Origin of the sequence: Amycolatopsis sp. PS_44_ISF1, assembly GCF_032335455.1 — a bacterium.
Lineage (GTDB): Bacteria > Actinomycetota > Actinomycetes > Mycobacteriales > Pseudonocardiaceae > Amycolatopsis.
This window is the reverse complement of the sequence record NZ_JANUXO010000002.1, coordinates 458,127-570,708: the sequence shown is the minus strand read 5'-3', so window position 1 is coordinate 570,708 and position 112,582 is coordinate 458,127. Positions and strand designations below refer to the sequence as shown.

At 73.1% G+C, this 112,582-nt stretch carries 109 protein-coding genes, 1 tRNA gene and 1 riboswitch (2 of these 111 only partly in view); of the genes, 41 read left to right on the top strand and 69 right to left on the bottom strand.

Annotated elements, in window-relative coordinates; genetic code table 11:
• A protein-coding gene (locus NYF13_RS17375) for an ATP-binding protein (RefSeq protein ID WP_315658093.1) crosses the window boundary here: on the bottom strand, positions 1-190 show its start. Its footprint begins 1,211 nt before the window's first position; 190 of the gene's 1,401 nt are visible here — the first part of the coding sequence; the start codon lies at positions 188-190; the stop codon falls past the left edge of the window.
• A gap of 100 nt (positions 191-290) precedes the next feature.
• On the opposite strand from NYF13_RS17375, the gene NYF13_RS17370 reads away from it, so the two are divergent.
• Positions 291-1,088, top strand: a complete 798-nt coding sequence (locus NYF13_RS17370) for a hypothetical protein (RefSeq protein ID WP_315658092.1) — start codon at positions 291-293, stop codon at positions 1,086-1,088.
• 6 nt (positions 1,089-1,094) lie between these two features.
• Here NYF13_RS17370 and NYF13_RS17365 read toward each other — a convergent pair whose 3' ends face one another.
• From NYF13_RS17365 to NYF13_RS17355, 3 genes are all read right to left on the bottom strand, one after another.
• A complete protein-coding gene (locus tag NYF13_RS17365; RefSeq protein WP_315658090.1) occupies positions 1,095-2,147 on the bottom strand; it encodes a ferrochelatase in 1,053 nt (350 codons plus the stop codon).
• Positions 2,148-2,265: 118 nt separating this feature from the next.
• Positions 2,266-3,033: an enoyl-ACP reductase FabI gene (fabI, locus tag NYF13_RS17360; protein WP_315658088.1), complete on the bottom strand. Its 768-nt coding sequence runs from the start codon at positions 3,031-3,033 to the stop codon at positions 2,266-2,268.
• 39 nt (positions 3,034-3,072) lie between these two features.
• Positions 3,073-3,777 carry a beta-ketoacyl-ACP reductase gene (locus NYF13_RS17355; protein ID WP_315658086.1) on the bottom strand — a complete coding sequence of 235 codons (705 nt, stop codon included), beginning with the start codon at positions 3,775-3,777 and terminating at the stop codon, positions 3,073-3,075.
• Between the two features lie 377 nt (positions 3,778-4,154).
• On the opposite strand from NYF13_RS17355, the gene NYF13_RS17350 reads away from it, so the two are divergent.
• Positions 4,155-4,625 carry a tRNA (cytidine(34)-2'-O)-methyltransferase gene (locus NYF13_RS17350; protein ID WP_315658085.1) on the top strand — a complete coding sequence of 157 codons (471 nt, stop codon included), beginning with the start codon at positions 4,155-4,157 and terminating at the stop codon, positions 4,623-4,625.
• Between the two features lie 84 nt (positions 4,626-4,709).
• On the opposite strand, the gene NYF13_RS17345 is transcribed toward NYF13_RS17350, so the two are convergent.
• From NYF13_RS17345 to NYF13_RS17330, 4 genes are all read right to left on the bottom strand, one after another.
• Complete coding sequence (locus NYF13_RS17345) at positions 4,710-5,690, bottom strand: VWA domain-containing protein (RefSeq protein ID WP_315658084.1); 981 nt, start codon at positions 5,688-5,690, stop codon at positions 4,710-4,712.
• Between the two features lie 97 nt (positions 5,691-5,787).
• On the bottom strand, positions 5,788-6,732 hold the full coding sequence (locus NYF13_RS17340; protein WP_315658082.1) for a DUF58 domain-containing protein: 945 nt from the start codon (positions 6,730-6,732) through the stop codon (positions 5,788-5,790).
• Between the two features lie 4 nt (positions 6,733-6,736).
• The gene (locus tag NYF13_RS17335; RefSeq protein WP_315658080.1) at positions 6,737-7,810 is read right to left on the bottom strand and encodes a MoxR family ATPase; all 1,074 of its coding nucleotides are present in this window, start codon (positions 7,808-7,810) and stop codon (positions 6,737-6,739) included.
• Between the two features lie 177 nt (positions 7,811-7,987).
• Positions 7,988-8,542, bottom strand: coding sequence for a nucleotidyltransferase family protein (locus NYF13_RS17330; protein WP_315658078.1), 555 nt, complete (start codon positions 8,540-8,542; stop codon positions 7,988-7,990).
• Between the two features lie 72 nt (positions 8,543-8,614).
• On the opposite strand from NYF13_RS17330, the gene NYF13_RS17325 reads away from it, so the two are divergent.
• The gene (locus tag NYF13_RS17325; protein ID WP_315658076.1) at positions 8,615-9,400 is read left to right on the top strand and encodes a GNAT family N-acetyltransferase; all 786 of its coding nucleotides are present in this window, start codon (positions 8,615-8,617) and stop codon (positions 9,398-9,400) included.
• Positions 9,401-9,509: 109 nt separating this feature from the next.
• Positions 9,510-9,929 (top strand): helix-turn-helix transcriptional regulator, encoded by a 420-nt coding sequence (locus NYF13_RS17320; protein WP_315658074.1) that lies wholly within the window; start codon positions 9,510-9,512, stop codon positions 9,927-9,929.
• A gap of 212 nt (positions 9,930-10,141) precedes the next feature.
• On the opposite strand, the gene NYF13_RS17315 is transcribed toward NYF13_RS17320, so the two are convergent.
• Both NYF13_RS17315 and NYF13_RS17310 read right to left on the bottom strand, forming a co-directional pair.
• Positions 10,142-10,507, bottom strand: coding sequence for a VOC family protein (locus NYF13_RS17315; RefSeq protein WP_315658073.1), 366 nt, complete (start codon positions 10,505-10,507; stop codon positions 10,142-10,144).
• Positions 10,508-10,600: 93 nt separating this feature from the next.
• The gene (locus NYF13_RS17310) at positions 10,601-11,599 is read right to left on the bottom strand and encodes a 4,5-dihydroxyphthalate decarboxylase (protein WP_315658071.1); all 999 of its coding nucleotides are present in this window, start codon (positions 11,597-11,599) and stop codon (positions 10,601-10,603) included.
• Positions 11,600-11,685: 86 nt separating this feature from the next.
• Here NYF13_RS17310 and NYF13_RS17305 point away from each other — a divergent pair, with 86 nt between their 5' ends.
• Complete coding sequence (locus NYF13_RS17305) at positions 11,686-12,312, top strand: TetR/AcrR family transcriptional regulator (RefSeq protein ID WP_315658069.1); 627 nt, start codon at positions 11,686-11,688, stop codon at positions 12,310-12,312.
• 18 nt (positions 12,313-12,330) lie between these two features.
• On the opposite strand, the gene NYF13_RS17300 is transcribed toward NYF13_RS17305, so the two are convergent.
• Positions 12,331-12,744 (bottom strand): helix-turn-helix domain-containing protein, encoded by a 414-nt coding sequence (locus NYF13_RS17300; RefSeq protein WP_315658067.1) that lies wholly within the window; start codon positions 12,742-12,744, stop codon positions 12,331-12,333.
• 124 nt (positions 12,745-12,868) lie between these two features.
• On the opposite strand from NYF13_RS17300, the gene NYF13_RS17295 reads away from it, so the two are divergent.
• Positions 12,869-13,702, top strand: a complete 834-nt coding sequence (locus tag NYF13_RS17295; RefSeq protein ID WP_315658065.1) for an enoyl-CoA hydratase/isomerase family protein — start codon at positions 12,869-12,871, stop codon at positions 13,700-13,702.
• A 4-nt stretch (positions 13,703-13,706) separates the two neighbouring features.
• On the opposite strand, the gene NYF13_RS17290 is transcribed toward NYF13_RS17295, so the two are convergent.
• Positions 13,707-15,056 carry an NlpC/P60 family protein gene (locus tag NYF13_RS17290; protein WP_396287586.1) on the bottom strand — a complete coding sequence of 450 codons (1,350 nt, stop codon included), beginning with the start codon at positions 15,054-15,056 and terminating at the stop codon, positions 13,707-13,709.
• Between the two features lie 392 nt (positions 15,057-15,448).
• On the opposite strand from NYF13_RS17290, the gene acnA reads away from it, so the two are divergent.
• The gene (gene acnA, locus NYF13_RS17285; RefSeq protein ID WP_315658064.1) at positions 15,449-18,271 is read left to right on the top strand and encodes an aconitate hydratase AcnA; all 2,823 of its coding nucleotides are present in this window, start codon (positions 15,449-15,451) and stop codon (positions 18,269-18,271) included.
• Positions 18,272-18,376: 105 nt separating this feature from the next.
• Here acnA and NYF13_RS17280 read toward each other — a convergent pair whose 3' ends face one another.
• The 14 genes from NYF13_RS17280 to NYF13_RS17215 form a co-directional block, all read right to left on the bottom strand.
• On the bottom strand, positions 18,377-19,114 hold the full coding sequence (locus tag NYF13_RS17280; protein WP_315658062.1) for an MgtC/SapB family protein: 738 nt from the start codon (positions 19,112-19,114) through the stop codon (positions 18,377-18,379).
• 233 nt (positions 19,115-19,347) lie between these two features.
• A complete protein-coding gene (locus tag NYF13_RS17275) occupies positions 19,348-20,955 on the bottom strand; it encodes an alkaline phosphatase family protein (protein ID WP_315658061.1) in 1,608 nt (535 codons plus the stop codon).
• A 12-nt stretch (positions 20,956-20,967) separates the two neighbouring features.
• Complete coding sequence (locus tag NYF13_RS17270) at positions 20,968-22,137, bottom strand: Dyp-type peroxidase (protein ID WP_315658059.1); 1,170 nt, start codon at positions 22,135-22,137, stop codon at positions 20,968-20,970.
• Positions 22,134-23,285 (bottom strand): EfeM/EfeO family lipoprotein, encoded by a 1,152-nt coding sequence (locus tag NYF13_RS17265; protein WP_315658057.1) that lies wholly within the window; start codon positions 23,283-23,285, stop codon positions 22,134-22,136. Before NYF13_RS17265 ends, NYF13_RS17270 begins: the two co-directional genes overlap by 4 nt.
• A 162-nt stretch (positions 23,286-23,447) precedes the next feature.
• On the bottom strand, positions 23,448-25,118 hold the full coding sequence (locus NYF13_RS17260) for an alpha/beta fold hydrolase (protein WP_315660344.1): 1,671 nt from the start codon (positions 25,116-25,118) through the stop codon (positions 23,448-23,450).
• A 178-nt stretch (positions 25,119-25,296) separates the two neighbouring features.
• Positions 25,297-25,767 carry a nitroreductase family deazaflavin-dependent oxidoreductase gene (locus NYF13_RS17255; protein ID WP_315658055.1) on the bottom strand — a complete coding sequence of 157 codons (471 nt, stop codon included), beginning with the start codon at positions 25,765-25,767 and terminating at the stop codon, positions 25,297-25,299.
• Positions 25,760-26,731: an L-histidine N(alpha)-methyltransferase gene (egtD, locus tag NYF13_RS17250; protein ID WP_315658053.1), complete on the bottom strand. Its 972-nt coding sequence runs from the start codon at positions 26,729-26,731 to the stop codon at positions 25,760-25,762. Before egtD ends, NYF13_RS17255 begins: the two co-directional genes overlap by 8 nt.
• Complete coding sequence (gene egtC, locus NYF13_RS17245) at positions 26,731-27,492, bottom strand: ergothioneine biosynthesis protein EgtC (RefSeq protein WP_315658052.1); 762 nt, start codon at positions 27,490-27,492, stop codon at positions 26,731-26,733. Before egtC ends, egtD begins: the two co-directional genes overlap by 1 nt.
• Before the next feature lie 5 nt (positions 27,493-27,497).
• Positions 27,498-28,847, bottom strand: a complete 1,350-nt coding sequence (gene egtB / locus NYF13_RS17240; protein WP_315658051.1) for an ergothioneine biosynthesis protein EgtB — start codon at positions 28,845-28,847, stop codon at positions 27,498-27,500.
• A complete protein-coding gene (locus NYF13_RS17235) occupies positions 28,844-30,106 on the bottom strand; it encodes a glutamate-cysteine ligase family protein (protein WP_315658050.1) in 1,263 nt (420 codons plus the stop codon). Before NYF13_RS17235 ends, egtB begins: the two co-directional genes overlap by 4 nt.
• Positions 30,107-30,445: 339 nt before the next feature.
• Positions 30,446-30,826, bottom strand: a complete 381-nt coding sequence (locus NYF13_RS17230; RefSeq protein WP_315658048.1) for a DUF5684 domain-containing protein — start codon at positions 30,824-30,826, stop codon at positions 30,446-30,448.
• A 236-nt stretch (positions 30,827-31,062) separates the two neighbouring features.
• A complete protein-coding gene (locus NYF13_RS17225; protein WP_315658046.1) occupies positions 31,063-31,815 on the bottom strand; it encodes an ESX secretion-associated protein EspG in 753 nt (250 codons plus the stop codon).
• 3 nt (positions 31,816-31,818) lie between these two features.
• Positions 31,819-33,054: a hypothetical protein gene (locus NYF13_RS17220; RefSeq protein ID WP_315658044.1), complete on the bottom strand. Its 1,236-nt coding sequence runs from the start codon at positions 33,052-33,054 to the stop codon at positions 31,819-31,821.
• Between the two features lie 53 nt (positions 33,055-33,107).
• The gene (locus tag NYF13_RS17215) at positions 33,108-33,527 is read right to left on the bottom strand and encodes a hypothetical protein (RefSeq protein ID WP_315658042.1); all 420 of its coding nucleotides are present in this window, start codon (positions 33,525-33,527) and stop codon (positions 33,108-33,110) included.
• A 210-nt stretch (positions 33,528-33,737) separates the two neighbouring features.
• On the opposite strand from NYF13_RS17215, the gene NYF13_RS17210 reads away from it, so the two are divergent.
• The 6 genes from NYF13_RS17210 (at position 33,738) to NYF13_RS17185 (ending at position 39,226) form a co-directional block, all read left to right on the top strand.
• Positions 33,738-34,325, top strand: coding sequence for a helix-turn-helix domain-containing protein (locus NYF13_RS17210; RefSeq protein ID WP_315658040.1), 588 nt, complete (start codon positions 33,738-33,740; stop codon positions 34,323-34,325).
• A gap of 44 nt (positions 34,326-34,369) precedes the next feature.
• The gene (locus NYF13_RS17205) at positions 34,370-34,936 is read left to right on the top strand and encodes a TIGR03086 family metal-binding protein (protein ID WP_315658038.1); all 567 of its coding nucleotides are present in this window, start codon (positions 34,370-34,372) and stop codon (positions 34,934-34,936) included.
• Between the two features lie 202 nt (positions 34,937-35,138).
• Complete coding sequence (locus NYF13_RS17200) at positions 35,139-36,503, top strand: hemolysin family protein (RefSeq protein ID WP_315658037.1); 1,365 nt, start codon at positions 35,139-35,141, stop codon at positions 36,501-36,503.
• Positions 36,500-37,543, top strand: coding sequence for a hemolysin family protein (locus NYF13_RS17195; RefSeq protein WP_315658036.1), 1,044 nt, complete (start codon positions 36,500-36,502; stop codon positions 37,541-37,543). The genes NYF13_RS17200 and NYF13_RS17195 overlap by 4 nt, the downstream gene beginning before the upstream one ends.
• Positions 37,540-38,421, top strand: coding sequence for a 3-methyladenine DNA glycosylase (locus NYF13_RS17190; protein WP_315658035.1), 882 nt, complete (start codon positions 37,540-37,542; stop codon positions 38,419-38,421). The genes NYF13_RS17195 and NYF13_RS17190 overlap by 4 nt, the downstream gene beginning before the upstream one ends.
• Positions 38,422-38,539: 118 nt before the next feature.
• Positions 38,540-39,226 carry a substrate-binding domain-containing protein gene (locus NYF13_RS17185; protein WP_315658034.1) on the top strand — a complete coding sequence of 229 codons (687 nt, stop codon included), beginning with the start codon at positions 38,540-38,542 and terminating at the stop codon, positions 39,224-39,226.
• Between the two features lie 13 nt (positions 39,227-39,239).
• On the opposite strand, the gene NYF13_RS17180 is transcribed toward NYF13_RS17185, so the two are convergent.
• Together NYF13_RS17180 and NYF13_RS17175 are read right to left on the bottom strand one after the other, a co-directional pair.
• On the bottom strand, positions 39,240-39,497 hold the full coding sequence (locus tag NYF13_RS17180; RefSeq protein WP_315658033.1) for a hypothetical protein: 258 nt from the start codon (positions 39,495-39,497) through the stop codon (positions 39,240-39,242).
• On the bottom strand, positions 39,434-40,168 hold the full coding sequence (locus tag NYF13_RS17175; protein WP_315658032.1) for a hypothetical protein: 735 nt from the start codon (positions 40,166-40,168) through the stop codon (positions 39,434-39,436). Before NYF13_RS17175 ends, NYF13_RS17180 begins: the two co-directional genes overlap by 64 nt.
• Before the next feature lie 136 nt (positions 40,169-40,304).
• On the opposite strand from NYF13_RS17175, the gene NYF13_RS17170 reads away from it, so the two are divergent.
• Complete coding sequence (locus tag NYF13_RS17170) at positions 40,305-40,661, top strand: nuclear transport factor 2 family protein (protein WP_315660343.1); 357 nt, start codon at positions 40,305-40,307, stop codon at positions 40,659-40,661.
• 84 nt (positions 40,662-40,745) lie between these two features.
• Positions 40,746-40,846, bottom strand: a riboswitch (glycine riboswitch).
• A gap of 41 nt (positions 40,847-40,887) precedes the next feature.
• Here NYF13_RS17170 and NYF13_RS17165 read toward each other — a convergent pair.
• On the bottom strand, positions 40,888-41,469 hold the full coding sequence (locus NYF13_RS17165) for a MerR family transcriptional regulator (RefSeq protein WP_315658031.1): 582 nt from the start codon (positions 41,467-41,469) through the stop codon (positions 40,888-40,890).
• 257 nt (positions 41,470-41,726) lie between these two features.
• Between NYF13_RS17165 and NYF13_RS17160 the strand changes: the two genes are divergently transcribed.
• Positions 41,727-42,380 carry a TetR/AcrR family transcriptional regulator gene (locus NYF13_RS17160; RefSeq protein WP_315658029.1) on the top strand — a complete coding sequence of 218 codons (654 nt, stop codon included), beginning with the start codon at positions 41,727-41,729 and terminating at the stop codon, positions 42,378-42,380.
• 79 nt (positions 42,381-42,459) lie between these two features.
• Here NYF13_RS17160 and NYF13_RS17155 read toward each other — a convergent pair whose 3' ends face one another.
• From NYF13_RS17155 to NYF13_RS17130, 6 genes are all read right to left on the bottom strand, one after another.
• Positions 42,460-42,933: a bifunctional nuclease family protein gene (locus NYF13_RS17155; protein ID WP_315658028.1), complete on the bottom strand. Its 474-nt coding sequence runs from the start codon at positions 42,931-42,933 to the stop codon at positions 42,460-42,462.
• Between the two features lie 220 nt (positions 42,934-43,153).
• On the bottom strand, positions 43,154-43,915 hold the full coding sequence (locus tag NYF13_RS17150) for a MerR family transcriptional regulator (RefSeq protein ID WP_315658027.1): 762 nt from the start codon (positions 43,913-43,915) through the stop codon (positions 43,154-43,156).
• On the bottom strand, positions 43,912-44,379 hold the full coding sequence (gene garA / locus NYF13_RS17145) for a glycogen accumulation regulator GarA (protein WP_315658026.1): 468 nt from the start codon (positions 44,377-44,379) through the stop codon (positions 43,912-43,914). The genes NYF13_RS17150 and garA overlap by 4 nt, the downstream gene beginning before the upstream one ends.
• A 133-nt stretch (positions 44,380-44,512) precedes the next feature.
• A complete protein-coding gene (gene gcvH, locus NYF13_RS17140) occupies positions 44,513-44,896 on the bottom strand; it encodes a glycine cleavage system protein GcvH (RefSeq protein ID WP_315658024.1) in 384 nt (127 codons plus the stop codon).
• 44 nt (positions 44,897-44,940) lie between these two features.
• Positions 44,941-45,534 (bottom strand): CDP-alcohol phosphatidyltransferase family protein, encoded by a 594-nt coding sequence (locus NYF13_RS17135; protein ID WP_315658023.1) that lies wholly within the window; start codon positions 45,532-45,534, stop codon positions 44,941-44,943.
• 368 nt (positions 45,535-45,902) lie between these two features.
• Entirely contained in the window at positions 45,903-46,178 is a 276-nt protein-coding gene (locus NYF13_RS17130) for a hypothetical protein (protein ID WP_315660445.1), read from the bottom strand.
• A gap of 331 nt (positions 46,179-46,509) precedes the next feature.
• Between NYF13_RS17130 and NYF13_RS17125 the strand changes: the two genes are divergently transcribed.
• On the top strand, positions 46,510-47,019 hold the full coding sequence (locus NYF13_RS17125; protein ID WP_315658022.1) for a hypothetical protein: 510 nt from the start codon (positions 46,510-46,512) through the stop codon (positions 47,017-47,019).
• Between the two features lie 7 nt (positions 47,020-47,026).
• Here NYF13_RS17125 and NYF13_RS17120 read toward each other — a convergent pair whose 3' ends face one another.
• Complete coding sequence (locus NYF13_RS17120) at positions 47,027-48,769, bottom strand: AMP-binding protein (protein WP_315658020.1); 1,743 nt, start codon at positions 48,767-48,769, stop codon at positions 47,027-47,029.
• Positions 48,770-48,805: 36 nt separating this feature from the next.
• Complete coding sequence (locus NYF13_RS17115; RefSeq protein WP_315658018.1) at positions 48,806-49,648, bottom strand: crotonase/enoyl-CoA hydratase family protein; 843 nt, start codon at positions 49,646-49,648, stop codon at positions 48,806-48,808.
• Between the two features lie 105 nt (positions 49,649-49,753).
• Between NYF13_RS17115 and NYF13_RS17110 the strand changes: the two genes are divergently transcribed.
• Positions 49,754-50,632 carry an alpha/beta hydrolase gene (locus tag NYF13_RS17110; RefSeq protein ID WP_315658016.1) on the top strand — a complete coding sequence of 293 codons (879 nt, stop codon included), beginning with the start codon at positions 49,754-49,756 and terminating at the stop codon, positions 50,630-50,632.
• A 30-nt stretch (positions 50,633-50,662) separates the two neighbouring features.
• Here the strand turns inward: NYF13_RS17110 and cobA are convergent, their stop codons facing one another.
• The 6 genes from cobA to rpmB form a co-directional block, all read right to left on the bottom strand.
• The gene (gene cobA, locus NYF13_RS17105; protein WP_315658014.1) at positions 50,663-51,880 is read right to left on the bottom strand and encodes a uroporphyrinogen-III C-methyltransferase; all 1,218 of its coding nucleotides are present in this window, start codon (positions 51,878-51,880) and stop codon (positions 50,663-50,665) included.
• Between the two features lie 27 nt (positions 51,881-51,907).
• Positions 51,908-52,312 (bottom strand): ankyrin repeat domain-containing protein, encoded by a 405-nt coding sequence (locus tag NYF13_RS17100; RefSeq protein ID WP_315658013.1) that lies wholly within the window; start codon positions 52,310-52,312, stop codon positions 51,908-51,910.
• A gap of 67 nt (positions 52,313-52,379) precedes the next feature.
• A complete protein-coding gene (gene rpsR, locus NYF13_RS17095; RefSeq protein ID WP_396287687.1) occupies positions 52,380-52,616 on the bottom strand; it encodes a 30S ribosomal protein S18 in 237 nt (78 codons plus the stop codon).
• A 5-nt stretch (positions 52,617-52,621) separates the two neighbouring features.
• Positions 52,622-52,927, bottom strand: a complete 306-nt coding sequence (rpsN, locus tag NYF13_RS17090; protein WP_315658011.1) for a 30S ribosomal protein S14 — start codon at positions 52,925-52,927, stop codon at positions 52,622-52,624.
• A complete protein-coding gene (rpmG, locus tag NYF13_RS17085; protein ID WP_005149953.1) occupies positions 52,927-53,094 on the bottom strand; it encodes a 50S ribosomal protein L33 in 168 nt (55 codons plus the stop codon). Before rpmG ends, rpsN begins: the two co-directional genes overlap by 1 nt.
• Positions 53,095-53,331 (bottom strand): 50S ribosomal protein L28, encoded by a 237-nt coding sequence (gene rpmB / locus NYF13_RS17080; RefSeq protein ID WP_315658002.1) that lies wholly within the window; start codon positions 53,329-53,331, stop codon positions 53,095-53,097.
• A gap of 77 nt (positions 53,332-53,408) precedes the next feature.
• On the opposite strand from rpmB, the gene mrf reads away from it, so the two are divergent.
• From mrf to NYF13_RS17060, 4 genes are read left to right on the top strand one after another with little or no spacing between them, the layout of a single operon-like run.
• Positions 53,409-54,659 carry a ribosome hibernation factor-recruiting GTPase MRF gene (gene mrf / locus NYF13_RS17075; protein WP_315658001.1) on the top strand — a complete coding sequence of 417 codons (1,251 nt, stop codon included), beginning with the start codon at positions 53,409-53,411 and terminating at the stop codon, positions 54,657-54,659.
• Positions 54,656-54,919 carry a type B 50S ribosomal protein L31 gene (locus NYF13_RS17070; RefSeq protein WP_315657999.1) on the top strand — a complete coding sequence of 88 codons (264 nt, stop codon included), beginning with the start codon at positions 54,656-54,658 and terminating at the stop codon, positions 54,917-54,919. Before mrf ends, NYF13_RS17070 begins: the two co-directional genes overlap by 4 nt.
• Entirely contained in the window at positions 54,919-55,077 is a 159-nt protein-coding gene (gene rpmF / locus NYF13_RS17065; RefSeq protein ID WP_315657997.1) for a 50S ribosomal protein L32, read from the top strand. The genes NYF13_RS17070 and rpmF overlap by 1 nt, the downstream gene beginning before the upstream one ends.
• Positions 55,074-56,204, top strand: coding sequence for a GTP-binding protein (locus NYF13_RS17060; protein WP_315657995.1), 1,131 nt, complete (start codon positions 55,074-55,076; stop codon positions 56,202-56,204). The genes rpmF and NYF13_RS17060 overlap by 4 nt, the downstream gene beginning before the upstream one ends.
• 66 nt (positions 56,205-56,270) lie before the next feature.
• Here the strand turns inward: NYF13_RS17060 and NYF13_RS17055 are convergent, their stop codons facing one another.
• The 3 genes from NYF13_RS17055 to NYF13_RS17045 all read right to left on the bottom strand — a co-directional run bounded on the left by NYF13_RS17055 (position 56,271) and on the right by NYF13_RS17045 (position 59,324).
• On the bottom strand, positions 56,271-57,680 hold the full coding sequence (locus NYF13_RS17055) for an aminotransferase class V-fold PLP-dependent enzyme (RefSeq protein ID WP_315657994.1): 1,410 nt from the start codon (positions 57,678-57,680) through the stop codon (positions 56,271-56,273).
• Positions 57,677-58,993: an MFS transporter gene (locus NYF13_RS17050; RefSeq protein ID WP_315657993.1), complete on the bottom strand. Its 1,317-nt coding sequence runs from the start codon at positions 58,991-58,993 to the stop codon at positions 57,677-57,679. The genes NYF13_RS17055 and NYF13_RS17050 overlap by 4 nt, the downstream gene beginning before the upstream one ends.
• Before the next feature lie 163 nt (positions 58,994-59,156).
• Positions 59,157-59,324 carry a hypothetical protein gene (locus tag NYF13_RS17045; protein ID WP_315660444.1) on the bottom strand — a complete coding sequence of 56 codons (168 nt, stop codon included), beginning with the start codon at positions 59,322-59,324 and terminating at the stop codon, positions 59,157-59,159.
• A 217-nt stretch (positions 59,325-59,541) separates the two neighbouring features.
• Between NYF13_RS17045 and NYF13_RS17040 the strand changes: the two genes are divergently transcribed.
• Positions 59,542-60,138, top strand: coding sequence for a TetR/AcrR family transcriptional regulator (locus NYF13_RS17040; RefSeq protein ID WP_315657992.1), 597 nt, complete (start codon positions 59,542-59,544; stop codon positions 60,136-60,138).
• A gap of 162 nt (positions 60,139-60,300) precedes the next feature.
• Here NYF13_RS17040 and NYF13_RS17035 read toward each other — a convergent pair whose 3' ends face one another.
• The 5 genes from NYF13_RS17035 to NYF13_RS17015 all read right to left on the bottom strand — a co-directional run bounded on the left by NYF13_RS17035 (position 60,301) and on the right by NYF13_RS17015 (position 64,936).
• Complete coding sequence (locus NYF13_RS17035) at positions 60,301-61,458, bottom strand: LLM class flavin-dependent oxidoreductase (protein ID WP_315657991.1); 1,158 nt, start codon at positions 61,456-61,458, stop codon at positions 60,301-60,303.
• Positions 61,455-62,423: an ABC transporter substrate-binding protein gene (locus NYF13_RS17030; RefSeq protein ID WP_315660342.1), complete on the bottom strand. Its 969-nt coding sequence runs from the start codon at positions 62,421-62,423 to the stop codon at positions 61,455-61,457. Before NYF13_RS17030 ends, NYF13_RS17035 begins: the two co-directional genes overlap by 4 nt.
• Positions 62,424-62,463: 40 nt before the next feature.
• Positions 62,464-63,195, bottom strand: a complete 732-nt coding sequence (locus NYF13_RS17025) for an ABC transporter ATP-binding protein (RefSeq protein WP_315657989.1) — start codon at positions 63,193-63,195, stop codon at positions 62,464-62,466.
• Complete coding sequence (locus tag NYF13_RS17020) at positions 63,180-63,992, bottom strand: ABC transporter permease (protein ID WP_315657988.1); 813 nt, start codon at positions 63,990-63,992, stop codon at positions 63,180-63,182. Before NYF13_RS17020 ends, NYF13_RS17025 begins: the two co-directional genes overlap by 16 nt.
• A gap of 233 nt (positions 63,993-64,225) precedes the next feature.
• Positions 64,226-64,936, bottom strand: coding sequence for an MBL fold metallo-hydrolase (locus NYF13_RS17015; RefSeq protein WP_315657987.1), 711 nt, complete (start codon positions 64,934-64,936; stop codon positions 64,226-64,228).
• Between the two features lie 160 nt (positions 64,937-65,096).
• Between NYF13_RS17015 and NYF13_RS17010 the strand changes: the two genes are divergently transcribed.
• A complete protein-coding gene (locus NYF13_RS17010) occupies positions 65,097-65,948 on the top strand; it encodes a hypothetical protein (RefSeq protein ID WP_315657986.1) in 852 nt (283 codons plus the stop codon).
• Positions 65,949-65,988: 40 nt separating this feature from the next.
• Here the strand turns inward: NYF13_RS17010 and NYF13_RS17005 are convergent, their stop codons facing one another.
• Together NYF13_RS17005 and NYF13_RS17000 are read right to left on the bottom strand one after the other, a co-directional pair.
• Positions 65,989-67,017 carry an iron chelate uptake ABC transporter family permease subunit gene (locus NYF13_RS17005; protein WP_315657985.1) on the bottom strand — a complete coding sequence of 343 codons (1,029 nt, stop codon included), beginning with the start codon at positions 67,015-67,017 and terminating at the stop codon, positions 65,989-65,991.
• Complete coding sequence (locus NYF13_RS17000; protein WP_396287481.1) at positions 67,014-68,099, bottom strand: FecCD family ABC transporter permease; 1,086 nt, start codon at positions 68,097-68,099, stop codon at positions 67,014-67,016. Before NYF13_RS17000 ends, NYF13_RS17005 begins: the two co-directional genes overlap by 4 nt.
• A gap of 69 nt (positions 68,100-68,168) precedes the next feature.
• Here NYF13_RS17000 and NYF13_RS16995 point away from each other — a divergent pair, with 69 nt between their 5' ends.
• The 3 genes from NYF13_RS16995 (at position 68,169) to NYF13_RS16985 (ending at position 72,829) form a co-directional block, all read left to right on the top strand.
• Positions 68,169-69,878 (top strand): ABC transporter ATP-binding protein, encoded by a 1,710-nt coding sequence (locus tag NYF13_RS16995; protein WP_315657984.1) that lies wholly within the window; start codon positions 68,169-68,171, stop codon positions 69,876-69,878.
• Positions 69,875-71,638, top strand: coding sequence for an ABC transporter ATP-binding protein (locus tag NYF13_RS16990; protein ID WP_315657982.1), 1,764 nt, complete (start codon positions 69,875-69,877; stop codon positions 71,636-71,638). Before NYF13_RS16995 ends, NYF13_RS16990 begins: the two co-directional genes overlap by 4 nt.
• 114 nt (positions 71,639-71,752) lie before the next feature.
• Positions 71,753-72,829, top strand: coding sequence for an iron-siderophore ABC transporter substrate-binding protein (locus NYF13_RS16985; protein WP_315657981.1), 1,077 nt, complete (start codon positions 71,753-71,755; stop codon positions 72,827-72,829).
• Between the two features lie 93 nt (positions 72,830-72,922).
• Here NYF13_RS16985 and NYF13_RS16980 read toward each other — a convergent pair whose 3' ends face one another.
• On the bottom strand, positions 72,923-74,257 hold the full coding sequence (locus tag NYF13_RS16980) for a lysine N(6)-hydroxylase/L-ornithine N(5)-oxygenase family protein (protein WP_315657980.1): 1,335 nt from the start codon (positions 74,255-74,257) through the stop codon (positions 72,923-72,925).
• 137 nt (positions 74,258-74,394) lie between these two features.
• Here NYF13_RS16980 and NYF13_RS16975 point away from each other — a divergent pair, with 137 nt between their 5' ends.
• The gene (locus NYF13_RS16975) at positions 74,395-75,345 is read left to right on the top strand and encodes a methionyl-tRNA formyltransferase (protein WP_315660340.1); all 951 of its coding nucleotides are present in this window, start codon (positions 74,395-74,397) and stop codon (positions 75,343-75,345) included.
• A gap of 71 nt (positions 75,346-75,416) precedes the next feature.
• Here NYF13_RS16975 and NYF13_RS16970 read toward each other — a convergent pair whose 3' ends face one another.
• A complete protein-coding gene (locus NYF13_RS16970; RefSeq protein ID WP_315657979.1) occupies positions 75,417-77,054 on the bottom strand; it encodes an ABC-F family ATP-binding cassette domain-containing protein in 1,638 nt (545 codons plus the stop codon).
• Between the two features lie 270 nt (positions 77,055-77,324).
• On the opposite strand from NYF13_RS16970, the gene NYF13_RS16965 reads away from it, so the two are divergent.
• From NYF13_RS16965 to NYF13_RS16950, 4 genes are all read left to right on the top strand, one after another.
• Complete coding sequence (locus tag NYF13_RS16965; protein WP_315660339.1) at positions 77,325-78,134, top strand: PaaX family transcriptional regulator C-terminal domain-containing protein; 810 nt, start codon at positions 77,325-77,327, stop codon at positions 78,132-78,134.
• Positions 78,131-78,904, top strand: coding sequence for an enoyl-CoA hydratase/isomerase family protein (locus NYF13_RS16960; RefSeq protein WP_315657977.1), 774 nt, complete (start codon positions 78,131-78,133; stop codon positions 78,902-78,904). Before NYF13_RS16965 ends, NYF13_RS16960 begins: the two co-directional genes overlap by 4 nt.
• Positions 78,905-79,126: 222 nt before the next feature.
• Complete coding sequence (locus NYF13_RS16955) at positions 79,127-80,311, top strand: alginate lyase family protein (RefSeq protein WP_315657976.1); 1,185 nt, start codon at positions 79,127-79,129, stop codon at positions 80,309-80,311.
• A 140-nt stretch (positions 80,312-80,451) separates the two neighbouring features.
• Positions 80,452-80,525, top strand: a tRNA-Pro gene (locus NYF13_RS16950).
• 154 nt (positions 80,526-80,679) lie between these two features.
• Here NYF13_RS16950 and car read toward each other — a convergent pair.
• Positions 80,680-84,219, bottom strand: a complete 3,540-nt coding sequence (gene car / locus NYF13_RS16945) for a carboxylic acid reductase (protein WP_315657975.1) — start codon at positions 84,217-84,219, stop codon at positions 80,680-80,682.
• A gap of 98 nt (positions 84,220-84,317) precedes the next feature.
• Here car and NYF13_RS16940 point away from each other — a divergent pair, with 98 nt between their 5' ends.
• A complete protein-coding gene (locus NYF13_RS16940) occupies positions 84,318-85,040 on the top strand; it encodes a GntR family transcriptional regulator (RefSeq protein WP_315657973.1) in 723 nt (240 codons plus the stop codon).
• A 127-nt stretch (positions 85,041-85,167) separates the two neighbouring features.
• Positions 85,168-86,445: an ROK family transcriptional regulator gene (locus NYF13_RS16935; RefSeq protein WP_315657972.1), complete on the top strand. Its 1,278-nt coding sequence runs from the start codon at positions 85,168-85,170 to the stop codon at positions 86,443-86,445.
• Between the two features lie 31 nt (positions 86,446-86,476).
• On the opposite strand, the gene NYF13_RS16930 is transcribed toward NYF13_RS16935, so the two are convergent.
• Together NYF13_RS16930 and NYF13_RS16925 are read right to left on the bottom strand one after the other, a co-directional pair.
• Positions 86,477-87,217 (bottom strand): DUF3472 domain-containing protein, encoded by a 741-nt coding sequence (locus NYF13_RS16930; RefSeq protein WP_315657970.1) that lies wholly within the window; start codon positions 87,215-87,217, stop codon positions 86,477-86,479.
• Between the two features lie 133 nt (positions 87,218-87,350).
• Complete coding sequence (locus NYF13_RS16925; protein WP_315657968.1) at positions 87,351-89,123, bottom strand: RICIN domain-containing protein; 1,773 nt, start codon at positions 89,121-89,123, stop codon at positions 87,351-87,353.
• 154 nt (positions 89,124-89,277) lie between these two features.
• Here NYF13_RS16925 and NYF13_RS16920 point away from each other — a divergent pair, with 154 nt between their 5' ends.
• Entirely contained in the window at positions 89,278-90,162 is an 885-nt protein-coding gene (locus tag NYF13_RS16920) for an NAD(P)-dependent oxidoreductase (protein ID WP_315657967.1), read from the top strand.
• A gap of 61 nt (positions 90,163-90,223) precedes the next feature.
• On the opposite strand, the gene NYF13_RS16915 is transcribed toward NYF13_RS16920, so the two are convergent.
• Positions 90,224-90,472 carry a hypothetical protein gene (locus NYF13_RS16915; RefSeq protein WP_315657965.1) on the bottom strand — a complete coding sequence of 83 codons (249 nt, stop codon included), beginning with the start codon at positions 90,470-90,472 and terminating at the stop codon, positions 90,224-90,226.
• 255 nt (positions 90,473-90,727) lie between these two features.
• Here NYF13_RS16915 and NYF13_RS16910 point away from each other — a divergent pair, with 255 nt between their 5' ends.
• Positions 90,728-94,816, top strand: coding sequence for a glycoside hydrolase family 2 TIM barrel-domain containing protein (locus NYF13_RS16910; RefSeq protein WP_315657964.1), 4,089 nt, complete (start codon positions 90,728-90,730; stop codon positions 94,814-94,816).
• 263 nt (positions 94,817-95,079) lie between these two features.
• Here the strand turns inward: NYF13_RS16910 and NYF13_RS16905 are convergent, their stop codons facing one another.
• Complete coding sequence (locus NYF13_RS16905) at positions 95,080-96,336, bottom strand: FAD-dependent oxidoreductase (protein ID WP_315657962.1); 1,257 nt, start codon at positions 96,334-96,336, stop codon at positions 95,080-95,082.
• A 63-nt stretch (positions 96,337-96,399) separates the two neighbouring features.
• Here NYF13_RS16905 and NYF13_RS16900 point away from each other — a divergent pair, with 63 nt between their 5' ends.
• Entirely contained in the window at positions 96,400-96,984 is a 585-nt protein-coding gene (locus NYF13_RS16900; RefSeq protein WP_315657961.1) for a TetR/AcrR family transcriptional regulator C-terminal domain-containing protein, read from the top strand.
• A gap of 108 nt (positions 96,985-97,092) precedes the next feature.
• Here NYF13_RS16900 and NYF13_RS16895 read toward each other — a convergent pair whose 3' ends face one another.
• The 3 genes from NYF13_RS16895 to NYF13_RS16885 all read right to left on the bottom strand — a co-directional run bounded on the left by NYF13_RS16895 (position 97,093) and on the right by NYF13_RS16885 (position 99,551).
• Entirely contained in the window at positions 97,093-98,430 is a 1,338-nt protein-coding gene (locus tag NYF13_RS16895) for an FAD-dependent oxidoreductase (RefSeq protein ID WP_315657960.1), read from the bottom strand.
• Positions 98,431-98,457: 27 nt separating this feature from the next.
• On the bottom strand, positions 98,458-98,889 hold the full coding sequence (locus NYF13_RS16890) for a MarR family transcriptional regulator (RefSeq protein ID WP_315657959.1): 432 nt from the start codon (positions 98,887-98,889) through the stop codon (positions 98,458-98,460).
• Positions 98,890-98,957: 68 nt separating this feature from the next.
• Positions 98,958-99,551, bottom strand: a complete 594-nt coding sequence (locus tag NYF13_RS16885; protein ID WP_396287686.1) for a helix-turn-helix domain-containing protein — start codon at positions 99,549-99,551, stop codon at positions 98,958-98,960.
• 80 nt (positions 99,552-99,631) lie between these two features.
• On the opposite strand from NYF13_RS16885, the gene NYF13_RS16880 reads away from it, so the two are divergent.
• Positions 99,632-100,123, top strand: a complete 492-nt coding sequence (locus tag NYF13_RS16880; RefSeq protein ID WP_315657956.1) for a DinB family protein — start codon at positions 99,632-99,634, stop codon at positions 100,121-100,123.
• A gap of 131 nt (positions 100,124-100,254) precedes the next feature.
• Here NYF13_RS16880 and NYF13_RS16875 read toward each other — a convergent pair whose 3' ends face one another.
• Positions 100,255-101,175, bottom strand: a complete 921-nt coding sequence (locus NYF13_RS16875) for a LysR family transcriptional regulator (RefSeq protein WP_315657955.1) — start codon at positions 101,173-101,175, stop codon at positions 100,255-100,257.
• 85 nt (positions 101,176-101,260) lie between these two features.
• On the opposite strand from NYF13_RS16875, the gene NYF13_RS16870 reads away from it, so the two are divergent.
• Both NYF13_RS16870 and NYF13_RS16865 read left to right on the top strand, forming a co-directional pair.
• On the top strand, positions 101,261-102,250 hold the full coding sequence (locus NYF13_RS16870) for an NADP-dependent oxidoreductase (protein ID WP_315657954.1): 990 nt from the start codon (positions 101,261-101,263) through the stop codon (positions 102,248-102,250).
• 26 nt (positions 102,251-102,276) lie between these two features.
• The gene (locus NYF13_RS16865) at positions 102,277-103,767 is read left to right on the top strand and encodes a bifunctional 3-(3-hydroxy-phenyl)propionate/3-hydroxycinnamic acid hydroxylase (RefSeq protein WP_315657953.1); all 1,491 of its coding nucleotides are present in this window, start codon (positions 102,277-102,279) and stop codon (positions 103,765-103,767) included.
• Positions 103,768-103,870: 103 nt separating this feature from the next.
• Here NYF13_RS16865 and NYF13_RS16860 read toward each other — a convergent pair whose 3' ends face one another.
• The 5 genes from NYF13_RS16860 to NYF13_RS16840 form a co-directional block, all read right to left on the bottom strand.
• On the bottom strand, positions 103,871-105,034 hold the full coding sequence (locus NYF13_RS16860; RefSeq protein WP_315657952.1) for an acyl-CoA dehydrogenase family protein: 1,164 nt from the start codon (positions 105,032-105,034) through the stop codon (positions 103,871-103,873).
• Positions 105,035-105,044: 10 nt separating this feature from the next.
• Complete coding sequence (locus NYF13_RS16855) at positions 105,045-106,217, bottom strand: acyl-CoA dehydrogenase family protein (protein WP_315657951.1); 1,173 nt, start codon at positions 106,215-106,217, stop codon at positions 105,045-105,047.
• Between the two features lie 422 nt (positions 106,218-106,639).
• Positions 106,640-107,365: a G1 family glutamic endopeptidase gene (locus tag NYF13_RS16850; protein WP_315657950.1), complete on the bottom strand. Its 726-nt coding sequence runs from the start codon at positions 107,363-107,365 to the stop codon at positions 106,640-106,642.
• A 104-nt stretch (positions 107,366-107,469) separates the two neighbouring features.
• Entirely contained in the window at positions 107,470-108,657 is a 1,188-nt protein-coding gene (locus NYF13_RS16845) for a peptidase S8 (protein WP_315657949.1), read from the bottom strand.
• Positions 108,658-109,090: 433 nt separating this feature from the next.
• The gene (locus tag NYF13_RS16840) at positions 109,091-110,308 is read right to left on the bottom strand and encodes a PucR family transcriptional regulator (RefSeq protein ID WP_315657948.1); all 1,218 of its coding nucleotides are present in this window, start codon (positions 110,306-110,308) and stop codon (positions 109,091-109,093) included.
• 551 nt (positions 110,309-110,859) lie between these two features.
• Between NYF13_RS16840 and NYF13_RS16835 the strand changes: the two genes are divergently transcribed.
• Positions 110,860-111,783: a TIGR03619 family F420-dependent LLM class oxidoreductase gene (locus NYF13_RS16835; protein WP_315657947.1), complete on the top strand. Its 924-nt coding sequence runs from the start codon at positions 110,860-110,862 to the stop codon at positions 111,781-111,783.
• Between the two features lie 125 nt (positions 111,784-111,908).
• Positions 111,909-112,582: the beginning of an NAD(P)/FAD-dependent oxidoreductase gene (locus tag NYF13_RS16830; RefSeq protein WP_315657945.1), read on the top strand. Its footprint extends 910 nt past the window's final position; 674 of the gene's 1,584 nt are visible here — the first part of the coding sequence; the start codon lies at positions 111,909-111,911; its stop codon lies off the right edge, out of view.

Here is a 112,582-nt window from a genome sequence, read left to right as displayed (position 1 = left end):
GCAGCGCGCGTTCGAGCTGCGGCAGCACGGTGCGGGAGAAGCCGACGATGCCGGGCCACGCGTCGCGGCCGTCACGGAGGGCTTCGAGGAGGTTGTCGTGGATCTCGCGCGCGATGGGGCGCGGGGCGTGGTGGCCGGCGGCGCGGAGCTCGCCGGCGGTGCGGGGAAAACCGTCTGGAACAGCGTTCACCCCTTCGACGCTACTGAGTGTTCGGGAGTACGTCGATGTGGAGCGACTCCAGCGTGGGCACTCGATCGTCCCCGCCGGGCGGCGGGTAAAATAGGGCGTCGTGTGCCGTCCCAGTGCGACTCTCGCTGTCTGGTCCTCCGCGTGGCTGAACGGAGCCGCGGCTTCCGACGACGTGCTCGACTCCCTCGAAGCCTGGGGTGAGGCGCACGACGTGGTGGCGGCCGACGCACCCGCGGCCGACGCCTTCGAACTGCCGCTGGCCTTCAACCGCGCGGCCACCCCGGTCCAGCTGATGATGGCGCTGCGCGCCCAGGGTGCCAAGTGCGCCCAGCTCGTGCTCCCGGTCCCCGGTGACGTCCGGGGACTGGGCGGCGGTGGCCCGTTCGCCGAGGCGGCCCTGCGCAGCGGCGACGCGGTGGTGCTCGGCGAGCTGGGCTTCGGCCTGGTCCCGGAGCCGGTGGCCGAGGGCCTGGTGCGCTGGACCGTCTACTCGCTGACCGCCCCGGCCCCCCTGGAGTACCAGTCCCTGCCCGATGCCGAGCACGGCCTCACCGACGCCATCCGCGCGAGCGCCGGCGCCCTGCAGGCCCTGGACGTGGCCAGCGACCGCCCGAGCGTCCGCGCCGAGCTTTCGGCCCACCTGCGCGCCCGGCCCCAGGTCGAATGGCCGGCGGGCATGCCCCCGCGGTCGCTTCGCGTGCTTCAGCGCGCGGAGGAGGTTTCGGCCATCCTCGCCATCGCCCGCACCGACGACCCCGGGGGCGCCCTGTCCGCTTCCGCCGCGGTGCAGCGAGCCGAAGCCCTGCGCCCCTTGGCCGACGCGGTCCGCACGGCCCGGGCCGCGGCGGTCAACGAGGCGGTGCGGGTGTTCTCGGACCAGGGTGACCGCCACCCCTGAGCGGGCTCAGGCGGGCCGGGCCGCCGGGCGCCGGGCCGGTTCGCAGCACCCGATCGCGCAAGGCTCGCCGTTGCGCGTGCAGCCCGCCATCGGGAACGTGGAGAGCTTCCGCGCCGGTGCGTCCGCCACCTGCTCGCGGATCAGCTCGACCACCAGCTCGGCGAAGCGCGGGTCGGAGTCGGGCGTGGCGGCGCGGGCGAAGGCCATGTCGTGCTCGGCGGCCCGCTCGGCGGCCTCGTTGTCCAGGTCCCAGATCACCTCGAGGTGATCGGACACGAAACCGATCGGGCTGACCACCACGGACTCGGCCCCGCGCTCGTGCAGGGCGTCGATGTGGTCGACGATGTCCGGCTCCAGCCACGGGACCTGCGGCGGTCCCGACCGCGACTGCCACACCACGTCGTACTCCGCGATGCCCGCCTCGGCCGCGACCAGCCGGGCCGCCTCGGCGATCTGCCGGGAGTAGCGGTGACCGCCGTCCGACGGCGGGCCCGCGGCGCGGTCGGCGCTCACCGGCACCGAATGCGCGGTGAACACCGTCCGGGTGCCGGGCCGGTCACCGAGCCGGGCGTGGGCCGCGCGCACCGCGTCCGCGACCGCCGAGACGAACAGCGGGTGGTCGAAGAACTGGCGCAGCTTCACCAGCTCCGGCGCGTCCTCGCCGACCGCGGCCCGGGCGCGCTCGATGTCCTCGTCGTACTGACGGCAGGCCGAGTAGCCGCCGTAGGCACTGGTCGGGAAGACCAGCGCGCGCCGCACGCCGCCGGCCTTCATCTCGGCCAGCGTCTGCTCGACCATCGGGTGCCAGTTGCGGTTGCCGAAGTGCACGGGCAACCCGAACCCCTCGGCCGCCAGGTGCTCCTCCACCGCCGCGATGGCCGCGCGGTTGAGCCGGTTGATCGGCGAGACCCCGCCGAAGTGCTGGTAGTGCTCGGCCACCTCGAGCAGCCGCTCGCGCGGCACGCCCCGGCCCCGGGTGACGTTCTCCAGGAAGGGCATCACCTCGTCGGGACCCTCCGGACCACCGAACGAAAGCCATAGCAACGCGTCGTAACCCACCCGCCCATCTTGCCGCTGTGGCCGCCCCCACGCCGAGCCGGGCTCGTTTTGCCGCCGAAGACCGCGAACGGCCCCCGCGCGAACTACCGCGCGGGGGCCGTTGCTCCGGGGCCACGGCTCAGATGCCGAGGGCGTGCACCCCGCCGTCGACCATGATCATCGAGCCCGTGGTGGCGGGCAGCCAGTCCGAGAGCGCGACGCAGACGGTCTTGGCCGTCGCGGTCGGGTCGGAGCTGTCCCAGCCGAGCGGGGCGCGCTCGTTCCAGCCGTCCTCCAGCTCGTTGAAGCCGGGGATGGACTTGGCCGCCATCGTCTTCATCGGGCCCGCGCTGACCAGGTTGACCCGGATGCCGCGCGGTCCGAGCTCCTTGGCCAGGTACCGGTTCACCGACTCCAGCGCGGCCTTGGCCACACCCATCCAGTTGTAGGCCGGCCACGCCACGCGCGCGTCGAAGTCCATGCCCACGACCGACGCGCCCGGCGCCAGCAGCGGCAGGGCCGCCACGGCGAGCGACTTGAAGGAGAAGGCCGAAACGTCCACCGCGACCTTCACATCCTCGCTCGGCGCGTCCAGGAACGGCGCGCCCAGGCAGGTCTGCGGCGCGAAGCCGATCGAGTGCAGCACGCCGTCGAGCCCGTCGACGTGCTCGCGCACCCGGCCGGCCAGGCTGCCGAGGTGCTCGGGGTCGGTGACGTCCAGCTCCAGCACGGGCGCCGCTTCGGGCAGCCGCTTGGCGATGCGTTCGACCAGCGACATCCGGCCGAACCCGGTGAGCACCACCTTCGCCCCCTCCTGCTGGGCGATCTTGGCCGCGTGGAACGCGAGGGAGGCATCGGTGATGACGCCGGTGATCAGCAGCCGCTTGCCTTCGAGCAGTCCGGGCAACGGGTTCCTCCAGGTCGTGGGTGTACGGGGATCAGGACGTCAGTGACCGAGGCCGAGGCCGCCGTCCACGGGCAGCACGGCGCCGTTGACGTAGCCGGCGTCGTTGGAGGCCAGGTACCGCACGGCGGCGGCGATCTCCGCGGGCTCGGCGTAGCGGCCCGAGGGCACCGAGGCGAGGATCTGCTGCTTCCGGTCCTCGGGCAGCGAATCGGTCATGTCGGTGCGGACGAAACCGGGCGCGACGACGTTGGAGGTGATGTTGCGCGAGCCCAGCTCCCGGGCCAGCGAGCGCGAGAAGCCGACCAGCCCGGCCTTGGAGGCCGCGTAGTTGGCCTGGCCGGCCGAGCCGGAGAGGCCCACCACCGAGGAGATGAACACGAACCGGCCCCAGCGGGCGCGCAGCATCCCGCGGGAAGCCCGTTTGGCCACCCGGAACGCGCCGGTGAGGTTGGCGTCCACCACGCGCTCGAACTGCTCTTCGCTCATCCGCATCAGCAGCGTGTCGTCGGTCAGACCGGCGTTCGAGACCAGCACCTCGACCGGCCCCTGGTGCTCTTCGACCTGCTTGAACGCGGCGTCGACCTGCTCGGAGTCCGTGACGTCGGCCGGTACGCCGAAGAGGCCTTCGGGCGCGCCGGACCCGCGGTGGGTGACTGCCACCCGGTGCCCCTGGGCGGCCAGGTCCTGCGCGATCGCCAGACCGATCCCCCGGTTGCCGCCGGTGACCAAGACCGACCGTCCCACTGCTGCTCTCCTCTGCTCGACCGAACCGTGCCGGATGGAGGCTATCGGCCGTCCCGGGCGGCTCCGCACCCGGCGCCACCCCACCGTTCCGGCGCGCGGCGCCCGTCCCGAGGACCGCCGGGGAACCGCGCTTCGACCCTGCTGGTTACCCGCCGGTTGGTCACCGTGAGTCGCGACACAGCAGGCCGGGGGCAGCGCGGCCGGAGTCGGCAACCTGCCTGCCGGTCGATCACCACCTGCTTCACGCCGGTGTTCGTCGTGGCTCCCGTGGCCGCGGGGCCGGGTGGCTGGCCGGTGCTCGCTAGATTGGACCGGGTGAGCCCGCCCCGGCTCGCCCCGAGCGTTCCTGCCCGCCCCGCCACCTCGTAAGGCCAGCCATGTTCCGCGTGCTCTTCTACCGGCCCGAAATCCCGCCGAACACCGGCAACGCGATCCGGCTGGCCGCCAACACCGGTTGCGAGCTGCACCTGGTCGGGCCGCTCGGCTTCACCCTGGAGGACAAGCAGCTTCGCCGCGCGGGCCTGGACTACCACGACCTGGCCCGGGTCCGCGTGCACGACGACCTCGAAGCCGCCTGGCGCGCCCTGAGGCCGGCCCGGGTCTACGCCTTCAGCGCCTCGGCCACCCGCCTGCACACCGACGTGGCCTACGAACCCGGCGACGTGCTGATGTTCGGCCCAGAGTCGGCCGGACTGCCCCCCGAGGTCCAGCACGCCCCGGAGGTGACCGACCGCGTGCGGCTGCCGATGCTGCCGACCAGCCGCTCCCTGAACCTGGCCAACACCGCGGCGATCAGCGTCTACGAGGCGTGGCGCCAGCACGGGTTCGCGGTGCCCGGGACCCCGTGAAGGCTTTGTGACACAGGCCGGGACACCGGCTCAGGTCCGGGCCTGAGCCGGTGTCCCGGCCTGCTTCGGGCCGGGGGATCCGGGTCAGGGGATCCGCTGCCCGATCAGCAGCGCGGCCGCCGCACCGGCCATCAGCATCAGCGTGCCGATGACCACCCACGGCTTGCTCGCGTCGGCGTCCTTGAGCTCGTAGCCGATCTGCTCACCGAGGTCGGCGTACACCCGTTTCAGCTCGTCGGCGCTGGCCGCCTTGTAGAACTCGCCGCCGGAGAGCTGGGCGATCTCGTGCAGGGAGTTGTCGTCCACCTGCACGTCCTGGGGGCGGCCCTCGATCTCGACCGAGCCGTGGCTGGTGCCGAACGAGATCGACGAGATCGGCATGTGCGCCTGTTTCGCCGCCTGCGCCGCGGTGTAGGCGCCGCGCGGGGCGTACAGGTCTTCGGGCACGGTCTGCTTGCCGTCGCTCATCAGCACGATCCGCGCGGGTGGCGGCCCGTCCGCGCCGCCGACCACGGCGGAAAAGCTCTCGATCGACTGCAGAGCCGCGAAAATGCCCTCACCGGTGGCCGTGGACTGCGCCAGCTTCAGGTCGCCGATCGCCTTCACCACGCCGGCCCGGTCGGTGGTCGGGTTGACCAGCACCGTGGCCGTGCCCGCGAACGAGATCAGGCCCAGGTTGACCCCCGGGGTCAGGTTCTTCGCGAACTGCGTGGCCGCGTCCTGCGCCGCCTTCAGCCGGGTCGGCGTGACGTCGGTGGCCTCCATCGACAGCGAAACGTCGATCACCAGCATCACCGTGGCCCGGTTGCGCGGCACCTTCTGCTCGGCGGTCGGCCCGGCCAGCGCGACGGTGAGCACCAGCAGCGACAGCACGATCAGCACCGCGGGCAGGTGCCGGATCCAGCCCTGCGCCTTGGGCGCGACCTTCTCCAGCAGCTCCAGGTTGGCGAACCGCAGCACCCGCTTGCGCCGCGCCCGCTGGGCCAGCGCGTAGCCCACCGCGACCGCGGCCACCAGGATCAGCAGCAGGAACCACCAGGGCGCGGTGAAACCGGTCAAGCTCATGCCCCCGCCTCGCTCCCGCTCAGCACCGTCCGAAACGCTGCCCGAAACGCCACCCGGGCCGAAAGCGCAGCGCCCGATCGGTCCCGCCCGAGCCCGGTCACGCCGCACCCCCGGACCACCGGCGCTTGCGGGCCACGACGAACCGCACCAGGTCGGCGATCCAGTCCCGGTCCGTGCGCAGCACGAGCTGCGCCGCCCCGGCCCGGCGCAGCGCGGCCGCGACCTCCTGGCGGTGGGCGTGCGCCGCGGCGCCGAACTCCTTGCGCAGCAAGGCGGAAGCGTGCACTTCGCGCTGTTTTCCGGTCTCCGGGTCGGCCAGCACAACGGTGCCCACGTCGGGCAGCTCGACGTCGCGCGGATCCAGGACTTCGATGGCGATGAGCTCGTGGTGTCCGCCGAGCGCGCGCAGCGGCCGCTGCCAGTCCGTGGGCCCGAGGAAGTCGGACATCACCACGGCCAGGCCACGCCGCCGCGGCGGGCGCCGCAGCTGCTCCAGCGCGTCGGCGAGATCGCCGCGCACCCCCTCCGGCGCACGCGGGGTCTCGGCCATCCGCCGGACCAGCCCGCGGGCGTGGGCGAGGCCGCCGCGCGCGGGGATCCGGGCGGTGCTTTCGCCGTTCGACACCAGCGCGCCGATCCGGTTCCCGCCCCCGCCGGTCAGGTGCGCGACGGCGGCGGTCGCGCAGACCACCAGGTCGCGCTTCTCGCACAGGGCGGTGCCGAAGTCGAGGCTGGCCGACAGGTCGGCGACCAGCCAGGTCTCCAGCTCGCGGTCGGCCACGGTCTCCCGGATGTGCGGGGTGGTGGTGCGGGCGGTCACCGCCCAGTCCATCCGGCGCACGTCGTCGCCCGGCTGGTAGGTCCGCGCCTCGCCCGGCTCCGAACCCGGGCCCGGCACCAGTCCGAGGTGGTTGCCCTGCAGCAGTCCGTCGAGCCGGCGGCGCACGTCGAGTTCCAGGGTGCGCAGCCCGGCCTCCAGCCGTTCGCCGCGCAGCACCGGCGGCGCCCAGCCCGGGCGCTCGCGCTGCGGTTGCTTCGCCACCGGCCTACCTGACGGGCGCGCCGGCGGGGACCGGGCTGCCCGGCCCGCTCCCGCCCTGCGGCCGGGCCGAGACCTGCGGCAGCGGCACGGTCTGCAGCACCCGCGTGATGATGTGCTCCACCGGCACGCCGTCGGCCAGCGCGTCGTAGGACAGCACGAGGCGGTGGCGCAGCACGTCCGGCACCACGTCGACGACGTCCTGGGGCAGCACGTAGTCGCGGCCGCGGACCAGCGCGAGCGCGCGGGCGGCGGCGATGATGCCGAGGCTCGCGCGCGGCGAGGCGCCGTAGGACACCCAGCCGGCCACGTCGGTCAGCCCGTGGTCGCCCGGGGTGCGGGTGGCCAGCACCAGGCGCACCACGTAGTCGACCAGCGCGTGGTGCACGAACACCTGCGCGGCGACGCCCTGCAGCCGGACCAGCTCACCCGGGCTGAGCACCTCGTGCGGCACCGGCGGGGTGACGCCCATCCGGTAGATGATCTCGCGCTCTTCCTCGGCGGTCGGGTACTCGACCAGGATCTTGAACAGGAACCGGTCGCGCTGGGCCTCCGGCAGCGGGTAGACGCCCTCGTTCTCGATCGGGTTCTGCGTGGCCAGCACCAGGAACGGGTCGGGCATGGGGAAGGTCTGGCCGCCGATCGACACGTGCCGCTCGGCCATCACCTCCAGCATCGCCGACTGCACCTTGGCCGGCGCGCGGTTGATCTCGTCGGCCAGCACGAAGTTCGCCACCACCGGGCCGAGCTCCACGTCGAACTGCTCGGCGCCCTGGCGGTAGATCCGGGTGCCGAGGATGTCGGCCGGCACCAGGTCGGGGGTGAACTGGACCCGGGAGAACGAGCCGCCCACCACCCGCGCGAAGGTCTCCACGGCCAGCGTCTTCGCGACGCCGGGCACGCCTTCCAGCAGCAGGTGGCCCTTGGCCAGCAGCCCGACGAGCATCCGCTCCACCAGCCGGTCCTGGCCGACGATGATGCGCTTGACCTCGAACACGGTCCGTTCCAGCAACTGGGCGTCCCGCGCCGGCGTGCCGGACTGCGGCCCGTTCGCGCCCTCGGCGTAGCCGGGCTCGGTCACTCTGCCTCCTGTGGTCCTGTGCGTGCGGCTCGCCCGCGACCGTAGCGCCTCGCGGGAGCCGCCGTCCGTCCGGCACGCCCACCCCCGCCGGAACCCGGCGGTCCGTCCGGCCATGCAACCGCACCACCGGTATGGCAGCTGTGAAGACCGCGAAGCGCGGGACACGCGTGACACGGCCTAGCGGTGGCGCTCCAGGTCGCCGGGCGTGTCGATGTCCTCGCTCTCGCCCGGTTCGGCGCGGACGTCCACGAGGGACAGCCCGCCGAGCGTCCGGCGCAGCGAGGCGTTCTCCGGCGGCTCGGGCAGGGCCGCTCGCAGCGCCGCCACGCGCCAGGCGCCGAGCAGCCACTGCCGCTCCCCCTGCTCGTCGACGAGCAGGGCGCCGTCGGCGGACCGGTTTTCCCGCGCCGTGCGCAGCCGGTCCACTGTGGACCTTCGCACGCCGGGCAGGTCGGCCGCCAGCAGCACCACGACTTCGGCCGTGGCGGGCACCAGCGCCAGGCCCGCGGCCAGCGCGGCCACCGGACCGGTGCCGGGCACGGGCTCGCGCGTCCACACCACCCCGTCGTGACCGGGCCGCTGCGGGCCGACCACGACCAGCGGCTCCGCCCCGCCGGCCGCGGCCACCGCGCGGGCGAGCAGGGAGCAGCCGCCCACCACCAGCCCGGGTTTGTCCACACCGGACAGCCGGCGCGCGGCCCCACCGGCGAGCACGATCCCCGCGTACGGCACTGCGGCCTCCCCTTCGCCCGGCCGCCGGAAAACCGTTCCCCGGGCGGGCGGGGTCCACGCTAGCGTCCGGGCATGCCCGACGCCGCACTGCTGCTCGCCGCCTACGACGACCAGGTCCGCCGGGCCGAGCTGACCGTCCCGGAGCCCGGGCTGCGGCTGGACCCGGACGGGCCGGTGGTCCGCGTGACCGGTGGCCGCCGCGGGCTCGTCACCGGCCGGCCCGACCTGGGGGTCACCGAGCCCGCGCTGGACGCGCTGATCCGCCGCCAGCAGGACTGCTTCGCCGCCCGCGGGGAGGGCTTCGAATGGAAGACCCGCGGCCACGACCGGCCCGCGTCGCTGCCGGAGCGGCTGCTCGCGGCCGGCTTCGAGGCCGAGCCGCGCGAGACCGTCATGATCGCCGCGCTCGCCGACGTCGCCACCTCGCCCCCGCCACCCGGCGGCGTGGTGGTCCGCGAGGCCCGCGGCCGGGCGGACCTGCGGCGGATAGCCGCGCTCAGCGCCGAGGTGTTCGGCACCGACGAGGAAGCGCTGGCCGCCGACCTGATCGCCCGCCCGGACGCGGCGGTCCACGTGGTCGCGGAGTCCGGCGGCCGGCTGGTCTCCGCGGCGCGGCTGGAGTTCGTGCCCGGCACCGGCTTCGCCGGACTCTGGGGCGGGGGCACCCGGCCCGGGTGGCGCGGCCGGGGCCTGTACCGGGCGCTGGTCGCCCACCGCGCCCGCCTCGCCGCCGGCCGTGGCGTCCGCTACCTGCAGGTGGACGCCGCCGAAGCCAGCCGCCCGATCCTCGAACGGCTCGGCTTCACCGCGGTCACCACGACCACGCCCTACACCTGGACCCCGCGGGCGGACCGGTGAGCCGGCCCGAGCCCCGAGGGTGACCGAGTCACGGCCGGGCCAGCACGCCCGCACACCGGGGCTCGACCGCGCGCCCGCCCGGCACGCGACCGGCAGGCACAATGAAGGCATGCGCCCCGACCTCGACGAGCTGCGAAGGCTGCGGCGCGCCCGCGACCGGATGGACCGCGAGTACGGGCAGCCGCTCGATGTGGCCGCGCTGGCCCGCACGGCGCTGATGTCGGCCGGGCACTTCAGCCGCCGGTTCCGCGACGCCTACGGCGAGACGCCGTACTCCTACCTCATGACCCGCCGCATCGAGCGGGCCAAGTCCCTGCTGCGCCGCGGCGACCTGAGCGTGACCGAGGTCTGTTTCGCCGTCGGCTGCACCAGCCTGGGCTCGTTCAGCGCCCGGTTCACCGAGCTGGTCGGCCAGACGCCCAGCTCCTACCGCGCCGGCGACCACGCGCAACTGCGGGCGCTGCCCGGCTGCCAGGCGATGGTGCTGACCCGGCCCCGGCGGGTGAAGCCGGCCGAGGCGCAAGCCTGACCCACACGGTCGCGGGCGGTCTCCGGAGGGTGGCGGGCATCGCCGTGAACACCAGCAGGGCCGACCGCGAACGGCGAAGTCGATTGCGCCGCCGTGGCCAGCTCGTTCGCGGCTCCGCTCGGGGACGCGGTCGACGCGGCGAACGAGAGCCAGGTCTGCACCCGCCGCACCGGCCGCATCCGACGCCCGCCGCCCCGGGCGGTGGCGGCAGCTCAGCGCGGCCCGTACAGCACCAGTGTGTTGCCCCACGGGTCGCGCGCCACGGCGCGGACCTCGTGCGGGCCGGTCTCGGGCGGGCGGACCACGGATCCGCCGCGCGCCACCACGGCAGCCAGCGCCGCGGCCACCTCGGGCACCTTGAACGAGGCCGCGGGCACCCCGCCGGTGACGTCCTCCCCGGGGCCGGCGAGGGCCAGCGTGGTGGGGCCCGCGTCGAGGGCGGCGTAACGGCCGCCGTCCACGAACTTCGTCGCCAGGCCGAACGCGCCCGCGTAGAACCGGACCGCGGCCTCGACGTCGGCCACCGGGTGCAGGACGTTGCCGATCTCGACCGGGACGGCCCCGGGATCTTCGCTCACCAGGCGACCGTACCCGGGAGGCCACCGCGCGGCGCACCGTCGAGCACCGCTCACGGCCCGTGGCCGAAGACCAGCAGTCTGGGCCGGCCGGCCTCAGGTGTCCAGCAGCTCCGGGACGAAGATGTCCTCGCTGGTCAGCCGCTCCCGCGAAAGGCCCTGCTCGTGGTGGTAGCGCAGGAAGGTGTCGACCGCGTGGCGGTTCTCGGCCACGCCGTAGGGCCACCAGTCCTCCGGCATCAGCCGCCGGTTCTCCGCGAACAGCTCGCTGAACCACGGGGTGATCACCGCCATGTGCTGCTTGGCCGCCCCGTCCAGGTACTGGCGCCGGATCCGGTCCTTCGCGGCCAGGAACGCGTCGTACACCGCCCGGGCGACGCCGGGGTGGGCAGCGTGGAAGTCCTTGCGGATCGCCACCACGTGCATCATCGGGAAGATGCCGGTCCGCGCGAAGTACTCCCGCTCGACCCGCTCGTGATCGGGCCAGAGCCGGCGGATCCGGCCGGTGCCCTCCAGCACGGATTGCGGCACGTCCACCGACAGCAGGGCGTCGATCTCCCCCGCCTCCAGCATCGCCACGAGGGTCTCGCCGGCACCGGCGTGGCGGACGCTCACCCCGTCCGGCACCGGCTGCGGCACCCAGGAGAACGGCGGGAGCGGGTGCTCAGTGCCGCCGATCACCCAGCTCATCCGCTCCGGGGTCACCCCGTGCTCCTCGGCCAGCACGCCCTTCATCCAGACCCCCGGGTCGTGCCCCCACAGGGCGAACTCGCCGACCGTCCGGCCCACCAGGTCCTCGGGCCGGGTGATGCCGCTGCGGTCGTCGACGAACAGCGCGGAGTGGCGGAAGTGGCGGTTCGGGAAGACCGGCAGGGCCAGGAACGGTGATTCCGCGGTGTCCCACAGCCGGAGGAAGTAGGTCAGCCCCAGCTCGGCCACGTCGTACTCGCCCCGCACCATGCCCTGGAAGATGTCCGAGACCAGGGGCGCGGTCGTCGCGGTGACGTCCGCGCCCTCGATCGGCACGGTCCCGTCGAAGACCGCGGTGGTGTGCTCGTAGCCGAACCCGCCGAGCCGCAGGGGCACGTCGCCCATCATCGACCTCCTCTATCGTGAACGACCATTCACATGAAGTATGGGATGCTGACCGGCACGAAGTCAAGGCGAATGACCGTTCATTCATGGACGGCCGGAGAGGGAACGGCATGCCCCGCATCACCAGCGAGCACCGCTCGGCCAACCGCGACCAGATCATCGCGGCCGCCCGCCGCTGTTTCGCCCGCCAGGGCTTCCACGGCACCTCGATGCCGGACATCGCGGCCGAGGCGGGGGTGTCCACCGGCGCCCCGTACCGCTACTTCAGCGGTAAGCAGGAGCTGATCGTCGAGGTCGCCCGGCTCGCCTTCGCGGCCATCTTCGACCCGGTCCTGCGGCGCCTGGAGGAATCCGAGGACGTCACGATCGCCGAGCTGGTGGCCACCGCGGTCCAGGCGACGCCCGCCGGTGCGGCGCCGGACCGCGCCGAGCTGCTGCGCTGCGGGGTGATGGCCTGGGCCGAGCTGCTGCGCAACCCCGGCCTGAACGGGCCCGCTCAGGCCGGCTTCACCCGCGTCACCGGTGAGATCACCCAGGCGCTGAGCCGGGCCCAGGCCGCCGGACGGCTCGCGCCGGAGGCCGAACCCGAAGCGAACGCGCGCGTGATCATGGCGCTGCTGCACGGTTTCCTGCTCCAGCGCGTCGCCTTCGGCCGGACCGACCCCGACGCCCTCGCGCACGACGTCCGCGCGGCGATCACCGGGGGCGGATGAGCACCGTCCGCTGTGGACTCACTCGGCCGCGCCCACCCGGCGGTCGTAGCCCTGCTGGGACCGCCGGATCTCTTCGGTGTGGGCGACCGTCCAGTCGTAGAGCCGGCCGAACGGCTCCCGCAGCGACCGGCCGAGCGGGGTCAGCGAGTACTGGACGCCGACCGGCGAGGTGGGCAGCACGCGGCGCTCGATCATCCCGTTGCGCTCCAGGCGCCGCAGGGTCTGCGTCAGCACGCGCTGGGTGACGCCTTCGAGGCGGCGCTTGATGTCGTTGAACCGCCGGGGTTCCTCCAGCACGGCCATCACCATCATCGACCACTTGTCGGCGATCTGGTCGAGGATCGGGCGGCTGGGGCAGTCGGCGCGGTAGACCACACCGTCCGCACCGCCCGCGAGACGGTCAGCGCTGTGACCGGTGTCGCGCAGGTCCATCCCGGTATCCTCCCCGATACTTGAGCTGCCGGAAGTGCGTTGTTGACGCCGGTCGCCCGCCGCCCCAAGCTAGGTATACATCAGGAACCTAGGTGCCGGCCAGGCACGATTTCGGAGATCCCCCATGTCCCAGTACGCCTACACGACCCTCCGGGTGCGCCGTGAGGACGGCCTCGTCCGCGTCACCCTCGACCACCCGCCGGTCAACGTGCTCGACGTCGCCCTCATGTCCGACCTCCGCCACTTGCTGACCGCGCTGCGCGAAGACCACGAGGCGCGGGTGATCGTGTTCGCCAGCGCCGACCCGGACTTCTTCGTGGCGCATGTGGACATGTCCCTTGTGGACACCCCGGACGCCTTCGACGGGCTCGCCGCCGGCGCCCCCGAGGGGGTCAACGTGTTCCAGGCCCTCGGGGAGCTGCTGCGGCACCAGCCCCAGGTGACGATCGTCAAGCTGGCCGGGCTCGCGCGCGGCGGCGGGGCGGAGTTCGTCACCGCGGCGGACCTGGCCTTCGCCGCGATCGGCCGGGCCGGGATCGGCCAGGTCGAGGCGCTGATGGGCATCGTCCCCGGCGGCGGGGGCACCCAGTACCTGGCCGACCGGATCGGCCGCAACCGGGCGCTGGAAGTGGTGCTGGGCGCCCGGCTGTACGACGCGGAAACCGCCGAACGCTACGGCTGGGTCAACCGGGCCGTCCCGGCCGACCGGCTCGACGAGTTCGTCGACCGGCTCGCCCGGGACATCGCCGCGCTCCCGGAAGGCGTGGTCGCCGCGGCCAAGCAGGCCCTCCCGCCGCGGGACCTGACCCCCGGCCTCCGGCGCGAGCACGAAGCCTGGGCCGCCCAGTTCGCCCGCCCCGCGGCCGAGCGCCTGATCCGCGCGGGCCTCGCCCACGGCGCCCAGACCCGCGAAGGCGAGCGCGACCTGGAGGGTCTGCTCCGCGGCCTGGAGAGCTGAGCAGTCAGCCGATGAGCCGCGTCGCGTACGGCATGATGCCGCCGTAGCGGACGGAGGCGACGCGGACGTTCGAGCCGGACTGCGGGGCCTCCACCATCTGCCCGCCGCCGAGGTACAGGGCGACGTGGTGGATGCCGCCCGAGCCACCGTAGAAGAGCATGTCGCCGCGGCGCATCTGCGAAAGCGGCACGCGGCGGCCCGAGGTGTACTGGTAGCCGCTGTAGTGCGAAAGGGACTGCACGCCCGCGAAGGCGTAGATCATCAGGCCCGAGCAGTCGAAGCCGATCTTGTTGTAGTCGCCGTACATGTCGGCCACGCCGCCGTCGCGGATACCGCGGGTCGCGCCGCCGGCGTTGCCGCCACCCCAGGCGTACGGGCGGCCGACCTGGGAAAGCGCCCGCGCGATCACCGCTTCGATGGACGAGCCCGCCGCCGGTGACGGCCGGGCGCCGCCGCCACCGCCGCTGGACTGCCGGCCCCCGCCGCCACCACTGCTGCTGCTGGCCAGCGCGGCCTGGCGGGCGCGCTCCTCGTCTTCACGCTGCTTCTGCGCGACCCAGTCCTGGTAGCGCTGGCGCTGGCCCTGCAGCCCGTTCACCGTGGCCTGCGCGGCGAAGAGCTGCTGCTCCACCGAGGACTTGCTCGCCTGCAACTGGGTGTTCTGCGCGGCCTGGGTCTGCTGGGCCTGGACCGCGGCCGACTGCGCCACGTCCGCGCCGCGCTTCGCCTGCCGCGCGGCGTCCTGCTTCTGCTGCGCGACCTCGAGCGCCTTGCGCGCGGCGGAGTCCTTGTTGGACTTGTCGGTCTGGGCCTGCTGCAGCCGGTCCAGCGCGTTCAGCCGCGAGCCGCCGATGGAGTCGAGCAACTGGGCGCGCGCCAGCAGGTCCTGCGGGCTGTCGGCGGTCAGGTAGGCGGAGACCGAGCCGATCGTGCTGCCCTGTTCGAAGCTCGCCGCGGCGAACCGCTTCAGGTCGTCGCGGGCCTTTTCGATGGCGGCCGCGGCCGCGTCGGCCTGCGTGCGCGCGGACCGGGCGTCCTGCTCGGCCTGCGAGGCCGCGTCCTGCGCGGTCTGCAGATCGACCAGCGCCTTGTTGGCCTCTTCCTGCTTGAGCTCCAGGTCGTCCTGCAGGGAGCTGAGCCGGCCCTCGGCCTGGGCGAGCTGGTTGGTCAGCCGGCCGACCTCGCCGGCTTTCGCGTTCGCCGCCGCCTTGGACGAGCTGAGGTCCGAATCACTCGGGTTCGGCGGAGGCGGTGGCACGGCCCAGCCCGGGCCGGCCGCGCCGAGCAGCACCACCAGGGCGAACGTGCCGACCGTCAGGCCACGCCGGGCCCCGCGTGCACTCCGGATCGCCACGACCCGCCTCCTCCGCTCACCAGGGGCCGCGCCACCTGGGCCAACCACGCAGTGTTCACACCTCGTGCCACTGCAGTCACACCACTATCACAAGCCTCAGGCGGAACTCACACACCGTAGGCACCCAATTCCCCTCATCGGGGGACCCTCCTTACCCCGCGTGTCCGAATGGCCCAGCCCCTCCGGCGGGTCGGCTTGAAGTTAATACAGGACGCGCGTACTGTTTGGAGCGGCGGACGAGGTGTGCCATCCCGATCCCGGTCCTACGGTGGGGGTGCGCCACACTCGGCCGTGGCCTTCCCGAGGGCCGCACGAACACCCCGGACACCCACCGAACTGACCCGGGACTCCCCGCCCGACAGGGGCGCGGGTCCATGCCACTGGAGTTAGACGTGACTGCACCTGCCAGCAAGGACAGCTTCGGCGCCAAAGACACGCTGAAGGTGGGAGACGCCTCGTACGAGGTCTTCCGCCTGAACAAGGTCGAGGGCTCCGAGCGCCTGCCCTACAGCCTGAAGATCCTGCTCGAGAACCTGCTGCGCACCGAGGACGGCGCGAACATCACCGCCGACCACATCCGCGCGCTCGGCCACTGGGACCCCAGCGCCGAACCGTCGATCGAGATCCAGTTCACGCCGGCCCGCGTGATCATGCAGGACTTCACCGGGGTGCCGTGCGTCGTCGACCTCGCCACCATGCGCGAGGCCGTCACCGACCTGGGCGGCAACCCGGACCAGGTCAACCCGCTGGCGCCGGCCGAGCTGGTGATCGACCACTCCGTGATCATCGACGTGTTCGGCACCCCCGACGCGTTCGAGCGCAACGTCGAGATCGAGTACGAGCGCAACCGCGAGCGCTACCAGTTCCTGCGCTGGGGCCAGGGCGCGTTCGACGAGTTCAAGGTCGTCCCGCCGGGCACCGGCATCGTGCACCAGGTCAACATCGAGCACCTGGCGCGCACCGTGATGGCCCGGGGCGGCCAGGCCTACCCCGACTCCTGCGTCGGCACCGACTCGCACACCACCATGGTCAACGGGCTGGGCGTGCTGGGCTGGGGCGTCGGCGGCATCGAGGCCGAGGCGGCCATGCTGGGCCAGCCCGTCTCCATGCTCATCCCGCGCGTGGTCGGCTTCAAGCTGACCGGCGAGATCCCGACCGGGGTCACCGCGACCGACGTGGTGCTCACCATCACCGAGATGCTGCGCAAGCACGGCGTGGTCTCGAAGTTCGTCGAGTTCTACGGCGACGGCGTCAGCGCGGTGCCGCTGGCCAACCGCGCCACCATCGGCAACATGAGCCCGGAGTTCGGCTCCACCGCGGCGATCTTCCCGATCGACGAGGAGACCGTCCGCTACCTGAAGCTGACCGGCCGTTCGCCCGAGCAGGTCGCCCTGGTCGAGACCTACGCCAAGGAGCAGGGCCTCTGGCACTCGGCCGATTCCGCCGGGGCGCACGAACCGGTCTACTCCGAGTACATCGAGCTGGACCTGTCCACCGTCGTCCCGTCGATCGCCGGGCCGAAGCGCCCGCAGGACCGCATCGAGCTCTCCGACGCGAAGTCCTCGTTCCGCAAGTCGGTGCACGACTACGTGGACGAAGACCAGCGCACCCCGCACACCAAGGTGGACGAAGCGGTCGAGGAGTCCTTCCCGGCCAGTGACCCGGTCACGCTGACCTTCGCCGACGACGACGCGGTGGAGAGCCAGTCCGCCGCGAACGGCGCTTCGGGCCGCCCGTCCAAGCCGGTCACCGTGAAGACCGCCGACCGCGGCGAGTTCGTGCTCGACCACGGCGCCGTGGTGATCGCCTCGATCACCTCGTGCACCAACACCTCGAACCCGTCGGTGATGCTCGGTGCCGCGCTGCTGGCGCGCAACGCCGTCGACAAGGGCCTCGCGGTGAAGCCGTGGGTCAAGACCTCGATGGCGCCGGGCTCGCAGGTCGTCACCGACTACTACGACAAGGCCGGCCTGTGGCCGTACCTGGAGAAGCTGGGCTACCACCTGGTCGGCTACGGCTGCACCACCTGCATCGGCAACTCCGGCCCGCTCTCGGACGAGATCTCCGCGGCGATCCAGGAGAACGACCTCACCGCCGTGTCGGTGCTCTCGGGCAACCGCAACTTCGAGGGCCGGATCAACCCGGACGTCAAGATGAACTACCTGGCCTCGCCGCCGCTGGTGATCGCCTACGCGCTGGCCGGCACGATGGACTTCGACTTCGAGCACCAGCCGCTGGGCCGGGACACCGACGGCAACGACGTGTTCCTGACCGACATCTGGCCGACCCCGCAGGAGATCCAGGAGACCATCGACTCCTCGATCACCCAGGAGATGTTCACCAAGGACTACGCGGACGTGTTCGACGGCGGCGAGCGCTGGAAGGCGCTGCCGACCCCGGAGGGCAAGACCTTCGAGTGGGACGGCGAGTCCACCTACGTGCGCAAGCCCCCGTACTTCGAGGGCATGCAGGCCGAACCGGCCCCGGTCACCGACATCTCCGGCGCGCGGGTGCTGGCGAAGCTGGGCGACTCGGTCACCACCGACCACATCTCCCCCGCCGGCGCGATCAAGGCCGACACCCCGGCCGGGCAGTACCTCACCGAGCACGGCATCGGCCGCAAGGACTTCAACTCCTACGGCTCGCGCCGCGGCAACCACGAGGTGATGATCCGCGGCACCTTCGCCAACATCCGGCTGCGCAACCAGCTGCTGGACGACGTGCAGGGCGGCTACACCCGCGACTTCACCGCCGAGGGCGGCCCGCAGGCGTTCATCTACGACGCGGCGCAGAACTACGCGGCCGCGGGCACCCCGCTGGTCGTGCTGGGCGGCAAGGAGTACGGCTCGGGCTCGTCGCGCGACTGGGCGGCCAAGGGCACCTCGCTGCTGGGCGTCCGCGCGGTGATCACCGAGTCGTTCGAGCGCATCCACCGGTCGAACCTGATCGGCATGGGCGTCATCCCGCTGCAGTTCCCGGCCGGCGAATCGGCCGCGTCGCTGAAGCTGGACGGCACCGAGACGTTCGACATCGCCGGCATCACCGAGCTGAACGACGGCCGGACCCCGCGCACCGTGCACGTCACCGCCACCAAGGCGGACGGCACGAAGGTCGAGTTCGAGGCGGACGTCCGCATCGACACCCCGGGTGAGGCCGACTACTACCGCAACGGCGGCATCCTGCAGTACGTGCTGCGCAAGATGACCCGCAGCTGATTCCCGTCGCACCACGAGCGGAGGCCGCCCCGGTTCGCCGGGGCGGCCTCCGCCGTTCCCCCCGGCACCGTCCAGCCCCATCAGCACGGGCGGGCGGGCCGGGACTCAGCGGCGCGCGGCCAGCTCCTCCACGTCCGGTGCCCCGGCGACGTCCCAGCGCACGCGGGAAACCGAAGGCTCCAGCGAAAGCCGCGAGACCGCCGATTCCATCTGCGCGTCGTCCCGCTGGTCGCCGAGCAGCTCGGCGCGGACGACGACCGTGCCGCCGTCCGGCCGGTCGACGCTCTCGACCGAGAGCAGGCGGAAGTCCGTGCGGGTCAGGGCCTGCACGAGCAGGGCGCGGACGTGCGCCTCGTCCGCGTCGCGGGTGACCGCTTCGAACGAGTAGCGCGCCGGGGTCTCGTCGCCGGGGTCCGGGCGGCGGTCGACGACGCGGCCGAGGGCGCGCAGCAGCACGTTCACCGCCACCACGACGGCGGTGCCGGCCACCGCCACCTGGTACAGCCCGGCACCGGCCAGCGAGCCGACGGCGGCGGCGCACCACAGGGTGGCCGCGGTGTTGAGGCCGCGGACGTTCAGCCCGTCGCGCAGGATCACCCCGGCGCCGAGGAACCCGATGCCGGAGATGATCTGGGCGGCCACGCGGGTGGGGTCGGCGTCGCCGCTGCCCGAGAGCCCGCCGAAACCGTGGGCGGAGAGCAGGACGAACAGGGTGGCACCGACGGCGACCAGCGCGTTGGTGCGCAGTCCCGCCATCCGGGCCCGGTACTGGCGCTCGAACCCGATCACCGCGCCCAGCCCGACGCCCGTGCCGACCCGCAGCAGCATTTCGAAAGTGGTCATTTCCGGCTCTTTTCCGGCGTGCGCGCACAGCCGGACAGGGGCGGCCGGATCACCGCCCCGCTGGATCAGCGCCCGCGAGAGCCACGGGTGAGGGCGATTCCGGTCCGCACAAGACTGTCCTGCGGCATGTGCCGCTCACCTCGCTTCCGTACTCGTGGAGTGATCGACGCGAGCCACTGTACGCGCCGATCACCGCCGGGGCCGAGGGCCTTGTGACCACGACCTCAGCCGGCTCAGGGCACCACCGCACCGGTCTTCGGGTCCAGCTTCAGGGTCTTCGCCCCCGGGTGCGAGAAGTCGAACATCCCGGTCAACGGCGCCGCCAGCGCGTCGTAGGAGCCGTCGCCGATCCGGCCGAGGTGCCAGTTGTCCTCGATGAACCGCAGCACCGAGGTCTGGTCGGTCCTCGTGTGGTCCACGTGGTTGACCCGGCTGTAGGGCGAGATCACCAGCAGCGGCAGGCGCGGGCCGTAACCGCAGCGGTCGGCGTAGCCGCCCAGCTTCACCGGGCGCGAGGAGCAGAGCGGCGAGTCTTCGGCCGAGTCGTGCGAGCCGTTCACGATCTCCGAGGGCTGGTGGTCGTACCAGCCGTCGGAGTCGTCGTAGGCGAGCACGATGGCGGTGTCGCGCCAGTGCGGCGAGGACTGGATCCGGTTGACCTCGCCGGCGACGAACGCCTGCTCGTCGAGCGGGTCGGAGTAGCCGGCGTGACCGTCCTGGTAGGACGGTGCCTTGAGGAAGCTCACGGCCGGCATGGTGCCCTGGCCCAGCGCTTCGTCGAAATCGCGCACATCGTACTGGTGGTTGGCCCGGTCGCCCTGGCCCACCGCGGACAGCGAGCTGGGCGGAAGGTGCTTCGGGTTCGCCGTGGACCGGTAGTACTGGAACGGCTCGTGGTGCGGGCTGTAGTCCACAGAGGACTGGCCGCCGACGTTCGGGTGCCCGGTGCCGCAGACCGCGTAGCCGTTCGCGCTCCCGGTCGGCCTGAACCCGCCCTCGAACCAGCCCCAGGTCACCTTGCGGGCGGTGAGCAGGTCGCCCACGGTGCGGCCCCCGAAGGCGCCGAGGTGGTCGGTGGCGGTGTGGTTGTTGTCCGAGCAGTCGTCGAACGCCGGATCGGGGTCGGTGATCATGGTCCCGACGCCCGCGGCGTCCGGTGAGGCGGCGGTCTTCGGGTCCACCAGCGCCCGGCCGGTCACCGAGTCCACCGGCTGCAGGCCGTGGGTCTGGCCGGAGACCAGGTTGATCGCGCCGGGGCTGGACGGGCCGAAGACCGCGTCGAAGGAGTTGTCGCCGAGCGAGTAGTGCTGGGCGTAGTTCCACATCGCGGTCACGGTGTTGCCGTCGAAGTAGTCCATCACCAGTCCGGGCTCGCCGAACAGCACCGGCTGACCGGTGCACTTGTCCTTCTCGGTGTGCTCGACGAACTTGTCCATCCGGCCGCCGTCGAACGCGGCCTGCTCCTTGCCGTAGTCGTGCGACTGGTCGCAGGTCAGAGCCTGGTCCGGGGCCAGCCGCTTCGGGTTGTAGGCGTTGGGGTTGGCGGTCAGCAGCCGCGGCGTCAGACCGTTGACCGCCGGGGTGCCGGGCGCGGCGTGGAACGGGGTGCCGTTCTCGTTGGTGGCGTGCGGGTAGGTGCCGAAGTAGTGGTCGAACGCGATGTTCTCGCCGAAGATCACCACCACGTGCTTGATCGGCGTCGCGGTGGCGAAGCCGGCCGCGTCCACCGCGTGGTCCGGCCCGGCCGGGTCGGCCTCGCTGTTCGCGCAGGCCGAGACCAGCAGGGCGGCCACGGCCACCGAGCCCGCCGCGAGCGCGGTCCTCCTCTTGCTCCTGCCCACAACCTGCCCCTTTCAGCCCAGTAGCGCCCGGCCGTAGTGGTCGGCCTCGTCGACGACGCCGGGCAGCAGGTAGAAGTACCCGCCCCCGAACGGCGAGATGTAGTCGGTGAGCGGTTCGCCGGCGAGCCGCCGCTGCACCGCCTCGAACTGGCGCTCGAGGTCACGCTGGTAGCAGGTGAACACCAGGCCCAGGTCCAGGTTGCCGTTCGAATCGACGCCGCGGTCGTAGTTCACCGCGCGCCGCAGGATGCGCTCGCCGCCGGTCTGCGGGGTGCGCGGGTTGGCCCGGCGGATGTGGCTGGTCAGCGGGATCACCGTGCCCACCGGGTCCTGCTCGTAGCGCGGCACGTCGTCCTCGGTGTCGCCGTCGAGCGGGGCGCCGGTGTCGCGCCGCCGGCCGATCATGTTCTCCTGCTCCGAGAGCGAGACCCGGTCCCAGAACTCGGCCAGCATCCGGATCAGCCGGACCACCTGGTAGCTGCCGCCCTCGTCGGTCCACACCAGACGGTCGCGGTCGGCCGGACCGGGGTTGGCGGTGCCGTCCTTGAACCCCATCAGGTTGCGCGGCGCGCCGGCCGGGCGCGGCGGCGAGGCGAAGCCGTCGATCTTCCAGCGCAGTTGCAGTCCGCCACGGGTGGCGCGGCTGAAGTCGCGCAGCGCGTGCAGCACGGTGTCCGGCTCGTCGGCGCTGAGGGTGAGGCTCAGATCTCCGTGGCACCAGGCCTCGTCGAGCGCGTCGTCGGGGAACATCGTCATCGGCTTGAGCTTCGCGGGCTTGCGCGGCGCGAGGCCGTAGCGGTCGTCGAACAGCGACGAGCCCACGCCGAGCAGCACCGAAAGCTCCCCCGGCGGGACCTCGGGCCCGAGCACCCCGGAATCGGCGGGCGGGCCGGTGATGCCGAGCGCGGCCGGCGCTCCCCCGCGGGTGAGGAACCGGGCCCGGTCGGTGAGCTCGGCGAACACTCCGGTCAGCTCGGCGCGGTCTTCGGCGACGACGTCGAACGCCGCGACGATCGAGTGCCGCGGCGGGTCCAGGAGGACGGCTTGCTGGCGCGGCCCGTGGAACGGGGCCGAGGAGCGGCCACCGCCGCTCGCCGCCGCGCTCCCGGCCAGCCCGGCCAGTCCCGCCCCGGCCCCCGCGGCCGCCGCCCCGCGCAGGAACGCGCGCCGCCCGAGGCTCACGACACCCGCCGGGGCTCGGTGATCGCGGCGATCGGGGCCAGGCGCTCGGTCAGCTCCGAGACGTCGGCGTCGACGCGTTCCCGTTGCCTCCGCGTGAGTTCGGCCAGCGGCTTGCCTTCGACGGCCCCGAGATCACGTCCGGTCCGGCCGATCCAGGCGTCGAGGTCCGGCAACCCCGGGAAGCGGGGGGCCAGCAGCGGGCGGAGCACGTCGAGCACGGCCCGGGTGCCGGTGAGGTTCGCGCCGGCGGTGGCCAGGGCGCTGCCGCTGCCGTAGTCGGTGCGGCCGGTCAGCTCGAACTGCAGGGTGTTCTCCATGATCTCGTGCGCGCGCAGTCCGAGGTCGTTCTGGCCGATCTGGGCGTCGGCGAACGCGGCGGCCAGGTCCCGGACGTCGGCGTCGAGCCGGTCCGCCACCTCGGCCAGCCGGTCGAGGCTTTCGTCGTGCCACAAACCGTTCTCCAGCCGGTGGAAGCCGGTGAAGCCCGGGTCCCGGGCGCCGCCGGGCCGGCCGTCGGTGGTGCCGTTGAGGGCGCGGTCGGAATCGCCGAACGCGTCGTAGGCCGCGCCGAGGCGCTCGTAGGTCAGGTGCGCGGTCAGCCAGTCGCGCCGGGCGGCCTCGCGGTCTCCACTGTGGACGGACCGGTCGAGCACGGCGGTCTGGCCGGCGAGCGTGCCGAGCCCGTCGGCGACGTAGACGTGGTACCGCTTGAGCGGCCCCAGCAGGTCGGCGTCGGTCACCGGCACCACGGCCGGGCCCGGCCGGGCCGCACCACCGGTGACCCGCACCGTGGCGCCGACGAAGGGCGTGCCGTCGTCCGGGACGCAGCGCAGGGCGTATCCGCCGTCACCGAGGTCGACCGGCAGCGAGCGCGTGGTGCCGGGTCCGACCCCGTCCAGCTCGCCGAACACCGTGCCGGAGGCCGGGTCGATGACCTCGACCTCCATGGCGACGGCGGCGTTGTTGCGCACCTGCAGCGTCTGCGTCCCGGGCGGCGGGGCGGTCCAGTCGCCGCACACCGACCGCGAGACCCCGATCGGCCCGGCCCGGACCGGGGTGTCCGGCGGGATCGACGGGAGACCGGCCGTGGTGCCCACCACCACGGCCACGAAACCGGCGGCACCGAGGATGCCCACCGAGCGTCGCACGTCAACTCCTCTCCGGTGAACTTCTGGCGGCCACTTTCGCCGGTCGGTGTCCGGCTGGCAAGGGCGTCGTCCCGTTATGCCCGATTTCCGTCCGGAACGCGAAACCGGGCCGCCCGCGAATCGAGATCGCGGGCGGCCCGGTGGGGGGTCAACCGGCCGGGCTCAGCCCTGGGCGGTCCGAGCGGCCTGGAACGGCTGGGTGTTCGGCTGGAACACCTGGCCCTCGGCCGGCACCGTGAGGTCGGTCAGGTACCCGGCCACGGCCTGGTCCACCCCGAGGGCGCGGCCGAGGATGCAGTGGCCGAACGAGTCGACCGACAGCAGCCGCGAGTTGCCCAGCTCGGCGGCCATCTTCCGGCCGAACGCGTACTGCGTGGCGGGGTCGTACAGGTTGCTGACCACGACCACCGGGACGTCGGTGCTCGCGTGCCACGGCCCGGAGTACCGGTCGGACTTCTTCGCCGACGGCCACACCGGGCAGCCCGCGATGTCGGAGAACACCTGGTACCGCCCGAAGGTCGGCGACTGCCGGTCCGCCTGCCCGGCGATCCCGGGCACCTGCGCCTGGCTGATCCGCATCGGCTTGTCCGCGCAGTTCACGCCGAAGTAGGAGTCGTCACCGGTGTACGGGCTGTCCGGGGCCAGGTCCACGTGCCCGTTCTTGCCCGGGCCCAGCACCTTCAGCCCGCCGGGGGCCACGCCCTGCGGCTGCGCGGCCAGCGGGTGGATGACGTCGTAGGCCTTCTGCAGGTCCTCGGCCAGGGAGGCGAACCCGGCCGGGGAGTACAGCGCGCTGGACACCCCGCCGACGAAGGCGCCGAGGTCGAGCTTCTGCGCCTGGCCCGGGAGCTGGATCGGCTGGTCCTTCAGGTACTCGCGCAGTTCGTCGAACTTCGCGCGCGGATCGCCGGAGCTGAACGCGCACCGGTCGCCGGCCTGGTCGCAGCGCTTGAGGAAGGCGTCGAGCGAGATCTCGAAGCCCTGGGCGCGCTGCAGGTCGTAGGTGACGCCGTCGGTGGTCCGCAGCTGCGGGTCGACGTTGCCGTCGATCACGATCGCCCGGGTCTGCTTCGGGAACATCGCGGCGTAGGTCGAGCCGATCAGCGTCCCGTAGGAGAAGCCGACGTAGCTGAGCTTCTGGTCCCCGACCGCGGCGCGGAGCTGGTCGAGGTCACGGACCACGTCCTTGGTGGACATGTGGTTCAGCAGCGCGCCGGCGTTGTTCTTGCAGAACTGCCCGTAGTCCTTGTACGCCGCGAGCGTCGCGGAGATCTCGGCGCGCGTGCGCGGGACGGCGGCCATCGAGTCCATCACCTCGGACGCGTCCTCGGCGGTGGTGAAGCAGCGCAGCGGATTGCTGGCCCCGACCCCGCGCGGGTCGAACCCGATCAGGTCGAACCGGTCGAGCACCGGCGGCTGGAAGTAGCCCGCACCGGCGATCGGCATCCGCAGCCCGGAGCCGCCCGGACCGCCCGGGTTGAGGAACAACGAGCCGATCCGCTTCGCCGGCTCCTTCGCCGCCCGCTTGAGCAGGGCGATGTCGATGGTCCCCAGCGTCGCGTCGTCGTGGTCGACCGGCACGCGGTAGCGGGCACAGCTGTACAGCTTGACCTGGTCAGCCGGGACCCCGGTCAAGGTCGCGGCGGAGCAGGCTTTCCAGTCCACCCCGGCCACCCGCCCGACCTGGGCCGCCCCACTCTGCGTCGCCCCGGTCTGGGCCGCCCCGCTCTGGGTGGCGCCCGCCTGCGCCGCCGCCTCTCCGGCCACCGCGGGCCCGGCTCCGGCCAGTGTCACCCCCGCGCCGAGCGCCACCACCGTGGCGGCCGCGCGCAGTCTTCTGGATCCCCGCAAGACCTCACACCCTCCCGTTTCGCAGCCGCACGCGGTCCGGTGCGGCCTGTCACCAAGGGCGAGACTCGCATAACCGGGCAAAGCGGGGCACCGGTCGAAAGGAGGAGATTCCCGGATGAACCCCCCGGGCCGGCGGCGCCCGGCCGGAGCCGGTTCCCGCTCAGCGGGGCGAGAGCACGAACACCGGCAACACCCGCCCGGCCGCGGCGCGCTCCATTTCGTAACCCGGCCAGAACCCCAGCAGCTCGGCCCACATCCGCCGGTACTCCTCGCCCTCCAGCTCGCGGACCTTCACCGCGGTCACGCGCCCCCGGATGGCCACCTCGGCCTCCGGGCGGGCGCGCAGGTTGAACGTCCAGGCCGGGTTGCGCGGCCGGCCCCAGTTGGAGCCGGTCAGCACGAAGTCCGCCCCGTGCGGGAAGTACAGCAGGTTGGTGGAGCGGGGCAGCCCGCTGCGGCGGCCGACCGTGGTCAGCCGCAGCGACGGCAGCCCGGCGAGGCCGACCAGGCTCACCCGGCCGCCGAACCAGCGGTGCAGGGCCTGATCGGCCGCGATGATGCCCGGGGCGGCTGCCATCACCCAGGACCGGGTGCCGAGCCGGCGGGCCAGGGACGCGAGGGGCTCAGCCACGCACCGATCTTGCCAAACTCACCCCGAACCGCTGCTGGGAGTCGGTCCACCAGCGTTCCAAGCCGAACCCGGCCGCCGCCAGCTCCGCTTCGACCCCGCCGGGACGGAACTTGGCCGAGATCTCGGTGCGGATGTGCTCGCCCTCGGCGAAGCGCACCTCCAGTCCGGCGCCGGGGATCTGCACGGTCAGCGCCCGCCGGGCGCGCAGCCGCATCTCGACCCACTCGTGCCCGGCGTCCCAGTACGAGGCGTGCTCGAACGCGTCGAGGTCGAAGTTCGCACCCAGGCCGGTGTTGATCACGCGCAGCACGTTGCGGTTGAACGCCGCGGTGACACCGGCTTCGTCGTCGTACGCGCGCTCCAGCGTCTCGCGGTCCTTCACCAGGTCGGTGCCGAGCAGCAGCCACTCACCCTCGTCGAGCACTTCACGCACCGACTTCAGGAAGGTCGCGCGGTCCTCGGGAAGGAAGTTGCCGATCGTGCCGCCGAGGAAGACGACCAGCCGCGGCCGTCCTCCGGGCAGCAGGCCCAGGTGCTGGGTGAAGTCGCCGACCACCCCGCGGACGGCCAGCCCCGGGTAGTCGGCGGCGATCGCCGCCGACGCCTCGGCGAGCGCGGACTCCGAGACGTCCAGCGGCACGAACGATTCGAGGGTGCCGTGCCCGGTCAGCGCGTCGAGCAGCAGGCGGGTCTTCTCGCTCGAACCGGAGCCCAGCTCGACCAGCGTGTGCGCGCCGGTGAGCCCGGCGATGTCCGCCGCCCGCGCGGCGAGCACCTCACGCTCGCAGCGGGTCGGGTAGTACTCCGGCAGCGCGGTGATCTTCTCGAACAGCTCGCTGCCGTCCGCGTCGTAGAACCACTTGGGCGGCAACCACTTCTGGTCGGCGGTGAGCCCGGCGGTCACGTCGGCGCGCAGCTCGCCGGTCACGTCGCCGCGATGGCTCTCCAGGTCGGCCTCGGTCATCAGGGGGTGCTCCGATCGAAGGTCAGGGGGAACAGTTCGGCGCCCGCCGCGGTCACTCGCACGGCGTGGCGGTCGGGCACGGCGGTCCAGCCCGGATCGGGATCGCACGGCTCGGAAGCCAGCACCACCCCGCCGGGCGTGCGGAGCATCGACAGCGCGTGGGTCCACGCGGTGCCGACCAGCGTCTCGCCGTCGGTGAGCAGGAAGTTCAGCCGAGAGCCCGGCGCGGCCGCCTCGACCGCGTCGATCAGCCCGGTCGCCGCCTCCAGCGGGTCTTGCCCCGCCCGCAGGCGTTGCCGCAGCAACGCCCACAGCAGGGCCGAATCGGTCGGCGCCTCCAGGGTGAGCAGCTCGGTGACGTCGAGCCCGGTGGCGAGCCCGGCCACCGAGCCGGGCCAGCCGCGGACGACGCCGTTGTGGCTGAACAGCCACCGGCCGGCCGCGAACGGCGCGGCGGCCGCCTCGGTCACCGGCATCCCGCTGGTGCCGTTGCGGGCCGCGCCGACGAAGGCCGTGGCCCGTACCGAGGCGGCCAGCGCGGGCAGCGCCTCATCCGTCCACAGTGGACAGTGGCGCCGGTAGCGCACCGGCGCCGCACCCGGTTCCGGGTACCAGCCGAGGCCGAAGCCGTCGGCGTTGACCGTCCCGCCGCCGCGCATGTCGCGCGGTGCGTAGGACTGCACGAGCAGCGCGTGCGGGGCGGCGAACATCAGCTCGGCGGGCGAAACGGGCGCGCCGAGGTAAGCCAGGTGCCGGCACATGCCGCTTATCCCACCTCGCCGGGGCGGGGGTCGCGGGCGCAGCGGAAGCCGGCGAAGATCTGCCGCCGGATCGGGTAGTCCCAGTTGCGGAACGTGCCCCGGATCGCCGCCGAGTCGGTGCCGAACGAGCCGCCGCGCAGCATCTTGTAGTCGGGCCCGAAGAACACCTCCGAGTACTCCCGGTACGGGAACGCCTCGAAGCCCGGGTACCCGTACAGGTCCGTGCTCGTCCACTCCCAGACGTCGCCGATCAGCTGGTGCACGCCGTACGGCGAGGCGCCGGCCGGGTACGCGCCCGCCGCGGCCGGGCGCAGGTGGCGCTGACCGAGGTTGGCGTGCTCGGCCGTGGGCTCCTCGTCGCCCCACGGGAACCGCCGCGAACGGCCGGTCGCCGGGTCGTGGCGGGCCGCCTTCTCCCACTCGGCCTCGGTGGGCAGCCGCTTGCCCGCCCACCGTGCGTACGCCTCGGCCTCGTAGAACGAAACGTGCACCACCGGCTCGTCGGCCGGCACCGGCTCGCGCACGCCGAACCGCGTGCGCCACCAGCCGTCCAGCTCGCGCCACCAGAACCGCGGCGCGCCGATCTCGTGGCCCGTCCGGTAGGCCCAGCCGCCCTCGCTCCAGAACCGCCGGTCCCGGTAACCGCCGGATTCCAGGAACTCGACGTACGCGCCGCAGGTGACCAGCGCGGTGTCCAGGACGAACGCCGGCACGTCGACCTCGTGCGCCGGGCGCTCGTTGTCCAGCGCCCACGGCTCGGCGCTGGTGCCCATGGTGAACCGGCCGCCGGGGATCAGCACCTCGCCCGTCCGCGCGCCCCCGGCCGGGCGGGGCGGCTCCGGCGCGTGCAGCACCGGCTCGCCGCGGCGAAGCTGGTGGGTGGCCAGCATGGTCTCGTCGTGCTGCTGCTCGTGCTGGGTGATCATGCCGAAGGCGAACGCGCTCTCGGTGAGCCGGCTGCCTTCAAGCGGAGTCCTCTCCAGCACGTCGAACGCCTTGTCGCGCACCTCCCGCACGTACGCGCGGGCCTCGGCCGGCCCGAGCAGCGGCAGCGCGGGCCGGTCGGCCCGCGCGTGCTGGAACGCGTCGTACAGGTCGTCGATCTCCGGGCGCAGCGGCTCCCGGCCGCCGACGTCGCGGACCAGCCACAGCTCTTCCTGGCTGCCGATGTGCGCGAGGTCCCAGACCAGCGGCGACATCAGCTTCGAGTGCTGGCGCACCAGGTCCTCGTCGTCGACGGCGTCGGTGAGGGCGACGCTGCGGGCCCTGGCCCGGGTGAGGGCCTCGGCCGCGTGCGCCCGCAGGTCCTGCGGGCTGAGTTCGAGCAGCGGGTTCTGCTCCGGGGTGACACTCATCGTTGCGTACTCCTGGATCCGTTCACGCGTGCGCGCACGCTCCCGGTGATTTCCGTGATGGCCGCTTCGGGCAGTCCGGTGGCGCCGAGCTCGGCGATCCCGAGCTCGGCCAGCTCCCGCGCGACGGCGGCGAGGCCGGGATCGGCCAGCCCCCGCCGGGCCGCGTCGGCCCAGCGCCCCGCCACCGGGGCGCACAGCTCGCCGACCCGCTCCACAGTGGACGGACGGGCGAGCAGGGCGGTGACCAGCGCGACCGGCGGCAGCCACTGTCCCGGCGGCTGGGCGTCGAGGTACCGGATCTCCAGGTACCCCTGCGGCCGCACCGCCGTGAACATCGTGGTGAGGTGGTAGTCGAGGTCCGCGACGGTCGGGCGGGGCAGCACCCCGGCGGCACCGCGGCCGCCGATCCAGTCGGCGAAGGTCAGGCCCTCCGGCGCGTCCCACGGCCGTTCGCCGCGGGGCAGCACCATCAGCGGGGTGTCCATCATCCGCCGCGCCCAGTCCGCCGCCGGGTCCGGCCCGGGCTCGGCCGGGAAGGTGCGCACCGGCTCCGTGTCGAGCACGGCCAGCCAGCGCGCGGACGCGTGGCCGGTGTCCCGGCCGGCGTGCACGGCGGAGTTGGCGAAGGTGGCCAGCAGCGGCGGGCCCATGGCGTGGGCCGCCGCCCAGCGGGCCGCGTACTGGTCGGCCTCGCCGGCGTCGACGCAGATCTGCAGGCCCGCGGTGCTGCACATCATGGTCAGGCCCCCCGGGCCGAGCGGGGCGAACCGGCGCTCCATGGCCGCGTACCGCGGGGTGCTCAGGGCACGGCGCGGCGGGCGGTGGGCGTCGATCGCCGACTCGCCGAGCACGAGGCCGTGCCGGGCGAGGAGGGTGGCGAGGTGGGAGAGGTCGGCCGAGACGACTGCGTGCAGTTCGCGCAGCGTGGCCTGGGGGGCGGAGGAGATCTCCACCTGGCAGCCGGGCTCGAGGCTCAGGGGCGAACCGGCCGGGAGCGGGACTGCCGGGCTGTCGGGGCGCAGCGTCCGCGGGGTGTGCGGGCCGAGCGCCGTGGCCAGGAGGTCGGGGTCGAGGGGGCGGGCCGGGTCCGCGGCGTGGTGCACCGTGAACTCCAGCTCCACGCCGAGCAGCCTCGGTGGGCCGTGCTTGAAACACACCGAGGCGACGTACGCCTCCCCCGCCGCGCGGTCGGAAAGGACCCGCGCGGTCAGGTTCGACGCACTTCCGGATCGCTCCGGGAAATCGTGCACCGTGGTCATCGGTCGCCGTCCACTGGATCGTCCTTGGCTGAGGGGTCCACGGGGTGGGACCACTTGTTCTCGGACGCTACACGGGGGGTCCGACAAAAACAGGGCCGCGCGGACTCCGGACGGATTCATCACGACCCCGTAAGAAGCTCCTGACCAGGCCGTCCACCACGGCTGAGGGGGGCACTGCGCCAACCGGATGATCAGGGCGGCGCGGTCTCCGGTGCCCGGCCCCGCTCCGGCGGCGACCGGCATCCGCGGGTGCTCGTCCGGCGACGCGCCCGAGCGCTGTTCACCCCCTGGGGGGAGGGAAAGGGCCGTGCGGGCGGATACCGCACGGCCCTTCTTCGATCAGCGTGCGGCCGGGCGGGTGTAGCGGGCGCTGCCGAAGGCGAGGATCAGGTAACCGATGACGGAGAACAGGAACAGCCCGAAGAAGCCGAACAGCCCGCCCTTGCCGAAGGCCCTCGCGACGTCCAGCGAGACGATGATCGCGACGATGAGGTTGACCAGCGGGATCAGCAGCAGGAGCAGCCACCAGCCGGAGCGCCCGGCGATCTTCAGCAGTACGTAGACGTTGTAGATCGGGATGATCGCCGCCCACCCGGGCCTCCCGGCCTTGGTGAACACCCGCCACAGGGCGATGATCATCAGGATCAGGAAGAGCAGTCCCGAACCGGTGCCGAAGCCCAGTCCGGGCCCGAAGACCGACGGCGAGTTGTCGTGGTTCATGGAAGCGGTGGTCGTCCTTCCGGGAGCAGCAGGGGGAAGCGGTGACCTTAGCGTCCGCCCCGCCCGGCCCGCCGGGTCGGCTCGGGTTCGCGCCCGCCCGCGAACCGGCCGGTCGTCCCGCTCTGCCGGGCGGATCGGGACGATGCCTTGGCTCGGCGCCGGATCGACGCTGAATCGGCATGGAATCGGCATGGATCGGCGCGGTCACGATCCGGCGGGCGTGCGGTGTCCGGCGCTCAGCCGATCAGGCCCGCGGCCATCCCCCGCAGCGCGCGGCACAGATCGACCGGACCGGCCGGGCCGAGGTGGATCACCGCGTCCGCGCCCTCGCCGTCGGTGTAGCTGAGGTAGCGGCCCCAGTCGGTGTCCGCGTAGTGCAGCGGCTCCCGCAACTGGACGTGCCGGCCGACCTCGTCACGACGGCCCGCGTACAGCTCGCCGCTGCCGAGGACCGGCCGCTGCACGAGGCTGACCACGTCGGCCACCGCCGGGTCCAGCGGATAGGCGTCCTCGCCGCGGCGGGCGGCCTCGTCGAGGTCGGAAACCCGGACCGTGCGCGGGTTCCCGCCGCCCGCGGCCACCGCCGGGAGCTGTTCGACCAGCGTCTCGACCAGCCGCTGCCGGTCGATCTCCTGGACGCCGACGTGCTCGCCGTCGGACACCGCGAGCACCGCCTGCAACCCGCTCGCCGCGGCCAAGACCCCGTAGGTGGTGTCGCCGACGCCCACCCAGCCGTAGTACTCCAGCGCCGGTTTGGCCAGCAGCGGCAGCCAGTCGAGGAAGTCCACGGTGGCCCGGCCGCGCGCGTCGACCAGCCCGGCCACCGCCAGCGCCTCGTCGACCCGCTTGGCCGCCTCGTCCCGTTCGACGTCGGAGAGCCAGAGCGGCTCCGGGCGCAGGGTCACGTGCAGCCGGCCCACCTGCTCGCGCTCGGCCAGCGCGGCCAGTGCCTCGATCGGAACGTCGACCCGCCCCGTCACCTCGGCCACCGCCTACTCTCCGAGGACCGGCGGGCTGGTCCGCTGGTCGGTGCCGAAGATCGCGTCCGGGTCGGCTTCGATCAGGTAGTCCGGGCGCTGGTGCTCCTCGTCCTCGGCCCCGCCACGGCGCCCGCCCGCACCCAGCACCCCGTCCGCCGCCCCGCCGCGGCCCGGTGCGGACCGGACCGCCGCGCCGGCGACGCCGGGACGCGGGCCCGCACCGCCGCGACCGCCCTGGGGATCGTCGACGGTGGCCGGGTTCTGGTGGCCGGTCGCGAACACCGTCGCACCCCCGGGCCCGTTCGGGCGGCCCGCGCCGTTGCCTGCGCCGCCCGGCGGCAGGCCCGGGGCCGGTCCGGTCGCGGCGAGCGGTGAGCCCGCCGTCGTGCCGGTGCTCTGCTCGGTGCTGGTGCTCGGCGTGGTACTGGTGCTCGGCGTGGTCGTGGTGTCCTGCGGTGTCGTGCCATCGCCGAACCGGACTGCGGGGTGACCGGGGTGACCGGCGTGACTGCCCGGTCCGCTGCCGGTCTCGGTATGACTGCCCCCGACCGCCGTCGAGCTCCCCGCCGGCGCACCGACCACCGCCCCCCGCCCCGGCCCGGCGGCGCCCGGCGTGGCCCGCCCGTCCGCCGGAACCGGAACCGGACCGGCACCCGGCGACCCGGGGCGCGGCGGCCCGGCGGGTCCGGTCCGGGCCGGCGTCTTGAGCCGGATCGCCGCGCCGTCCGGCACGAGGGTGCCGTATCCGGTCGGCAGCACCGACTTCGTGCTGGTGGTCACCCCGTCGTACTGGTCCATCACGCGGACGTTGGTCTCGTTCGCCGCGAGGTAGCGGTTCAGTCCGTCCTGGTAGGACCGCTGATCGCCGGCGGCCATGAACGGTCCGGCGATCGGGATGGCCGCCTTGAGCCCCGTGGTCCACGGGTTCGGCCGGTCCGGCTTGGGCGGCACCTCGACCACCGCGTGACCGGAGCTTTCGAAGCTGCCGGCCTGCATCTCCACCGAGGCGGTGGTCATGTCCAGCGGGTCGGCGGTGTCGTGGAACGCCCGCTCCAGCGGTCCGGCCCCGGCCTTCGCGGCATCCGCGGCACCGCCGGTCCAGGACTTCGCCATCCGGTTCTGCAAATCGCGGATGCCCTGCGCACGCTCCAGGTACGCCGCCGAGAGCCGCTGCACCTCGGCCGCCGCGTCACGCAGGCCCGCGGTGTCGCCGTTCTTGAAGTTCTCGTAGATCTGCCGGCCGTCCACCTAAGCCCCCTCGAAGGCCGCCGCGGCGGCCCGTCCGCCCGAACGCACCGCGGTCACCGCGCCCGGCCGAGGTCCGCGTTCGCCTGGTCGGCCGCCACCGTCCGGTCCCTGGCCGCCCGCAGTTTCTCCAGGTAGTCCTGCGCGTACCGCTCCATCGACCGGTTCTGGTCCTGCAACGCCACCAGCGAGTCCCGGCCCACCGCGACGTAGCCGCCGCTGGCCGGGTCCGCACCCGGCGCGGTGAGCCCGGCCAGGATCCCCTCGATCGCGCGGCCGTCGGCGGTGATCCGGTCCAGCTGGTCCCGCCACAGCCCGAGCACCGATTCCAGCTCGGCGGCGTCCATCTCGAACCGCCCGCCGCCCCCGCCCGGGCCGCCGTAGGCCGGACCGGCGGGCGCCGGGGCACCGAAGACGCTTTGAGCCGCACGGCCCGCTTCGCCGAAGATCAAGGCCGTTCCCTTCCCCAGTCTCACGCACCGTGATGGTGCACAGGGTAGTCATCGCACCCGCCGATGTCAGCAGTGTGCGACGACCACACCGCCGAAACCACACCTCCGGCCGCAGCCGGAGGGCGGGTCGGCGGAGGTGGGACGGCGGCCGGGACGGATCGGTTCCCGCGACTCCACGTCACAGTACGTACGTACGGATTGCGAGAACCCGGTCCCGGGTGTCAGGATTTCAAGATGCCACGGGTCAGCCAGGATCACCTCGACGCACGCCGGCGACAGATCCTCGACGGCTCGCGCGTCTGCTTCGCCCGCTACGGCTACGAAGGCGCCACTGTACGCCGTCTCGAAGAGGCCACCGGCCTGTCCCGCGGCGCGATCTTCCACCACTTCCGCGACAAGGAGTCGCTGTTCCTCGCCCTCGCCGAGGACGACGCCGTGCGGATGGCCGACGTGGTGGCCGAGCAGGGCCTCGTGCAGGTGATGCGCGAGCTGCTGGCCGGCGACAGCGAGCACCCGGCGGACTGGCTCGGCACCCGGCTGGAGGTCTCGCGCCGGCTGCGCACCGACCCGGAGTTCCGCGCGCGCTGGGCCGAGCGCTCCGAGCAGCTGACCGTGGCCACCCGCGAGCGGCTCAAGCGCCAGCGCGACGCCGGCAACCTGCGCGACGACGTCGACGTGGACGTGCTCACCGCGTTCCTGGAGCTGGTCCTCGAAGGACTGGTCTCGCACCTGGCCATGGGCCTGCCCGGCGACGACCTGGGCCCGGTGCTCGACCTGGTCGAGGAGACCGTGCGGCGGCACCGCCCCGGCGCCACCCGATAGGTTTTCCACGCTGCGCCGCCCGCGCTTTCGTGTTGAATGTGCCCGTGGACCTCCTCGACGCACACGGCCGGGCCGTCGACGTGTTCGACCGGGCCGTCCGCGAGACCGGCCCCGCCGGCTGGGGCCGCGGCACCCCCTGCACCGAGTGGTCGGTCCGGGACGTGGTCAACCACCTGGTCGCCGAGCAGTTGTGGGTCCCGCACCTGCTCGCGGGAGCGACGCTGGACGACGTCGGCGACCGGTTCGAGGGCGATGTGCTCGGCGAAGACCCGGTAGCGGCCTGGGCCCGGGCCTCGGCGGCGGCTCGGGCGGCGTGGCTCTCCCCCGGCGCCGTCCAGCACACGGTGCACGTCTCGTTCGGCCTGATCCCGGCCGAGGAGTACGGCTGGCAGATGACGCTGGACCTGGCCGTGCACGGCTGGGACGTGGCCACCGCGCTGGGCCGGCCCAACCCGGTGCCGGACGAGCTGGCGGGCCGGCTGCTGGACATGCTGCGGCCGATGGTCGAACAGTGGCAGGGCCTCGGCGTGTTCGACCCGCCGGTGGCCGCCGGCCGGACCGCGGACGCGCCCACCCGCCTGGTCGCGCTGCTCGGCCGGCATCCGCGCTGAGCCGCGCGCCACACCCCGGCGGCGCGGGCCGCGCGCCGGCCGCACGTTAGGATTGTCGGCATCGTCGCAGTACAAGCCGATTTTCCCTGCTAGGAGTGACTCGACCAGTGCGCGCCGCGCAGTCGCCCGGTGACAGTACCGGGCCGGGTGAGCAACCCGGCTTCCCGCTAGCCGTTCCCCCCGCCACGAAGGGCGCGACGGCATGACCGGCGCCCTGTTCTCCGTTCTCGGCGTGCTCGGATTCCTCCTGCTGACCATCGGCACCGGCCTCGCCGTGGCCGCGGAGTTCTCCCTCACCGCACTCGAGCGCAGCACCGTCGACGCCGACGTGCGCCAGGTCGGCGACCGCCGCTCGCTCGCGGTCCGGAAGGCCCACCGCACGCTGAGCTTCCAGCTCTCCGGCGCGCAGGTCGCGATCACCCTGACCACGCTGATCACCGGCTACCTGGCCGAGCCGCTGATCGGCGAGCTGGTGCGCCCGCTGTTCGGCGGGCTGTCCGAGGCGGTCGCCGAGGGCGTCTCGGTCGTCGTCGCCTTGGTGGTGGCCACGTTCCTGTCGATGATCCTCGGCGAGATGGTGCCGAAGAACCTGGCCATCGCCCGCCCGCTGGCCACCGCCCGCGCGGTCACCGGCTACCACTCGCGGTTCTCCGCGCTCTTCCGCTGGCTGATCACGCTGATGAACAACAGCGCCAACTTCCTGGTGCGCAAGTTCGGCGTCGAACCGCAGGAGGAGCTGCGCTCGGCGCGCTCGCCGCAGGAGCTGGGCTCGATCGTGCGCTCCAGTGCCGAGAGCGGCACCCTCGACACCTCGACCGCCGAGCTGCTCGACCGCTCGCTGCGCTTCGGCGAGCGCACCGCGGAGGAGCTGATGACCCCGCGAGTGCAGGTCGAGTCGCTGACCGTGGACGACAGCGTGGACGACCTGATCGAGCTCTCCCGCCGCACCGGCTTCTCGCGGTTCCCGGTCTACACCGAGGACCTCGACGACGTGCAGGGCGCGGTGCACGTCAAACAGGCCTTCACCATCACCGCGGAGGAGCGGGCCACGATGCGGATCGGCTCGGCCATGCGGCCGGTGCCGACCGTGCCCGAGTCGCTGTCCGGCGACGCGCTGCTCAACCGCCTGCGCGATTCCCGCTACCAGCTCGCCATCGTGGTCGACGAGTACGGCGGCACGGCCGGGCTGGTCACGCTGGAGGACGTGGTCGAGGAGATCATCGGCGACGTCCGCGACGAGCACGACGAAGGCGAGGCCCCGGCCTCGCAGCAGCTCGGCACCGACAGCTGGCTGGTCTCCGGCCAGCTGCGCGCCGACGAGGTCACCGACGTCACCGGGTTCCGGATGCCCGACGGCGACTACGAGACCATCGCCGGGCTGGTGCTGGAGCGGCTCGGCCGCATCCCGGCCGAGGGCGACGCCGCCGAGGTCGACGGCTGGTGGCTCACCGTCACCAGCATGGACCGGCACCGGATCGCCGAGGTCCAGGTCCGCCCGGTGGACGAGACGGCCGCACCGCGGGCCGGCGATCCGCCCGCGGCCTCGCGCCGGGGGGTGAAGGCGTGAGCGACTGGCTGAACATCGCCCTCGTCGTCGTCCTGCTGCTCACCAACGCGTTCTTCGTCGGCGCCGAGTTCACCCTGATCTCCTCGCGGCGCGACCGGCTGGAAGCGCTGCTGGAGCAGGGGAAGACCCGCGCGAAGATCGTGATCAACGCCAGCCGGCACGTGTCGCAAATGCTCGCGGGCGCGCAGCTGGGCATCACCATCTGCTCGCTGCTGCTCGGCCGCCTCGGCGAACCCGCCGTGGCGCACCAGCTCTCCGCGCTGTTCGACCTGCTCGGCCTGCCCGACCAGTTGCTGCACCCGATCTCGTTCGCCATCGCGCTGGCCTTCATCACCATGCTGCACGTGCTGATCGGCGAGATGGTGCCGAAGAACCTCGCCATCGCCGAGCCGGAGCGGCTGGCCCTGTGGCTGGTCCCGGTGCACGTGGGCTGGGTCAAGCTGGCCGGCCCGGTCATCTGGTTCCTGAACTTCGTCTCGAACTCGCTGCTGCGCGCGGTCAAGGTGGAGCCCAAGGACGAGCTGGAGACGGCCTACACCTCCGACGAGCTGGCCGAGTTGCTGAGCGAATCGCGCCGCGAGGGGCTGCTGGAGCAGTCGGAGCACCAGCGGCTCTCGCAGACGCTGTCCTCGGTGGCGAAGACCGTGGCCGACGTGCTGGTGCCGATGGCCGAGCTGACCACCCTCCCTTGTGGACCGACATTGGGCGACGTCGAGCGCGCGGTGTCCTCCACCGGGTTCTCGCGGTTCCCGGTGTGCACCGACGACGGCACGCTCACCGGGTACATCCACGTGAAGGACGTGCTCGACCTGGTGGGCCAGAAACCGTCGACCTCGGTACCGGAGGCCAAGACCCGCGCGCTGACCGAGTTGTCCTCCGACGCGCGGCTCGACGTCGCGCTTTCGGCCATGCGCAAGGAAGGCAGCCACCTGGCGCGGGCGTTGGACGCCTCCGGCCACCCGGTCGGCGTGGTCGCGCTGGAGGACCTGGTCGAGGAGTACGTGGGCACGGTGCGCGACGGCACGCACGTGACGGCGTGACCGGGCCGGTGGTGCTCGCCGAGCCCGAGTGGCTGGCCCGCGAGCGCGCGCACGCCGAGCGGATGCGGGTCTGGACCGGACCGCACCAGGAGCGCCGCGGCCGCGGTGAGCGGCATCCGGTGCTGGACTTCCTGTTCACCTACTACTCGCACCGGCCCGGGCACGTGGAGCGCTGGCAGCCGGGTCCGGGCGTCGTGCTCGCCGGACCGGCCGCCCGGCGGTTCCTCGACCGGCCGGCCTACGTCGAGACCGGGGACGGCGTGACGCTCGACCCGGCCGCCTTCACCGGCCGGCGGGCGCGGACCGCGGAGTTCGTGCTGGGCCTGCTGTCCGCGACGGCCTCGCGCGCGCCGCGGCTGAGCTGCTTCGGCCTGCACGAGTGGGCCATGGTCTACCGCGAACCGGCGGACTCGGTGCGCCACGCGCAGGTGCCGTTGCGCCTGGGCTCGGCGGGCACCGACACCGTGGTCGAGTCGATGGACATCCGGTGCGGGCACTACGACGCGTTCCGCTTCTTCACCGACCCCGCGCGGCCGCGCAACGGCCTCGCGCCCAGCCGGGAGAACCAGGCCGAGCTGGAGCAGCCGGGCTGCCTGCACGCGAACATGGATCTGTTCAAATGGGCCTACAAACTGGACCCGTTCGTCCCGGCGGAACTCGTCGGCGACTGCTTCGAGCTGGCCGCGGACGTGCGGGCCCTGGACATGCGGGCGAGCCCGTACGACCTGGCCGCCTACGGTTATCCCGCGGTCCGCATCGAGACGGCCGAGGGACGGGCGGAGTACGCCCGGTCCCAGGCCGCGTTCGCCCGCCGGTCCGCGCCGCTGCGGGCCCGGCTGATCTCCCTGTGCCGTCATCTGCTGGGTGATCAAACGTGAAATTCGTACCCTACAGACCACTCTGAGTGACAATATTCACGCAGAGTCGCTGGTCTGTTAGAGTGATGAAACTGTGACTGCATAGCTCTGCGTGTGCGCAGATACCGAAAGGATCACGATGGGGCGACACAGCCTGGCCGAAGAGCCGGTGCCGCACCCTCTCGACCCCCCGAAGCCCCAGGCCGGCCGCGGCGAGACGACCGGCTCGCACCGGGTCGTCGCCCGGCAGGCCCCGCGCCGCCGCATCGCGGGCTGGCCGATCGTCGCGGCGGGCCTGCTGGTCCTGATCGCACTCGGCGTGTTCGGCTGGAACTGGGCCGACAGCGTGCTGAACAACCGCGCCGAGGCCCAGGCCGCGAGCTGCACCGGCGGCCGGTCGCAGATCCGGGTGCTGGTCACCCCGCAGATCGCCAAGCCGGTGCAGACCGCCGCGGCCCGCTGGAACTCCGACCTCACCGTGGTGCACGGCAGCTGCGTCCGGGTCGAGGTCGAGGTCAAGGACTCGGGCGAGGTGCTCGGCGCGCTCACCGGCCAGACCGCGATGGACTCCATCGGCGGCCTGCCCGACGGCTGGATCCCGGAGTCCTCGTCCTGGTCCCGGCAGCTTTCGGCGGCCAAGCCGGACCTGATCGGCTCGCCGTCGATGAGCGTGGCCTCGTTCCCGCCCGCCGACTACCCGTTCATCGGGCTCGCGGGCGCATCCATCGACGACACCCAGCAGCGCGGCACGCAGAGCTTCCGGGCCTACCTCAAGGAACCGGCCCAGCAGGCCGATTTCGCGGCCGCGGGCATCCGGCCGTACTGAGGCCGGCCCCGGCTCAGCCCACCGTGTCCGGGTCCGGCCCCGTGCGGGTGCCGTTGTCCCATTCGGACAGTGCCGCCAGATCGTCGTCGGCCCGCTCGAAGTCGAAGACGGCGAAGTTCTCCCCGATGCGGGCGGGCGTGGCCGACTTGGGGATCGCGGGCTCCCCGAGGTGCCGGCCGCGGGCCAGCGGGGCCCAGGCCTCGGTCGCTATCCCGTGCTCGGCGTGGAAGGCGCGCAGCTGCGCCTGCTGCAGCCACGGGTGGAGCTCCACCTGGTTGACCCTCGGTCTCCTCGATCAGCCGGCGCAGGTGCGCCACCCCGAAGTTGGACACGCCGATCGCGTGCACCCGCCCCTCGCGCTGCAACTCGCCCAGTGCCCGCCAGCTCTGGACGGGTGCCGAAGGTCGCGACCGTGGTGAAGAAGGTTAGTTCCGTGCCGCGGTGGAGGTAGCCCAGCGGGACGAAGACGGCACCGGATCCGGGCCGCTCGACCTCCGGCCCCGGCTGGTCGCACGGGTAGCCGACCAGCTCGGCCAGCAGCCCGGCGAGCCCGGGGTCGGCGGTCGCCTCGGCCTGGCGGCGCGGCTGGCCGAGCAGGTGGGCGCGCCACTCCCCCAGGTTCAGCACGCTCGGCGCCATCCCGTCCGGGTGCAGAGTGACGCGCAGCACGTTCAACGGCGGCGCGAGCAGCTCCGGCGCGACTCCGTCGACCAGTAGCTGCAGGCTGGTGTTGGCCTCGACCAGGTTCCAAGCCGGGTCCACGACGGCGGCCGGGTACGGCTCGTGCCCGGCCAGCAGCAGCCGGACCGCGTCGCGCACGGCCTTCAGCTCCGGCCCGGCCAGTTCGCTTTCTCCGTAAGCGGGCGCGTACCCGGCGGCGAGCAGGAACTGATTGCGCTCCCGCAGCAGCACGCCGGTCGTGCTGCGGGTGGGCGCTCGCACCGAATTACGTCACCCCAGCACACTATGGCCCGCGGACGGGGCACCGTGGCGCTCAGCGAGGACAGCGAACCCGTTGTCCGCCAAGCAGAACAGGAGCCGCACAGTGTTCGATGCGCACACCACCGCCGAGCGGTAAATCGCCGTGTGGAACGAGACCCGGGACGAGCGCCGTTCGGCGCTGATCGCCGAGATGTTCACCCCGGAGGCCACCTACACCGATCCGCTGGGCGCGGTCCATGGCCACGAAGGGATCGACGGTTTCATCGCCGGGGCCCAGGCGCAGTTCGCGGGGTTGTCCTTCAGCCTGCCCGCCGCCCCGGACGCCCACCACGACCTGGCCCGCTTCCAGTGGCACCCGTCAAGAGGTCCGAACCACCCGCGAGCGACCCGAGCCGGGCTTGCGAAACCGGGTGCCGCAACGGGAATCCGGCGAGCCGAACGGCTCGAGCCGGAAGCCCTCCCCACTCTGTCTCCTGCCCCGAGGGGCGCCTGAGAGTTTCACCCGCGTGGTGAGCCGGGCTTGCACCGTCGGCGGGATCGGCCGGTGGTCACCAGCCGATCCGCTTTCCAGAGGCGTCTGGCCCGCGCGGTCCGGGGTGCCTGAGAGGTTCCGGGGAGGATTTGCTCCTTCGGCGCCGAGCTCGTGGATGCCGGCTCGGTCTCTCCCGCGCGGGTTCGTCGACCGCGGGCTCAGCTTACCCCGGGCCCGTCGGCGAGGGTCAGCCGGTCCGGCGGGCGTTGCGGCGCTGGGTGAGCTCGTCCGGTTCGAGCGATTCGACGACGCCGCCGTCGGCGCGTTCGGCCTGGAACTCGTGGATCGTGCCGCTGATCTCCTGCATGGCCCCGCTGACCGCGATGCCGAACACGCCCTGGCCGCCCTGCAGCAGGTCGACGATCTCCTCCGGCGAGGTGCACTCGTACACCGTGGTGCCGTCGGAGAACAGGGTCACCCGCGCGAGGTCGCGGACGCCCCGGACCCGCAGGTGCTCCACCGCGACCCGGATGTTCTGCAGCGAGACCCCGGTGTCCAGCAGGCGCTTGACCACCTTGAGCACCAGGATGTCCTTGAACGAGTAGAGCCGCTGCGAGCCCGAACCGTGCGCGGTCCGGATGCTCGGGGCCACCAGTTTCGTCCGCGCCCAGTAGTCGAGCTGCCGGTAGGTGATCCCGGCGATCTGGCACGCGGCCGGACCGCGGTAGCCGACCAGTTCGTCCGGCAACGAGGCGTCGGGGAACAGCTCGCCCTGCTCGCCGTCGGCGGCACGAACAGGCGGCCTCTCCGGACTACCAGCCTCGACCACGCAAGCCTCCCCTCGCCCGGTCTGACGACCGGGCAACGACAGCCGGTCGAGCCCAGGAGTGGGTACGGCCGGGGAGCACCGCCACGATCGCGTCCCAGTCAGCGAATCACATCATGGCGATTTACCGTCTTCGACGGTAAGCCCGCACCGCGGGGCGGTCAACGCGACGCGCGGCGCACCTCGAGCCCGTCTTGAGCCTTTGGTCCGTTCGTCGGTAGGTCCCGGCCGGTTTTACTCGGATGTGTTACTTTTTATCCATGCGAGTAAACCTGGATACGCAGGCCGAGCTGGGGTTGAGCGTCACGGAGGCGACGACCCGGGCCCAGGTCATCGGCGCGACCATCGCGACCATGGCCGCCCACGGCTACGCCCGGACCACCTTCGCCCGGATCAAGGAGCGCGCGGGACTGAGCAGCACCCGGATCATCTCCTACCACTTCACCAGCAAGGCCGGGCTGATGCAGGCGGTGCTCAGCACGGTCGCCGAGACCAAGGCGATGTTCCTGCGGCAGCGCAGCGCCGGGCTCAACGCGGGCGACCGGCCGGCCAACCTGCGCGCCCACATCGAAACCTCGGTCGCGTTCCTGCGCGACTACCCCGAATGCGTGCGGGTGCTGGCCGAATTCGCGGCGAACGGCAGCGACGCCGACGGCTGGGCGATGACCCCGGCCCTGCTCGACGGGCTGCGGGTCGGCGCCGTGCAGCGGCAGTTGCAGCAGGGCCAGGCCGAGGGGGCGTTCGGCGAGTTCGCACCGGAGGTGATGGCGATGTCCATCGCCCAGTCCATCGACGGGGCGGGCGCGGCCTACGCGGCCGACCCGTCGATGGACCTCGACCGGTACGGCCGTGAACTGGCGGACCTGTTCGAGCGGGCGACCGCCCCGCCGGGGCGGCGGCCGGGAAACGACTAGGCCCGCGTCGATGGACGCGGGCCCAGGGCTGCTGCAGGGGGCGGGCGCTCACCGGTCTCGGACGCGTCCGCCGGGTGGCTCAGGTGTCGGCGCCGCGGAAGTCCTCCGGGGAGACGGAGTCGAGGAACTCGCGGAACTTCTCGACCTCGTCCTCCTGCTCGTCCGGGATGATCAGCCCGGCTTCCTCCAGCACCGCGTCCACGGCGTGGATGGGCACGCCGGCCCGCAGCGCCAGCGCGACCGAGTCGCTCGGGCGGGCGGAGACCCGGACGTCGCCGTCGAAGACGAGCTCGGCGAAGAAGGTGCCTTCCTTCAGGTCGGTGATCACCACCTGCTCCAGCTCGCGGCCCAGCGCCCCGATGACCTCCTTGAGCAGGTCGTGGGTCAACGGCCGGGCCGGGCGGACCCCCTGTTGCTCCAGGGCGATGGCGGTGGCTTCGACCGAGCCGATCCAGATCGGCAGGTACCGCTCGCCCTCGGTCTCCCGCAGCAACAAGATCGGCTGATTGGCGGGCAGTTCCACCCGCACGCCGACGACGCGCATCTCGCTCATCGGGCTTCGCCTCCCTCTCGTGCCCACGGGCCACAGCACCGGCGACGTGCTCGCGCCGGTGGATCCGACGCTACCCGTCCTGCGGGCGCTGTGCTCGCTCGTGGCGGACATTCTCGGTTCGCGGCACCGCAGACCGTTCCTTCACGGTACGGCATGCGGAGGCGAACATTCAGTCATTGACATTCGACGTGAAAGGGTTTTCCCGTCGCCGGCGGCCGGCTCAACCCCCGGTCACGTCCCGGATCCCCGCCTTGACGAGCAGGGTGTGCAGCGTCACCGACAGCGCCGCCAGCTCCCGGACCACTTCGTCGGCCCGGTCCTTCGCGCCGGTCTCCCGGTGGCGGTACACGGGCGCCACGATCTGCTCCAGCAGACCGACTTCGCGGTCGGCCGAGGTGCGGAAGGCCCGCAGGTGCCTCGGCTCGATCCCGAATTCGGTCATCGCCTTCACGGTGCGCGCGACGTGCACCGAGTCGGAGTCGAAGAAGCCGGCGGCGCCGGGCCGGACCAGTCCGTACTGCCGCAGTTCGGCCAGGGTCGCGGCGTCGATGCCGGCCTGGGCCAGCAGCTCCTCCTGGGTCAGCCGGACCTCGCGGTCGATCTCGAAGTCCGACGGCCCCGGGAGACCGTGCTCCTCGGCTGGCGCGTCGAGCGGTACCAGCTTGCGCGGCAGGCGCGACGCGGGCGCGGCGGGCTCCCTCCCGGAGTCCGCCGCGTCCAGCTGTTCCTTGATCACCTTGAGCGGGAGGTAGTGGTCCCGCTGCGCGGACAGCACGAACCGGAGCCGCTCCACGTCCGCCGCGGCGAACTGGCGGTAGCCCGAGGCGGTGCGGCCCGGCTGGACCAGGCCTTCCGCTTCGAGGAACCGGATCTTGGAGATGGTGACATCGGGGAAGTCGCCGCGCAGGTGCGCCAGCACCGCCCCGATGCTCAACCCGTCGCGCCGGGCCTCCGAACGACCGGGCTGCCCGGCCGCCGTCACTGCGCTCCCTGGCCCCCGTGACCCGGGCCGGTCAGGAAGACCAGGCGGAACTTGCCGATCTGCACCTCGTCGCCGCCGGCCAGCACGGCCTGGTCGACCGGCTCGCGGTTGACGTAGGTGCCGTTCAGGCTGCCGACGTCGATCACCACGAACTCCCCGCCCTCACGCCGGAACTCGGCGTGGCGGCGGGAGACGGTGACGTCGTCGAGGAAGATGTCGCTGTCCGGGTGCCGCCCGGCACTGGTGGTGTCCCGGTCGAGCAGGAAGCGCGAACCCGCGTTGGGACCGCGCTTCACCACCAGCAGGGCGGAACCCGCGGGCAGGGCGTCGACGCCCTGGACCGGTGCCTCGGCCGCCGGTGCGGGCTCGTGGCCTTCGACATCGGCCAGGAAATCGGCCCGGAAGACAGAGGTCCGCTCCGGAGACTGCTCCGGGGGAACGCCGGGCCCGTCGTTCGTGCTCACCTGAGCTCTCCTCTACACAACTTAAAACCATGGACCAAGAACGTGTGGCTGACAACGTACCGTGCCTGATCGGCTCCGGGCCCCGCGGCTCCCCCTTGCGCCGGCGAACGCGCCGGGCCAGGCCGGGAGCGCCTCAGCCGGCGATGAGCGCCTGGTAGGCCTCGGCCTCGAGCAGGGCGTCGAGCCCCGCCGGGTCGTCGAGCCGGATCTCCACGAGCCAGCCCTCGCCGTAGGGGTCGGAGTTGATCAGCTCGGGCGACTCGGCGACCGCGTCGTTGACCGCGACGATCTCGCCGTCCACCGGCGCGAACAGCTCGGAGACGCTCTTGGTCGACTCCACCTCGCCGAAGCCGTCGCCGGTCCCGACCTGGCGGCCGACCTCGGGCAGGTCCACGAACACGACGTCGCCGAGCTGGTCCTGGGCGTACTCGGTGATGCCCACGCGGACCACCGGGCCCTCGCGCGTGGCGACCCACTCGTGCTCTTCGGTGTAGCGGAGTTCTTCCGGAGTGGACAAGGCCGCTCCCCTTCCTGGTGCCGTCTGCTCCCCGCAGTCTCGCATCACCGGGGCCGCAGCGCGCGCACGACCTGCACCACGTACAGCACCCCGGACCAGAGGTAGAGCACCCCGCCCCAGGTGGTGAACGCGTAGGCGATCGGCCGGGCCACCGCGGCCAGGTCCGAGCCGCCCTGGGTGAGCAGCAGGAACGGGAAGGCGTACATCAGCACGAAGGTCGCGCCCTTGCCGATGTAGGTGACCTCGGGCGGGGCGAAGCCGCGGCGGCGCAGCAGCAGCACGCACCCGGCCAGCACCAGCTCGCGCAGCACCAGCGGCGCCACCACCCACCACGGGATGATCCCGCGTAGCAGGAACGCGACCAGCGTGGCCAGGATGTAGAGCCGGTCCGCGGCCGGGTCGAGCAGCTGCCCGAGCCGCGACATCTGGTCGAGCCAGCGGGCGAGCTTGCCGTCGAGCCAGTCGGTCAGCGCGGACAGGACGAGCACCGCCAGCGCCCAGCCGTCCTCCTTCGGCCCGAGCAGCAGCCACAGGAACACCGGGACCCCGGCCAGCCGCAGCAGCGACAGCATGTTGGGGACGTTGAACGCCTGCCGCAGCAGGGAAGGCTCCGTCTGGGGCTCGGGGACCGTCGTCACCCGCCCAGCCTAGAGGGACGGGCGGCCGGGGGAACCGGTGGTCACACGGCCGGGCGCGTCCGCTCGGGGCCGGGGCGGCGGCGGGCGCGGGGCGGGCCGGAGGGGTCGGCGGGGTTCGAGCTGCCGCAGCCGAGCGGCCCAGGCCACCCGGTTCCCGCCCGGCCGCCGAGACGACGCGACGTTTCCCACCTCGCGCTCAAGCCAAGGCGAGGATTTCCGCCCGGCCGCTGCGCCGACGCGACGCTCGTGGTCGCGCGACCGGGCGTGCGGCGGCGGGCAGCCGCCCGAAGGGCTGCGGCGCAGGCGTGGTCACGCGGCCGGGGCGCAGGCTCGAAGCGCCGCGCCCCGGCCGCGGGGTCGGTGCGGCCTCAGCCCGCGCGGCGGCGGCTGTGGGTCCAGCCGCGGCGCTGGACTTCGGCGCTGCTGAGGGCTTCGGGGCGGCCGCGGTAGTCGGTGCCGACCCAGCGGGCGCGGCCGTGGCGGCCTTCGAGGACGTACGGGCGGCCCTCGCACCACACCACGCTGCACGGGGTGGTCGGCGGAGTGGCCGGGACCGGCTGGACCGGGAGGGCGGACGGGCGGGTGGCTGGGGGTGCGGCGACCGGCGCCGGGGGGCCGGGCTCACTGGCTGCTGAGGTAGTCATGGCTCTCAGGGGGTGCTCTCAGGAGGTCGTACGGCGGGTGTCGGGGACGACGAACGCGTTGGGCGTCCACCTTGTTCTTCGGCCGCCGGGACCCGCTTGTTAACCGTCCCGGACCGGATTCGTCCGATCGATTCGGGATGACGGCCCGATGTTTCCCAGTGTGAACACGAGATTAAACGTCCACAGTGGACCACCGCGGTCCGCGACCGGTGGGGCCGGGCCACTCGGTCGGCGGTATCTTCGCCCGCCCGGGCCGGGTGTCGGTGCGCCTCGCGCGTACTCGCGGGGGACAGAATGGGCCGGCTGACCCCCTTGGCCGAAAGGACCGCCGGTGTCCCAGTCGCAGCCCGTGTGGCGGCCGTTGCTCCTCGCCTGCCTGGCCGTGCCGGCGCTGGCCGCCTGTTCGGGTGACCCCGCGCCGCGGGCCTCGCCACCCCGCGTGCCCGCGCCCGCCCCGGTCTCGTCCACGGCGCCCGCCTCGACCACCGCTCCCCCGCCGCTGCCGGACACCTCGAAGCCGTCCGCGAGCGCGCCGAAGAAGACGGCTTCGCCGACTCCGGCCAAGGCGCCCGGTTCCTGCGGCACGGTGACCGCCGCCAGCGGGCTCACCCTCAACGTGTTCGACAGCGCGGCCGGCGGCGTGCCCTGCGCCGAGGCGATGCGGCTGGTCGGGGAGTTCCACGCGCGGATCGCCGGCCGTCAGGGCTCGGGGTCGGACGACGCGGTGAACGACACCGTCGAAGGCTGGCTGTGCACCTCCGGCCCGCCCGCCGCCCAGGGCGGAACCACCTGCGGCAAGGGCGAGCAGACCGTGTTCGCCTCGGTGGTGCCGGCCGAATGACCCCGGGTCAGGACTTCAGGTCCGGGAAGTCCTCCTCGCGGAACTCGCCCTCGGGCCGGGGGCCGGCGTGCTCACGGCCGCGCAGTTCGACCCGGCGGATCTTGCCGGAGATGGTCTTCGGCAGGTGCGCGAACTCCAGCCGGCGGATCCGCTTGTACGGCGCCAGGTGCTCGCGCGCGTACGCCAAAACCGCCTTCGCGGTTTCCGCCGTCGGCTCGTGGCCGTCGGCGAGCACCACGTAGGCCTTGGGCACGGCGAGGCGGATCGGGTCCGGGGCCGGCACCACGGCGGCCTCGGCCACCGCCTCGTGCTCCAGCAGCACGCTCTCCAGCTCGAACGGCGAGATCCGGTAGTCCGAGGCCTTGAACACGTCGTCGGTGCGCCCGACGTAGGTGATGTACCCGCGTTCGTCCACCGAGCCGACGTCGCCGGTGTGGTAGTAGCCGCCGGCGAAGGCGCTCGAGGTCCGCTCGTCGTCGCCGGCGTAGCCCGCCATCAGCCCGACCGGCCGGTGCGCCAGGTCCAGGCAGATCTCGCCCTCGGCCGCGCGCTCGCCGGTGACCGGGTCGACCAGCGCGACCGCGAACCCGGGCAGCGGGCGGCCCATCGAGCCGGGCACCACCTCCTGGCCCGGGGTGTTGGCGATCTGGACGCTGCTCTCGGTCTGGCCGAAGCCGTCGCGGACGGTCCGGCCCCAGTGCCGCTCGACCTGCTCGATCACCTCGGGGTTCAGCGGCTCCCCCGCGCCGACCACCTTCCGCGGCGGCGTGCGCAGCAGGCTCAGGTCGGCCTGGATCAGCATCCGCCAGACCGTGGGCGGGGCGCAGAAGCTGGTCACGCCGCAGCGGTCCATCTGCCCCATCAGGGCGGGCGCGTCGAACCGCTGGTAGTTGTACAGGAACACGGTGGCCTCGGCGTTCCACGGGGCGAACACGTTGCTCCACGCGTGCTTCGCCCAGCCGGGCGAAGAGATGTTCAGGTGCACGTCGCCCGGCTCCAGCCCGATCCAGTACAGGGTGGACAGGTGCCCGACCGGGTACGAGACGTGGGTGTGCTGCACCAGCTTGGGCTTGGCCGTGGTGCCGGAGGTGAAGTACAGCAGCAGCGGGTCGTCCGCCGCGGTGTCCCCGTCCGGGGTGAATTCCGCGGGTTCGGCCTGGGCCGTGGCGTAGGAGTGCCAGCCCGCCACCGGCTCGCCGACCGCGATCCGCGTGTAGCCGCCCTCGATGCCGTCGAACTTCGGCGCGTCGGCCGAACGGACCACCACGTGCCGGGCCCGGCCGCGGTCGACGCGGTCGGCCAGGTCGTCCGGTCCGAGCAGGGTGGAGGCCGGGATGAGCACCGCGCCCAGCTTGATCGCGGCGAGGATGGTCTCCCACAGCTCGCCCTGGTTGCCCAGCATCAGGATCAGCCGGTCGCCGCGCGCCACGCCGAGCCGGCGCAGCCAGTTCGCCACCCGGTCGGAGCGGGCCGCCAGCTCCGGGTAGGTCCACCGGTTCTCGGTGCCGTCCTCCTCGACGATCCACAGGGCGTGGCGCTGCGCGTTCGCCGGGTCGCGGGCCACCACGTCGAACCAGTCGAGCGCCCAGTTGAACCGGGTCAGCTCGGGCCAGGCGAACCCGCGCACTGCGGTGTCGTAGTCCTCGCGGTGCTCCAGCAGGTAGTCGCGCGCGGCGCGGAACGCCTCGTGCCGCTCCGAAGCACCGGGGCGGTCCGGGACGCCGGTGCTCGCTCCAGCCCCATCGCTCACGTCGTACTCCCTCTCGCTCGCGGGTCGACCCCGTTTCTACTCGCCCTTGAACTCCGGCGCCCGCCGCTCCAGGAACGCCTGCACCGCCTCGGCCAGGTCCTTGCTGGGCAGGAAGGCGGAGTTCCAGGCCGCGACGTAGCGCAGGCCCTCGGCGACCTGGCGCTCGGTGTTGGCCGAGAGCACCTGCTTGGTGCCCTGGACGACCAGCGGCGGGTTGGCGGCGATCCGGGCGGCCAGCTCGCGCGCCTCGGCCAGCAGCGTCTCCTGGTCCGGGTACACGTCGTTGACCAGGCCGATCTTCTCGGCGCGGGCGGCGTCGACGTCCCGGCCGGTCAGCGCCAGCTCGCGCACGTGGCCTTCGCCGATGATCGGGGCGAGCCGCTGCAGGCTGCCGATGTCGGCGACGATCGCGACCTTCACCTCGCGCACGCTGAACTTCGCGTCCGCGCTGGCCAGCCGGATGTCCGCGGCGGTGACCACGTCCACGCCGCCGCCGATGCACCAGCCCGACACCGCGGCCACGACCGGCTTGCGGCACTCGGCGATCGAGCTCACCGCGCGCTGCAGCCGGGTGACCTCGGTGTGGAACTCGGTGCGCGGGCCGGCCAGCGCGTCGCCGGCCAGCAGCGGCGCCCAGCCGCCCATCATGGCGGGCAGGTCGAGGCCGTAGGAGAAGTGCTTTCCGCTGCCGGTCAGCACGACCGCGCGGACCCGCGGGTCGGCGTCGAGGGCGGCGAAGACCAGCGGCAGCTCGCGCCAGAAGTCGGGCCCCATGGCGTTGCCCTTCGACGGGCCGAGCAGGGTGACCTCGGCGACGTGGCCGTCGAGGGCCACGGCCAGGGAGACGAGGTCGGGCAGGCTGTCCACGGGTGCGCTCATGGGGCCATCTTGACCCATCCGGTTGACGCTGTGCCAACGCGGCCGGGAGATGCTTTGCTGGAGCCGGGCGCACCCGGCCCAGGCGAGCGGAAGAAGGTGGCGGTCATGAGTCCGGCCCACGCGAGCGCGGTCGAGGAACTGGCGCCCGAGCCCCGTCCGGTCCGGCGCACCCGGCCGATCGAGCTGTCCGGCTCGTTCACCCACGAAGGGCAGCGGCTGTGCTACACCGAGTTCGGCGCCGGTGACCGGGTCGTGGTGCTGATGCACGGGATCATGCTGACCCGCCGGATGCACGCGCCGCTGGCCCGGCGGCTGGCCGGGTCCGGGTTCCGCGTGGTCACGCTCGACCTGCTCGGCCACGGCGACTCCGACCGGCCCACCGAATCGTGGCGGTACTCCATGCCCGCGTTCGCCCAGCAGGCCGTGGCGCTGCTGGACCACCTGGAGATCGAGCGCGCGGTGATCGGCGGCACCTCGCTGGGCGCGAACGTGGCGCTGGAGATCGCCGTCTCCCGGCCGGGACGCGCCCTCGGCCTGGTGGTGGAGATGCCGGTGCTGGACAACGCGATCATCGCCGGGCTGCTGACCTTCGCCCCGCTGCTGTTCGCGGCCCGCTTCCTGCCGGTCTCGGTGCGCGGCGTGGCGCTGGCGGCCAACCTGGTCCCGCACGGCAGCCAGTGGGTGGACGTGGTCACCGACACGCTCACGCAGGAGCCCGCGTCGATGGCCGCGCTCCTGCACGGCGTGCTGTTCGGCCGGATCGCGCCGCCGAAGGGCCTCCGGCGCCAGATCGCCACGCCCGCGCTGGTGATCGGGCACGAGGGCGACCCGATCCACCCGTTCGGCGACGCGGACACCCTGGCCGTGGACATGCCGCACGCGCGGTTCGTCCAGGCCCGCAGCCCGGTGGAGCTGCGCTTCGACCCGAAACGGCTGACCACCGCGATCAGCGAGTTCGCCGAGGAGCGCTACGCGGCCTCGTGAGCGCCCGGGTCGCGGGGGCCCGGAACCGGCTCAGCGGACCAGCCCGGCTACCGGCCCGATCACGATCACCGCGGGCGGGCGCACCCCGGCCGCCGCCGCGTCCTCGGCCACCGTGGACAGGGGGGCCCGCAGCACGCGCTGGGTGCGCATGGTGCCGTCCTCGACGATGGCCACCGGGGTTTCGGCCGGGCGTCCGCCCTCCAGCAGCGCCTTGGCGAACTGCGGCAGCCGCTCGACGCCCATCATCAGCACGATCGTGCCGCGCATCCGGGCCAGCAGCGACCAGTCCACCAGCGAGCGGTCGTCCCCCGGCGCGACGTGGCCGGAGACGACCACGACCTCGTGCGCGACCCCGCGGTGGGTGACCGGCACGTCGGCGACCGCGGGCACCGCGAACGCGCTGGTGATGCCCGGGACCATGGTCACCGGCACCCCGGCCTCGGCGCAGGCCTGCACCTCTTCGAAACCGCGGCCGAACAGGTAGGGGTCGCCGCCCTTGAGCCGGACGACGAACTTGCCCGCCCGGGCCCGCTCGACCAGGGTGCGGTTGATCACCTCCTGGCTGGCCGCGCGGCCGTAGGGGATCTTGGCCGCGTCGACGATCTCCACCTCCGGGGCCAGCTCGTCGAGCAGTTCCCGGGGTGCGAGACGGTCGACGACCACCACGTCGGCGCGCGAGAGCAGCCGCCGCCCGCGGACGGTGACCAGGTCCGGGTCGCCCGGGCCGCCGCCGACCAGCGCGACGCCGGGCAGCTCCGGGTCTTCGGGGCGAGGGGCCCGGCCGTCGGCGACCGTGCCGGCGTGCAGGGCGTCGAGCACGCTGTCGCGCACCGCCGCCGAGCGCAGCGGCTCACCGCCGGAGAGCACCCCGAACAGGAGCCCGCCGTGGCGGCCGGACGCCGGGGTCACGGCACTGCCGGACTCACCCTCGTCGGCGCGGACGCAGAACACGCGCGAGCGCTCGGCCTCGGCGCAGACCGCGGCGTTGACCTCCGGGTCGTCGGTGCAGGCCAGGGCGTACCAGGCGTCGGCGAGGTCGCCTTCGGCGTACGGGCGCTCGTGCCAGACGATCTCGCCCGCCTCCGCCATCGCGCCCACCGACGGCGTGGTGTCCGGCGACACCAGTTCCACGCGCGCACCCGCGCGCACGAGGCGCGGCAGCCGGCGCTGGGCGACGGAGCCACCGCCGACCATCACGACGCGGCGGCCGGCGAGCTGGAGTCCGGAGAGGTAGTGCGGGTCGTCCATGCCGGGAAGTCTGCCTGGCCGCGTCCCTCAGCCCTCGAGCAGGGCCAGCAGCTCGCCGTTGCCGAACAGGGTGGCCGCCTCGATCGCCGACGGGTGGCCCGCCCTCGGGTCGGCACCCGCTTCGAGCAGGGCTTTCACCACTTCCGGCTCGTTCTTGAACACCGCTCCGGCCAGGGGGCTCTGGCCGCGGTCGTTGACCCGGCCCGGGTCGGCCCCGCGGTCGACCAGCGCGGTGACCGCCTCGGCGTGGCCGTGGTAGGCGGCCAGCATCACCAGGGTGTCGCCGCGGTCGTTGGTCAGGTTGGCCGGGATCCCGGCGTCGACGTAGGCGGCGAGGCTCCCGGCATCGCCCGAGCGGGCCATCTCGAACACCCGCGCCCACAGGTCGAGCAGCTGCGGGTCGGGTTCCTCGTCCGGGGGCCCTGGTGTCATGCCCGCCAGTTTCCCACAGGCCGCCGGCCGGCCCTCCCGGCCCGAACGGGACGGGAGGGCCGTCCGGTCAGCTCCGCGTCGACGACGGGTACGGCAGCAGCGCCATCTCCCGCGCGTTCTTGATCGCCGTGGCGACCTGCCGCTGCTGCTTCGGCGTCAGCCCGGTGACCCGGCGGGCGCGGATCTTCCCGCGGTCGGAGATGAACTTGCGCAGCAGGTCCGCGTCCTTCCAGTCGACCTCGGTGATCTCGGCCGCGCGCAACGGGTTCGCCTTGCGCCGGAAGGTGCGCTCGCGGCTCGGCAGGCGGCTCACCAGCTGGACTTCGAGACGCCGGGCAGCTCGCCGTTGTGCGCCATCTGCCGCATGCGCACGCGGGACAGGCCGAACTTGCGCAGGTAGCCGCGCGGGCGCCCGTCGGCGGTGTCGCGGTTGCGCACCCGGGTGGCGCTGGCGTCACGCGGCATCTTCTGCAACGCCACCACCGCGTCCGCCTTCTCCTCCGGCGAGGACGCGGGCGAGGCGATGACCGCCTTGAGCACCCGGCGGCGTTCGACGTAGCGCGCGGCGATCACCTTGCGCTGCTCGTTCTTGGCGATCTTCGACTTCTTCGCCATCAGCGCTCCTCCTTGAATTCGACGTGCTTGCGCGCCACGGGGTCGTACTTGCGCAGGACCATCCGGTCCGGGTCGTTGCGGCGGTTCTTCTTGGTCACGTAGGTGTATCCGGTGCCGGCGGTGGACCGCAGCTTGATGATCGGCCGGATGTCGGTGCTCTTGGCCATCTAGAGCTTCACCCCCTTCGCCTTCAGCTCGGCCACTACGGCGTCGATGCCGCGTTTGTCGATCGTCTTGATGCCCTTGGCCGACACCTTCAGCCGCACCACGCGGCCGAGGCTCGCCACGTAGTAGCGGCGGGTCTGCAGATTCGGCTCCCAGCGCCGCGAGGTGCGGCGGTGCGAGTGCGAAACCTGCTTGCCGTAGCCCGGCTTGCGGCCGGTGACCTGGCACACGGCTGACACGGACCCTCCCGATTTGGTAGTGACATTCGTTTTCAATTACGCTGCCACCGTACCCCGCCCCGTCAACTGGAGCTTCAGTGACCCAACACCCGCGCGTCCCGCTCGTCCTCGTCAGCGGGCTCGCCCCGGAACCGAACGACGAGCTGTCCGAACTGCTGCGCCGGGCCGGCCCCGGCGTGGCCGTGGTCCACCACGACCTGCGCCAGATCGGCGCCGGGGTGGTCCGCAGGCGGATCCGCCTCGGCCCGCGTGACGAGCTCACCGCCCTCGAACTCGCGCACGGCTGCGTCGACTGCACGCTGCGCGAAGACCTGCTGCCCCTGCTGCGCCGGCTCGCCCGGATGCCGGAGGTGAACCGGATCGTCGTGCGGCTCGACGAGGCCATGGAGCCCGAGCCGGTGAGCTGGGCCATCCAGCACGTGCTGGTCGGCGACCGGCCGGTGAGTGAAGACGTCGAGATCGAGGCGGTGTTCACCGTGCTCGGATGCGCCACCTGGCTGGCCGACGCCACCGGCGACGAACTGCTGGCCGAACGCGCCCTGCAGGGCAGCCCGGAGGACGAGCGCACGGTCGCGCAGGTCGCCCTCGCCCAGGCCGAGTTCGCCGACGTGCTGGTGCTCGCGGGCGCGGCGGCGGACGCGTGGAGCGCGGCGAAGTCGACCGCGGTGCTCGACCGGGTCGCCCCGTCGGTGCCGCGGATCGAACTGGGCCGCACCGACGCCACCGCGCTCTACGCCGCCGTCCCCGCGGACGCGCGCCGCGGCGAGGTGGGCGACATGCACGGCGCGCTGCTTCGCGGGCAACCGCCGCTGCACCCGGACTGCGGCATCGAGCTGCTCACCTTCACCGCGCAGCGGCCGTTCCACCCCGAGCGCCTGCACGACGCGATCGACGTGCTGCTCGACGGGGTCGTCCGCACCCGCGGCCGGGCCTGGGTGGCCAGCCAGCCGGACGTGGCGTTCTGGATCGAATCGGCCGGCGGCGGCCTCGGCATCGGGCACGCCGGGCCGTGGCTCGCCTCCCCCGGCGGACCGGACTGGGCCGAGGTCTCCCCCGAGCGCCGCACGCTCGCGTCCCTGCGCTGGGACCCGGTGCACGGCGACCGCGCGCAGGAGCTCGTGGTGATCACCGACCAGGCCACGCCCGACGAGATCGAGGCCGCCCTGCGCGGGGCGCTGCTGACCGACGAGGAGCTGGCCGCCGGCCACGAGGCCTGGCAGGACTACCCCGACCCGTTCGGGGAATGGCACGAAGACCCGTGCGAAGAAGACGAAACCGAAGCGGACCGGCACGTGTCCGCCGCCCACCGGAAGGACGAAACCCCGTGAAACCCGGCATCCACCCCGACTACCACCCCGTGGTGTTCAAGGACACCTCGACCGGCGACGCGTTCCTCACCCGCTCCACCGCCACCTCGCAGCAGACGATCGAGTGGACCGACGGGCGCACCTACCCCTTGGTCAACGTCGACATCAGCTCGTGGTCGCACCCGTTCTGGACCGGCAACCAGCGGATCATGGACTCCGCGGGCCAGGTCGAGAAGTTCCACCGCCGCTACGGCAGGCGCACCCCGGGCGGTGCCCGCTGATGGCCGTCCCGAAGCGCAGGAAGTCCCGCAGCACCACCCGGTCCCGGCGCGCCCAGTGGAAGGCGGCCGTGCCCGACCTGGTCCCGATCACCGTGGACGGCGAGCGCAAGCTGTTGCCGCGCAAGCTGATCAAGCACTTCCAGCGGCTGGAGCGGTGAGCGTCCCGGTCACCGTCCTTTCCGGATTCCTCGGCGCCGGGAAGACCACGCTGCTCAACCACATCCTGGCCAACCGCGAAGGGCAGCGGGTGGCGGTGATCGTGAACGACATGAGCGAGGTGAACATCGACGCGGCCCTGGTGCGCGACGGCGTGTCCCGCACCGAGGAGCGGCTCGTGGAGCTGACCAACGGGTGCATCTGCTGCACCCTGCGCGAGGACCTGCTCGAAGAGCTGGCCCGGCTGGTCGCGCACGACCGGTTCGACCACGTGCTGATCGAATCGAGCGGGATCTCCGAGCCGATGCCCGTGGCCGCGACCTTCGCGTTCACCGGCGAAGACGGCGCTCCGGTGCTCGACGGCGCCCGGCTGGACACGATGGTCACCGTCGTCGACGCGGTGAACTTCGGCCGCGAGCTGGCCGCCGGCGACTCGCTCGCCGAACGCCGGCTCGACCAGTACGAGGGGGACGAGCGGACCGTCAGCGACCTGCTGGTGGACCAGATCGAGTTCGCGGACGTGCTGCTGCTGAACAAGACCGACCTGGTCCCGGCCGCCGAGCGCGACCGGCTGGTGGCCGCGTTGCGCCGGCTGAACCCGGCGGCCGACGTGGTCACCGCCAGCTTCGGCCGGGTCCCGCTGGACCGGGTGTTCGGCACCGGGCGCTACGACGCGCAGCGCGCGCAGGAGGCACCGGGCTGGGTCGCCGAGCTGAACGGCGACCACGTGCCGGAGACCGAGGAGTACGGCATTTCCAGTGTCGTGTTCCGCGCCGGGCGGGCGTTCGACCCGTGGCGGCTGTGGGACTTCGTGACCGGACGGCTCGGGCCGGCCGAGCCCGGTCGCGGGGAGTCCGCGTCCGGGCGGGGCGAGTTCGGGCTCGTGCTGCGGTCGAAGGGGTTCTTCACCCTCGCCTCCCGCCCGGGCACGGTCGGGTTGTGGTCGCAGGCCGGCGCGGTGGCCCGGTTCGAACCCCAGGGCGTGGCCGACGGGCACCGGCAGGAGCTGGTGTTCATCGGCGTCGACCTGGCCGGCGAAGCGCTGCTGGCGGCGCTCGGCGAGTGCCTGACCGACGAGCCGGTGACCGGCGACCCGTTCCCGGAGTGGGAGCCGGTCCACGTCCACTGAGCGGCGGCCGGCGGCCGGCGGGGCCGCCGGCCGTCCCCGCCGGTCCGGCCGGCCGGTCCCCGGCGCTCACGGCGTGTAGAGCGCGCCCAGGAACTCCAGCAGCAACCGCTCCCGCAGCGGCTCGGCGGCCGTGGCCAGCACGGCGTTGATCGGCGCCATCCGCTCCGGCAGCCCGGCGCCCGCGGTCAGCCCGGCCGCGGCCAGCAGCCCGCCGAACTGGTCCGCGGTCAGGGTTTCCGGGTCGATGGCGGCGAGGAACGCCGCCACCTCCGGGTCCACGGTGACCGGTCCGCGGGCGCGGGCCGCGGTGACCGAGGCGGCCAGGTCGGCGGCGAACTCCGCCTCACTGCCGTGGCTGGCCGCGGTCACGCTCAGGTGCAGGTTCAGCGGTGAGCAGCCGTGGGCGAACTGCGGCTGCACGTACCAGCCGCGCGCCTTCATCTCGTCGGCCACGGTGAACAGGTCGAAACCCGGTTCGTCCGCGGTGAACGCGATCAGCGTCGAGTCCGGGTCGCCGAGGATGCGCAGGCCCTCGATCCCGGCGACGCCCGCACGGATCCGGGTGACGGCCTCGCGGGTGACCTCGGCCAGGCGCAGGTAGCCCTGATCGCCGAGGTGGCCGACCACGGCCCAGGCCGCGGCGAGCGGGCCGCCGGAGCGGGTGCTCTGCAGGGTCGGGTTCAGCATCGTGTAGCCCGGCCAGTCCGCACCGGCGAAGTAGTGCGTCCGCCGCAGCTCCGCGTTCGCGTGCAGCAGCACCGAGACGCCCTTCGCGCAGTAGGCGTACTTGTGCAGGTCCACCGAAATGCTCGTCACCCCCGGCACCCGGAAGTCGAACGGCGGCACCTCGGCGCCCAGGCGCGCCAGGTACGGCAGCACCCAGCCGCCGATGCAGGCGTCCACGTGCACCCGCACCGCGCGCGCGGCGGCCGCGGCCGCGATCTCCGGCACCGGGTCGAGGACCCCGTGCGCGTAGGACGGCGCGCCGGCCACCACGAGCACCGTGGACTCGTCGATCGCCGCCGCCATGGCCGCCGGGTCCGCGCGGAAGGTCTCCGGATCGACCGGCACGAGCACCTTGCGCAGGCCGAACAGGTGGGCCGCCTTGTGGAACGCCGCGTGCGCGGTCTCCGGCAGGACCAGGCTCGGCGCGCTCACCTCCGGGTGGGCGTCGCGCGCGGCGAGCACCGCGAGCAGGCAGGACTCGGTGCCCCCGGAGGTCACCGTGCCGGCCGTGGCCGGGCCGCCGCCGAGCAGTCCGGCCGCGGTGGCGACCAGGTCGTTCTCCATCCGCAGCAGGCTCGGGAACGCGGTCGGGTCCAGCCCGTTGGCCGAAGAGGCCAGCGCGTGCGCCGCGGCGGCGATCTCGTCCACTTCGGACAGACCGCTGTCGTAGACGTAGGCCAGGGTGCGCCCGCCGTGGGTCGGGAGGTCGCCCGCGCGCAGCTCCCGCAGCCGGGCCAGCACGTCGGTCACGGCTGCCCGGCCGGCTCGGGCTCCAGCACCTTGCGCCGCAGCAGCGGCCCGGCCAGCGCGATCAGCACGGCCGGCAGCACCGAGGAGCCGAGCAGGATCGCCAGGACGGCCGAACCGGGCTGCGCGGCCGTGGCGTCCGTGCTGGACACGTAACCGCCGAGCTGCAGCACGATCCCGAACAGGCCGGGCCCCAGCGCCAGCCCGAGCGTCTCCGACGCCGTCCACACCCCGGCCGTGATGCCCGCGCGGGTCTCCCCCGTGCGCTCCTCCTCGGCGGTGATCAGGTCCGGCAGGATGGCCAGCGGGAACACCGAGATCCCGGCGTAGCCCACCCCGGCCGCCGCCACGAAGACCAGCGTGAGCGCGAACGGCAGCTCCCGGGCCAGGACCAGGCCCAGCAGCCCGGCGGTGAACACCGCGGTCGCGATCCGGAAACCGGTGAGCTTGCCGTGGCGCCGGCCCAGCCGCGGCCACAGCGGCATGGTCACCAGCGCCGGGCCGACGAAGCCGACGAACAGCGCCGTGCGGTAGCCCGGGTCGCCCAGCACGTGCTGGGCGAAGTACGGGATCGCCGCCAGCACCGTGCCGATGCCGAGCGCCTGGATGAAGTAGGTGCCCATCAGCCACCGGAACGGGCGCCACTGCGCGATGGCGCGCATCTGCTGCCGGAAGCTCAGCGCGTTCGGCCGCAGCGAGCCGACCGGCGCGCCCTTCAGGCCGGTGTAGACGCCGATCGTGGCGGCCACGATGATCACGGCCATCACGACGCCCATCACGCGGTAGCCCGCGACCCCGTCGAGCACGTCGGTGATGGCCGGCGCCGCACCGCCCGAGACCAGGATGGCCACGGCGAGCACGCCGATCCGCACGCTGGTGAGCCTCGTGCGCTCCTCGGCCGAGTCGGTCAGCTCCGCCGGCAAGGCGTTGAACGGCACCTGGAAGAACGCGTACGCGGTGGCGCACAGGAAGAACGCGACCACCACGTACGTCGCGTCCAGGGCCGGCCGGCCGAAGCCGGGGTGGGCGAACAGCACGGCGAACAGGACCGCCACGCCGAGGCCGCCGCGCAGCAGGAACCGCCGCCGGCTGCCGGTCCGGACCAGGTCCGCGTCCGAGAGCCGCCCGGCCACCGGGTTGAACAGCACGTCCCAGGCCTTGGGCACGAACACGATGACCCCGGCCACCGCGGCGGGCACCGCCATGGTGTCGGTCAGGTACGGCAGGAGGAGCAGGCCCGGCACCGTGCCGAACGCGCCGGTGACGAACGAGCCGAGCGAGTAGCGGAACCTCGTCCGACGGGGCAGCGGCGCCAATGGTCCTCCTCGAGGGCGGTCCGACGAACGCCATGACATCGATCTTCGCCGGTCCCCGGTAGTGGTCGGGGGAAATCGTGCCACCGTCGTGATGCACGGCGCGTACCGCCCCGACCCCGCTGCGTCCCGCCGCACCTCAGGACCGCACGCCGGCGAACCGGCGTCACCGCGCAGGAGCAGCGTGGTCACCGGCGTACCCGAGCCGGGCGGGCACCTCGTGGTGGAAGGCGACGCTCCTCGCGCCCATCCCGCCGGTGTAGAGCGCCAGCGCTGGCTCGATCCAGCCCCGCGCCGCAGCGGAAGCCGGTAGAACTGGCCCGTCGAACGTCACCGGCTCACGATCTCGACGTACTCACGGGTGCGCGCCAGTGGTCGAGGATCAGCGCGGCCACCGCCGTCGCGGCCGGGGTGCGCGCCGGGCGCCGGAATGCCTCCAGGGCAGCGAGTCCGGGACCAGCGGCTCCGCGGCGCCTCTGTCTCCGGAGGACCGACCGCGGCTGCGGTCAGGCTAGGATGTGACAACGCACGTGGTCAACAGAGGAGTTCGCATGCCGGGCCGTACGTGGGCGGGCACGACGCTGGACGATCGCCGGGCGGCGCGGCGGGGGCGGCTGGTCGCCGCCGGGCTCGACCTGCTCGGGACCGAGGGCAGCGCGGCGGTGAGCGTGCGCGCCGTGTGCCGGCAGGCGAAGCTCACCGAGCGGTACTTCTACGAGAGCTTCGCCGACCGCGAAGAGCTGGTCGCGGCCGTCTACGAGCACGTCGGTGCGCAGGCCCGTGAAGTGCTCGCCGCCGCCGTCCTCGGCGCACCCGATGCCCGCAGCCGCGCCGAGCGCGCCGTGACGGCGTTCGCGGAGCTGGTCCTCGACGATCCGCGCCGCGGCCGGGTGCTGCTGCTCGCCCCGCTGACCGACCCGGCGCTGACCCGCCGTGGCCTGCACCTGATGCCGGTGTTCACCGCCCTGGTCGGCGAGCAGCTCACCCGCGGTGACGAGACCGGCCGCCGGCTGGTGGCGATCGGCCTGGTCGGGGCGCTGAGCAACGTGTTCATCGCCTGCCTCGACGGCACCCTGCACGTCAGCCGCGAGCGCTTGGTCGCGCACTGCGTCCGGCTGGTGCTGGAAGCGGACGCGTCCGATCGCTGACTGAGGAGCCCCCCTCCCGCCGCAGCGGCAACGCGGTGTCGAGGGCCGGACTGCCGGAACGCGAGAGCACCGCGCTGCGGCTCGGGCTGAGCGAAAGCCGAGCCGCAGCCATCCACAGTGGACCTGAGATCGGCCACCAGCCCGCTGGAGGGACCAGAACCGCTACAGCGCCGCCGCCGCACGCTCCACAGTGGACCCGAGCACCGTCCCCGGGGGCTCGGCCAGCAGACCCCGCCGGGCCAGTTCCGGGCGGACGCCTTCGCCGAACCAGTACGCCTCTTCCAGGTGCGGATACCCGGAGAGGACGAACTCCGAGACGCCCGCCGCGTGGTACTGCCCGATCAGGTCGGCCACCTCCGAGTGACTGCCGACCAGGGCCGTGCCCGCACCGCCGCGGACCAGGCCGACCCCGGCCCACAGGCCCGGGTGGATCTCCAGGGCGCGGGCGTCCGGGCCGAGGCGGCCGCCGTGCAGGGCGACCATGCGCTGCTGGCCGACGGATTCGCTGGCCGCCAGCACCGCCTGCGACCTCGCCACCTGCTCCGGGGTCAGCGCGTCCAGCAGTTTCTGCGCCTCGGCCCAGGCTTCGGCCGAGGTGTCGCGGGTGATGGTGTGCAGCCGCACGCCGAAGCGGACCGTGCGGCCCGCCGCCTCGGCCAGGGCCCGGACCCGGCCGATCTTCTCCGCCACCTGAGCGGGCGGCTCGCCCCAGGTCAGGTAGACGTCGGCGTGGCGGGCCGCGACCGGCAGCGCGGCCGGGGAGGAGCCGCCGAAGTAGATCGGCGGCACCGGGTCCGGCGCGGCCAGCGTGGTCGCGCCCTCGACCTTCAGGTGCTCCCCCGCGAAGTCGAACGGCCGGCCCGACCAGACCCCGCGCACGATGGCCAGGAACTCGTCGGTCCGCGCGTACCGGGCGTCGTGGTCGTGCCAGTCGCCGAACCGGCGCTGCTCCACCGCGTCGCCGCCGGTGACGATGTTCAGCAGCACCCGTCCCGAGGACAGCCGCTGGAAGGTGCCGGCCATCTGCGCGGCCAGCGTCGGCGAGATGACCCCGGGCCGGAACGCGACCAGGAACTTCAGCCTCCGGGTCTCCCCGATCAGCGCGGCGGTGGTCAGCCAGGCGTCCTCGCACCAGGTCCCGGTCGGCGTCAGCACCCCCTCGAACCCCTGCTGCTCGGCGGCCCTCGCGACCTGCGCGAGGTACTCGAGACCGGCCGGGCGCTGCGCCCCCGGGCCGGAGGAGCCGGCGGCGTGGAAGCGTTCCACGATGGTGCGGCCGTCCCCGCCGGTCGGCAGGAACCAGTGCAGCTTCAGGCTCATCCGTTGCTCCTCGCGGCTTCGATCTCCAGGGCGTAGCGGCGGTCGGCGAACGCGCCGAAGTCTACCTTTCCGGGCAGGGTCCCGTCTTCGGCGAACGCGTCGGCGAGCTGCTGCTCGGACGCGATCACCGACTCGTCCAGCGGCACCGGCCGGTCGCGGCCGGCGGCCACCGCCTTCTGCGCGACCGCGAGGGACAGCCCGGTCTCGGCGGCCCAGGTCTTCGCCCACTCGTCGTGGTGGCGGCCGGACCAGAGCTGGGCCTCGACCACCCGCGTGACGAAGTCCTTGATCGCGGCGTTCCGGCCGGGGTCGGCCAGCGCCGCCGTGCTCGCGGTCTCGAAGGCCAGCCCGTTGGAGCTGCCGCGGCCGTCGGCGAGCACGCGGGCGTGCGCGTCGAGCTGGGCCTGGGCGGTGTAGGGGTCCCAGATCGCCCAGGCGTCCACCCGGTGCTGGGTGAACGCCGCGTAGGCCTCCGAAGGCTGCAGGAACGAGAGCTTGACGTCCTTGGTGGTCAGCCCCGCGTTCTTCAGCGTGTTCAGCAGCTGCCCGTGCGCGGAGCTGCCCTTGGCCACGGCGATGGTCTTTCCCTTGAGCGCCTTGACCTCGCGCAGCGGCGAGTCCGGCGGGACCAGCACCGCCTCCCGTTCCACATCGCTCTTGGCCACGCTGACCACGGAGATCCTGGCCTTCGCGGCGGCGGCGAAGATCGGCGGCGTGTTGCCCACCCGGCCGATGTCGATCGCGCCGGCCGAGGCCGCCTCCAGCAGCGGCGGGCCGGAGGTGAAGGTCGACCACGCGATCCGGTAAGGCACGCCGGCCAGCTGGTTCGCGGCCGTGAGCAACGACTTCACCCCGCCCTTCTGATCGCCCACGCGCAAGGTCACCTGGGCCAGCTCGGCCGGGGAGACGGCGGCGGGCACGGGCGCCGGCCCGGTCGTCGCGGTCCCGGACGAGCAACCGGCCATCGCGCCGAGCAGCAGGGCCGCGGCCGTCACGGCCGTCACATCACGCAGGTGCACCTTCGGTCACTCCCAGGTCGGCCAGGACGCGCGTGCGCACCCCGGCGTGGTCGGCGGGGGTCCTCGGCCGGGGCCGGTCGAGGAAGTGTTCGGCGATGATCCGGCCCTCGCCGAGCACGAGGACCCGGTCGGCGAGCAGCAGGGCCTCGTCGACGTCGTGGGTCACCAGCAGCACGGCGGGCGCGTGCCGGCGCCAGAGGTCTTCGACCAGCCGGTGCATGGCGATCCGGGTGAGCGCGTCGAGCGCGCCGAACGGCTCGTCGAGCAGCAGCAGGTCCGGCTCGCGCACGAGGGCCCGGGCGAGCGAAAGCCGTTGCGCCTCACCGCCGGACAGCGTCAGCGGCCAGTCGTCGGCGTGGCCGGCCAGGCGCACCTCTTCGAGCGCGCGTTCGGCGACCGGGCGCTCACGTGACCGGGACCGGCCCTCACGGCGCAGCCCGAGCACCACGTTGCGCCAGACCCGGCGCCACGGCAGCAGCCGCGGCTGCTGGAAGGCGACGGACACCGTGCCGTGGACCTCGGCGGTGCCCTCGGCCGCGTCGTCCAGCCCGGCGAGAACCTTCAGCAGCGTGGACTTGCCGGAGCCGCTGCGGCCGAGCAGGGCCACGAACTCGCCTCGGCCGATCTCCAGGTCGAGTCCATTCAGGACGGTGCGGTCACCGAAGCGCCGGGTCAGGCCCCGGGCCTGGGCCACCGGCGTGGTCAGCGGGCTCGCCATCGCAGGGCCCTCCGTTCCAGCAGGCGCACCAGCGCGTCGGTGACCAGGCCGAGCACCGCGTACACGATCAGGCCGACCACCACCACGTCGGTGCGGAGGAATTCACGGGCGTTGGTGATCAGGTAGCCGACCCCGGAGTCCGCGTTCACCGTCTCGCCGACGATCAGCGCGAGCCAGGCCAGCCCGAGCGACTGCCGCAGCCCCACCAGCGCCTGCGGCAGCGCGCCGGGCAGCACCACGTGCCACAGCCGTTCGGCCCGGGTGAACCCGAGGGCCCGCGCCGCCTCGGCCAGCCGCTCGTCCGCGGACCGGATTCCCGAGTGGACGTTCAGGTAGAGCGGGAAGGCGACGCCGAGCGCGACGAGCACGATCTTCGTCTCCTCACCGATGCCGAACCACAGGATGAACAACGGGATCAGCCCGAGGAACGGCAGGGTGCGCAGCATCTGCACCGGCGGGTCGACCAGCGCCTCGCCCCAGCGCGAGAGCCCGGCCACGATCCCGAGGAGCACACCGGCCGTGGCGCCGAGCGCGAATCCCGCGCCGACGCGGCCGAGCGAAACGACGAACGCGTCGCCCAGCTCACCGCTGCGCGTCACTTCGACCGCGCTCCGCAGCACTGTCCACGGTGAACTCAGCTTGTCCGGTGGCAGCACCCCGGTGGCGCTGGACACCTGCCAGGCGACCAGCAGCGCGACCGGGCTGATCCAGCGGCGCAGCGACGGCCGCCACCGCGACCGTCGCGGTGCGGCGGCGGGCGCGGGGCGCGGCAGCACGCCCGTGGTGGAGACCGACACGGATTTCTCCCGGGGGTTTTCGTTACAGGGGAACGGGATGCGCCCTTCTGCGGGCGCGTCCTGACCCGAGCATCGAGTCACCGGGAGGCGAAGTCAACGGGCGGCGGCCGGCTCCCAGGCAGTGAAACCCCGGGCCGGGTTGTACCGCCTCGGCGCGGCGGCACAACGGTTCGGCCCAGTCGTCCGAGACCGCTGCGGTGGCACGGCACAGCGGAAGATCCGGACCGGCCGGATCAGCCGCCGAACATCCGGTGCCATTCGGCCGTCGAACGCGGCCGGAAGACGAAGTTCGACTGCTTCACCGAAGACAACGGGGCCGAGGGCTCGGCCGAGTACTGGTGGCCCGGGCAGACCACCGGGTCGCCCGGCAGCCCGGCGAGCCCCTGCAGGCTGTGGAAGATGGCCTCGGCGTCGCCGCCCGGGAAGTCGGTGCGCCCGCAGCCTTCGAGGAACAGCGTGTCGCCGGAGACGAGGCGGTCGCCGACCAGGAAGCACTGGCTGCCCGGGGTGTGCCCGGGGGTGTGCAGCAGGCGGATGCCGACCGAGCCGACGTCCAGCACTTCGTCGTGGCCGTGGGTGGTCAGGTCGGTGGCGGAGACGCCGGTGGCGCGGCGCACCCACTCGGCTTCCTCGGCCTGCACGTGGATCGGCACCGGCTCGACCGCGAGCAGTTCGGCGATGCCCGGCAGCGCCAGCCCCATCAGCTCCCCGCCGACGTGGTCGGCGTGGTAGTGCGTGGCGAGCACACCGGTGAGCCGCATCCCGTCGGCGGCCAGCACGTCCAGCAGGTCCCGCACCGCGTAGGCGGGGTCGACCAGCACCGCTTCCCCGGTTTCGCGATCGCCGATCAGGTAGGCGAAGTTGACCATCTGCGTGGCGACCGGGTCGCCCACCGCGAAGTCCCGGCCGGCGAGCAGTTGGCGGAAGTACAGCTGGTCTGCCATACCGGGCAGCCTAGCCGCCCCCGGCCACTCGCCGGCGTCCAGTTCGCCCGGCCGGGCCGGCTCTTCGGCGAACGGTCCAGACCAAGCCCGCGCCGACCTCGAACGGGCGTTCGGCACGGCGGGCCGCGCGCCACCGGGTCTCCGGCCTAGGGTGGGGATCATGGTGTGGGGACTGTTGTGCGCGTTGCTTTCCGCGGTGGCCTACGGCGTGGCGTCGGTGATGCAGGCCGTCGCGGCCAAGGCGGCGCCGGACGCGGGGTCGGGGGTGGATCCCCGGCTGCTGCTGCAGGTGTTGCGGCAGGGGAAGTTCGTGCTCGGGCTCGGCTTGGACGTGGTCGGCTTCGTCGCGCAGATCGCCGCGCTGCACGTGCTGCCGCTGTTCGTCGTGCAGGCGGCGCAGGCGGCCAGCCTCGCGGTGACGGCGGTGGCCGCGCGGGTGTTCGGTGTGCGGCTCGGGGTCCGCGAGTGGACGGCCGTGGCCGTGGTGTGCGCCGGGCTGGCGCTGCTCGGCGGCTCGGCCGCGAGCGAGGGTTCCAGCGAGGTGGGGCTGAACTTCCGCCTGGTGCTCGCGGGCGCCGTCGTGGTGCTCGGGCTGGCCGGTGTCGCCGCGGGCCGCGCGAGCCGTCGCGTGCGGACGCCGGCGCTGGGCCTGGTCGCCGGACTGTGCTTCGGCGTGGTCGCGATCTCCGGCCGGGTGCTGCCCAGCCTGGCCCCGCTGGACCTGCTCGCCGACCCGGCGCTCTACGTGGTCGCCGTCGCGGGCGGGCTGGCGATGCTGTTCTACGCCACCGCCCTGCAACGCGGCAGCGTCACCACGGCCACGGCGATGATGGTGCTCGGCGAGACCGTGCTGCCCTCCCTGATCGGCATCGTCCTGCTGGGCGACCGCACCCGTCCGGGCTTCGCGCTGGTCGCCGCGGCCGGGTTCGTGCTGGCCGTCGCCGCCGCGCTGGCCCTGGCCCGCTTCGGCGAGCCCGCCCCGGCCGAGCCGGAGACCGCCGCCCCGCGGTGATGGGCGCCGGGGACCGCCTTCGGAGAGCACGGACCCCGGCTCAGCCCCGGTTGCGCCGCCACTGGCTCGAGAGCAGCCACATCAGGTACAGCCCGCCGATGGCGCCGATGGCGATGCCCACCGGCAGCCCTTCTTCGCCGAACGCCAGCCGGGTCACCAGATCGCTGGCCACCAGCAGCAGCGCGCCCATCAGCGCGGCCGACCCCAGCGCGGGCCGCGCCGAGCGGGCGAGGCGCTTGGCCAGTTGCGGGGCCGCCAAGGCCACGAAGGCGATCGGCCCGGCCGCGGCGGTGGCGACCGCGCACAGCGTGACGCTCACCGCGATCATCACCAGGCGGGTGCGCTCGACCGGCACGCCGAGGCCCTTGGCCGAGTCGTCGCCCATCTCCAGCAGGGAAAGCCGCCGCCCGTGGGCGAAGGCGATCGGCAGCAGGACCACCACGGCGAGGCCGACCGGCCCGGCCTCCTCCCACCCTCGCCCGTTCAGGCCGCCGACCAGCCAGGCCTGCGCGGAGTAGGCGTCCTGCAGCGAAGCGCGGGTGATCAGGTACGAGTTGACCGCGGTCAGCATGGCCGCCACGCCGATGCCGACCAGGATCAGCCGGAACCCGGCCACCCCCCGGCGGAACGCCAGCAGCCCGACCACCAGCGCGGTCAGCAGCCCGCCGGCCAGCGCGCCGAGCGCCACGGAGGAGGAGCTGCCGTGGGCCAGCACGATCACCAGCAGCGCGCCGGTCGCCGAGCCCTCGGTGAAGCCGATGACGTCGGGACTGCCGAGCGGGTTCCCGGACAGGCTCTGCAGTACCCCGCCGCTGACCCCGAGCGCCGCGCCGACCAGCAGCGCCACCAGCAGCCGCGGCAGGCGCAACGTCGTCACGACGAACTCGGTCCCGGCGTCGCCGAAGCCGAACAGCGTCTTCACCACTTCGCCCAGTGAAAGCGGGTAGTCCCCGGTCGTCATGCTCACCGCGCTGAGCAGGAACACCAGCACCGCCAACACGATCGCCACGACCACCGCGCGCGGCGTCCCCCGGCCGGTCCGGGCCGGCTTCTCCTTCACCGCGCTCACAGGCGGGCCAGCTTCCGCCGGCGGCACAGCGCGATGAACACCGGCGCGCCCAGGAACGCGGTCACGATGCCCACCTGGAGCTCTTCCGGCGGGTTGAGCACGCGCCCGGCCACGTCGGCGCCGATCAGCAGCACCGGGGCGAGCACCATCGAATACGGCAGCACCCACCGCTGGTCCGGGCCGACCAGGATCCGCACGGCCTGGGGCACGGCCAGCCCGATGAACGCGACCGGCCCGATCGCCGCGGTGGCGGCGCCGCACAGCAGCGTCACCGCGATCGCGCCGAGCACCCGCGTGCGGCCGATGTGCGCGCCGAGCGCCCGGCCGGTCTGCTCGCCCAGCGCGAGCACGTTCAACGGCCGCGCGAGCAGCAGCGCCAGGACGATGCCGGCCGCGATGAACGGGGAGACCTGCAGCAGCACGTCGCCGCGACGGCCGCTGAGCGAGCCGACGTTCCAGAACCGGAACTGGTTGAAGGTGTCCGGGTCGATCAGCAGCACCGCGCCGATGTAGGCCTGCAGCACCGCGGTCAGCGCCGCGCCGGACATCACCAGCCGGTCCGGCGTCGCGCCCGCGCGCCCGGCCGTGCCGAGCAGGTAGACCACCACCGAGGCGGCGGCCGCGCCGAGGAAGGCGAACCAGACGTAGCCCAGCACCCCGCTCACCCCGGCGAAGGCGATGGCCGAGACCACCGCGGCCGCGGCGCCGTTGTTCACCCCGAGCAGGCCCGGGTCGGCCAGCGGGTTGCGGGTCAGCGCCTGCATCACCGCGCCGGCCAGGCCGAGGGCGGCGCCGACGAGCGCGCCCAGCAGCGTCCGCGGGATGCGCTGGTCGTGGATGATCACCGCGTCGGGGGTGCCATCGTTGTGCCACAGCACCGACCAGGTGGACGCGAACGGGATGCCCTTGGAGCCGACCCAGACGCTCAGCAGCCCGACCAGCACGAGCACGCCCACGGCGCCCAGCAGGCCGGCCCCGCGCAGGGCCCGGGTCCGCGCGCGCGGCGGGGACTGCGGATCCGCCCGCGGCCCGGGCGGGCTGGTGCTCACGACCACGAAACCTCCTGGGGACCGGGACCTCATCGGGCGCCGTTCTTAGACTAGCCTTACCTATCATTGCGCAACGCGGGTGGGATTGATCGGAGGGCAGCGGTGACGACGGCCGCAACGACCACCGGGCGGGACGTGCTGCGCGGCGCGATCGCCGGGCAGCGGGGGCCGGTGGCGCTCGCCGCCGTGCTGGCCGCCGCCCACCAGGGCGGCGAAGCGCTGGTGCCGGTGGTGATCGGCGTGGTGCTCGACCGCGCCGTGGCAGGCAGCACCGGCGGCACCGGCAGCCCGGTGCTCACGCTCGCGGCGTGGCTGGCGGTGCTCGGCGGGGTGTTCCTGGTGCTGTCCTTCAGCTACCGCTGGGGCGCGCGGGCGGCCGAGCGCGCTTCGGAACGCGCCGCGCACGACCTCCGGCTGCGGCTCGGCCGCCGGGTGCTGGACCCGCGCGGCGGCGCGGAAACCGGTGCGCTGACCGGTGAGCTCGCGAGCGTCGGCACCTCCGACGCGCGCCGGGTCGGCTTGGTCGGCGCCGCGCTGCCCTTCGGCTTCTCCGCGCTCGCCGGGCTGGTGGTGAGCGCGGTCGTGCTGCTGCGCATGTCCGTCCCGCTGGGGCTGCTCGTGCTGCTGGGCACCCCGCCGCTGCTGTACCTGGCCCACCTGGTCGGAAAGCCGCTCGAACGGCGCAGCGAGGTCGAACAGGAGCGCGCGGCCCGCGCCTCCGGGGTGGCCGCCGACCTGGTCGCGGGACTGCGGGTGCTCAAGGGCCTCGGCGCCGAGCCCGCCGCGGTCGCCCGCTACCGCGGCAGGAGCCAGGACTCCCTGCGGGCCACGGTGCGGGCGGCCCGCGCGCAGGCCTGGCACAACGGCGCGCTGCTCGCGCTGACCGGCGTCTTCATCGCGCTGGTCGCCCTGGTCGGCGGCCGGCTCGCGGCGCACGGCGAGATCACCGTCGGCGACCTGGTCGCGGCGGTCGGGCTGGCCCAGTTCCTGCAGACGCCGTTCTCGATCTTCGCCTGGGTCAACGGGCAGCTGGCGCAGGGCCGGGCCTCGGCCGGGCGGGTCGCGGCCGTGCTGAACGCGCCGCCGGCCGTGCCGGGCGGGACGGCGGGACTGCCCTCGCCCGCGGCCGGCCGGGTCGAGCTGCGCGGCCTCACGCACGGGAAGCTGCACGGGCTGGACCTCACCGTGGCCCCGGGCGAACTGCTCGGCGTGGTCACCACCGACCCCGCCGCGGCCACCGACCTGCTCGACTGCCTCGGCCGGTTCACCGACCCGGCCGCGGGCGCGGTGCGGGTCGACGCGGCCGATCTGTCCACAGTGGATCCGGACCGGGTGCGGGAGGTCGTGCTGGTCGCCGCGCACGACGCCGGCCTGTTCGAAGGCACCGTGGAGGAGAACGTGCGCGCGGGGGCGGCGGTGCTGCCCGAGGGCGTGCTGGCCGCGGCGGCCGCCGACGAGGTGGCCGGCACGCTGCCCGCCGGGGTGGCCACCGTGCTCACCGAACGCGGCCGGTCGCTCTCGGGCGGGCAGCGCCAGCGCGTCGCGCTCGCCCGGGCGCTGGCCCGGGACGCCCCGGTGCTGGTGCTGCACGATCCGACCACGGCGGTGGACACGGTGACCGAGGCCCGGATCGCCGGCGGGGTCGCCCGGCTCCGCCGCGGCCGCACCACGATCGTGATCACCACCAGCCCGGCGCTGCTCGCGGTGGCCGGGCGGGTGGTGCTGCTGGAGGACGGCCGCGTGGTCGCCGAGGGCGAGCACGCCGGGCTGGTCCGCGAGCGCGCCGACTACCGCGCGGCGGTGCTGTCGTGACCGGACGGGAACTGCTGCCCGTAGCCGACGGCCCCCGGATCCGGGCGGTGCTGGCCGAACTGCTGCGCCGGTCGAAGGGCCGCGCGTTCGGCTCGTTCGCCTTCATCGCCGGTGCCACGGCGATCGGCCTGGTCACCGCGCCGCTGCTGGGCCGGGTCGTCGACCTGGTCGCGCAGCACCGGCCGGCCTCCGCACTGGCCGGACCGGTGGTGGGGCTGGTGCTGGTCGCCGTGGGCTCGGCGATCGCGACCGCGCTGGGGGTCTCGATGCTCGCCCGGCTCGGCGAAACCGTGCTGGCCGACCTGCGCGAGCGGTTCGTCGACCGCGCGCTGGGCCTGCCGCTGGAGCGGGTCGAGCGGGCCGGCTCCGGCGACCTGACCACCCGCGTCACCAACGACGTCTCGGTGGTCGCCGAAGCGGTGCGCGAGGCCCTGCCGGAGCTGGTCCGCGCCGGGCTGACCATCGGGCTGACGCTGGGCGCGATGGCGCTGCTCGACTGGCGGTTCCTGATCGCCGCGCTGCTGGCCGCGCCGATCCAGCTGCACACCGTGCGCTGGTACGTGGGGCGGGCGAAGCCGCTCTACGCCGCGCAACGCGCCGCGGTCGGCGCACAGCAGCAACAGCTGCTCGACACCATCGGCGGCGCCAAGACCGTGCGCGCGTTCCGGCTGGCCGATCAGCACGTGGAGCGCGTACGGGCGCGGTCCGAGGGCGCGGTGGAGCTGGCGCTGCGCGGGGTCCGGCTGGTGACGCGGTTCTTCGCCCGGCTGAACCTGGCCGAGTTCGTCGGCCTGTCCGCCGTGCTGGCCACCGGTTACCTGTTGGTGGGCGCGAACCTGGTGAGCGTCGGGGTCGCCACCGCCGCCGCGCTCTACTTCCACAGCCTGTTCAACCCGATCAACGTCGCGCTGGCCCTGGTCGACGACGCGCAGGCGGCGGCCGCCGGCCTGGCCCGGCTGATCGGCGTGGCCGACCTGCCCGCGCCGGCCGAACCGCCGCGGCCCGGGCAGCCGGCGGACGCCTCGGTCCGGGCTGTCGCGGTCGGTCACTCCTATGTGGACGGTCACCCGGTGCTGCGGGAGGTCGACCTCGACCTCTCCCCCGGCGAGCGCGTCGCGCTGGTCGGCGCGAGCGGAGCGGGCAAGACCACGCTGGCCCGGCTCGTGGCCGGGGTCCACCGGGCCGGCTCCGGCACGGTGGCGCTCGGCGGCGTCCCGCTCCACGAGCTGGGCCCGGCCCGGACCCGGCGCACGGTCGCGCTGATCAGCCAGGAGGTGCACGTGTTCAGCGGCACCCTGGCCGACGACCTGCGCCTCGCCCGCCCCGAGGCGGATGAGGAACGACTGCGGGCGGCGTTGACCGGGGTCGGCGCGCTCGGCTGGGCCGAGGCGCTGCCGGACGGGCTCGCGACGGTGGTCGGCGAGGGCGGGCACCAGCTCACCGTCACCCAGGCGCAGCAGCTCGCGCTGGCCCGGCTGGTGCTGGCCGACCCGCCGGTGGCGATCCTGGACGAGGCCACCGCCGAAGCGGGCAGCGCGGGCGCGAAGACGCTCGAAGCGGCCGCGGCGGCGGCCCTGTCCGGGCGGACCGGACTGGTCGTGGCGCACCGGCTCACCCAGGCGGCGGCGTCGGACCGGATCGTGGTCCTGGACGCGGGTGCGGTGGTGGAGAGCGGGACGCACGACGAGCTGGTCGCCGCGGGTGGCCCGTACGCCGCGCTGTGGGCCGCCTGGTCCGGGCAGCGGGCCGTCACCGGCTGAGCGCCGTCCGCCCGGACGTGAGCGGCGCCGCAGCCGTCCGCCTTGCGCCCGGACCGGCCCACGTCTTAGGTTAGCCAAACCTGATTAATCGAGATCGACCGCAAAGGACCGATGATGGCCCGCATCCCCCTCCTGTCCGCCGCGCGCGGGCGCGCCCGGATCGCCGGGGCGCTGACCTCGGCGCTCCTGCTGGCCGGCGCGCTGACCGCCTGCGGCTCCGGCTCCGACCCCGCGGCCACGCCGGGGGCACCGGCCGGCGCGACGGACCCGGGCGCCTTCCCGGTCACCCTCGACCACAAGTACGGCTCGACCAAGATCGAGAAGGCACCGAAGCGGGTGGTCACCGTCGGGCTCACCGAGCAGGACGCGCTGCTGGCGCTGGGCGTGGTCCCGGTCGGCACCACGGAGTACCTGGGCGGCTTCCCCGGCGCGATCGGCCCGTGGGCCAAGGACAAGCTCGGCAGCGCACCGGTGCCGACCGTGCTGAAGAGCACCGACGGCCCGCAGTTCGAGAAGATCGCCGCGCTGAAGCCGGACCTGATCCTCGGCCTGTACTCGGCGCTGACCCAGGAGCAGTACACGACGCTGTCGAAGATCGCCCCGACGGTCGCGCAGCCGAAGCAGTACCGGGACTACGGCATCCCGTGGCCGGAGGAGACCAAGGCGATCGGCCGGGCGGTCGGCCAGGCCAAGGAGGCCGACCGGCTGGTGCAGGGCGTGGAGGACCAGTTCGCCCGGACCCGCCAGGCGCATCCCGAGTTCGCCGGCAAGACGGCGCTGATGGCCACGCTGTACAACGGCTACTTCGTCTACGGCCGCGAGGACCTGCGCTCCCGCACCCTGACCGACCTCGGCTTCACCCTGCCCGCGAACCTCGACCAGGCCATCGGGGACAAGTTCGGCGCGAACATCAGCGCCGAGCGCACCGACCTGCTGAACGTGGACGCGCTGGTCTGGATCGTCGACAACGTCGCCACCGACCAGGCCACCCTGGCCAAGGACAAGCTGTACTCCAGCCTGAACGTCGCGAAGCAGAAGCGCGAGGTGTTCATCGAGAACGCGAGCACCTACGGCAGCGCGACCTCGTTCGTCAGCGTGCTGAGCCTGCCCTACCAGTTGCAGCGCCTCGTTCCGCAGCTCTCGGCGGCGGCCGACGGCAACCCGGCCACCGAGGTCAAGCCCGCCGGCTGACCAACCCCCGGCCGACGAGCAGGGCCCGCCCGGATCGCCCCGGGCGGGCCTTTCCCGTCGGCTCGCGGCCGAACCCGCCGGCCGGGTGCGCGGTCAGCGGGTGGCGCTCACCGCGTAATCGGACCGGCCGGCCGCCGCCGCTTTGCGGTCCACAATGGACGCCAGGATCTCGCCGACCCGCACGGCCGTGTTGGACAGCAGCGAGGAGGTGATGCCGTGCGTGTGCTCGGTGCCGCCCTGCAGGTACAGCCCGCCGCGCAGGGTCACGCCGGTGGTGATCCGGTAGTCGCGCTCGACGCGCAGCCGCCCGTCGCCGTCGCGCAGGCAGGCGGCGGCCAGCTCGCCGAGCAGCGGCGTCGGATCGGCCGGCCGGTAACCGGTGGCGTACACCACGGCGTCGGCGTCCAGCTCGGTGCGCTCGGCGGTGTCCAGCGACTCGACCACGGCGCGCACGTGGGTGCCGTGGTCGGTCACCTCCGCCGGGCGCGAGACGTTGAACAACCGCAGCCGCTCGACGCCCAGCACCTTCTCGCGGTAGACGCGCCGGTACAGCTCGTCGATCAGCTCGAGGTCGACCGCGGAGTAGTTGGTCGCGCCGTGGTAGCGCATCAGCCGCTGCTTGACCGGCTCGCTCGAAGCGTAGAACCGGTCCACCGCTTCGGGATCGAAGATCCGGTTGGCGAACGAGCTGTCGTCGGCCGGGCTGTAGCCGTAGCGGGAGAAGACCGCGCAGACCTCGGCCCGCGGGAACTCGTCGTGCAGCAGCGCCGCGACCTCGGCCGCGCTCTGCCCGGCGCCGACCACCACGAACCGGCGGGGATCGGTGCCGCGCAAGGCCTCCACGCGGTGCAGCAGGCCGCTGTTGTGCCACACCCGCTCGCTCGCGGTGACGCCCGCGGGCAGGTTCGGCCGCAGGCCGGTGCCCAGCACCAGGTTCCGCGCGCGCAGCTCGACCGTGTCGCCACCGGAGCGCGCGACCACGTCGAAGTAGGCCACCTGTTCGCCGTCGAGCACCGGCTTCACCGACAGCACCTCGGTGCCGTAGGAGACCAGGTCGTCGACCTTGGCCGCGGCCCACTCGAAGTAGTCGTGGAACTCCACGCGCAGCGGGAACAGGTTCTTGTGGTTGATGAAGTCGACCAGCCGGCCCCGGGCGTGCAGGTAGCTCAGGAAGCTGAAGCCGCTGGCCGGGTTGCGCATCGTCACCAGGTCCTTGAGGAAGGAGACCTGCATGGTCGCGGTGTCGATCAGCATCCCGCGGTGCCAGCCGAACCCGCTCTGGCACTCCAGGAAGTGCGCGGTCACGGTGTCCGCGCCACTCGCGTTGTGCTCGGTCAGCGCGATGGCCAGCGCCAGGTTCGACGGGCCGAAACCCACCCCGACCACGTCGTACACCGGCACCTGGCCCTCGGCCACTGCTCGTGACATGAAAGTCCCCTAGCGCGGCCCTGCCGCATCTCGGTCCTCGACGACGAAAAGACCAGGAAACCCTAACCTAAGTTAGGACAGGCTCAGCTAGTACTTTGGAGGTGATGTTCATCCCCCGACCACGAAGGGCACTGCCGATGCGCGTGGCCATGTTCGGCTACCAGACCTGGGGACACCGCACCCTGCGAGCGCTGATCGACGCGGGCCACGAGGTCGCCCTCGTCGTCACGCACCCGAAGAGCGGCCACGCCTACGAGAAGATCTGGTCCGACTCCATCGCCGACCTGGCCCAGGCGCACGGCATCCGCACGCTGCTGCGCACCCGGCCCGGCGACGCCGAGCTGCTGGCCGAGCTGAAGGCGGCCGGGCCGGACCTGATCGTGGCGAACAACTGGCGGACCTGGCTGCCGCCGGAGATCTTCTCCCTGCCCCGCCACGGCACCCTCAACGTGCACGACTCCCTGCTGCCGGCCTACGCCGGCTTCTCGCCGCTGATCTGGGCGCTGCTCAACGGCGAGCCGGAAGTCGGCGTGACCGCCCACCTGATGAACGCCGAGCTGGACGCGGGCGACATCGTCGTGCAGCGCGCGGTACCGGTCGGGCCGCGCGACACCACCACGGACCTGTTCCACCGCACCGTGGACCTGATCGCGCCGGTCACCACCGAGGCCATCGAGCTGATCGGGACGGGCCGCGTGGTCCCGGTGGTGCAGGACCGGTCGAAGGCGAGCTTCTTCCACAAGCGCGCGGCCCGCGACAGCCTGATCGACTGGACCTGGCCGGCCGAGGACATCGACCGGCTGGTGCGCGCCCAGTCCGACCCGTACCCCAGCGCCTTCGCCTACCACCGCGGCGAGCCGCTGCGGATCGTCCGGGCCTCGGTCTCGGCCGGGAACTACGGCGGGACCCCGGGCCGGATCTTCATCGGGGAGGGAGCCGGGGTGGTGGTCGTCGCCGGGCCCGAGGCCCGGCGCGGGCACTCCCCCGGGCTGCTCGTCGAGCGCGTCCGCACCGCCGACGGCACGGAACTGGCCGCGGCCGACCACTTCACCACGATGGGCGGGTACCTCACCGACCGGCCCTCGTGAGGCCCGGCCCGCGCGGGCCGGTGCTGCGGGCGAACCCCGCCGGCCGTGCGGACCGGCCGCCGCGCGCCGGGTCAGACCTCGGTCACCCGGCCGCCGGCCACTTCCAGGCGGCGGGTGACCGAGACCGCGTCGAGCATGCGGCGGTCGTGGGTGACCAGCAGCAGGGTGCCCGGGTAACGGTCCAAAGCGGACTCGAGCTGTTCGATCGCCGGCAGGTCCAGGTGGTTGGTCGGCTCGTCGAGCACCAGCAGGTTGACACCGCGAGCCTGCAGCAGGGCCAGGGCGGCGCGCGTGCGCTCACCCGGCGAGAGCGTCTCCGCGGGGCGCAGCACGTGCGCCGCCTTCAAGCCGAACTTCGCCAGCAGGGTGCGCACCTCCGCGTCCGGCAGCGAAGGGACTTCGCGGGAGAAGGCGTCCGAAAGCGGTTCGTCGGCCAGGAACAGCCGCCGGGCCTGGTCGACCTCGCCGACCACGACGCCGGGGCCGAGTGCCGCGCTGCCCTCGTCCAGCGGCAGCCGGCCGAGCAGCGCGGCCAGCAGGGTCGACTTGCCCGCGCCGTTGGCGCCGGTGATGGCGACCTTGTCGGCCCAGTCCACCTGCAGGTCGACCGGGCCGAGGGTGAAGCCGTCGCGCCGCACCACGGCGCCGCGCAGCGTGGCCACGACCGCCCCGGCGCGGGGGGCCGCGGCGATCTCCATCCGCAGCTCCCACTCCTTGCGGGGCTCCTCGACCACTTCGAGCCGTTCGATCATCCGGTCGGTCTGGCGGGCCTTCGACGCCTGCTTCTCCGTGGCCTCGGTGCGGAACTTGCGGCCCACCTTGTCGTTGTCGGGCGCCTTGCGCCGCGCGTTCTTGACGCCCTTCTCCATCCACGCGCGCTGCATGCCCGCCCGGGCCTCCAGCGCGGCGCGGGTGCCGGCGTACTCCTCGTAGTCCTCGCGCGCGTGCCGGCGTGCCACCTCGCGCTCTTCCAGGTACGACTCGTAACCACCGCCGTATGCGCGGACCTGCTGCTGCGCCAGGTCCAGCTCGACCACCCGGTCCACGGTGCGGGCCAGGAACTCGCGGTCGTGGCTGACCAGCACGGTCGCCGCGCGCAGGCCGGTGACGAACCGCTCGAGCCGGGCCAGCCCGTCGAGGTCCAGGTCGTTGGTCGGCTCGTCGAGCAGGAAGATGTCGTACCGGCTCAGCAGCAGCGAAGCCAGCCCGGCGCGCGCGGCCTGCCCGCCGGACAGCGAGACCATCGGCTGGTCCAGGTCGACGGCCAGGCCGAGGTCCGCGGCGACCTCGGCGCAGCGCTCGTCCAGGTCGGCTCCGCCCAGGGCGAGCCAGCGGTCCAGCGCCGCGGCGTAACTGTCGTCGGACCCGTTCTCACCCGCGGTGAGCGCCTCGGTCGCGGAGTCCAGCTCGGCCTGCGCGGCGGCGACGCCGGTGCGCCGCGCCAGGAAGTCCCGCACCGACTCCCCCGCCCGCCGCTCGGGCTCCTGCGGCAGGTGACCGACCGTGGCGGTGGGCGGGTTCAGCCGCACCGTGCCCGACTCCGGGCGCTGCCGACCGGCCAGCGTGCGCAGCAGGGTCGACTTGCCGGCGCCGTTCACCCCGACCAGCCCGACCACGTCGCCGGGGGCCACGACCAGGTCGAGGCCGGAGAACAGGGTGCGGTCACCGTGGCCCGAGGCCAGGTCCTTCGCCACGATCGTTGCGCTCATTTGAGGCCGGAGTCTACGGGTGCCCGGCCGCGCGGCCGCCGGGACCGGGCCCGGCCGGGTGTGTGTCGAGTGTCCTCTCGGTCACTCGGAGTGGGTACCCTGGGCGGGTTGTCGATCCTAGGGAGCAGTGAGGTCGTGGAACTCAGGGCGGAACCCGCCATCCCGGTCAGCCGGCGGGCGAAGCCGCACGAGCCGCACGAGCCCCGCGTCGCCCCGCCCCGGCCGACGGTCAGCCGCAGGCGCGAAGTCAGCCACGCCAGCGCCCGCTCCCTGCTGATGACCGTGCTGGGCGAGTATGTGCTGCCGCGGGACCGGCCGGTCTGGACCTCCCTGCTCGTCGACGTGCTGGGCCTGCTCGACGTCGAGGAGAAGTCCGCGCGCCAGGCGCTGGCGCGGTCCTCGGCCGAGGGCTGGCTGGTGTCCGAGCGGATCGGGCGCCGGGTGCGCTGGTCGCTGACCCCGCCCGGGCGGCGGCTGCTGACCGAGGGGGCCCGGCGGATCTACGAGTTCGGCCGCGCCGGGCTGAGCTGGGACGGCCGCTGGCTGATGCTGATCGTCTCGGTGCCGGAGGCCAAGCGGGACCTGCGCCACCGTCTGCGCACCCGGCTGACCTGGGCCGGCTTCGGCTCCCCGGTGGCCGGTGTCTGGATCAGCCCCGACCCGAGCCGGCAGCCCGAGGCCCGGCAGATCGTCACCGAGCTGGGCCTGGACGCGCAGGCCATGTCGTTCACCGCGGCCTACGGCGAGGTCGGCGAGCAGGACGACATGGTCGCCCGGTCCTGGGACCTGTCCGAGCTGACCGACCGCTACGAGGACTTCATCGACCGGTTCACCGGGCTGCGCCCCGCCGGCGCCCGCGCCGCGCTGCGCGCGCAGACCGAGCTGGTGCACGAATGGCGCCGCTTCCCGTTCCTGGACCCGCGGCTGCCGGCCGAGCTGCTGCCGCCCGGGTGGAGCGGGGCGAAGGCCGCGGAACTGTTCCACCGCAAGCACGTCGAGTGGCGGCCGGAGGCCCAGCGGTGCTGGGACGGGCTGCTCGAAGAACGCGCCGACCGCGCCGACCCTGAGGAGAAGGCATGACCCGCTTGGATCGAGAAGACAGCGGCCTGGCCGTGCTGACCATCGACGCACCGCCGCTCAACCTCTACACCCTCGAGCTGCAGGAGGACCTGCTCACCGCGATCGCTGAGCTGGAGGCGGAACCGGCGCGGGCGTTGCTGATCCGGGCCGAGGGCAAGATCGTCAGCGGTGGCGTGGACGTGTCGCTGTTCGACGCCCAGGGCTCGGTCGCCGAGGCGAAGGAGTTCTTCGACCGGTTGCTGACCGTGCCGGACCGCATCGCCGCGCTGCCGTTCCCGACCGTGTTCGCCGCCCACGGGCTGTGCCTGACCTGGGCGTTCGAGGTCGCGGTGGCCTGCGACCTGTTGCTCGCGGCGTCGCGGGCGAAGTTCGGCCTGGTGGAGCGGGTGGTCGGGCTGACCCCGACGATGGGCGGCACCCAGCGCCTGGCCGCGCGGGCGGGCGTCGCGCGGGCCAAGGAGTTCGTCTACACCGGCGAAACCTACGACGCCGGCACGCTGGAGCGCTGGAACGTGGTCAACCGGGTGCTCCCGGACGAGGGTTTCGACGCGGCCGCGCGCGCGTTCGCCACCGGCCTGGCGACCGGCCCGACCCGGGCCCACCTGGCCACCAAGCGGATCCTCGCGCACTTCGAGCACGGCGGGGTACCGGAGGCCAACGCCCACGTCACCTCGATCGCCGCCGAGCTGTTCGACACCGAAGACCTGCGGGCCGCGGTCAAGTCGTTCCTCACCGACGGTCCGGGCAAGGCGACCTTCACCGGCCGTTAACGGCACTGCCGCGCGCGGTGCGCCGAGACAGGCCGCTAACGCGGACCGTAGTTCAGCCCGCTGAAGGGAAATAGCTTCCCCATTCAGCGGGCTGAATTGTTCCGGCCTTTTCTTTCGAATTTTCCGGAAATGCTTGACCGTTCTGGTCCGGACCGTGAAACTGGGACTCAGCGCTCACCGGTGACCAGCACCACCATCCTTCCGTCCCCACCGAGGAGAGCCATGTCCGCACGACGTTCCGGGGTGAGGAAACTCCTCACCCTCGCCGCCCTGCTCCCGATCGGCCTGAGCTTGGCCGCCGTCCCGGCCCCCGCCGCGCCGGCGGCGTTCACCCACCCCGGGGTGCTGGTGAGCCGCGCGCAACTGGATTTCATCCGTACCGAGGTGAATTCCGGCGCGCAACCGTGGAAGAGCGCCTACGAGCAGATGATGGGCAGTCCGTACGCTTCCCTTTCCCGCACCGCGAAACCGCGTTCCGTGGTCGAATGCGGCTCCTATTCGAATCCGAACCTCGGCTGCACCGATGAACGGGAAGACGCGATCGCCGCCTACACCGACGCGCTCGCCTGGTACCTGACGCAAGACGACCGTTACGCGAAGAAGTCGATCGAGCTGATGGACGCGTGGTCGGCCACGATCACCGGCCACACCAACAGCAACGCCCCCCTGCAGACCGGCTGGGCCGGCGCCTCGTGGTCGCGCGCCGCGGAGCTGGTCAAGTCGACCTACGGCGACTGGCCCGGCGCCGGCCGGTTCGCGACCATGCTGCGCGAGGTCTACCTGCCGAAGATCATCGGCGGCAGCACCAGCAACGGCAACTGGGAGCTGGTGATGATGGAGGCCGCCGTCGGCATCTCCGTCTTCCTCGACGACCGGGCCGGCTACGACTCCGCGATGTCCCGCTACCGCAACCGCGTGGCGGCCTACGTCTACCTCTCCACCGACGGCGCCCTGCCCAAGACGGTGCCCGGCAGCGGCCTGAACACCCGCGACCAGATCGTGCGCTACTGGCAGGGCCAGAGCACCTTCCTCACCGGCCTGACCCAGGAAACCTGCCGCGACTTCGTGCACACCGGCTACGGCATCGCCTCGATCGCCGACGTCGCGGAGACCTCCCGTATCCAGGGCCAGGACCTCTACGGCACCGACGTCGGCGAACGCCTCCGCCAGGCCCTGGGCTTCCAGTCGAAGTACCAGCTCGGCGCCGCCGTCCCCGGCACCCTGTGCGGCGGCAAACTGACCCTGGGCCTCGGCCCGGTCACCGAGGTCGGCTTCGACGCCCTGCACACCCGCCTGGGCATCGCGATGACCAACACCCAGACGCTGACCGAAAACCAGCGCCCGGCCGGCACGAACAACCTGTTCGTGGCCTGGCAAACCCTCACCCACGCCGCCAACCCCCACTGACCCCCGCCCGCCCCCGCCCCGGCGCACCCACCCCCGCCGGGGCGGGTTCCCCGCAGGTCAACCCCGGAAGGCGACCTCCCTGCAACCCCCCGGCGGCGACCCGCTAAAGTACTCCCATCGCACCCCACGGGGCGCGGGTCCGGGCTGTGGCGCAGTTTGGTAGCGCACTTGACTGGGGGTCAAGGGGTCGCAGGTTCGAATCCTGTCAGCCCGACCGGACAAGCCACGTTCACGCCGGTGGACGTGGTTTTTTCTTTTCCCGGCCGCACCGAGCCGGAGAAACCCCCGGAGCGTGCAACCCGCTCCGGGGGTTCCCGGCTCAGCCATCGTTCGCCGCTACTGCGGGTTTTATCCTCCAGCCGAGAACTTCACAGCAGGCAGAGCTGCCGGAGGCCGGTGGCGTACTTGAGGATGATCGGCCGTGAGATCTGCGGGATGTCGCCGCTGGGAGGGAGTTCTTCCTTCCGCACCGCCGCCCGGAACCGGTCGGTGGGGACCGGCGATCCGGCGGTGGGGGCGGACGGGTTCCGGTAGTTGTGCAGCAGCGGCAGCAATGAGGCTTGGCGCTGCTTTTCCGGCAGGGCCCGCAAAGCGGTTTCGAAGCGGCGCAGCCATTCGCCGTAGTCGGCCACTCGCGTGATCGGGTGGCCGGCGTCGGTCAGCCAGCCGACGAACTCGTCCAGGCCCAGGCCGTCGTCGTGGGGGTTCGTCACGTGGTAGGTGGTGAACCCACCCCCGGCGCCGGCGGCGAGCGTGGTGATGGCGCCGGCGATGAAGCCGACCGGGAGCCCGTCGTAGTGCGCGCGTTGCCGGTGGCCGGCGGCGTCCAGCTCGTAGAAGGAGCCGGGCGCGATCCCGGTGGCGATCAGCGAAAACATCAGCCGGGTGAACATGTCCGGCAGGTTGAGCTGCCCGGCGTAGCCGGTGTCGGTCAGGATCATGCCGCAGCGGAACACCGTCACCGGCAGCCCGCACAGGTCGTTGGCCTCGCGCAGCAGCACTTCACCGGCCCATTTGCTGGTGCCGTAACCGTTGGCGTAGCCGTCGTTCACGGCACGGGCAGCGCTGATCCGCCGGATGTCACCGTCCTCGGTGAACCGGCCCGGTTCGATCTGGTCGCCCACCCCGATCGTCGACACGTAGGTGTAGGGCTTGATCTTCGTGGTCAGCGCGAGCTTGATCAGCTCGGCGGTGCCCAGCGCGTTCGGGCCGAACAGCTCCCGGTAGGGCAGCACGTGGTTGACCAGCGCGGCCGGGTCGACGATGGCGTCGACGGTTTCGGCCAGCCGCCGCCAGGTCGCCTGGTCCAGGCCCAGGTCGGCTTCGGCCTTGTCCCCGGCGATGACCTCCAGGCGGCCGGCGGCGAGCCGGTGGTAGTGGCTGAGCAGTTCGGGGTCGCCGCAGTCGAACGCCCGGTCCAGCCGGGCCCGGGCCGCCTCGTCGGACGGGGCGCGTACCAGAGCGATCACTCTGCCCCCCAAGGAATCCATCCGCTTCAGCCACTCCAGCACCAGGTAGCGGCCCAGGAAACCGGTCGCGCCGGTCAGCAGCACGGTGCGGACCCCCGTCGCCGCCCCGGGGAGGGCCGGCGCCGCCGCCAGGGTGCCGGCATCGAGGAACTTGTCCAGGGTGAGGTCGCCGGCTCGCACGGTCGTGGCGGCGCGGCCGTGCACTCCGGCGAAGTCGGGCCGCCGGGAACCCGCGCGCCGCAGTTCGATGTATCCGGCGAGCGCGGCCAGATCGGTCGCCGGGCTGACGATGACTCCCACCGGCACCTCGAGGTCGAAGATCTCGCGCAGCAGATTGCCGAAGGTCAACGCCGACAGCGAATCCCCACCCAGATCGGCGAAGTGCGCGGTCGGTTCCAGTTCGGTGTCCCCGGCGCCCAGCACCGCCGCCGCGGCCCGGCTCACGGTGTCCAGCACCGGCCGGTCGGCCGAACCCTCGCGCAGCGCGCGCAGCTGGCCAGCCTGGTCCTGGGCCAGTTCACCGTACAACTGCTCGAGCTGCGCACCGTAGCGCTGCTGGAGCTTCTTCTGTGCCGGCTTGCCGAGGTCGGTCAGGAGCCCGTTGTCCGCGCTGAACGGAATCGTCCCGACGATGATGTCGCGGGGAAGCTCGTAGGACTCCAGGCCGGCGAGCTTGGCGGTCTCGCGCAGCGACTCGTTGATCAGCCGCTTCAGGGCACCGGGGTCGTACCGGCCCAGCGCGTCCTCGGTGGGTACGACGACGGCGAGCGGATAGGAGCGCGCGCTGTTGGCGTAGAGGTAGATCTGACGCACCGGCGCCGCACCGCCGAAGATCGCCTCCAGCTTGGCCACGGTGATGAATTCGCCCTGGGACAGCTTCAGGACGTTGTTGCGGCGGTCGATGTAGGCCAGGTGATCGGGAGCCACTTCGGCCATGATGTCGCCGGTCCGGTAGTAACCGTCCGGATCGAACGCGCCCGCGGTCAGTTCCGGCCGCCGGTAGTAGCCGGCGAACTGCGTCATCGACTTGACCGCCAGCTCCCCGCGGGGATGGGGCCGGTCGCTGCCGAAGTAGCCCAGCTCGGGGACGTCGACCAGCTTGTAGTCGATCACCGGCGGGCGTTGCACGCGGCCGTCGATGAGCACCAGGAGCGATTCGGTCAGGCCGAAGGTGTCCGCCACGTGCAGTTCGGTGCACGCCTCCGCCCAGGCTCGCAGGTCCGCCGCCATCGGCGCGGAGCCGGTCGACGCCGCCACCTGCCTCCCACCGAGCAGGTTCTGCCGTTGCTCGGCCATCACCTGCGCTTCGACCGCCTCGCGGTCGCCCCGCCCGGCGGCTCGCGAGTCCACCTCGCGGCGGTACTCCTCATTGAGCATTTCCCACACTCGCGGCACGAAGTCCAGCCGGGTGGGCCGCACCAGCGCGAGGTCGTCGGAAAAGGTCGAAAGATCGCGCTGGGCCGCAAAATACGCGGTGCCCCCGGCGCCGAGGGTGCCGAAGAGGGCCGCGCGCCCGACGACGTGGCTCATCGGCCGGAAGTTCAGCGTGATCGAGGGGGTGACGCGCTCGTTCCGCGCGATCGTCAGGGTGGAGCTGCGCCAGGTGTGGGCGACCAGCTCCCGGCGGTAGATCGCGCCCTTCGGCGTCCCGGTGCTGCCTGAGGTGTAGATCAGCAACGCCGGCCCGTCGTCCTCCCGGGACGCCGTCGTCACCGCCGGCCGCGTGGCGCCGCGGGCCAGCACTTCGGCCAGCGGCTCGACGGCCACCGGGCAGGCCAGACCGGCCAACCGGGTCCGCGCCGCTTCGACGGCCTCACGGTGGTCGTCGACCTGCGGGTGGTAGTCGAAGACGACCAGCCGGGCCGGCGCCGGGCCGGCCGAAACCAGCTCGACGGCCACCGGCAGGCAGTCCACGCTCGTGGCCAGCACGACCGGCTCGGTTTCGGCCACCACCGGCCGCAGCCGGGCGGCCGGCGCGCTGGCCTGCAGCGGCACCGGCACGGCTTCCAGCAGGAGAAGGGCCAGTTCGACGACGGTGTGGTCGAGACTGGTGAAACCCAGGACGCAGACCCGGTCGCCGGGTTCGACCGGATCGCCGGCCCAGGCGGCGGCGACCGCGCCGGCCCGGTCACCCAGCTGCCGGTAGGTGATGGTGTCGAAGCGGGGCAGCAGTTGCGCCGACGTCCGGCCGATGCCCGGTTCCTCGGCGAAGCGGACCGCACGCTGTCCCAGTGCGGGGCGCTCGGCGTAGCCCTCCAGCACCGTCCGCACGATCTCCGGCAGCCGGGATCCGGCTCGCTCGACCAGCTCGCTGACGGTGGGGTCCGGCTCGGCGTCGGCGAACTGCCGATCCGTGGCGTACAGCTCGGCGACGCGTCGCGCCAGCCGCTCTTCTCGGGGTTCGATCAGCATGGTCAGGTCCTCTCCCGTGGTAATCATCCCACCATATTGTCGGACGATTTGGTGGAACGGTCAAGCCGCCCCTACAGTGGCCGGGGCGTCGCGGGCGCTGAGCGAGCGCAGTCGGGAGAAGACACGTGATCCAGGAATCCAGCCGCAACGGCGGGCGGAGCGAGACCGGCCGGGAGGACCGCGCCGGTCACCCGCTCACCGGCACGCAACTGGCCGTGGCCGCGCTGCGCGCGGGCATCCGCATCGGCCGCTACGTCCCCGGCCAGCGGCTGGTGGAGGCCGACCTGGCCACGGAAATCGGGGTCGGGCGCAATTCGCTCCGCGAAGCTTTCGCCTACCTGGCCAGCGAAGGGCTGCTGCGGGTCGAGCCGTACCGCGGCGCGTCCATCCGCCGCCGGACCCGGGACGAAGTGGCTGAGCTCTACGACCTCAGCGAAGTCCTCGAAGGACTGGCCGCGCGCCTGGCCGCGGTCAACATCACCGAGCCCGGCCACGCCGAGTCCCTGTCCGCGGCCATCGAGCGCGAGCAGGAGGGTGCGTCCGGCGGCAGCGCCGGCCGGCGGATCGACGACGCCGCGGGGCTGCACGAAGCGATCCTGGTCATCGCCGGCCGTCCGCGGCTCACCGAACTGGTCACCAACCTGCACATCCTGACCTTCAGCTTCCAGCTGCGCCACGCCCAGCTCGCGGGTTCGGAGGGTCTCGGCGAAACCGCGCTGGCCGACCACGTCGCGGTGGTCGAAGCGATCCGGCGAGCCGATCCGCCGCAGGCCGAAGCCGCCATGCGAGCCCACGTCCGCGGCACCAGGGAACGGGTGCTGGCCCTGCCCCCCACGGCGTTCGACTGAGCTGGTGTCCCCGGCCGGGCGGGGCACGGTTCGGCTATGGTCGCAGCAGGGGGATGCGGGGGTCGGCGGGAGCTGCCCGGCCCGGCACTCCCCGGTGGGAACGAACGTGATGGGACCGGAGGGGAGTGTGCACCGAAACGCGGCTTCGGCCGGTGCGCCGGGCTTCCGTCCGCCGGTCGGCGGACGGGCGTCGCTGCGGGCCTCCAATCTTTCCCGCGTCCTGACCCAGTTGCGGGCGCTGGGGCCGCGCTCGCGCACGCAGCTCGCCGAGGACCTCGATCTGCCGAAGGCGACCGTTTCCGCTCTGGTCAGCGAACTCGCGGCACGGGAGTTGGTCCGCGAGGGCAAGGTGAACCGGGCCGGCGGGGTCGGGCGGCCCCAGCAGGCGGTCGAGCTGCACGGCGCGCACCTGGCCGGCCTGGGCATCGAAGTCAGCGCGGGTTACGTGCGCGCCATCGCGGTGAACGTGCGCGGCGACGTGCTCACCCACCGGCACCGGACCATCGAGTCGCCGGACCGCGCCCTGGACTCGATCGCCGGGCTCGCCCGGGAAGCCATGGGAGCGGTCCGCGCGAACGGCGTCGACGTCGTCGGGATCACGGTCGCTTCCCCGGGCGAGATCGATCCCGCCACCGGCGTCGTGACCTTCGCCGCCAACCTCGGCTGGACCCGGCTGCCGCTGGTGAAGGAGCTGACCGACCGCCTCGGCCGCGCGGCGCCGCCGCTGGGCCTGGGCAACGACGCGAAGCTCGGCGCGGTCGCCGAGTACGGTCTCGTCGCCGGCCACGGGATCCGCGACCTGCTCTACATCACCGGCGACACCGGCATCGGTGCGGGGATCATCGCCGGCGGGCGGCCGGTGACGGGCAGCACCGGCAACGCCGGAGAGGTCGGCCACATGCCGCTGGCGCCCGGCGGCGAGCTGTGCGCCTGCGGCCGGCGCGGCTGCTGGGAGACGATGGTCGGCCTGACGGCCCTGATGCGGCACGCCTCCGACCCCGGCGACCCCGTCCGCGACCCCCGCCGCGACCTCGAGGACCGGCTCACCGAGATCCGGGCTCGGGCGCTGGCGGGCGAGCCCCGCACGCGGGCCGCGCTCGACCGCATCGGCGCCGATCTCGGACTGGGCGTCGGCCTGCTCATCGACGTGCTGAACCCGCAGGTGGTGGTGCTCGGCGGCTACTTCTCCATCCTCGGGGACCTGGTGATCGGCACCGCCGCCCGGGTGATCGGCGACCAGGTCATGTCGCCCGAGGCGGGCCGGTGCGAGCTGCGGATCTCCACCCTGGGCTTCACGAGCGCGGCGCGGGGGGCGGCGCAGACCGTGATCGACGAGGTGTTCGCCGACCCCGGTGCCGCGCCGCTGCGGGATCAGCCGCGGCCGCTGCCCGCGGTCCGCCGGTGAGCGCCCCGCCCCGCGGGCGAGTCTCCCCCGGTCACTGACCTATCCCGTCCTCGTGCAGCGCCCCCGCCCCGCTGAGGGTGACCTTGGCCAGGTTCTGGCACGTGCTGCTCTTGCTCGGGGTGCCGTAGGTTCCCGTGCCCGCGCTGGTCCGGGGCACCCCGAACAGCAGCTTCGAGTACTTCGCGTCCGAGCACCGGGTGGCCGGGTTGTTCCAGTCGAAGTACTCGGTCCAGCTGTCGAACGACCCGGCCGAGATGGCGTTGCCCCCGGCGAACCCGATGGTGCCGAGCACCACGGTGGTACCGGCGGTCAGGTCCTTGCTGAGGAACTGCCAGCGGCCGTCGTCCTGGCGGACCCCGCTCAGTTCGTACTGGTGGCCGGCCACCGGCCGGGAGTCGTTGCGGCAGGTCTTGCCCGTGCCGCCCTCGCTGAAGTCGCTGCAGTAGGAGCCGTGGTCACCCGGCGTGGCGCTCGTGCCGTTCCACACCGAGACCAGGAACATGCCGTTGCCGTCCGCGTGGGTCTGGAACCCGAGGTAGCCGCTGGCGGAACCGGTGAAGCTGAACTGCGTCGACCAGTAGGCGTTGTAGTCGCCCGGATCGTGCTCCAGGTTCATCGGCATGGTGAACCAGCTGGCGTCCCCCGGGGCGGACCAGGGCGAGTAGGTCCCCGGCGTCTCACCGGTGGCGGCGTGAGCGGAGCCCGCGCCGTTCAGCACGGTGGCCGCCAGAGCGGTCGTGAGCACGGCGGCGAGCTTGATCTTGCGGAGCATGGCAGCACCTCTTCGGATCGGATCCGGCCGGGGTGACCGGAGTTCGACGGGTTGGCTCAGGTCTGCGGAGCGGAGCCCGGTGACGGCACCGGACGCGGTGCCGGCACCGGGCGCGCGAGGAACGTCCTGGCGGCTAGTGACCGCGGATGGCGGTGAGGCCGATGGTCTGCTCGGCGGCGGTGCGCGTCCCGCCCACGGGGCTGCCGGTCCGGTTCGTCCACGACCGCTGCGGTGTCGTCTCCGCCTGACGACCCCACTGGGCCGAGAGCCCCAGCACGAGCCCGCTGTAGCGGTTGACCAGGCGGTATCCCCCACCACCGAGGGGGATGACGAACCACTGCCGGCCGACCGAGGGGCGGCCCGGGTCCGGTGCGGCGGCGGTGAGCCGGGTGCCCCAGGCCCGGTCGCCGGGGGTGTCGGACACCCCGAGGGACAGACCGGTCGAAGCGTTGGTGATGCGGTAGGCGCCGTCGCCGGTCGGGACGAACCGCCAGGCGGCCAGGTCCCCCCAGCCGAAGAACACCGACGTGGTGGCCGAGCTGCCCGGGACCTGCGTCAGCACCCGCCCGGTGCCGCTGGCGAGCCGGTAGGTCCTGGCCGGGTCGACCGGGCTCGCGGACGGGCCGTCGACGGTGTAGTCGGCGTACTCGCCGTCGGAGCCGGCGCACTGGATGGAGCAGTACGAGCGGAAGGTGCGGCCGATGATCGTGGGATTGGTGCGGTTGGCGTTGTCGACCATCCACCGGTACCAGGAACCGGACCGGTAGGCGCCGGTGTCCCCGATCAGGCGCCACTTCTGCGTGGCCAGGTCGTCGGTGACGTAGAGCTGCTGCGGCGCGGGGTGGCTCTGGTCGACCACTTCGGGTTCACCGAGGTACAGGCCCAGGTGCGCGTCGTAGGCGATGTTCATCACCAGCAACGGCGACTTGGACGGCACCTTCCCGGCGGCGACCTGCTGGTCGACGTTGCCGGTGTTGGCCGGGTCGTAGTCCTGCGCCACCGGGGTGTAGCCCTGCGGGTGGCCGGCGTCGACCGGCACCATGTTGCTTTCCCGGCCCCCGACGCCCGGCTCGGACCACCGGCCGTCGTACCACTTCTGCCAGGTTCCGGTGCCCATCTTGCCGGACATCGGCGCCCGCGCCACGTGCGCCAGGGCCACCATCTGACCGCCCGCCCCGGCCTTGGGCACGATGCGGGAGCCGTAGTAGACGTAGAAGTAGCCGGACTTCGGGTCCGCGAACAGGCGCGGATCGCCGTCCCCGTAGTCGAAGGTCTGGTGGGGGAACGCCGTCGTGTCGCCTCGTTTCGTGGAGTACGGCGAGGTGATCGCGTGCCCCTTGATCCGCCAGGTGCGGCCCCGGTCGGCCGAGACCGCCCAGTCGATCGAGTCGTAGTGCGAGAACGAGTAGGCCCCGAACGGCTCCGGGGTGAACTCGTTGTGCACCAGGCCGTACCAGTCGCCGGTGTCCGGATCGACCCAGGTGCCCAGCAGATCGCAGAAGTTCTTCTGCGTGTAGCCCGAACCCGCCGGCGGGTCGGTGGCCTCCTTACCGGTCGGGCTGGTGTTGCACCGCCACGTGGTGTCGTTGTTGCGGTCCCGCGGCTCGGCCGGGTTCACCGCGGTGCTCAGCGCCGCGGACTTGGTCGCCGAATCGAAGTCCGCGCCGGTGTAGAACTCCCACTCCCGCGGGCCCTCCTGTCCGTAGAGGGCCGCGGACTGCTGGAAGTAGAACGTCCCGTCCCGGTCGGTGAACGCCGACGCGGGCGTGTCGGTGGGATAGGCATACGGACCCACCGCGCCGACCGACACGGTGGCCGGCACCGCGGCCGCCGCGCCCGGAACGCCGATCAGGCCGGTCGCCACCACCGCCACGACGGCGAGCACAGGACGTCGAGAGGTGGGCATACATGCCTCCAGCTGGGTGACAAGATCGCTTCTGACCTGCGCATAATTTGTTCACACAGTGTCTTAACTAAGCCGCACAGTGTCAAGGCTCACTTTTCCCGGGCCTCGGGAAGCTTGCGGTCATCGCCCCGAGGGGCCGCGATAGGGTCCGGTGATGCGCGTACTGCTCACCGGGGGTACCGGGTACATCGGGTACTCCGTCGCCCGGTCGATGACGGCCGAGGGACACCGGGTGACGGCCCTGACCCGGAACCCCGGCTCGGCCGGTGGCGCGGCCCTGGCGGGCCTGGGCGTCCGGCCGGTGCCCGGGCAGCTCACCGATCGCGCGGCGCTCACCGCCTCGATCTCCGAGGTCGACGCCGTGGTCCACACCGCCTACGACCCGGACGACTCCACCGGCGGCGACCGTGCGCTGTTCGCGGCCCTCGACGCCGCCGACGGCCGGAAGCACCTGGTGTACACGAGCGGATGCTCGGCGTACGGCGAGCACAGCCACGCACTGCTGACGCCCGGCACGCCTCTCGACCCCGGCAACCCCCGCACCCGGCTGGAAGCCGAACTGCGCGACGCAGGACTTCCCCACACCATCCTGCGGCCGGGCATGGTGCACGGCGGTGACGCCCGGAGCTCGATCGTCGGCACCTGGTTCCGCGAAGCGCGCGACACCGGGCCGGTGCACCGCGGACGGCGCGACAAGGTGTGGTCGTGGATCCACGTCGACGACCTGGCGCGGGCCTACACCGCCGTGCTGCGGGACCCCGGCCACCACGACGGCCGCAGCTACCTGGTGGCCGACGCGCACCCCGTCTCGGCGATGGCCGTCGTCCAGGCCGCCGCGCGGGCCACCGGCAGTTCCGCGGCCCTCGGCTTCGCCCCCATCGAGGACGAGAACCCGCTCTACCGGGTCTTCGACCGCGACGAGATCATCGACTCTTCCGCCACCGAAGCGGCGCTCGAATGGGCTCCGCGGGAAAAGGACGTGGTGGAGAGCATCCCGCGTTCCTACGCCTCGTGGCTCGAAACCGATCAGGCCGGATAACCCTCCGGCGCCGATCGGCACCTGCCGCAGGAAGGCCGGGGCGTCCGGCCGCCGGCGCGGGTCACTTCCCGTTCCGGCGTGCCCGGTGGGCGCGCCACCAAGCGATGAGCGACGAACCCAGGGTGATCACGCCGGGGACGGCTCCGTGAATCCACGGGTCGGAACGGCCCATCGCGAAGTTGATCCCCACCCCGGCGAAGTAAGCCAGCCCCACCACCGCGACCAGCTTGACCACTTGACGCAGTAGATAACGCCGGGCCTCGATCGGGTCCGTGCCGGGTTCGCCGGTCGTCTCGGAGGTCGGTTCCACACCGGCGACGCTGGCACACTCGCGGCCCCGGGAAAAGACCGTCCGGCCCACTGTGATCCATCCCGGATCCGCCCCGGCGACCCCTCCCCCGGCTCATTCAGATATATGAACAGCCTGAATGCTCGAAATTGATCGAAACAATTGTTCTATTGACATGTTCAATCAACGGTGTTTGGCTACTGGACAACGTCAGCCGGCTCGGTGCCTTCGCCTCGGCCGGGCCTCCTCTCACCGCCGCCGGATGGGAGAAAACTGGTGCCCCGAACCACCCGGACCCTGGTGCTCGCGATGCTCGTCGCGGGGATTCCCGTCCCGGCCGCGGCTGCGGCCGGGCCGCCTTCGGTGCTCTCCGCCGCCCCGAGCGGCACCGGAACCGCCTGCTCGCTCCCGGCCCCCTGCTCACTGGAGACGGCGAAGCGCCTTGCCGCCGGACGCAGCGAAAACGGTGACGTGACCGTGCGGCTCGATGACGGCGAATACCGCCTCACCGAGCCGCTGCGGTTCACCGAAGCCGACTCGGGCCGCCACGGTCACCGGATCACCTACACCGCGGCGGCCGGGGCGAAGCCGGTCCTCAGCGGCGCCGAACCGGTCTCCGGCTGGCAGCCCGATCCGGCCGACCCGCGTTACTGGTCGGCGCCCATGCCCAACGGCACCGACGGCACCGACCCGACCTCGATCTACGTCGACGGGGTCCGGGCCGTGGCGGCGCGCGGGTTCGGTTGCCGGGCCGACCGGTGCCGGACCGACGAACGCGGCATCACCGGCATCGACCCGGCGCTGGCCGCCATCGCCGACCCGGCCGGGTTGCGCGTGGTGATCTCCGCGCGCTGGCGGGACTTCCACTGCCCGGTGCAGAAGATCGAGGGCCGGACCGCCGTGATCGCCCCTTCGTGCTGGAGCAACGCGAACCGGCCGACCGAGACCGGCTGGGAGTCCGCGAGCCCGCGTGGGCAGGCCTACCAGGGGGTCGACTGGTTCGAAGGCCGGCCCGAGCTGCTGGGCCCGCCCGGGCAGTTCGCCGTCGACCGGGCCGCCCACCGGCTGCGCTACCGGCCCCGCCCGGGTGAGGACCTGCGCTCCGCGCGCGTCGAGCTCCCCGGACCGGACCGGCTGCTGCGGCTGGAGGGCACCCTGGACCACCCCGTGCACGACCTGTCCTTCACCGGGCTGACCTTCACCGGCACCGGCTGGGACCAGGCCGGCACCCCGGACGGCTACGTCGGCGCGCAGGCGGGGTACCACCTCACCGGGGCGCACAGCGGGACGCTGCCGGGCGCGGGCGAGGACTACCAGCGCACCCCGGCGGCGGCCGAAGTCTCCGGCGGGCAGCGGATCCGGTTCGCCGGAGACGTGTTCACCCACCTCGGCGGCGCCGGGGTGACGCTCGCCGGCGGTACCCGCGACAGCCGGATCGACGACAGCACCTTCACCGACCTTTCCGGCGGCGGCGTGTTCGTCGGCGACCTCCAGCACGCCCCGGCCGACCCGCGGGCCAAGGCCGCGGGCAACGTCGTGGCCGGCAACACGATCGACCACACCGGGCAGGATTACCGCGACTCCGTGGGCATCACCGGCGGGTACGCCGACGGGCTGGAGATCTCGCACAACTCCGTGTCCGATGTGCCCTACACCGGGATCTCCGTCGGCTGGGGCTGGAACTTCACCGGTACCGGCGACACCCAGCGCGACGTGCTGGTGCGGGCCAACTCCGTGCACCGGTTCATGCTGACCCTGCACGACGGCGGGGCCATCTACACCCAGGCGCAGTCCCCGGGCTCCCGCGTCGAGGACAACGACATCCAGTTCGCGCCGGGGGTCAGCGCGAACGGCATCTACTGCGACGAGCGCAGCCGCTTCTACACCGTGCAGCGCAACGTGGTCCAGGGCGCGAAAACCGCGGGCACCCACTGGTTCTCCGCCTGGGCGCCGTGGAGCGGGCACCTCGTCGTGCAGGACAACTGGACCGACCAGCCGATCGCGCCGCCGCACGACCCGGGGCCGGACAAGACGTTCCAGCGCAACGCCATGGGGCTGAGCACCCTGCCCGCCGCGGCCGCCGGGGTGGTGCGCGAAGCCGGGGCCCGGCGCTCCGACCCGCCGCGCCAGGTCCGGTTCACCGGTGACGCCACCGGGGTGCGGACCGGACTGACCACTTTGGACGTCAGTGCCCCGGCCGACACCCTGAGCGTGCGCTACAGCGTCGACGACACCGCGGTGGCCGAGGTGACCCGGCACTACGCCGACGGGATCGGCTCCGCGCCGAGCTGGCGCACGCTCACCGACGCGTCCTGGTTCCCCTCGGGAGTCCACCGCCTGACCGCCGAAGCCGTCACCGCGCAGGGCCCGGTCCGCGCCTCGACTCCGCTGGTCACCCGGCGCGCGGCGGACCCGGCCGAGCTGACCGGTTCCTGGGACTTCGCCCCGGCCGAGGCGCTGCCCTCCGGGGTGCTCGCGGGCGACGCCCCCGCCGCCGTCCAGCCCGGTTTCCGGGATGCCGCCCTGCGGAAGGTCCTCGTGCCCGATTCCTACGGGGCCGTCCGCGACGCGTGGAACGACGACAGCGGCGGTCAGGTGCTCTACCGCCGGGAAGTGTGGCAGGACGGGCCGTCGGGCGTCGCGACGCTCACCTTCGACGGCTGCTCCTTCGCCTGCAACTACTGGGTCAACGGGCAGCGCGCCGGCACCTCGACCGGCGGGCACCTGCCGACCTCCCTCGAAGTCGGCGGCCTGCTGCACCCCGGCCGCAACGTCCTGGCCGTGATCGCCGACAACACCGCGTCGCTGGTCCGCTCCTACGGGATCAACACCGACCTCTACTGGAACTGGGGCGGGCTCACCCAAGGCGTGCGGCTCGAGCGCACCGGACCCGTCGCGGTGCGCTCGGTGACCGCCGACGGCGCCGCGGACGGCGCCCTCACCCTGCGCGCGCTCACGGTCAACACCACCGGGCAGGACAGGGCGGTGCCGGTCGAGGTCTCGGTCACCGACGCGCACCGGAAGACCGTCCTGCGCACCCGGGCCACGATCACCGCGCCGCGCGGGGGCGGCCGGAGCCCGGCGGTCCCGCTGCGGGTCCCCGGGGCGCGGCTGTGGTCGCCCGGGGACCCGGCGCTGTACACGGTCACCGTCGCCCCGGCCGGCGGCCCGCCGGTCACCACCCGGACCGGCTTCCGGACGATCACCACGACCGGGGGCGAGGTCGTGCTCAACGGGCACCCGCTGCGCGACCTGCGGGGCTTCAACCGCCACGCCGACTACCCCGGACTCGGCCGCACCCAGCCGGACGCGCTGGCCCACCAGGAGCTGAAGACCATGCGGGACCGCGGTTTCACCCTGCTGCGCCCGGCCCACTACCCGACCACCCCCGGGGAGCTGGCGGCCGCCGACGAGCTGGGCATCCTGGTGCTGGAAGAGGTCCCGGTCACCCAGGCCACCGCCACGCAACTGGCCAGCGCGAAGACCGTCGGCTACGCCGAGGACATGCTGCACCGGATGATCGACCGCGACCGCGGTCACCCGGCCGTGTTCGCCTGGTCGGTGGGCAACGAGAACGCGACGAACACCGGTGCCGGGGCGGCCTACGTCGGCCAGCTCATCGGCTACGGCCGCGCTCTGGACCCCACCCGCCTCTACACCCACGTCACCGCCTGGCGGACTGCCGACGAGGGCTACGGTTACGACGACTTCGTCGCTTCGAACCAGTACGCCGGCTGGTACTACGGCAAGCCCGAAGACATCGCCGGCGACATGGACGCCGTGCAGGCGGCCGCCGGGGGGAAGCCGATCGTGCTCTCGGAGTACGGGGCCGACGCCGCGGCCGGGCTCGACCTGGCCGGGAAGGGCGGCGAGTACTACCAGGCCGCGTTGATCGACACCTACAACCGGCTGCTCGAAAACCGGCCGCACACCCTGGGCCGGATGATCTGGACCTCCACCGAGTTCGCGCTGACCCCCGGCGGCGCGACCGGTGACACCTACGGCGTTCCCGGTTACCACACCAAGGGACTGATCAGCTACGACCGCCGGCACCTCAAGCTCGCCGGCCGGGTGATCACCAGCCCGGTGCGGATGGACCCGCTGCCCGCCCGGACCGGGCCCGGGCCGATCACCGTCACCCTGCGCAGCGTCACCGGCCAGGGCTCCGGCGGCGTGGTCCGGCTCGACGGCGACGACCGGTTCACCGCCGCGCCGGTGCCGTTCGTCCTCCCCCCGGGCGGCACCACCACCGTCACCCTGCGGGTGTCGCCCGCCCCCGGGCACACCCCCGGCCGGCTCATGGTCCGCGCGGTCGTCGACGACCGGACCGAAGCCCTCCCCCGACCGCTGACCATCGAGGAATGACCGTGCGCCGCCCGGGTCCGGCCACTCCGTCCACTGTGGAAATGTCCACTGTGACTGTGTCCACTGTGACTGTGCATAGTGGCGCGGGCCGGGCCGCGGCAGCCGTACCTGACCACCGGCTGCGACCGGAAGACCACGGTGGACCACGGAAAACGCGGCGCGGTCGAGAACGGCACGACCGGCACCGGCAGCGCGCCCACGGTGAGCGGCCCGTCGAGCGGGCCGCAGCCGCGGCTGCACGACCCGGGGGGGACCGGGTCCGGTCAGGCCACCGGTGATCCGGTCGCCGCCATCTCGGGGAGCTGCCACTGTCCGCCGCGATCGCTGCGGGCGAACCGGGCCGCGATCTCGGGCAGGCGCAGGGTGCTCAGGACGCGGGCCACGGTGAGCATCGCGTAGACGCCGGACCGGCCCTGGGGGAAGCCGAATCGCAGGAGCTTCGGGTTCACTGCGTCCTGGACGTGCTCGACGAACGGGCGCAACGTGGTTTCGTAGTGCTGAAGAGCGGTTCCGAGGTCGCCGGGGTGCGAGGCGAGGGAGTGCGCGAGCACGTGCGCGCCGACGAGGGCCAGGGAGGTCCCCATCCCGGAGTAGGGCGACGGGCAGTATCCGGCGTCGCCGAGCAGCACGACCCGGCCGCGCGACCACCGCTCGGCCCGCACCTGCACGACCTGCTGGGAGTAGAAGAACTCCGTGTCGCCGAGGCCGTCGAGGAAGCGGTCGGCCTGCCAGCCCGCGCCCCGGTACCGGTCGGCCCAGAAGCGCTTCTGCTCCTCGGTGCTCTTGCGGTGGATCGCGGCCGCCTCCGCGGACTCGTCCCACATCGAGAAGTACACCTGCGTGTCGGTGGCGTTGTGGCTCCGGCGCATGATCATCCGGCGGTTCCCGGCGAGGTAGCTGTCGCGGATGTCGTCGTCCGCGGGCAGCCTCGGCACGAACCAGTACGCCATGTGGATGCCGATCGGCCGGCACAGCTCGGGGGTGTCGGCGCCGAGCACCAGGGACCGCGTCCGCGAGCCCTGCCCGTCGGCCCCGATGACCAGGTCGAAGGCTTCGACGCGGTCGTCGGAGAACGTGACGACGGCCGCGGTTTCGTCCTGCTCGATCCGGGCCACGGTCACCCCGTAGCGGTAGTCGACCCCGTCGTCGACCGCGTCGCGCAGCACCCGGACGAGGTCGCCGCGCATGAGCTCGTACTCCGAGGTCATGGTCTGCGCGCCCTGGCCGGAGGTGTTGGCCATCACCTTCCCCCAGCGGACGCCCTTGTGGTCGACGAACGCGACACCGGGCTCGGCGACCTTGATGGCGCGGACGGCCGGCAGCAAGCCCATCCGTTCGACGGCTTCGATGCCCTGGCCGCGCAGGTCGACCTGGGCGCCCGAAGCCCGCAGCCCGGGGTGCCGCTCGATCACCACGATCTCGTGACCGGCCCGCCGCAGCCAGAACGCCGCGGCTTGACCGGCGACACCGCCTCCGACGATCAGCACGCGCATCCGGCCGCCGTTGCTCAACTGGTTCATCTCACTGCTCCCTATCGGTGAAAGGTAAACTCATCGTCGCCTATCACTGATAAGGTGTCAAGGGTGTCGAAGCTGAGCCGCACCACCGTGGTCGAAGTCGCCCTGGAAATCCTGGACGAAGTCGGTCTCGATGCCGTTTCCACCCGGCGCATCGCGCAGCGCCTCGGGGTCGAGCAGCCGTCCCTCTACTGGCACTTCCCGAAGAAGGCCGATCTGCTCACCGCGATGGCCGAAGCGGCACTGGCCGGACACGTGTCCCGGCCCCTGCCCGAGGCCGGGCAGGATTGGCGGGCCTGGTTCGCGAGCAACACGGGAAGCTTCCGCACGGCGCTCCTGGCGCACCGCGACGGGGCCCGGCTCCATGCCGGCACGGTGCCGCGGGCCGAATCGCTGGCCCGGGTCCTGGGCAAGATGGACTTCCTCTACGCCTCGGGCGTTCCGGAGCGCGCCGCGCAGATCGCGATGGTCTCCGCCAGCCGCTTCACCATCGGGTGCGTCCTGGAGCAGCAAGCCGACGAGGACCAGTCCGCGACGACCGGCGATCCGGACCAGCCGTCGCCACCCTTCAGCCACACGGAGGCGTTCGAACAAGGACTGGCGATGCTGATCGCGGGCATCCCCGCCGCCGATCCCCCGGCCGCGGGATGACCGGCACCCGGTCCGGCCGAAGGGGACGGACGAGCATCAGCGCCTGAAGAGGCTTCCGCCGGTCCCGGCCGCAGGCTCTCGGTCCACTCCGGACTGTCTACTGTGGCCCTATCCGCCTCCGCCCCGGGGCGGGCCGAGCCAGCTCTCCAGAACCGGTTCCAGCGCGTCCCGGTCCACCTCCCCGGCCCAGGCCACGTACCCGTCCGGTCGGACGAACAGGACCGCCGGGGCGTCCGCCGGGGCCGTGGTGACCAGCCGGAGGCGGCCGGCGTAGGCCGCGGCCGGCTCGCGCAGGGACCCCGAGGAGTCCAGCAGGAGGGCGCGGCCGTCGTGCAGGTGGTCGGCCAGGCGGGAACCGTCGACCAGGGCGTAATCCGGGGCGCTGGCCCCGATCAGCGGGTGCTCTCCGGGCAGTTCGTAGCGCTGCCGGAGGCCGGAGATCATCTTCGCGAAGTAGGTGGCGCCGTCGGCCGTCCGCGCCAGGGCGGCCACCACCTCGCGCAGCGCCCGGGCGTGGGGGTCCGGGCGCATCAGGGCGATCTGGGCCCGCGTCCAGCCCAGCACCCACGCGCCCAGGGGGTGCCGCTCGGCGGTGTAGGTGTCGAGCAGCCCGGCCGGCGTGAAGCGGGTCAGGCTGGTGATCCCGGTGATCGTGACCTCGGCGCCGGTCACGTGGCGGATCGAGGCGCGCAGGTCCGCGGCGGTGGCGGGGGTGTCGCGTGCGGACGGGGCGCCGCCGAAGGCGATGGTGGTGATCCGCCCGCGCGGCGGGTCGTTGACGTAGACCCCGGCCGGGGTCGTGTGCCAGCCGGTCGCCAGGCCCGCCAGACCGTCCATTTCGGCCACGGCGTGGTAGGCGGTGATCTCCGGCTCGGTGCCGGGGAAATCGAACCCGGCCAGCTTGCGCACGGTGCTGCGGCCGCCGTCGCAACCGACGAGCCACCCGCACCGGAACCGCTCCCCCGCGGCCTCGACCGTGACCCCGCGGACGTCTTCCCGGAAGCCGGTCACCGCCGCCCCGCGGCGCACCGGCACGCCGAGGCCAGCCGCGTGCCGGGCCAGGATCGCCTCGACCTGGCGCTGGTGCACCAGGTCGACCAGGTCCGGCGGGTGCAGGCCGGCGAGCTCGGGATCGGACTCGGCCGGCAGCTCGTCGGTCAGCGGGATCGCCGCGAAGTGGCCCGCGAACCGGGGCCGCCCGCCCGCGCCGGCCAGGAACGAGACCGACCACTCCGGCTCCGCCTGGGCCCGGCGCACCTCGGGAAGCAGACCGCGGCGGTAGAGCGCTTCGACGCTGGGCCGGTTCAGCGTCCCCGCCTTGAGCATCGGCGAGCTCTCGGCGCGCCGTTCCAGCACGATCACCGAGGCCCCGCCGATCCGCAGCTCGGCGGCCAGCATCAGCCCGGCCGGGCCGCCCCCGGCCACCACCACGTCGTACCCGGGCATGCGATCTCCCTCCTCAAGCGACGGTGCTCAGCGCGCCGCCGTCTCGATCAAGCGCCGGACGATCGGCCCGGCAACCTCCATCGCCGAGCGCAGGGCCACCCCGTCCTCGGGCGAAAGGGTGGCCAGCAGCTCACCCAGCCGGTCGTGGCGGGCCCGCAGGCGCCCGGCCACCAGGGCTCGGCCGGCGTCGCTGATCGCGATGAGGAAGGCTCGGCCGTCTTCGGGATCCTTGACGCGGGCCACCAGGCCCAGCCGCTCCAGCCGCTGCACGAGCTGGCTCATGGAGGGCTGGCTGACGCCCTCCGCCGCGCCCAGCGCGCTCAGCCGGGCCGGTCCCTCGCGGTCCAGCCGGCCCAGGCACATCACCGCGGTGAACGTCGGCCCGCCGGGCTCGGTCAGGTGCCGCAGCACCAGCCGCACCACCTCGTCGAACGCTTCGGTCACGACCTCCGGTTCCATCGGCCATTTATATCACATGCCTATGTAAATTTCGCGACGACTGCCCGGTGCTGTCCACTGTGGACCCTTTAGGACCCGGTCCCGTCCCGGTCCGGATGGTCCGGGCTGGTGCGCAGGTGCGCGCGCATCCCCGACAACCCGAACAGGATCAGCAGCTCGACCGCGCCGCCGTCGGCGCTGCCCAGCCAGTGCGGCCGGGCCGTGTCGAATTCGGCCGCCTCGCCGGGCGGGAGGACCAGGTCGCGTTCGCCGAGCACCAGGCGCAGGCGGCCGTTGAGGACGTACAGCCATTCGAAGCCCTCATGGGTCTTCGGATCCGGCTCCGGCGGCTCCGCCCGCGCCGGGATGATCATCTTGAACGACTGCATCCCGCCCGGCCGCCGGGACAGCGGCACGAAGACCAGGCCGAAGCGCCGGATCGGCTTCAGGTGGATCCTCGGGTCGCCCGTGTTCGGGGCGCCGACCAGGTCGTCCAGCGGGACACCGTAGGTCGCGGCCAGCGGCAGCAGCAGTTCGAGGGTCGCCCGGCGCTGCCCGCTCTCCAGCCGGGACAGCGTGCTCTCCGAGACCCCGGTCGTCGCCGCGAGATCGGCCAGGGTGATGCCGCGTTCACGGCGCAGCGCGCGGAGCCGGGGCCCGACCGCGTCGAGCACGTCGTCCATTCGTGGGTCCACCGGCGTCACCTTGCCACAACCGCAAGTTTCCGTGCCGGAACCGGGTGGGCCGGGCCAGACTGCCCGTCATGCCGACTCCACGAACCAGCCGCCGCGCGGACGCTCCGCCACCCCGGTCCGGCAACAGCGAGGCCGAAACCCTGCGCGCCTTCCTCGACTACCTGCGCGCCTCGATCGCCAGGAAGGTCGAGGGCGCCCCCGAACCGCAGGTCCGCACGCCCGGGGTGCCCTCGGGCACGAACCTGCTCGGCCTGCTCAACCACCTGACCTTCGTCGAGCGCGCGACCTTCCTCGGCGAGGAGGTGGCGAGCTGGCCGTCGACGTTCCGGGCCGCGGACGCCGACAGCGTGGCCGACGTCGTCGCCCGTTACCGGGAGACGGTCGAGCGCGCGAACGCCGTGCTCGACGAGTGCGCCGATCCCGGGGCCCCGCTGCCCCGGCCGGGGCGCCCCGCGCCGAGCGTCCGCTGGGCCCTGACCCACCTGATCGAGGAGACCGGGCGCCACGCCGGCCACGCGGACATCCTCCGCGAGCAGATCGACGGCGCCACCGGGCGCTGAACCCCCGATCCCCCGGAACCGGACCCGTGACCACCGCGCACGACCCGCGCCGGGCGGGCCCGCCCACGATGACCCGGAGTTCGCCGCCCCTTCCGGCACGGGTTCACCGAAGCCGAGGGCGGCCGGATGCCCTACCCGAGCGAGTCGATCAAGGGCTGGACCGCGGCGGCCAGGTGGTCGCGCAGCCAGCGCGACGCCGGGTCTTCGTCAAGCCGGCGGTGCCAGCGCAGCTCGACCTCGACCGGCGGCAGCTCCAGCGGGACCTCGTGCCACCGCACGGGCACCCCGCGTTCGACCAGGTGCTGGGCCATCACCCGGGAGACCAGGCAGAGAGCGTCCTCCTCCAGCGCGATCAGGCAGGCCACCGCGTAGGACGGGACGACCGCGATCACCCGGCGGGAGCGGCCCACGCGTTCCAGCGCCTCGTCGAGCGGGCCGCGCGACCGGCCCCGGCGGGAGGCGGAGATGTGCGGGTGCGCGCACAGGTCGTCCACCGTCAGCGCCGGGGCCCGGCCCAGCGGGGAATCGGCCGCCACCAGCGCCACGAAGTGGTCCGGGAACAGCGGCCGGGTCACCAGGTCCGGCGGGACCGGGCCGGCGAGGCCGATCTCCAGGTCGAGCGAGCCGTCGCGGAGCTGGTCGGGCTCCTTCGAGTCCTGGGCGGCGAACCGCAGGCGGACGTCCGGGGCCTCGGCCGCGATCCGGTTGATCAGGCGCGGGGCGAGGGCCGGGACGAGCCCGTCGTTGACCCGGATGGCGAAGGTGCGCTGCCAGGTCCGCGGATCGCTGCCCTCGGGGTCGGCCCGGAGCCCGGCCGCGGCTTCCAGCAGCGCTTTGACCTTGGCCGCCGAGGCCAGCGCGAACGGCGTGGGCACCAGGCCACGACCGGCGCGCACCAGGATCGGGTCGTGCATGGCCACCCGCAGCCGGCCCAGGGCCCGGCTGGTCGCGGGCACGGACAGGTGCAGCCGGGCCGCGGCCTCGGACACGCTGCCGGTGTCCATCAGCACGTCGAACACGCGCAACAGGTTGAGGTCCAGCTGCTCGGCCACGGGCCCTCCCGGTTTGCGTTTGAAGCAACATATAAGTGTCAAGTATGCATTGGACATCAAGTCGGAGCGGTCCGAGACTGGGTCCATGACCGAAACAGCAGCAGAGACCCCCGCCCGGATCGTGCGTCCGACCGCTTACGGCGCCCCCGGCGTCCTGGCCGTCTTCGAGGTCCCCGTCCCGCAGCCCGCCGCCGGAGAAGTGGTCGTCCGGGTGCGTGCGGCCGGGGTCAACCCCATCGACTGGAAGCTCTACAGCGGTGCCTTCCACGACGTCGAGGAGGAGCACCAGGACTCCGCCGGGGTCGCCGCCGACGAGCTGCCCTCGCTCGGCCTGGAGTGCGCGGGCGTGATCACCGCCGCCGGGCCGGAGGTGACCGGGTTCGCGCCCGGGGACGAGGTGATCGTGTTCCCGGCCACGGCCGCCTACGCCGACTACGTCACCGCGCCGCTCGGCTCGCTGATCCGCAAGCCCGCCGGGCTGGGCTGGGCCGAGGCCGGGGCGCTGATGCTGGCCGGCACCACGGCCACGCACGTCCTGCACGCCGCCGGGGCCGGTGAGGGCGACACCGTGCTGGTCCACGGCGCGTCCGGCGGGGTCGGCCTGATGACCGTGCAGCTCGCCATCGCCCGGGGCGCGACGGTGATCGCCACGGCCGCGGAACGCAACCACGGCCGGTTGCGCGGCTTCGGCGCCACGCCCGTGACCTACGGTCCCGGGCTGCCGGACCGGGTGCGGGCCGCCGCGCCCGGCGGGATCACCGCCGCGGTCGACCTGGTCGGCACCGGCGAAGCGTTCGAGACCTCGCTGGAACTCGTCGCCGACCGGCAGCGCATCGCCACGATCAGCGGGGACGACCGGCACCTGGCCGCCGGGATCAAGGTGCTCGGCTACGGGCCGGGGCAGGACGCGGGCACCGAGCTCCGCAACGCCGCCCGCGCCGAGCTGGCCGAGCTGGCGGGGACCGGCGCGCTGCAGGTGGTGATCAGCGCCGTCCACCCGCTGGCGGAGGCGGCGAAGGCCCACCAGTCCGGGCTGGACGGGCACGCGCCCGGAAAGCTGGTGCTGGAGCCGTGAAGCCGGTGTCCGCGGGAGAAGCACCGGTGGACGTCGCCGTGGTCGGGTGCGGTCCGGTGGGCCTGACGCTCGCGGCGCTGCTGGGCGAGGCCGGGCATTCCGTCGTGGCGTTCGAGCGGTACCCGGGCCGCTACGGGCTGCCCCGGGCCGCGAGCTTCGACGGCGAGACCATGCGCACGTTCGCCGGGCTGGGGATCGGCGGGGAACTCGGGCTCCACCCCCAGAAGACCTACGAGTGGCGCAACGGCGCGGGTGAGCTGCTGATCGCCATGGACTGCCCGGAGGCCGGGCCCAGCGGCTGGCCCGACCTGGCCATGTTCCACCAGCCGAGTCTGGAGCACGCGCTGCACGCCCGGTGCGCCGCGATGTCCGAAGTGGACGTCCGGTACGCCACCACGGTGACCGGTCTGGACCAGCACGAGGACCACGTCACCCTGCGGACGGACCACGGCGGCCCGGTCTCCGCCCGTTATGTGGTCGGCTGCGACGGGGGCAACAGCTTCGTTCGCGAGGCGCTGGGCATCGGTCAGGACGATCTGGGCTTCGCCGAGCCGTGGCTGGTCTGCGACTTCGCGCTGCGGCGCCCGGCCGCCGAGCTGGGGCTGCCTTCGTGCCTGCAGATCGGCGACCCGGCCGAACCGACCACCGTGCTGACCACGGGGGCCCGGCGCCAGCGGTTCTGCTTCATGCTCGAAGACGCCGGGGAGATCGAGGAGCACCGCACCGAGCAGGACGCCTGGACGCGGGTGGCGCGGTACCTCTCCCGGGAAGAGGCCGACCTCGAGCGGGTCGCCACCTACGTGTTCCGGTCGCTGGTCGCCCACCGGTGGCGCGAGCGGCGCGTGCTGCTCGCCGGGGACGCCGCGCACCAGATGCCACCGTTCCTGGGCCAGGGCCTGTGCTCGGGGGTGCGCGACGCGGTGAACCTCGCGTTCAAGCTGGACCTCGTGCTGCGGGGAGGGTGGGACGGGGACGTGCTCGACACCTACCAGAGCGAACGGGAGCCGCACGTGCGCGGGGTGCTCGCCACGAGCATGGAGCTGGGCCGCCAGCACACGCTGCGCGATCCGGCGCTGGCCCGGGAGCGGGACGCGCGGCTGGTGGCGCGGCGCGGCGCGCTCGGAGCACCGGAGCGCATCAGCCTGCCGGACCTCGGCCCCGGGCTGCTCGGCCGCGGCGGGGGCGGGTTGTCGGTGCAGGGCCGGGCCGGGGACGGACGGCGGACCGGGCGGCTGGACGACCTCGTCGGCGGGGGTTTCCGCCTGCTGGTGACCGAGGAGGCACTGCCCGGCCTCGACCTGGCCGCGCTCGGGGCGGCCGGGGTCGAGGTGGTCGGCTTCGGCCGCCGCCCGGGCGGTCCGGTGGTGACCGACCCGGACGGGACGCACCGGCGCTGGCTGGCCGGCCTCGGCGCGGCCGCGGCGGCGGTGCGCCCGGACCACTACGTGTTCGCCGCCGGGGCGGACGCGCGGGCGGTGGCGGCGGAACTGCTGGCCGTCCTCGCCGGCCGGGGCTGACGGGAACCGGCCCGAGCCCCCGGGACGCGCGGGACGGACCCGGCGCGCCTGAACCGGCGACGGCGGGCGGGTACCGCACCGTCACCGGTTCCGGGCCCGGCGGTCAGGCGGTGACCGCCTCCGCGTTGTTCAGCAGGGCCGAAGGCGGGTCCAGCAGAGCGTCCGACGCCAGGGCGCGCCGGCGGGCCGCGTCGACCCCGCCGAAGCTCTCGGTGATCGCGGTCAGCCGGGCGGCGTGGTGGCCGACCTCGGATTCGTAGGTCATGCCGATGCCGCCGTGGAGCTGGACGATCTCCTCGGCCGCGGTGGTGGCCGCGTCGGCGACGAAGACGAACGCGTCGTCGGCCACCGAGCCCAGGTCGACCTCCGCGCCGTTGTCGCGGGCTTCCAGCGCGGCAGTCGCCCACAACGCCATCGAACGGGCCAGCTCGACCTTCGCGTACAGGTCGGCCGCGCGGTGCACGAGCGCCTGGAAGCTGGCGAGCGGGACCCCGAACTGCTTGCGCGTCTTGAGGTACTCCACGGTCAGCGCCAAGCCGGTCTCCATCAGCCCGATCGCCTCGCCGGTCACCGCCACCCGCGCGCGGGCGAAGGCGGTGGCGAGCCCGGCCGCGGCGTCGGCTTCCCCGGTGCCGAGCAGCACCGCGGGCGTGTCGGCGAACTCGACCTGCGACGCGTGGCTCCAGTCCGCCGAGCGGCCGTCCGTGCGGGTGCTGCCCTCGGCCCCGGCATCGACGAGGTACACCTGCGTCCGGCCGTCTTCGGCGGTCGCGGTGACCAGGAGGCGCCCGGCCTGGTCGGCGTGGCGCACCGGTGCCTTGACGCCGGTGAGCGTGCCCGCTGCGGTGGCGGTCACCGCGCGGGCGGCGCCCCAGGGCCGGCCCGGCTCGGCGTGCGCGACCGCGATGGTGGTGCCGCCGCCCGCCAGCTCGGGCAAGAGCTGCTTGGCCTGCTCCGCCGTGCCGAGCGCGGCGATCAGCCACGAGGGCAGGAAGACGCCGTCCAGCAGCGGCTCGGCCGCGGCGTGCTTGCCCATCGCCTCCAGCGTCGCGTAGACCTCCACCGGTCCCGCGCCGACGCCGTCGTGGTCCTCGGCGACGGTCAGCCCGGTCAGCCCCAGCTCGCCCAGGGTGGACCAGACCTTGGCGTTCCAGCCGAGCCCGGTGCCGGTCGCGGCCGCGCGCCCGCCCGCCGGGTAGCCCCGGCCGACCGCGGCGTCCACGGTCTCGAACAGCAGCCGCTGATCTTCGTTGAATTCGAGGTTCATGCCTTAGTCCTTAGAGCCCGAGGATCGTCTTGGCGATGACGCCGCGCTGGATTTCGTTGGAGCCGCCGAAGATCGACAGTTTCCGCAGGTTGAGGTACTGCTCGGCGGAGACCGACGCGGCGTGCTCGGCCCGCAGCGGGGCTTCGGCGTCGAGCAGCAGCCCGTCCGGGCCCGCCGCGTGCATCCGCAGCCGGCTCAGCGCCTGCAACGCCTGGGTGCCCTCCATCTTGAGCAGGGAGGACACCGGGCTGGCCGCGCCGTTCTCGGACGCACCGGTCACCCGCATCTGCGTGGCCTCCAGGGCCAGCAGCGTGGTCTTCGCGGTGTGCATGGCCGAGCGGAACTGCGGGTCGGCGGCGAGCGGGCCGTCCTCGGTCTCCTGCCCGGCCGCCGCCGCCGCGAGCTCGCGGTAGATCCGCTGGCTGGTGCCGACCTGGGCGATGCCGTTGCGCTCGTTGCCGAGCAGGAACTTGGCGTAGGTCCAGCCCTTGTTCTCCTCGCCGACCAGGTTCTCCGCCGGGATCTCGACGTTGTCGAAGAAGAACTCGTTGACCTCGGAGCTGCCGTCGACCAGCTTGATCGGGCGGTGCTCGATGCCCGGGGTGGCCAGGTCGAGCAGCAGGAAGGACAGGCCCTGCTGCTTGCGCGGGGCGTCCGGGTCGGTGCGCGCGAGCACGAACATCCACTCGCCGTACTGGCCCAGCGTGGTCCAGGTCTTCTGGCCGTTGAGCACGTAGGCGTCGCCCTCGCGCCGCGCGGTGGTGCGCAGCGAGGCCAGGTCCGAGCCGGCCTCCGGCTCGGAGAAGCCCTGCGACCACCAGATGTCCAGGTTGGCCGTGGCCGGGAGGAACTTCTGCTGCTGCGCCTCGCTGCCGAATTCGGCGATGATCGGGCCGACCATGCTCACGTTGAACGCCAGCGGCGTGGGCACGGCGTTGCGCTGGAGCTCGGAGGCGTAGATGTGCGACTGGGTCGGGGTCCAGCCCCGCCCGCCCCACTTCTGCGGCCAGTGCGGCACCGCGAGCCCGTGCTCGTTGAGGATGCGCTGGCTGGTCACGATGTCTTCGCGGGTGATGCGGCCCAGCGCGGTGCGCCGGCGGACGTCCTCGGGGATGGCGCCGAGGAACACCTCCCGCAGCCCGTCCCGGAACGTGACGTCCGCTTCGGAGAGTTCCAGATCCATGTCCTTCGGTTCCCTTTCGGCGAGGGGTTCGTTCGTCCGTGATCACCCGGCCACCCGAACATAAGGGGCGGCGGGCCGATCCGCGCAGCCGGTACCCGGACGAGCAGTGGCTCACCACCGACGCTAAGCAATCACCGGGCGTAAGGGAATGACCGAGTTCCACGGATCGGTGTGACCATGGCGATCACACCGGATCCGCGGGGACGGCGTGTCGGGGAAGAAGTCGCAGGCCCAGGCGTTACCGCGGCGTGGTCACGCGGCCTGCTCGCACCGCCGGACGCGCTGCCTCGTCCCGGAGGCCGGCCGCGACCCCCCGATCGCGGTCTGCGGCAAGCGGCGGCGGGCCACCCACCGGCCCCGGAACGCGGCCTGGCCGGTGGGCCCTCGCGGACCCACCGGCCAGGCCGGGACGAACCTCCTGCTCAGTATCGGATCTGCCCGGGCCTCGTCCCCTCGGCGTGGTGCCGGGCGAACCCGCCGCCGGTCATGGAGAAGGCTCCGTCGGACAGCGGGCCCGGCTGGTAGCCGCCGCTGTCGAGGCCCTGCGGCGAGTAGCTGTCGAACACCTGGCCGTTCACGGTGATGCCGGAGAAGTCCAGCCGGGAGAACGACGGGTAGCTCTGCGACGGGGATTCGATGACCGCTTCCGCGCTGACGTCGGAGGCGCCCAGGTTCTGCGTCGTGTGCTCGGTCCAGCCCGCGGTGTCGTCGGTGAGCGTGATGTCGTAGTTCCCGCCGCCGGTGTCCTGGACCTTGCCGGTGAAGTGGTCTCCGGCGCTGACCGCGTCGTCCCAGTAGACCGGCGCGGCCGGGTACATCTCGTACCACGCCCGGTACTGCGGCGAACCGTTCTCGCAGTTGGTCTCCACCCCGGTCTGCTCGACGGTCTGCGAACCGTAGCCGTCGACGCCGACCCAGGGGGCGAACAGGTCGTTCTGGGAGTTGCAGGTGACCTCGGGCTCCACCCAGGAGCCCGAGATGGAGGTGAATCCCGACCCGGTCGCCACGTACCCGCCCCAGACGTTGTCCTGCGGGGAGTGCGGGGCGTACCCGCCGGCGGAGGCCGTGGCCGGGGCGGCCAGCGCGGCCACCGCGAGCGCCGCGGCGAAGGCGATGGTGCCGCGTTTTCTCGACGAACAGATTTTCATGATCTCGCTCCTGTGCGCGGGTCCGGAAAAGGCGGAGGTCCGCCTGGGAAAGGTGCGGGTGGGAAACCGCCGGTCCCCCACCCGCACCGGTCGTGGCTGCTCGGTCAGGCCGCGAACGCCGAGGAGCCGTTCGGGGTGCCCAGCCCGGTCGGGCCGTCCCAGCCGGGGCCGGCGTTGCACAGCTGGCTGGCTTCGCAGGAACCGTTGCTGCCGCTGGTCACGTCGAACAGGCCGTCGGTGTGGGCGTAGGGGTAGGAGTTCGGGCTGTCCGAAGCACCCGGCGCGCCGGCCAGCGCGTAGACGCTGGCGATGATCGGCGAGGAGGCGCTGGTGCCGCCGTAGACCGCCCAGCCGGAGCCGCCGTAGGTCTGGTAGACCGCGACGCCGGTGTTCGGGTCGGCGACCGCCGAGACGTCCGCCTCGGCGCGCTTGTCGCAACCGGTGTCCACATTGGACTGGAACGACGGCTTCGCCACGGAGCTGGAGCAACCGCTGCCGGCCCCGCTCCACGCCGTCTCGCTCCAGCCGCGGCTGGAGCCGTCCGCGGTCAGCGAGGTGCCGCCGACCGCGGTGACGCCGGCGCCGGTCGCCGGGTAGCTGGCGCCGTAGCCGCTGTCACCGGTGCTCGCGGTGACCGCGACGCCGGGGTGGCTGTAGTACTGCGAGTCGTAGGTGGCTTCCGACCCGTCCTCGCCGCCGCCGTAGCTGTTCGAGACGTACTTGGCCCCGAGCGAGACCGCGGTGTTCACCGCCGTTCCGAGGTTGTCGATCGTCGCGCTGTCGGCTTCCACCAGCAGGATCTTGCACGCCGGGCAGGTGGCCGAGACCATGTCGACGTCGAGCGAGATCTCACCGGCCCAGCCGCTGTCCGGATCCGGCAGGGGGCTGGCCTGCCCGCTCTGGTTGACCTTGCTGAAACAGCCGTTCGCGGTCGAGCACTCGGGCAGGCCGAACTGCTGGCGGTAGACCGCGAGGTCGGACTCCGCGTTCGGGTCGTCGTTGGCGTCCACGATGGCCACGGTCTGGCCGGACCCGCCGTCGCCGAGCTTGTAGGCGGACTTGAGGTCGGAGGGGCCCAGCCCCGACGGGGCGGCGCCCGGGGCGAGGACCGCGGGCTCCTTGACGTCGGTCCGCTTGAGCGCGAAACAAGTGGCCTGACCCGGCCGCACGTCCTGGTTGCAGACGTGGGCCGCGGCGGGCCGGACCGGGGCCGGGGCGGCCTGCGCCGGCAGCGAACCTCCCAGGGCCAGGGCGAACGACGCGAATCCGACAAGAACTGACAGGCCTCGCATACTTCTACGCATAGTGCCTCCAATTTTTTCGCTCGATCTGCCGGGAATTCAACTCAGCCGGTGGAAAGTAAGCAACCCTTCGGAAGTCGGGAATGTTTCTTCCGGAAATGCTTTCGTACCGCCGAACGGACTAATACTTCGGACGGTGCGGCACTCGTTTATCGCTTCGCTGAAACTCGCCGAACATCGGCATTGAGCTGCTCGAACATCCGAAAAGACCCATTTGACCGAGGTCGGCCGGACACTGGTCGATCCATTTCCGGGCTCGATGTCCGAGAATGCACTTTGGCGGGTACCGCCCGGCCGGGGAACGCGGTACACCTGACCGGTTCGGGTGCTGGACGTGATTTCCCCACCATCCACGACTGCCGCCGCCGGGATATCGCGGAACCCATTACCGGTGTCCATCACCCCCGCGACGGAACTGCTTTGGTCAGACGTCGCCCCGCCAGCGAAGGACTTCCAGGGCGACCCCGACTTCGAGGGGGTGCTCGGCCAGCGGACGGGGCAGCAGCCGGTCCGCGCGGTTGAGCCGCCGCAGCAGGGTGTTGCGATGGGTGAACAGGCGGGCGGCGGCCTTCGAGGCGTTGCCCTGCTCGGCGAGGAAGGTGCGGACCGCCTCGGTCACCTCCGGCGGGGCGCCCTCGAGTTCGCCCAGGACCCGCTTGACGAACCGGTCGGCGCGGTCCGGCGCGCTGGTGACGAGCGCGACCAGCTCCACCTCGTCGTGCGCGGCCAGCCGGTGCCCGGAGGTGAGCCGGGCCAGCATCTGCTGGGTGGTGAGCGCGTCGAAGTGACTGCGGCGGAACCCGTCGACCCCGGCCGCGGCCGGCCCGAGGGCGATGCGCACCGACGGCAGCTGCTCCAGCGCCGCCCGCACCTGGGCGACGTCCGGGCGGCCGTGCGCCCACACCCAGCGGGTCGCGGTGCTGGCGAGCACGCTCAGCGGGCGCGTCTCGCCCGCCGCCGCGGCGAGGGCGTCGGCGGCCCGGTCGAGCTCGCGCAGGTCGGCGTCGGGGTCGTCGGTCCAGACGACGGCGGCGGTGTGCGTCCGTTCCAGCGCGTAGCCCAGGCGCGTCTCGGCGCGCACGCGGGTGATCGGCGCGCCGTCCAGCACCAGCGCGACGATCTCGCGGCGCTCGGCGTGGGTCCCGCGGGTCAGCTCGCCGCGCTCGGCGCGCATCCGCTCGGAGATCACGGCGACGGTGGCGTCGACGAAGGCCGCGATGGACCGCAGCGACACGTCGAGCATCGCGCGCAGTTCCCCGGTGTCCGTGGTGAGCGAACAGGCGATCTGCACCCAGAACCGCTCCGCGACCCCCTGCCCGATCCGGTAGGCGTCGAGCGAGGACTCGTCCAGCCCGCGCCGCACCAGATCGCGCGCCACCTCCAGCGGCGCCTCGCTGTCGTTGGCCCGGACCGGCTCCCCCGGGGCCCGGAGGTTGGCCGCGGCCCAGAACACCAGGTTGGACCGGTTGGTCCGCCGCGTCCCGGCGGCCAGCACGGGGTCCCCGGCGATCGGCACCATCGCCGGACTGGCCAGCGTCGCCTCATCCAGCTCGGCGAGCCACTCCGGCGGCGGGTTGAGCGCGATCTCGGCGCCCTGGCGGATCAGCTCCCGGATCCGGGGGGAGGGCAGTTCCCACGACATGGCGTCAGGGTAGCGGTGCAGAGTGCACCACAGCCTGCTCGGCACGGTGCGGATTGCTGCTTCCGGTCCGGAGAACGCTGCCGGAGGCAGTTACCTTACTCACCATGCTGCTGGGGGCGAGCCACCGGCTGCTCGGCGAGGATTGAACGGCAAGGACTGCGCGGCGAGGACGGTCCAGCGAGGACGGTGCGCGAGGCTGAACGGCAAGACTATGCGGCGAGGGCGGTACAACCAGGACCGAGCAGCAAGGACTGTGCAGCAAAGACCGTGCAGCGAGGGCCGTGCGGCGAAGGCCGTTCGAGGAGGACTGTGCGCGAGGGCTGAACGGCAGAGACTGTGCGGCCAGGACTGAGCAGCAAGAACTGAGCGCCAGGACTGGGTGGCTAGGACTGGGTGGCCGGGACTGCGCAGCGGGCCGTGCACCTCCCCCGTCACCGGCGGATCACCGGCATCAATCCACGCGGCATCCACGCGGCCCACCCCCGGCCACGTCGCCGGGATCACCGGGCCGCCCGGTCGGCCGACGGGCCGGGCGGTCGTAGGCTGGCCGGATGGAGATCGGATTCGGCGCCCCCGCGTCCGGGGCCTGGGCGGGCGCGGTCCCGCTCGCCCGGTTCGCCGAGCGGGCGGAAGAGCTGGGCTACTCGTCGTTGTGGACGTTCCAGCGCCTCCTGGTCGGAGCCGGCCAAGAGCTGGCGCCGGTGTACCAGAGCGTGCTCGATCCGGTGGTGGCGCTGAGTTTCGCCGCGGCGCGCACCACGCGGATCCGGCTCGGGGTCGCGGTGCTGAACCTGCCGTTCGTGTCCCCGGTCCACCTGGCCAAGCAGGCCGCGACCCTCGATCTGCTCTCCGGCGGCCGGCTGGACCTGGGGCTCGGGGTCGGCTGGTCGGCGGTCGAGTTCGCCGCGACCGGGGCGTCGACCGCGCGCCGGGCCGCGCGCACCGAGGAGTACCTGCGGGTGCTGCGCACGCTCTGGGCGGACGAGGTCAGCGAGTTCGCCGGCGAGTTCTACACCGTGCCGCCCAGCCGCATGCGGCCCAGGCCGGTGCAGACACCGGGGCCGCCCGTGCTGCTGGGCGGGGGCGTGCCGGCGGCGGTGGCCCGGGCCGGGCGCATCGCCGACGGCTGGCTCAGCGCCAGCGGCGAGGACCTGACCAAGATCGCCGGGCAGATCGAGACCGCGCGCCGGGCCGCCGCCGAGGCGGGCAAGGACCCGTCCGCGCTGCGGTTCGTCTGCCGGGGCGCGGTCCGGGTGGGTGCGGAGCGGCCGGGGCCCGACGGTCACCGCCGGCGGCTGACCGGCAGTTACGAGCAGATCCGCCAGGACGCGGCCTGGCTCGGCGAGCAGGGGGTCACCGAGCTGTTCTACGACCTGAACTGGGACCCGCTGATCGGCAACCCCGCCGCGGACCCGGCCGCGGCTATCGCCCGGGCCGAGGAGATCCAGTCCGAACTGGCGCCCGGCCGCGGCTGAGATCCGGCCGAGCGGTGCACTCTGCACCACATCGCCGCCATATTGGTGCCGATCGCCCTTGGCGCCGCCGCAGCCCGGGCCGGACGATGGGGACCGTCGACCACCACCGTTGGGAGTTGCCGCCGATGTCCTCCGCCCCCGTGCCTTCCGGCGCCGTGCCGTCCGGCGCCGTGCCGTCCGGCGCCGTGCCGTCCGGCGCCGTGCCGTCCGGCGCCGAACACCTGGACGTGCTGATCGTCGGCGCCGGGATCTCCGGCATCGGCGCGGCCTACTACCTGCAGCGCGATCACCCGCACCGCTCGTTCGCGCTGCTCGAGGCCCGCGGGGCGACCGGCGGCACCTGGGACCTGTTCCGCTACCCCGGCATCCGCTCCGACTCCGACCTCTACACCTTCGGCTACGAGTTCAAACCGTGGACGGACGAGGACTCGATCGCCGACGCCCACAAGATCCTGGCCTACCTGCGGGAGACCACCGCCGAATTCGACCTCGACCGCCGCATCCGGCTGCACCACAAGGTCGTCGGAGCCGCCTGGTCGTCGGAGCAGGCCCGGTGGACGGTCGAGGTCGAGCGCGCCGACACCGGCGAGCGCACCACGCTGACCTGCGACTGGCTGTTCAGCGGCGGCGGTTACTACCGCTACGACGAGGGCTTCACCCCGCACTTCGAGGGCCGGGAGCGCTTCCCCGGGCCGATCGTCCACCCGCAGGCCTGGCCGGCGGACCTGGACTACGCGGGCCGGCGGGTCGTGGTCATCGGCAGCGGCGCCACCGCGGTCACGCTGGTGCCGGCCATGGC

What these genes read in the sequence shown, in the direction of transcription:
- NYF13_RS17350 (WP_315658085.1), top strand. Translation starts at nt 4,155, where the DNA reads ATGTTCCGCGTGCTCTTCTACCGGCCCGAAATCCCGCCGAACACCGGC.
- NYF13_RS17345 (WP_315658084.1), bottom strand. Translation starts at nt 5,690, where the DNA reads ATGAGCTTGACCGGTTTCACCGCGCCCTGGTGGTTCCTGCTGCTGATC.
- NYF13_RS17325 (WP_315658076.1), top strand. Translation starts at nt 8,615, where the DNA reads ATGCCCGACGCCGCACTGCTGCTCGCCGCCTACGACGACCAGGTCCGC.
- NYF13_RS17320 (WP_315658074.1), top strand. Translation starts at nt 9,510, where the DNA reads ATGCGCCCCGACCTCGACGAGCTGCGAAGGCTGCGGCGCGCCCGCGAC.
- NYF13_RS17310 (WP_315658071.1), bottom strand. Translation starts at nt 11,599, where the DNA reads ATGGGCGACGTGCCCCTGCGGCTCGGCGGGTTCGGCTACGAGCACACC.
- NYF13_RS17305 (WP_315658069.1), top strand. Translation starts at nt 11,686, where the DNA reads ATGGACGGCCGGAGAGGGAACGGCATGCCCCGCATCACCAGCGAGCAC.
- NYF13_RS17300 (WP_315658067.1), bottom strand. Translation starts at nt 12,744, where the DNA reads ATGGACCTGCGCGACACCGGTCACAGCGCTGACCGTCTCGCGGGCGGT.
- NYF13_RS17295 (WP_315658065.1), top strand. Translation starts at nt 12,869, where the DNA reads ATGTCCCAGTACGCCTACACGACCCTCCGGGTGCGCCGTGAGGACGGC.
- NYF13_RS17280 (WP_315658062.1), bottom strand. Translation starts at nt 19,114, where the DNA reads ATGACCACTTTCGAAATGCTGCTGCGGGTCGGCACGGGCGTCGGGCTG.
- egtD (WP_315658053.1), bottom strand. Translation starts at nt 26,731, where the DNA reads ATGACCGAGGCCGACCTGGAGAGCCATCGCGGCGACGTGACCGGCGAG.
- egtC (WP_315658052.1), bottom strand. Translation starts at nt 27,492, where the DNA reads ATGTGCCGGCACCTGGCTTACCTCGGCGCGCCCGTTTCGCCCGCCGAG.
- egtB (WP_315658051.1), bottom strand. Translation starts at nt 28,847, where the DNA reads ATGAGTGTCACCCCGGAGCAGAACCCGCTGCTCGAACTCAGCCCGCAG.
- NYF13_RS17235 (WP_315658050.1), bottom strand. Translation starts at nt 30,106, where the DNA reads ATGACCACGGTGCACGATTTCCCGGAGCGATCCGGAAGTGCGTCGAAC.
- NYF13_RS17230 (WP_315658048.1), bottom strand. Translation starts at nt 30,826, where the DNA reads ATGAACCACGACAACTCGCCGTCGGTCTTCGGGCCCGGACTGGGCTTC.
- NYF13_RS17210 (WP_315658040.1), top strand. Translation starts at nt 33,738, where the DNA reads ATGCCACGGGTCAGCCAGGATCACCTCGACGCACGCCGGCGACAGATC.
- NYF13_RS17200 (WP_315658037.1), top strand. Translation starts at nt 35,139, where the DNA reads ATGACCGGCGCCCTGTTCTCCGTTCTCGGCGTGCTCGGATTCCTCCTG.
- NYF13_RS17185 (WP_315658034.1), top strand. Translation starts at nt 38,540, where the DNA reads ATGGGGCGACACAGCCTGGCCGAAGAGCCGGTGCCGCACCCTCTCGAC.
- NYF13_RS17160 (WP_315658029.1), top strand. Translation starts at nt 41,727, where the DNA reads ATGCGAGTAAACCTGGATACGCAGGCCGAGCTGGGGTTGAGCGTCACG.
- NYF13_RS17155 (WP_315658028.1), bottom strand. Translation starts at nt 42,933, where the DNA reads ATGAGCGAGATGCGCGTCGTCGGCGTGCGGGTGGAACTGCCCGCCAAT.
- NYF13_RS17130 (WP_315660445.1), bottom strand. Translation starts at nt 46,178, where the DNA reads ATGACTACCTCAGCAGCCAGTGAGCCCGGCCCCCCGGCGCCGGTCGCC.
- NYF13_RS17115 (WP_315658018.1), bottom strand. Translation starts at nt 49,648, where the DNA reads ATGAGCGCACCCGTGGACAGCCTGCCCGACCTCGTCTCCCTGGCCGTG.
- NYF13_RS17110 (WP_315658016.1), top strand. Translation starts at nt 49,754, where the DNA reads ATGAGTCCGGCCCACGCGAGCGCGGTCGAGGAACTGGCGCCCGAGCCC.
- cobA (WP_315658014.1), bottom strand. Translation starts at nt 51,880, where the DNA reads ATGGACGACCCGCACTACCTCTCCGGACTCCAGCTCGCCGGCCGCCGC.
- NYF13_RS17100 (WP_315658013.1), bottom strand. Translation starts at nt 52,312, where the DNA reads ATGACACCAGGGCCCCCGGACGAGGAACCCGACCCGCAGCTGCTCGAC.
- rpsN (WP_315658011.1), bottom strand. Translation starts at nt 52,927, where the DNA reads ATGGCGAAGAAGTCGAAGATCGCCAAGAACGAGCAGCGCAAGGTGATC.
- rpmG (WP_005149953.1), bottom strand. Translation starts at nt 53,094, where the DNA reads ATGGCCAAGAGCACCGACATCCGGCCGATCATCAAGCTGCGGTCCACC.
- rpmF (WP_315657997.1), top strand. Translation starts at nt 54,919, where the DNA reads ATGGCCGTCCCGAAGCGCAGGAAGTCCCGCAGCACCACCCGGTCCCGG.
- NYF13_RS17040 (WP_315657992.1), top strand. Translation starts at nt 59,542, where the DNA reads ATGCCGGGCCGTACGTGGGCGGGCACGACGCTGGACGATCGCCGGGCG.
- NYF13_RS17035 (WP_315657991.1), bottom strand. Translation starts at nt 61,458, where the DNA reads ATGAGCCTGAAGCTGCACTGGTTCCTGCCGACCGGCGGGGACGGCCGC.
- NYF13_RS17030 (WP_315660342.1), bottom strand. Translation starts at nt 62,423, where the DNA reads ATGGCCGGTTGCTCGTCCGGGACCGCGACGACCGGGCCGGCGCCCGTG.
- NYF13_RS17025 (WP_315657989.1), bottom strand. Translation starts at nt 63,195, where the DNA reads ATGGCGAGCCCGCTGACCACGCCGGTGGCCCAGGCCCGGGGCCTGACC.
- NYF13_RS17015 (WP_315657987.1), bottom strand. Translation starts at nt 64,936, where the DNA reads ATGGCAGACCAGCTGTACTTCCGCCAACTGCTCGCCGGCCGGGACTTC.
- NYF13_RS17010 (WP_315657986.1), top strand. Translation starts at nt 65,097, where the DNA reads ATGGTGTGGGGACTGTTGTGCGCGTTGCTTTCCGCGGTGGCCTACGGC.
- NYF13_RS17000 (WP_396287481.1), bottom strand. Translation starts at nt 68,099, where the DNA reads ATGAGGTCCCGGTCCCCAGGAGGTTTCGTGGTCGTGAGCACCAGCCCG.
- NYF13_RS16985 (WP_315657981.1), top strand. Translation starts at nt 71,753, where the DNA reads ATGGCCCGCATCCCCCTCCTGTCCGCCGCGCGCGGGCGCGCCCGGATC.
- NYF13_RS16980 (WP_315657980.1), bottom strand. Translation starts at nt 74,257, where the DNA reads ATGTCACGAGCAGTGGCCGAGGGCCAGGTGCCGGTGTACGACGTGGTC.
- NYF13_RS16975 (WP_315660340.1), top strand. Translation starts at nt 74,395, where the DNA reads ATGCGCGTGGCCATGTTCGGCTACCAGACCTGGGGACACCGCACCCTG.
- NYF13_RS16970 (WP_315657979.1), bottom strand. Translation starts at nt 77,054, where the DNA reads ATGAGCGCAACGATCGTGGCGAAGGACCTGGCCTCGGGCCACGGTGAC.
- NYF13_RS16960 (WP_315657977.1), top strand. Translation starts at nt 78,131, where the DNA reads ATGACCCGCTTGGATCGAGAAGACAGCGGCCTGGCCGTGCTGACCATC.
- NYF13_RS16955 (WP_315657976.1), top strand. Translation starts at nt 79,127, where the DNA reads ATGTCCGCACGACGTTCCGGGGTGAGGAAACTCCTCACCCTCGCCGCC.
- car (WP_315657975.1), bottom strand. Translation starts at nt 84,219, where the DNA reads ATGATTACCACGGGAGAGGACCTGACCATGCTGATCGAACCCCGAGAA.
- NYF13_RS16930 (WP_315657970.1), bottom strand. Translation starts at nt 87,217, where the DNA reads ATGCTCCGCAAGATCAAGCTCGCCGCCGTGCTCACGACCGCTCTGGCG.
- NYF13_RS16925 (WP_315657968.1), bottom strand. Translation starts at nt 89,123, where the DNA reads ATGCCCACCTCTCGACGTCCTGTGCTCGCCGTCGTGGCGGTGGTGGCG.
- NYF13_RS16920 (WP_315657967.1), top strand. Translation starts at nt 89,278, where the DNA reads ATGCGCGTACTGCTCACCGGGGGTACCGGGTACATCGGGTACTCCGTC.
- NYF13_RS16905 (WP_315657962.1), bottom strand. Translation starts at nt 96,336, where the DNA reads ATGAACCAGTTGAGCAACGGCGGCCGGATGCGCGTGCTGATCGTCGGA.
- NYF13_RS16895 (WP_315657960.1), bottom strand. Translation starts at nt 98,430, where the DNA reads ATGCCCGGGTACGACGTGGTGGTGGCCGGGGGCGGCCCGGCCGGGCTG.
- NYF13_RS16890 (WP_315657959.1), bottom strand. Translation starts at nt 98,889, where the DNA reads ATGGAACCGGAGGTCGTGACCGAAGCGTTCGACGAGGTGGTGCGGCTG.
- NYF13_RS16885 (WP_396287686.1), bottom strand. Translation starts at nt 99,551, where the DNA reads ATGGACGACGTGCTCGACGCGGTCGGGCCCCGGCTCCGCGCGCTGCGC.
- NYF13_RS16880 (WP_315657956.1), top strand. Translation starts at nt 99,632, where the DNA reads ATGCCGACTCCACGAACCAGCCGCCGCGCGGACGCTCCGCCACCCCGG.
- NYF13_RS16870 (WP_315657954.1), top strand. Translation starts at nt 101,261, where the DNA reads ATGACCGAAACAGCAGCAGAGACCCCCGCCCGGATCGTGCGTCCGACC.
- NYF13_RS16860 (WP_315657952.1), bottom strand. Translation starts at nt 105,034, where the DNA reads ATGAACCTCGAATTCAACGAAGATCAGCGGCTGCTGTTCGAGACCGTG.
- NYF13_RS16855 (WP_315657951.1), bottom strand. Translation starts at nt 106,217, where the DNA reads ATGGATCTGGAACTCTCCGAAGCGGACGTCACGTTCCGGGACGGGCTG.
- NYF13_RS16850 (WP_315657950.1), bottom strand. Translation starts at nt 107,365, where the DNA reads ATGAAAATCTGTTCGTCGAGAAAACGCGGCACCATCGCCTTCGCCGCG.
- NYF13_RS16845 (WP_315657949.1), bottom strand. Translation starts at nt 108,657, where the DNA reads ATGCGAGGCCTGTCAGTTCTTGTCGGATTCGCGTCGTTCGCCCTGGCC.
- NYF13_RS16840 (WP_315657948.1), bottom strand. Translation starts at nt 110,308, where the DNA reads ATGTCGTGGGAACTGCCCTCCCCCCGGATCCGGGAGCTGATCCGCCAG.
- NYF13_RS16835 (WP_315657947.1), top strand. Translation starts at nt 110,860, where the DNA reads ATGGAGATCGGATTCGGCGCCCCCGCGTCCGGGGCCTGGGCGGGCGCG.